This is a genomic window from Pantoea sp. AN62, from assembly GCF_050432985.1.
Classification (GTDB): domain Bacteria; phylum Pseudomonadota; class Gammaproteobacteria; order Enterobacterales; family Enterobacteriaceae; genus Pantoea; species Pantoea brenneri.
The window spans coordinates 115344-230686 of sequence record NZ_JBNPYB010000004.1; the positions used below are offsets into that span (position 1 = coordinate 115344).

The window sequence follows — 115343 nt, forward strand, 5'->3', positions numbered from 1 at the left end:
CCTGCAGCGAATGGATCCCTCGCTGCTGGAAGCGGCCGACCTGGATGGATCGTCGCGTCGCCAGAAGTTTATGCGCATTACCCTGCCGGCCCTGCGGCCTGAGGTGCGGATTGCGCTGCTGCTGACGGTGATTGCCAGCCTGAAAGCCTTTGACCTGGTCTATGTGATGACCCAGGGCGGGCCGGGCACGTCCACCATGGTGACCAATATCTTTATGTATAAGCAGGGTTTTGACCTGCACTACTTTGGCTATGCGTCGTCAGTGGCGGTGTTCAGCATGCTGATTGTGTTAGGGATTAACTACCTGATTCACCTGGCCTTAAAGGAGCGATACTGATGCGTAGTACGCCGGTGATTTCACGCACGCTGATCTGGATCGTGGCGCTGATGACTATTCTGCCGTTTCTGATGGCGCTGATGACCTCGTTCAAAACCCAGATGGAGCTGTTCCAGGGGGTATTCACGCTGCCCGCCTCGCTGAATTTTAAAAACTACCTCACCGCCTGGCAGCAGGGACATTTTAACGTCTACTTCCTCAACTCGGTGCTGGTGGTCATCCCGGTGGTGCTGTGCAGCGTGCTGCTGGGGATTCTGGCCGGATTTGGCTTCGCCTGGCTGAAGATCCCCGGTAAAAAAGCGATCGCGGCGATGCTGGCGCTCGGCATGGTGTTGCCGAGCGAGGCGTTTATCATCCCGCTCTACCACGAGCTGCGCTGGATGGGGCTGACCAATACCTATCTGGCGCTGATTTTGCCGCAGATTGCCCTGTCGCTGCCGTTTACAACCCTGATGATCGCCAGTGCCTTTCAGCAGGTGCCCAAAGAGCTGGTGGAAGCGGCGGTGATGGATGGTGCCTCGCGGGTCAAAATTTTGTGGGGCATCCTGGTGCCGGCCATCTGGCCGACGCTCTCGACGCTCGGGCTGCTGCTGTTTATCTGGACCTGGAATGAGTTTTTAATCCCGCTGATTCTGGTCAATAAAGATGAACTGCGTACCTTACCGATCGGCATGATGTTCTTTCAGAATAAAAACACTATCGACATTCCGGTGCTGATGGCGGGTGCGATGATTGTCATCCTGCCGCTGGTGGCGGTGTTCCTGATTTTCCAGCGCAAGTTTATCAGCGGCGTGACCGAAGGCGCCGTGAAGTAATCTGTGATCGCCGGCACGGAACGGGGCAGTGGCGACCAGACAAAGGTTTGCGGCACCGGAACGTGCTGCAATTCTTCCTCCTCACTCTTGCGGGAGACGCATGATGCACCTTTCCCTTGCCGATTTTCATCCTGCCGCCGACGGCGAAACCCTGGATACCGCGGTGCTGCAACGCGCGATGGATCAGATTGCCGCCGCCGGCGGTGGCCGCCTGACGCTGCCTGCCGGGCGCTACCGCAGCGGCTGCCTGAATCTGCCCTCTGATTTTGAACTGCACCTGGAGGCGGGTGCGGTGTTGATCGCCAGCCAGCAGCTGGCCGATTACCAGCCGGTACAGGCGCTGAGCAGCGCCGAGAAGTCACACAACGTGCTGCTTTACGCCCTTGGCCAGCGCAATATCACCCTGAGCGGCACCGGCCGGATTGATGGCGAGGGCGAAGCCTGGTTTGCCACCGAACGTGATGAGCAGGGCTATCGTCTGCCGCGCGCCGACCGCCCGCGCATCATCGTTTTTGAAGATTGCGAGCAGGTCAGGCTGGAAGATTTCACCATCGTGCAGGCACCGATGTGGACCGTGCATCTGGTGAGCTGCCGCCATGTGCATATCGACCATCTCACCATCGATAACGCCATGACCATGCCGAACACCGATGCGCTGGATATCGACAGCTGCGAGGCGGTGTTTGTCAGTAACTGCTACCTCAGCGCCGCCGATGATGCCATCTGCATTAAAACCACCCACAAGCCTGCGGCGCTGCGACGTCCGGCCCGCCAGATTATGATCACCAACTGTCTGCTGCGCAGTTACAGCTGTGCCTTTAAAATCGGCACCGAAACCTGGGATGATGTGGAAGATGTGACGGTGACCGGCTGCACCATTTTCGATTCCAACCGCGCAATTGGCATTCTGTCACGCGATGGCGGGGCGATGCGGCGGCTGCTGTTCAGCAATCTGACCTTTGCCTGCCACCATGCACCACCGTGCCATTGGGGCAAAGCCGATCCGCTGTTTATCTCGGTGCGCAGTCGCGATCCGGCGATTGTGCCGGGCCGCGTGGAGCAGGTGCAGTTCACTAACGTGACGGGCGTAGCGGAAGGGGCGATTAACCTGCATGCGGCGCAGCCGGGCGCGATCCGCGATGTGTTAATCAGTCAGGTGCAGCTGCGGCAAAGTGTGGCGTCGGTGGCGTCGGTGGCGCAGGGGCAGTATGACGTCCGGCCGCCGTGTAACCCTGACTCACCGACCGGCATGGGACTGGATAACGCCTATAAGCTCGATCCGAAAACCGGAGAGGCGTTCGGGGTTGAGCGCTATCCCGGCGGATTGCCGGGACTGTTTGCGCGCGGCGTGGAGAATCTGCAACTGCATAACCTGGCGATCGTGCGGCCGGAGCCGTTACCGTCAGGCTGGCACCCCGACAGCGTGGTAGAGCTGCCGGAATAACTCAGAGCGCGGCGGCGATGGCACTACCGAGCTGTTCGGTGCTGGCGCTGCCGCCGAGGTCGCGCGTCAGGTGCTCACCTGCGGCCAGCGTACGCTCAATCGCCGCTAATACCGCATCACCCGCCGCTTTATAGCCCAGATGCTCCAGCATCATCGCGCCGCACCAGATCTGTCCAATCGGATTGGCGATGCCTTTACCGGCAATATCTGGCGCTGAGCCGTGCACCGGTTCAAACAAGCTTGGGAAGTGGCCTTCCGGGTTGATATTGGCGGAGGGCGCGATGCCGATGGTGCCGGTACAGGCCGGACCGAGATCCGACAGGATATCGCCAAACAGGTTACTGGCGACCACCACATCAAACCAGTCCGGGTGCAGCACAAAATTGGCCGTGAGAATATCGATGTGATACTTGTCGACTTTCACCTCGGGGAACTGGCCAGCCATCGCCTCAACCCGGCTATCCCAGTAAGGCATGGTGATCGCAATACCGTTCGATTTAGTGGCGGAGGTCAGGTGTTTTTTCGGGCGGCTCTGCGCCAGCTGGTAAGCAAATTTCAGGATGCGATCGACACCGGTGCGGGTCATCACCGTTTCCTGGATCACCACCTCGCGATCGGTGCCGGGGAACATGGTTCCGCCAACGCTGGAGTATTCGCCTTCGGTATTTTCGCGTACCACATAGAAGTCGATATCACCCGGCTGACGGTTGGCCAGCGGCGCTTTAACACCGGGCATCAGGCGCACCGGACGCAGATTGACGTATTGATCGAACTCGCGGCGGAACTGCAACAGCGATCCCCACAGGGAAACGTGGTCGGGTACCACGTCCGGCCAGCCAACCGCACCAAAGTAGATGGCATCAAACGCTTTCAGCTGCGGAAACCAGTCGTCAGGCAGCATCTTGCCATGCTGCTGCCAGTAGTCGGCGCTGGCGTAATCAAACCACTCCCAGCGCAGCGGAATATTGAATTTTTCAGCCGCCGCATTCATCACGCGCACGCCTTCCGGCATCACTTCTTTGCCGATACCGTCGCCAGGAATTACCGCAATACGATGGATTTTGTCAGTCACAGGGCACCTTTCCGGTTGATGTTCGAATTGTGTACGCAGTATAACTGTCGATTCCGGGGAAATAATGAGCCTGAAACGCAATCCAGTGTTGAATCAAAGTAGAGAATCCCGCACCTCAACCGACGACCTCGCTTTCTTCGTACGGCTTGCCGCGCTGGACAGCCTGACCGCCGCCGCCCGTGAACTCGGGCTGTCGCTGGCGGCCGTCAGCAAACGACTGAGCCAGCTGGAGCAGCGGCTCGGCGTGCAGCTGCTGCGCCGCACCACCCGTCGGCTGGAGCTGACGCCGGAAGGGCGGCGCTATCTGGCGGGGGCGCGTCCGCTGCTGGACCAGCTGGCGGCACTGGAAGAGGCGGTGAGCGGCGAAACTGCGCAGCTGCGCGGCACGCTTAACATTAACGCCTCGTTTGGTTTTGGCCGTCGTCATATTGCGCCCTGTGTGTCGGCATTTGCCGCGCTGCATCCGCAGCTTTCCCTGTCACTGCAGCTCACCAGTCAGCCGCTCAACTTCCTGGACGCGCGCATGGATATCGATATCCGCGTCGGCGAACCGCCTGACTCCCGGTTGGTGGCGCGCAAGTTACGCACCAATCCGCGCATTCTCTGTTGCTCTCCGGCCTACGCGGCGCGGCATGGCCTGCCGGAGACGGTGCGCGATCTGGCGCAGCACAACTGCATTCTGCTGCGCCAGCACGACAGCGATTTCACCCTGTGGCGGCTGATGTGCGGTGAGCAGAGTGTCAGCCAGAAGGTGCGCGGCAGTCTGATTACCAATGATGGTGAAGTGGCGATGCGGCTGGCGATGGATGGACACGGCATTCTGCTGCGTTCGTGGTGGGATGCGCAGCACAGCATTGCCACGGGCGATCTGCTGCCGGTACTGCCGGACTGGCAGGCACCGGATGGCGATATTTTTGCCGTCTGGCAGGCGCAACGGCAATTGCCTGCGCGCATCAGCGCCTTCGTCACGTTTCTGCAACAGCATTTGCAGGTCGGGCCGTGAACCCTGACGGGGTTGTCGTCGACGGCCGGAGATAGCCTGCGACACGCGGCGCTGAGCAGCCCTCAATCCACCGCTGCGTTTACATCTTTTTTACTAATGAGTATGATTCTCATTCTTTTTATTCTGTGTCTTCCCGCCGTGCTGCGGCCTGATGGAAGCCGTTCGCCCCTTACTGGAGTTAAGAATGAAAACCTTATTCAGCCCGCGCAAAGCGGCACTCGCCCTGGCGATTGTCACCACTTTCAGCCTGACGGCATGTCAGCTGCCAGCCCGAAAAGCAGATGCCAGCACGCCGGTTACGGTAGAAACCACCGGCCAGGGCCATCTGACCCAGCGTGAACTGGGCGAAGGTCTGTATGAAATGGCTTACCTGCCGGCAAAAAATGCGCTGTATGTGGCCAGCGCCCAGGGTTTTAAAGATGTCAGCGGCGGCATGATCTATCGGCTGGATGCCACCACGCTGAAGACCACCGGCGAAGGGCATTACGACCTGAAGAACTTCGGGCTGGCCAGCGCGCCTGATGGCAGCGCACTTTACGCCACTAATTCGCTGGATGGCGGCATCTCTGCTATCGATCCGGAAAGCGGTAAGGTGCTGAAGCGCCTGATGTTCAGCGAGAAGAATGAAAAAGGTCTGCCGTTCGGGCCACGTGAAATTTTCCTGCACGACGGGCTGCTGTATGTCGGCGGCGTCGGCGATCCCGGTCTGATCTGGGTGGTGGATGCGAAAACCCTGACGCTGAAAACCCGGATTAAAAACGCCGGCAAATGGGTCACCGGCATCATCTATTCTCCGGTCAGCGATCGGATTTATGCGGCCAACGGCAGCGGCGAAATTCTGGTGATCAATCCGCGCAATAACAAAATTGAACAGCGCCTGACCGCGGGCGATGGCAAAGAGTATCTGTTCCTCAATATGGCCGAAGATCCGGCGACTGGCCGGCTGTTCGTCACCGATAATTCAAAAGCTAAAAATACGCTGGTGTTTGATGAACGCAGCGGCAAGGTGATTAAGCGTCTGGATCTCGGGGATTCACTGGGGATTAAATTTAACGGCAAGCGCAATGAGATCTACATCAGTCAGCGTGAGTCGAAGAAAGTGCTGCAGCTGGATGGCACCACCTATGCGGTGAAAAATAGCTGGTCGTTTGACAGTCATCCAAACAGCCTGCTGGTATCACCCGATGGTCAGACCCTGTATGTGACGGTGAAGCAGGGCTTTAATCCGGATCACAGCAGCCAGGGGCCGGACAGCGTGGTGCGGATCGGGCTGGAATGACGGACGCAGGCGGCAGGTTGCCGCCTGAAAATTCAGGGACGCCGCAGCGTCCCTTTTTTATTTTTCAATACCCTGAACCAGGATCGCGCGATAGTTCGCCCCTTTCAGACGATGCACTTTGGCCGCCTGATATTCCGGGCTGTCATACCACGCATGTGCCGCTTCACGGCTCGGGAATTCCAGAATAACTACACCTTCCGCTTCCTGGCCTTCCAGCGTTTCCAGTTCGCCATAAAAGGCCAGCGGGTTGATCGGGTGATCGCCGCGTGCCTGGCCCGCTTTCTCGGCGTAGATCGCCATTTCATCTTCGTTCAGGGTGTTATCACGAATAAATACAACGTAAGCACTCACAGGGTGTCTCCTTAAGCTTTTTTATCCTGGGTCTGGGTATCAAAGTCAGATGCATCATGACGCTCATGCAGCTGATCGGCCGGGTCGCCCATTACACGGTTAACCTTGCGGCCACGGATCACGGCAGGACGCTGAGCAATCTCTTTCGCCCAGCGCACCACATTTTTATAGGACTGCACATCGAGGAATTCGGCGCCGCCATACTGGTCATTCAGCACCAGATTGCCGTACCACGGCCAGGTCGCGATGTCGGCGATGGTGTAATCCTCACCGGCGAGATAGCGATTATCGGCCAGCTGACGATCCAGCACGTCGAGCTGACGTTTGGCTTCAAGGGTAAAGCGGTTGATGGCGTATTCAATTTTCTCTGGCGCGTAGTGATAGAAATGGCCAAAACCGCCGCCGAGATAAGGCGCAGAGCCTTGCAGCCAGAACAGCCAGTTCAGCGTTTCGGTACGTTGCGCCAGATCTTTTGGCAGGAAGTAGCCAAATTTTTCTGCCAGATAGAGCAGGATATTGCCCGATTCAAAGACCCGAATCGGCGGCGTGGCGGAGTGGTCACTCAGCGCCGGAATTTTGGAGTTAGGGTTAACCTCAACAAAACCACTGGAGAATTGATCGCCTTCGCCGATGCGGATCAGCCAGGCATCATATTCGGCATCAATCACGTTAAGCGCCAGCAGCTCTTCCAGCAGGATGGTCACTTTCTGGCCGTTCGGCGTGCCGAGCGAATAGAGCTGCAAAGGATGCTTGCCGACCGGCAGCGCTTTTTCATGGGTAGGGCCAGCGAACGGGCGATTGGTTTTAGCGCCGTTGCCTTTTGCTTCGGGATCCCAGCTCCAGACTTTTGCGGGCTGATATGCATTTTCCGACATAGTGAAGGTTCGCCTTGTGGTGTGATGTTTGTCTGGAGTGTAGCAGGTGAATAAAAGCCGGTTTAACTCTGCTGGCGGTGATCGCGGCCTGGCCCGTTGCCTGCCGTGTGGGTTATCGGCTGAGGGCGACGCGAGAGATGAAGGGCAAACCGTGCCCGCCGCGCGGATGGCGAGGCGGGCAGAAAGGCGGCAAAGCGCGACTGGCTGCGGCCGGGTGAGGTTATTTGCTGAGTAACTCGCGCTCGATCAGTTCGCGGGTCTGCACTGCCTGAACCTTCATCTTTTCCGGGTAACCAAACAGCGAGGCGGCGATGATCGGCTCACCACCCACTTTGTAACTGCGTGTGGCAAAGTTAGTGTCGCGCAGCGTCTGGAACAGGGTATCGAAATCGACTTCGCCTTCGCCAACGCCGACGTGCTGGTGAATCGTGGCATCAACGCCGGGCGGGTTAACGATGTAGCGGCAATGTTTGGTGTGGTTCATGGTGTCAGCGATCAGCATGTGCGACAGATCGTCTCCGGCATACTCCAGCATCGGTTTTACATCGCCTTTGCCTTTGTCGTAGAAGAAGGTATGCGGCGCACTGTAGATGTACTTGACGTTATCGCTGCGGAACGACTTCACGATATCCACCGTTTCGTTGTTCTCTTCGCAGAAATCCCACGGGTGCGCCTGAATCTCGACCCGGATCCCTTCACGTTCGATAATCGGCAGCAGCTCCTCCATCGAACGATAAAACATCTCTTCACAGATCTCCGGCTCATTAGGCGTGCCGGAGAGTTCGGTGTTGATCACCTGCACGCCCATCTCAACCGCAATCTCAATCATCCGTTTCCAGTTTTTCACTGCCGCCTGGCGGCGCAGCTCGTCCGGACCGGACCAGCGATAGACCACAATAAAAGAGGAGATCTCCAGCCCGGTGGCGCGCAGCGCGTTTTTATATTCAGTCATGATTTCGCGGCTGGCTTTGGGATGCTTATAAAACGGGTTGATCTGCGGATGCGGCGACTGTTCGATATATTTATACCCCCAGTCAGCCACCTGATGGACCATGCGGGTGATGCCCAGGTCTTTAATCACATCCACATCAAAAGCGATTTTCATCTGTCTGCTCCGGAAACATTAACGTTACTGTTCTTCATTAAAGGTGACGCCGATCTGCTGCCTGACGCTGTCGATGGTGGCCAGGGTAGTAATCGCCTGGTCGAGCGAGTGGATCGGCGAATCAGTCAGGTTCTGCCCGATACACCAGGCGAAGTGGTTGATTTCATGACACAGCTGCAGATAGCGGTTGGCGGGCTCTTCCCAGTACAGGCTGTGGCGACCCTCGCTGGAGGTGAGGCGAAAATTGCCTGGCGCATAGAACTGCCCCTCCAGCACCAGGCTGGCATCACTGCCGGCAATCACCGCGCCGCCAGGCGTGTTGCTGAACAGTGTGGTATTCAGCAGCGAATGCATGCCGTGGCGATGCGTCAGCAGCATTGACGTCTGACCGTTTACGCTGCCACCGGGCACCGGCTGGCCTCTGGCGATGATGCTGTCGGGCGCGCCACCGCCGATAAACACGCTGAGTGCCACCAGGTAACTGCCGAGATCGAGCATCGGCCCGCCTGCCAGATCGTGGTTAAAGATGCGGTGATCCGCGGTAAAAAATTCGCCGTGATCGGCAATCAGGGTGTGAACCTCGCCGAGCACACCATCCGCCAGTAACTGTCGGATTACGTCATATTTCGCTGCGAAGTTGCACCACATCGCTTCCATACACAGCAGGTTGCGGGCTGCGGCCGCCTGCTTCAGCTGCGTTGCCTGCTGCGCATTCAGCGCCAGCGGCTTCTCAATCAGCAGGTGCTTTCCGGCCGCGATAGCGCGCAGGCCATCCGGAAAATGGTGATTATGCGGCGTGGCGATATAGACCGCGTCGACATCCTCACGCGCCAGCAGCGCATCCATGCTGCTGGCGGCATACGCAATTGACCACTTTTCGGCAAACGCCTGGGCTTTGGCCGGATTACGCGCCGCCACGGCTGTCAGTTGCTGGTCGGTATGGTGGCGTAGCGCATGCGCAAAATGGTCGGCAATCCAGCCGGGACCGATAATTCCCCAGCGCAGCGACGGCAGGGTTCGGGCATCGGGTAAGCGTGGGGTGGGAAGCGTTGAGGGAAACATACCCATTCCTTCTTTTGCGTGCAGGGTCCAGTCAGAACCCCACTATAGAAAGCCTGTTGCCACCGCTCTAATCATTTGATGATGCGATTCCATCAGGGAAGTTAACGCCAGATTTTTACCCGTTTTAGCAAATGCCCGTTTTAAAAAGAATCAAAAAAGAAATGAAAATTTCATTTTGCGAAGGTGATCAAAGTAATGACGTATTTTCTATCAAAAAAATGAGAGAAAATGTGCCTGGTCATGACAGGATTAACTGCTGCCGCGCAACGGCAGAGAAAACGCTGAAGGGGAACTGCCCATTTCGGCAAATGAGGACCGACAGCGGGAGAAGGATGATGTCAAAAGTAACCATGACGGCAATTGCAGACGCGGCAGGCGTAGGGGTGGCGACGGTCGATCGGGTACTGAACCGCCGGGCACCGGTGCGCAGCGTAACCGAGCAGAAGGTGCTGGCGGCGGCCCGACAGCTCGGCTATCGGCTGCCTGCGGCGTACAGCCTGCCTGAGACGCAACCCGCTGCGGCTCAGCTGCGTTTTGGTTTTATCCTGCTGCCGGCCCGTTATTCGTTTTATCAGCAGCTGAGTGAGGCGCTGCAACAGCGGGCGCGCGGGCATCAGCCGGCAGGCAGCGAAACTGAATTTCGCTGGCACGACATACATGAAGTGGAGGCGGTCGCCAGCTCTCTGCGCCAGCTCGCGCAGCGTAACGATGTGATTGGCCTGGTGGCGCTGGATCATCCCTTAATCCGTCACGCTATCCAGGATGTGTCGCGGCTGGGCGTGCGGGTCTACGCTCTGTTGTCAGATTTTTCGCCCTGCGAGCACGCCGGTTTTATTGGCATTGATAATCAGAAGGCGGGGCGAACCGCCGCCTGGATGGCGCAACATCTGCTGCGTCAGCCGGGCTGCGTCGGCGTGTTGCTTGGCGACCATCGCTTTACCTGTCAGGAGAGCAGCGAGATCAGCTTCCGTTCCTATCTGCGTGAATCGGGCGTCAGCCAGCGGGTGCTTGAGCCGTTAAAAACCCATGAATCAAATGAAGGCGGCTATCAGGCCACCCGCCAGTTGCTGGAGCAGCATGATGATCTGGTGATGATTTATGCGCCCTGCGGTGGCATTGAAGGTGTGGTGCAGGCCCTGCGAGACAGCGGCCGCCGTCAGATTGATTTGCTGTGCCACGGTCCGCTGCCCGGCGATGAGCTGGCGCTGATTGACGGCACGATATCACTGATGCTGCGGCACCGGATTGATGTGATGGCCGATGCGGTGATCGCCACCTGCCTGAACGGCGGGAGCGAGCAACGTGGTAACTTTGCCCAGGTGACCGTACCGTTCGAACTGGTGACGCGCGAAAACCTGTAAAACAGCGGTTTTAACGCATTTATGATAGAAAGCTATCATAAAATGAAGTTATTAAACGCGATCGCTATCAAAAAATGAAACTTTCATTGTTGTCTGTGATGAAATTTTTATTTGATACTGCCAGCTGTTCTCATCGCACAGGCAGATATCATGACCCTACACATTGCAAATGCGCCCTGCAGCTGGGGCGTAGACGATCCGAATAATCCATGGCTGCCGCCCTGCCAGAAAGTACTGACGGAGGCCGCGCAGGCGGGCTACCAAAGTATCGAGCTGGGTCCCTGGGGCTACCTGCCAACCGATCCCGATGAGCTGACCCGGCAGCTTAATCATCATGGCCTGTCGCTGGTGGCGGGCACCATTTTTGATGATTTAGTCAGTGAAGCGAATTTTCCGGCGCTGGTGACGCTGACCCACAACCTGTGCCGCAACCTGGCGCAGGTCCCGACTGCAACAAGAACCGCAGGCGTTAACGCGCCGCCGCCTTATCTGGTGATCATCGATTTTGGCAATCCGCAGCGGGCGAAATATGCCGGTCAGTCGGAAAAATCGCCGCGGCTCGACGATGAGGCGTGGCATCGCATGATGCAGCACATCACCATTCTGAGTCAGATCGCCTGGCAGGAGTATGGCGTGCGAGCGGTGATCCATCCGCATGCGGGTGGCTGTATTGAGTTCGCCGATGAACTGGCGCGGCTGGTGAACGATATTCCGCATCAGGTGGCCGGTTTATGTCTCGACACCGGCCATCTCTACTATGCCGGGATGGACCCGATTGACGCGCTGCAACGTTACTGGGCGCGCATCGACTATCTGCATTTCAAAGACGTTCATCATCAGCGGTGGCGCGACGCCATTACGCGTGGACTCGACTTCTTTAGCGCCTGCGCTGAAGGCGTACTGTGTCCGCTGGGGCAGGGCGCGATCGACTATCCGGCGGTGCGTGCTCTGCTGGCAGAACGTGACTATCAGGGCTGGATCACCATCGAACAGGAGCGTGACCCGCGCCAGGCCGACACCAGCCTGGCTGATGTTACCGCCAGCCTGCACTACCTGCGCTCAATCGGATTCTGAGGACAACATCATGATTAACGGTAAAAAAGCACTGAATCGCTCGTTGCGCTGGGGCATGGTTGGCGGCGGCGGGACCAGCTAGATTGGGTATATCCACCGTTCAGCGGCGCTGCGTGACGGCAACTTTTCGTTGCTGGCAGGCGCGTTTGATATTGATGTCGCACGCGGGCGTGAATTTGGCAATGCGCTTGGCGTGGCGTCAGACCGCTGTTATCCCGATTACGCCAGCCTGTTTGCCGCAGAAGCCGAACGGGAAGACGGGATAGAAGCGGTCTCGATCGCCACGCCCAACAATACCCATTTCGCCATCTGTCGGGCAGCGCTGAACGCCGGACTGCATGTGGTGTGCGAGAAGCCGCTCTGCTTCACCGTCGAAGAGGCGGATGAGCTGGAACAGCTGAGCCGGGAGAAGCAGAAGGTGGTCGGCGTGACCTACGGCTATGCCGGACATCAGCTGGTCCATCAGGCGCGTGAGATGATCGCTGCCGGTGCGCTGGGTGAGATCCGCATCGTCAATATGCAGTTTGCTCACGGCTTCCACAACGAGGCGGTGGAGTTACAGAGTGAAAGCACGCGCTGGCGGGTCGATCCGCGCTTTGTCGGCCCGAGTTATGTGCTGGGCGATCTCGCTACGCATCCGCTGTTTATTGCAGAAACGATGCTGCCACAGCTGAAAGTGACGCGGCTGCTCTGTTCTCGTCAGAGTTTTGTCGCCACCCGCGCGCCGCTGGAAGATAACGCCTTTGTGATGATGGAATATGACAACGGCGCAGTTGGCACGCTGTGGGCCTCGGCGGTGAATGCTGGCTCAATGCACGGCCAGAAGATTCGGGTGGTGGGCGCTAAAGCCAGCCTGGAGTGGTGGGATGAACAGCCAAATCAGCTGCGTTATGAAGTGCAGGGCGAACCGGTGCGGATTCTGGAGCGTGGCATGGGGTATCTCAGCCCGCGCGCACTGGAGGAGGACCGTATCGGCGGCGGTCATTCCGAAGGGCTGTTCGAAGCCTGGTCGAACCTTTACCGTCGCTTCGCGCTGGCAATGGACGCCAGCGATCGTGGCGACAGCGCCTTCCTGCAGGATTTCTGGTATCCCGATGTGCATGCCGGATTGATGGGCGTGCGCTGGGTGGCGCAGTGCGTGAAATCAGCGGATGCCGGTGCGGTATGGGTCGAATGCTGAGGCAAGGCGTGGCGTGAGCCTTCGAGGCCGGGTTTGCCGCGCTGAAATGCAAAAACCCGCCAGAGGCGGGTTCTTTAAAGATGGTGCCCGAACCCGGAAAAAAATGCCGGGAGCATTTTTTCATCGCACGCTGGCGTGCAGACCCGCAGGGCGAGCCACAGGGAAGTGGCGAGTACATCGAACCTTCGGGGCCGGGTTCGCCGCGCTGAAATGCAAAAACCCGCCAGAGGCGGGTTCTTTAAATATGGTGCCCGAACCCGGACAAAAATGCCGGGAGCATTTTTGCATCGCACGCTGGCGTGCGGACCCGCAGGGCGAGCCACAGGGAAGTGGCGAGTACATCGAACCTTCGAAGCCGGGTTTGCCGCGCTGAAATGCAAAAACCCGCCAGAGGCGGGTTCTTTAAATATGGTGCCCGAACCCGGAAAAAAATGCCGGGAGCATTTTTTCATCGCACGCTGGCGTGCAGACCCGCAGGGCGAGCCACAGGGAAGTGGCGAGTACATCGAACCTTCGGGGCCGGGTTCGCCGTCCTGAAATGCAAAAACCCGCCAGAGGCGGGTTCTTTAAATATGGTGCCCGAACCCGGAATCGAACCAGGGACACGGGGATTTTCAATCCCCTGCTCTACCGACTGAGCTATTCGGGCAACGGGGCGCATTAAACCGTAAAGGCCGCTGGGCGTCAACGGCTTTCACCAAAAAACCACGGGAAACGTGACTGATTGCCTGATTTTCAGTCAAAGCGGGTAAAACCTCAGGCCAGCGCGCCGTTTTTACGGCACAACGCAATGCTGTAAACATCTTCCGCCAGCCGCTGAGCCGTGGCGACATCCTGCACGTTGCGCTTCACCAGCAGTTTACTCAGGCAACCTTCCAGAATCAGCTCCATCTGATCGGCCACCATGCTCGGGTTGTCCAGCGCCTGGTCTAGCAGAATCTCATGCGTAAACTGCCATGACGCGCGCTTCTGCTGTTCCGCCAGTTGATGAATTGGCTGATCCGGCTGCGGATAGAAACTACAGGCGGCAATAAACAGACAGCCAGGGAAGCGGCCTTTGCTGACGTGTTCGCTTAGCACTTCATAACGCGCCATCAGCTTCTGGTCCGGCGACAGCGTCTCATCCAGCATGATCTGACGCCGCCAGGTATCAATCTGCTGGGCGTGATAACGCAGCGCATCATAGAGCAGGGCGTCACGATCGGGCCAGAACAGCCGGAGCTGATCGAGAGAAAGGTCGGTCTGGCCCGCCAGGGTTTCCAATGAGAGGGTGGCGGCGAGGCCGTTTTGTTCAAGCACATTCAGTGCATGCTCGAGTATTTGTTCACGCTGCAAGTGACTCTCCTCTGGTATGCAGGCCCGGCTGTTCACCGGACATAAGCCTGACTCCAGTGTTGTTTACGGGGTGAATTTCTGCAAATGTGCCCGGAAATCGGCGGCATTGAGAAACCCGGTGATGCGCGAGTCCGCGATCTCGTGGCCTTGCGCATCAAAGAATAAAATGGTCGGTAATCCCAGCACCTGAAGATGCTGCAACAGCGCATTATCGCTGGCGCTATTGGCGGTCACGTTGGCCTGTAGCAGCTGCACCCGGCTCAGGCTATCGCGTACCGCGCTGTCGCTAAAGGTGTATTTTTCAAACTCTTTACAGGCAACACACCAGTCGGCATACAGATCGACCATGGTGATGCGGCCGTTGGCCTGTTGCAGCGCCGTCTGCAACTGTTGCGGCGTCTGGACGGTCTGGAATGGCAGGTGGGCGACAGCCTGCTGCTGCGCCGGGCCGCCAAAGGCCCAGTCCTGTAGCGGACGGGCGCTGATCAGTGCGGCGGCCAGCACGATAATCTGTACGACGCGCCACTTGCCACTGCTGGCGCGCAGGCTGACGCTGAACGCCCAGCCAAAAAAGGCCACGCCCAGCAGGCTCCACAGCCGCAGTCCCCACAGGTCGCCCAGCACTCGCTCCATCAGGAAAACCGGCAGCGCCAGGATAACGAAACCAAAGCCCTCTTTTACCGTCTGCATCCACGGTCCGCTCTTCGGCAGCAGCTTATTGCCAAACAGGGTCACGGCGATCAGCGGTAAGCCCATCCCGACCGCATAGAGCCAGAGAGTACCGGCGCCGGCCCATAAATTACCGCTCTGGGCGATATAGAGCAGAATAGCGCTGAGCGGCGCGGTGGTGCAGGGCGAGCAGATTAAACCGGCCAGCGCGCCCATCAAAAATACGCCTGGCAGCGAGCCGCCCTGCTGGCGATTGCTCCACAGGGTTAAGCGGGTTTGCAGGCTGGCCGGCAGTTGCAGCGTAAACAGACCAAACATCGACAGCGCCAGCACGATAAACAGCGCCGACAGTGCCGACAGCACCCACGGATGTTGCAGGGCTGCCTGGAAACGCAGCCCGGCAGCCGCCACGATCAGACCCAGCAGGGTGTAGGTCAGCGCCATGCCCTGGACATAGACCATCGCAAGCGCAAACAGTCGGCCAAAAGAATAGTGGCGCTGGCCGCCAAGAATAATGCCGGAAATCAGCGGATACATCGGCAGCACGCAGGGCGTGAAGGCGACGCCAATGCCGATCAGCAACGCCCACAGCGGTGAAAACGGCAGCGGCGTGGCTGGTGCAGGCGCGGTATTAACCGGCGCAGCAGCAGTGCTGGCCGCTACCGGACTCAGCGGCACGGTGCGGGTTTCGGGGGGATAACAGAATCCGGCGGCGGCACAGCCCTGATAGGTGACGCTAAGCGTGGCCCCACGGGCGGCCTGTTGTAGCGTTACCGGCACCGTCAGATCCTGCCGATAGATCTGGCTCTTGCCGTAGAATTCATCTTCGTGCGGCTGACCGGCGGGCAGCGTCAGCGGTGCCAGCGTGGCGTTGGCCGGCGTGACGTGGATCTGCTGACGATAGAGGTAGTAGCCCGTTTTTACTTTCCAGTGCAGGTTGAGCTGCGCTCCCTGCTGGTCGAAATCAAAACCAAACGCCTGATCGACCGGGACAAAGCGGCTGCTGGCGGGGTTGGAAAAAAGCGATGCGTGCGCCTGCAGGCTGATAAACAGCACCAGCAGCAGCGTAATTAAGCGAGAGATGCGTGCAGCCATGACAAGTATTCACTGTCTCCATGTTGAACCGGAAGCGCCAGCAGTTCAGGCACATCGTAGGGATGCGCCTGCCTGAGCAGATCGAACAGTGCCTGCTGGTGATCGCTATCGCATTTCAGCAGCATCTGCACTTCGCTGCTCTGTTCGAGCTGACCCTGCCAGACGTAATACGAGGTAGCACCCGGCAGCAGCGTGACGCAGGCCGCCAGTCTGGCCTCAAGCGCCAGGGCGGCCAGACGTTGCGCCGTCGCCTGATCGGGTGCAGTGCAAAGGACAACGATGGCGTTCATCGTAATGCTCCTGTTTAAAAGAGCCCCGATGATAGCACGCTCAGTCAGCGACGCGATTATCGGGCTATAACAGCAACCCGCCAAAGACAAAGCCCGCCATCACCGACAGCGTAATGGCGATCACGCCGGGAATGATAAAGGCATGGTTGAAAACAAACTTGCCAATCCGGGTCGATCCGGTGTCATCCATCTCCACGGCCGCCAGTAAAGTCGGGTAGGTCGGCAGGACGAACAGCGCCGAAACCGCGGCAAACGAGGCGATGGCGGTAAGCGGCGACACGCCCAGCAGCAAGGCGGCAGGCATCAGCGCCTTAGTGGTTGCCGCCTGCGAGTAGAGCAGCATTGAGGCGAAGAACAGCACCAGCGCCAGCATCCACGGGTAGGTTTTCAGCATATCGCCGGCCACCATCTGGATCTCTGCCAGGTGGGCTTTAACAAAGGTATCGCCCAGCCAGGCGACACCCATCACGCAGATACAGGCACTCATGCCGGACTTAAAGGTGCTGGCGCTGAGGATCTCGCTGGTATCCAGTTTACAGGTCAGGCTGATCAGGGTGGCGATAGTCAGCATAAACACCACAATCGCTTCATTACGCGGCAGCAGCGGGTTGGCGATCAGGCCAAGACTGGCACTGGTGAGCGTGGCGTAGACCACCACGGCGATGATACCGAGCAGAAACAGCAGCACCGATTTTTTCGCGCCCGGTTTGGGCTGGTAGACGCTGGCACCGCGCAGCGTAACGTCGCCTTTCGCCAGTCGCGCCTGGTAGACCTCATCATCCTTCAGCTCTTTACCGAGGAAGTTGGTCACCAGCGCGGCCAGAAACAGGCCGACCATGGTCGAGGGGATCGCGATAGCCAGCAGCGTAATGTAGCTGATGCCACGCGGCTCAAGCAGGGTAGCGAAGAATACCACCGCCGCTGAAATGGGCGAGGCGGTAATGGCGATCTGCGAAGCGACCACGGCGATCGACAGCGGGCGCGAAGGGCGGACGCCTTGCTCTTTCGCCACTTCAGCGATTACCGGCAGCGTCGAGAAGGCCGTATGACCGGTACCCGCCAGCAGCGTCATCAGATAGGTTACCAGCGGTGCCAGTAGCGTGACGTGACGCGGATGACGGCGCAGCAGCCGTTCGGCGAGGCTGACCAGATAATCCATTCCGCCGGCGACCTGCATGGCCGCGATAGCCGCAATGACCGCCATAATAATTTCGATCACGTCGAACGGGATCATGCCCGGCGGCAAGCCAAAGCCCAGCGTCAGGATCAGCACGCCCATGCCGCCAGCGAACCCAATGCCAATGCCGCCAAGGCGCGCACCCAACCAGATCGCCAGTAAGACGACAAGCAGCTCAACCACAAACATGCATCACTCCTGAGAATTTAACCTGAGATTATCAGTTGTGCTGTTTACCAAAGAAAAAGGCACACCGTGTTGATCGCGGTGTGCCTTTAGTAAACCAGCGTCGGTTAAACCTTACTGCTCGTTTTCGTCGGTATAACGTTTCGCTTTATAAACCGGATACATCAGGTTCTGGACCGAGAAAATATCGTCCAGCTCGCTTTCGGTCAGCAAGCCGCGCTCCAGCACCACTTCACGTACGCTTTTACCGGTTTCGGCGCAGATTTTGCCGACGATATCGCCGTTATGGTGGCCGATATACGGGTTAAGGTAGGTGACGATACCGATTGAGTTAAAGACGTAGGCTTCGCACACCGCGCGGTTGGCGGTAATGCCGTTGACGCACTTCTCCAGCAGGTTGTAGCAGGCGTTGGTCAGGATGCTGATCGATTCAAACAGCGCCTGGCCAATCACCGGCTCCATTACGTTCAGCTGCAGCTGACCGGCTTCGGAAGCCATGGTGACGGTGATGTCGTTGCCGATCACTTTGAAGCAGACCTGATTAACCACTTCCGGCACTACCGGATTGACTTTGGCTGGCATGATCGACGAACCGGCCTGTAACTCCGGCAGGTTGATTTCATTCAGGCCAGCGCGCGGACCGGAAGAGAGCAGGCGCAGGTCGTTACAGATCTTAGAGAGCTTCACCGCCAGGCGTTTCAGTGACGAGTGCACCATCACGTAGGCACCGCAGTCTGAGGTCGCTTCGATCAGATCTTCCGCCGGCACCACCGGCAGGTTGCTGACTTCCGCCAGACGCTGCACGGCAAGGTGCTGATAACCGTCCGGCGTATTCAGGCGGGTACCGATGGCGGTCGCGCCGAGGTTCACTTCCAGCAGCAGCTCGCCGGTGCGCAGAATGCTTTTGGTCTCTTCATTCAGCAGCACGCTGAAGGCGTGAAATTCCTGACCCAGCGTCATCGGCACCGCATCCTGTAACTGGGTTCGGCCCATTTTGAGGATGGTCTGGAACTCGTCGGCCTTACGCTCAAAACCGTCGGCCAGCTGGCTGATGCCATCCAGCAGCTTCAGCAGCGAACTGTAAACCGCGATGCGGAAACCGGTCGGGTAGGCGTCATTGGTCGACTGACATTTGTTCACGTGATCGTTAGGGTTGAGGTACTGATATTCACCTTTCTGGTGGCCCATCAGTTCCAGACCGATGTTTGCCAGCACCTCATTGGTGTTCATGTTGACCGAGGTGCCAGCACCGCCCTGATAGACATCCACCGGAAACTGATCCATGCAGCGGCCTTTATTGAGCACTTCATCGCAGGCCTGAATGATGGTATCGGCAATGTTGCGGGGGATCGTTTGCAGCTCTTTGTTGGCCATCGCCGCCGCTTTTTTTACCATCACCATCCCGCGGACAAATTCGGGTATGTCGCTGATTTTACTGTTGCTGATGTAAAAATTTTCAATCGCACGCAGAGTATGAACGCCATAATAGGCATCCGCCGGTACTTCGCGCATACCTAACAGGTCTTCTTCGATACGAATGTTGTTCGCCATGATAACCTTCTTGTTGTTGCCGCTAACCATCACAGATGATGTGTTTATTTTGTCGTGGTGTACCCGTAACGACATTTTATCCGTCTTCATACTGGTGAGCACGATCATATTCTGATGCATCAGAAAAGTACGCATGCAGATCACTTAATGCTGCCGTCAGGTTAACGATATGTGAAACAGGTTACAAAATTAACCCTGCGGGATAAATTTGACAGGATCGGTTGAAAATGGCGGCACGGGTGCCCATCTCTTTTCTTATCATCACTAAGATGAACGCTTTCTGCTGAACGGCACGCTGCCGGTCAGCCCACACTTACAGGAGAGTACGGTGCGCTGGATACCGTTATTAGTCTTTTTTGTCCTGGCCTGGATTGAAATTTCACTGTTTATTCAGGTCGCCCACGTCATGGGCGTGCTGCTCACCATGCTGCTGGTGGTCTTCACCTCCTGCATCGGGGTGTCGCTGGTCAAAAATCAGGGCATGAAGAATTTCATGCTGATGCAGGAGAAGCTGGCGCGTAATGAAAGCCCGGCGAAAGAGATGATCAAGAGCGTGTCGCTGATCATCGCCGGTTTTCTGCTGCTGCTGCCCGGCTTCTTTACCGACCTGCTGGGCCTGTTGCTGTTGCTGCCGCCGGTGCAGAAGCATCTGACGCTGAAGCTGATGCCGCATCTGCGCGTCTGGCGCGGTCCGGGTGCCGGCCCTGACAGCGGCTATACCATGGATGGCGAGTTCGAACGCAAAAACAGCGATCGCCTTGAGCACCATGACGATCCGAAAGATCGCTGACGGTGTCATTGCCACAGTAAAACGCAACCTTCGGGTTGCGTTTTTTATTTCCGCTGGCGATCTTTCTGCCGGTTGCTCAAAAAGCCATCAGTTATCACATCTGCGTAAAAAATTTGTTGTCTGCCCCCTTGAAAGGGCGTGGTCGCGGCCCTATCTCTCAGGTCACGAGGCCGGAAGCCATGCAGCCCGGTGTTCAACCCCAAAACTGAATGATTGGACTTCTCAAAGGAGAGCTATCAAATGAAAATTCGTCCATTGCACGATCGCGTTATCGTCAAGCGTAAAGAAGTTGAAGCTAAATCAGCTGGCGGCATCGTGCTGACCGGTTCTGCAGCCGGCAAATCCACCCGTGGTGAAGTGCTGGCTGTCGGCAACGGCCGCATCCTTGAGAGTGGTGACGTTAAGCCGCTGGACGTGAAGGTTGGCGACATCGTGATCTTCAGCGAAGGTTACGGCGCGAAAACCGAGAAAATCGATAACGAAGAGGTGCTGATCATCTCTGAGAGCGACATCCTGGCGGTTGTTGAAGCGTAATTTTTTCGCGTAATTCACTGAACGAAACGAATTTAAGGGATATTTAAAATGGCAGCTAAAGACGTAAAATTCGGTAATGACGCACGCGTAAAAATGCTGCGTGGCGTGAACGTACTGGCAGATGCAGTAAAAGTTACCTTGGGCCCAAAAGGCCGTAACGTGGTTCTGGATAAATCTTTTGGTGCACCGACCATCACTAAAGATGGTGTTTCTGTGGCACGTGAAATCGAACTGGAAGACAAGTTCGAGAACATGGGCGCGCAGATGGTGAAAGAAGTTGCCTCTAAAGCGAATGACGCTGCGGGCGACGGTACCACCACTGCTACCGTACTGGCGCAGTCTATCATCACTGAAGGCCTGAAAGCCGTTGCCGCGGGTATGAACCCGATGGACCTGAAGCGCGGTATCGACCAGGCAGTTATCGCTGCGGTTGAGAAACTGAAAGCGCTGTCTGTACCGTGCTCAGACTCTAAAGCGATTGCGCAGGTAGGTACCATCTCTGCTAACTCCGATGAAACCGTGGGCCAGCTGATTGCTCAGGCGATGGAGAAAGTCGGTAAAGAAGGCGTGATCACCGTTGAAGAAGGCACCGGCCTGCAGGACGAGCTGGATGTGGTAGAAGGTATGCAGTTCGATCGCGGTTACCTGTCACCTTACTTCATCAACAAACCAGAAACCGGTGCGATTGAACTGGAATCTCCGTTCATCCTGCTGGCTGACAAGAAAATTTCTAACATCCGTGAAATGCTGCCAGTGCTGGAAGCCGTGGCGAAAGCCGGCAAACCACTGCTGATCATCGCGGAAGACGTAGAAGGCGAAGCGCTGGCTACCCTGGTGGTTAACACCATGCGCGGCATCGTGAAAGTAGCTGCGGTTAAAGCACCAGGCTTCGGCGACCGTCGTAAAGCCATGCTGCAGGATATCGCTATCCTGACCGGTGGTACTGTGATTTCTGAAGAGATCGGCATGGAGCTGGAAAAAGCAGCTCTGGAAGATCTGGGTCAGGCAAAACGCGTTGTGATCAACAAAGACACCACCACCATCATCGACGGTGTGGGTGAAGAAGCGACGATTCAGGGTCGTGTTACCCAGATTCGTCAGCAGATCGAAGAAGCCACTTCTGACTACGACAAAGAAAAATTGCAGGAGCGTGTCGCTAAACTGGCAGGCGGCGTTGCCGTTCTGAAAGTGGGCGCAGCAACTGAAGTTGAAATGAAAGAGAAGAAAGCCCGCGTTGAAGATGCCCTGCATGCAACCCGTGCTGCGGTAGAAGAAGGTGTGGTTGCTGGTGGTGGTGTGGCGCTGGTTCGCGTTGCAGCTCAGCTGGCCGATCTGCGTGGTCAGAACGAAGATCAGAACGTCGGTATCAAAGTTGCGCTGCGCGCAATGGAATCTCCACTGCGTCAGATCGTTTCTAACGCCGGTGAAGAACCATCAGTGGTCGCTAACAACGTGAAAGCGGGCGACGGTAACTACGGTTACAACGCGCAGACTGAAGAGTACGGCAACATGATCGACTTCGGTATCCTGGACCCAACCAAAGTGACCCGTTCTGCTCTGCAGTACGCGGCTTCTGTTGCGGGTCTGATGATCACCACCGAATGTATGGTCACTGACCTGCCAAAAGGCGACGCACCTGATTTAGGCGGCGGCGCTGGCGGTATGGGTGGCATGGGCGGTATGGGCGGCATGATGTAATCTGCCGTTGACTGCTTAAGTCATCTGGAACCCCCGATCGGAAACGGTCGGGGGTTTTTCTTTTGGGACGGAAAATAGTATAAGTAGTGGCGCAATCGTTCGTCTTTCCTCTTGATATGTCACGCTGTCTGCTGCTGCGCCGCCGGATCCACTGGCTTAAACCAGACCATCAGGATCGGCATGCTTGCCAGCCTGCAAGCGGCATGAAATATTGAGACGATATAACGGGATAAGGGCAATGAATGTGCAGAAAGAAAAAACATTTTTCTGCTACGCTGCCACCCGACTCTGATGATAATAAATGGGGATTACAATGCGGATTAACCTCTTGCTCGGACTGACGGCTGGCGCGTTATTGCTGGCGGGCTGTAGCAGCTCTACTCAACTGTCCTCGGCAGGCCAGCGCGTGACTTTTACCGATCAGCAGCCCGGCAGTGAGTGTCAGCTTCTGGGGAATCTTACCGGCTCACAGAGTAACTGGCTGAGCGGGGCAGGCGGGGAAACCAGCGCCCTGCGCGGTGCAGCAAATGACCTGCGCAACCGTGCAGCGGAAATGGGCGGCAACGTGATTTACGGCGCAACCAGTCCGACGCAGAACCTGCTGTCCGCGTTCGCGCCACTCGACAGTAAAATGTCCGGTCAGGTTTACAAGTGCCCGTAAGGTGAATCCGGCATCATGCCTTCTTCAGACGGCCGGCCTTGCGTCGGCCGTTTTTATTCCTGCCGCAGTTGCAGATCGAGCGGCGTTTTACTCGGCTCTCCGCCAATCTCGCGCGCCAGCTTAGGCACCAGATAACCCGAAACCTGCGACAGCAGCGCCCGCACCAGTTGCCGTGCGTCGTCGTCTGATACGTAGAAATGGGCGGCACCCTGCACCTTGTCCAGCACGTGCAGGTAGTAGGGCAGAATGCCCGCATCGAACAGCGCATTGCTCAGCGTTGCCAGCGTCCGGGCATTGTCGTTGACGCCGCGCAGCAGCACGCTCTGATTGAGCAGCGTCACGCCTGCACGCTTCAGCTCTCTCATCGCCTCACGCAGTGCGTCGTCAATCTCCTGCGCATGGTTGATGTGCGTCACCATCAGCACCTGCAGCCGCGTTTCACTGAGCATCTGACAAAGTGCGTCGGTAATCCGCGCCGGGATCACCACCGGTAAACGGCTATGGATACGCAGCCGTTTCAGGTGCGGGATTTTCTCCAGCGCCGCAATCAGCCAGGCGAGTTCATGATCTTTCGCCATCAGCGGATCGCCGCCGGAGAAGATGATCTCATCCAGCTCCGGATGATCGGCGATATAGTCCAGTGCCGCCTGCCAGTTACGCTTATTTCCCTGATTATCCTGGTAAGGAAAATGACGGCGGAAGCAGTAGCGACAGTTGACCGCACAGCCGCCTTTCACCAGCAATAAGGCGCGGTTTTGGTATTTATGCAGCAAACCAGGGACAACGTTGCTTTGTTCATCCAGCGGATCGGTGCTATAACCTGGCGCATCGATGAATTCCTGGCGTTGAGTCAGTACCTGAAGCAGCAGCGGGTCGTGCGCATCACCTTTCTTCATCCGGTTGATGAATGCACGGGGAACGCGCAAGGCGAAAAGACGCCGCGCATCCGCCCCGTCGGCCAGCTCAGTGTGCTGATCCAGGGCTAAAATCCGCAGTAATTCATCAGGTTCAGTGACAACATCAGCAAGTTGCTGCAACCAATCTTCTCTGGAAGGTGTTTTTAGGGTTACAATGTGTGCCATTTTTTTGGCTTAGTACCAGTATCAATTTTCGTAGAGGGCCTTCATGGCGACTTATTCTAGCAACGATTTCCGTCCCGGTCTTAAAATCATGTTCGAAGGCGAGCCGTATGCCATCGAATCCAGTGAGTTCGTTAAACCGGGTAAAGGTCAGGCATTCGCGCGCGTTAAAATGCGTCGCCTGCTGACGGGTTCTCGCGTTGAGAAAACTTTCAAATCCACCGACTCCGCCGAAGGCGCAGACGTTATGGATACCAACCTGAACTACCTGTACAACGACGGTGAGTTCTATCACTTCATGCACCCGGAAAGCTTCGAGCAGTTCCAGGTTGAAGAGAAAACCGTCAGCGATGCCGCAAAATGGCTGCAGGATAACGCTGAATGTATCGTTACGCTGTGGAATGGCCGTCCAATCGCCGTTCAGCCGCCGAACTTTATCGAAGCCGAAATCGTTGAAACCGATCCTGGTCTGAAAGGTGACACCGCGGGTACAGGCGGTAAGCCAGCCAAGCTGTCTACCGGCGCAGTGGTGAAAGTGCCATTGTTCGTGCAAGAGGGCGAAGTGGTCAAAGTTGACACCCGCTCTGGCGAATACGTGTCACGCGTAAAATAAGTGCCGCAGGCGCATCTCAGATGCGCCTTTTTCTTGTGTGAGTGAAAAAATGAAAAAACTGGCAAAATTAATCGCATTCGCGTTGCTGGTCTCCTCTGCGCTGAGCGCCTGCAACACTTTCCACGGTTTTGGCGAAGATGTCTCCCACTTAGGTGGTGCCATTTCACGTGCGGCAAACTGACTGTTAACCTTCGTCTATTTTGTGGAATCGTCAGCGGCAGTCGTCGGAAATCCGGCTATGCTTAAAACGCTGTACTTTTACATCCATCAAAAAGGACATTGTTATGTTAAAGAAAAGTATTGTCACTTTCTTCTCTGTACTGGTGCTCTCTTCACTGCTGACGGCTTGTAATACCACACGTGGCGTGGGCGAAGACGTAGAAGCGGGTGGTCAGGCGATTCAAAACAGCACGAAGTAACCCGTTATTCCAACCGGTACGAAACCTTTTTCGTACCGGCTGTTCGCTTCCGCACTATTTCTGTTTTACCCAGATTAACTCGTCAACCGGGAAGCCATCCCGACGCGCCTGATCGACCAGCTTCTCTTTCACGCCCGGCTCCAGCTGCGGAGTGCGCGACAGAATCCACAGATAGTGGCGATTCGGTCCACATACCAGCGCATAGCGGTAGTCCGGATCGAGAGCAATCACGTTATAGCCGCCGTAGAAGGGGCCGAAGAAGGAGACTTTCAACGCCGCACGCTGCGGGTCGCCGGTAAAGTAGGCCTTGCCGATGCTCTCCTGCCAGCGCTGTTTCTTCACGTTGTAGCCACGATTGATCACTTTCAGGCCGCCATCTTCACGCGGGCTATAGTTCGCCGTCACCTGTTCAAGGCCGCGTTCGAAAGGGTGATTCAGGCGGGCAATCTCATACCACTGACCGAGATAGCGCTGGCTGTCAAAGTTTTCGATTACGGTGACGTTCTTTGGCGGCGTGGTGCTACAGGCGACGGAGAGAAAAGCGCTCAGGCTGGCAACAACAGTTTTCCATGGAGACATAGTGGGATTCCTTTGTGATTTAACTGCTTAAGTATAGAAGCCGAAACGCTGTTTTTGGCAGCGCGGGCGCGAGATTGTTTGCCGCAGGCATTGCAGGTAGACTTCCACCCCTTATTTGTATCAGGAGTCATCACCATGAGCGAAACGGCAAGCTGGCAACCAAGCGCATCCATCGCCAATTTGTTAAAACGCGCGGCGATTTTAGCCGAAGTGCGTCGTTTCTTTGCCGATCGTGGCGTACTGGAAGTCGATACGCCAGCGATGAGTCAGGCGACCATCACCGATATTCATCTGGTGCCGTTCCAGACGCGGTTTGTCGGGCCGGGTGCCGCACAAGGGCGCGATCTCTGGCTGATGACCAGCCCGGAATACCACATGAAACGCCTGCTGGCCGCCGGCAGCGGGCCGATTTACCAGATGGCGCGCAGCTTCCGCAATGAAGAAGCGGGGCGTCACCATAACCCGGAATTTACCATGCTGGAGTGGTACCGGCCGCACTACGACATGTATCGTCTGATGAACGAAGTCGACGATCTGATGCAGCAGGTGCTGGAGTGCGACAGCGCAGAATCACTCTCTTATCAGCAGGCGTTTATTCGTCATCTGGAGATTGATCCGCTGTCGGCAGACAAGGCCCAGCTGCGTGAAGCGGCGGAAAAGCTGGGTGAAGGCGAACTGGCGCGGGCGGAAGAGGATCGCGATACCCTGCTGATGCTGCTGTTTATGCTGGGCGTGGAACCGAAGATTGGTCAGGATAAGCCTTGCTTCGTTTATCACTTCCCGGCCAGCCAGGCGGCGCTGGCGGAGATCAGCACCGAGGATCACCGTGTGGCAGAACGTTTCGAGGTCTACTACAAGGGCATCGAACTGGCGAACGGTTTCCGTGAGCTGACTGACAGCCGCGAACAGCGTCAGCGCTTCGAGCAGGATAACCGTCGGCGCGCGGCGCGCGGCCTGCCACAGCATCCGATTGATACCAACCTGCTGGATGCACTGGCGCACGGTATGCCAGCCTGTTCCGGGGTGGCGCTGGGTGTAGATCGGTTGATTATGCTGGCGCTGAAAGCGGAATCACTGAGTGAAGTGATCGCCTTCCCGGTCGATCGCTGTTAACCATCTGGCGGGAAAACGGTGGAAAGGGCAGGGATGGCCCAGCCGATCGCAAAGGAGACCTATTTCCCTGTAGGTCGGCCTCGCCTTCCTGGCTCGGACGCTTTGCTCTTCAGCTGGGCCAGCCCTGCCTGTCAGGCTAAATCATGGCGGCTGGTATGCCGCGTGCTGTGCTACTGGCTACTGTCCGGAAATTCCTGAATCGTTACCGGCAGCGTCAGCTTCTGATCATTTCGCAGTACCCGCACATCAATCACTGAACCCGGGCGAATCTCAGCCACCTGGTCCATCGTTTCCTGGGCGGACACTGCGGGCTTGCCGTTGACGCTCAGCAACACATCATTGGCCTGAATACCGGCTTTATCGGCCGGACCGTCCGGGGTCACCACGCTAACGATAATGCCCTGAACCCGATCCAGATTGCTGCCCTGACCGTGCAGCGGCGGCAGTTCGCGGCCGGTAATGCCGATGTAGCCGCGAATCACCCGGCCATCACGAATCAGCTTATCCATAATTTTTGAGGCCAGCGCGGTCGGAATAGCGAATCCAATGCCTTCCGGCGTTTCGCCGTCATTGCTTTTGTCGAAGGTCAGGGTGTTGATGCCCATCAATTCGCCCAGCGAGTTGATCAGCGCGCCGCCAGAGTTACCCTGGTTGATAGAGGCATCGGTTTGCAGGAAGTTCTGCCGGCCTGATGAACTTAAGCCGACCCGTCCGGTGGCGCTGATAATGCCCTGGGTAACCGTCTGGCCGAGGTTGTAGGGATTGCCGATCGCCATTACCACATCGCCGATATGGGCCAGACGTTTAGGATTGATCGGGATTACCGGCAGGCTGGAGGCGGTAATTTTCAGCACCGCCAAATCGGTCATTGCGTCTGAACCAACCAGCGTCGCTTCGAAGAAACGGCCATCCTGTAACGCCACAATAATCTGGTCAGCATTGTTGATGACGTGCTTATTGGTCAGGATGTAACCTTTTGCGTTCATGATCACCCCGGAACCCAGGGTAGTGATGCCACGATTGTTATTACCGTGTGCGCTACGGTTGTAGACGTTGACGACCGCAGGCACGGCGCGGCGCACCCCCTGATTAAAGCTAAAGGGTGTTTCGTCGTTACTGTCATCGTGGTTATAGAGGGCGTCGCTGCCCATACGCAGTGCAGGCAGTGCTGCGAGCAAAATACCCGCCACAATCAGGCCCAGCACCACGGCACGCAAAAGTTTAAGAAACATGGTGTTAAATCACGCCAGGGGAGATCGCTGGGCAGAATAGCATGAGAGCGGCGGACACACACGTGCTTGTGTCCGCCATAATGCGAGGTTTATCTCAACAACAGATAGATACTTTCATCACCGCGGACCACATTCAGCGCCAGTACCGGCGGTTTCCCTTCCAGCACTTTACGCATTTCAGCGATCGACTGAACGCGATTGCGGTTAACGCCAACAATCACATCATCTTTTTGCAGACCAACCTGTTCAGCTGGCGTGCCTTTCTCGATGGTGTCGACCTTAACCCCTTTGTCACCGGTTTTGGTCTGGCCATCACTCAGGGTGGCACCCTGCAGCGCAGGCGACATCAACTGGGCACTGGCGGTGGTTTGTGCGCTTTGCTCCAGCGTAACGGTGACGGTGATCGGTTTACCTTCACGCAGCAAACCAAGTTTGACCTGCTCGCCTGGCGCGGTGGTGCCGATTTTCACCCGCAGTTCGGCAAAGCTGGTGATCGGTTTGTCATTCACTGAGGTGATGATATCGCCAGATTTCACACCCGCTTTCTGGGCTGCTGACTGCGGCAATACTTCAGAGACAAACGCGCCGCGCTGCGCATCAACGTTAAACGCTTTGGCCATGTCAGCAGTCATTTCGGTGCCTTTAATACCGAGCTGGCCACGCTTCACTTCACCATATTTGATCAGCTGCTGGGCAAGATTGATCGCCATGTCGCTGGGAATGGCGAAGCCGATGCCGATATTGCCGCCGCTTGAGGCCAGAATCGCGGTATTAATCCCGATCAGCTCGCCGTTGAGATTAACCAGCGCGCCGCCTGAGTTGCCGCGGTTTATCGCCGCATCGGTCTGGATAAAGTTTTCCAGCCCTTCCAGATTCAGGCCGCTACGGCCCAATGCAGAGATGATACCGGAGGTCGCAGTCTGACCCAGACCAAACGGGTTGCCGATCGCTACCGCAAAATCGCCCACTTTTAGCTGGTCGGAATCGGCTACTTTTACCTGCGTCAGGTTTTTTGCGCCCTGGATCTGAATCAGTGCGATGTCGGTCTGCTCATCATGACCGATCAGTTTGGCTTCATATTCACTGCCGTCGCCCAACTGCACATTGATCTTATCCGCGCCGTTGACCACGTGGTTATTGGTCAGCACGTATCCTTTGGCCGCATCAATGATTACGCCCGACCCCAGACCTTCAAACGGCTGTGGCTGATTATTGCCGCCGGGCATCTGGCCAAAGAAGCGTTTCAGCGGCTCAGGAATATCCTGCGCCTGATCGGCCGATTCGGTACCTTCAACGTGAACGCTGACCACGGCGGGCAGCACTTTCTCCAGCATTGGCGCCAGGCTTGGCAGCGGCTGGCCGGCAATTTGTGCTGGCAGCGTCGCCATCGCGTCTGGCGCGGCGGCAAGGCTCATCCCAATACTCAAGGCTAATGCGCTAAACAGTCGTGCTTGTTTTTTCATTGCTACAACGCTCTCGCTGCAAAAAGTGGGGGGAATTACTCAGTGTGACAGTCGTTTGAGGTCAGGGTTCGCAAAAACCGTGGGCGCAGACGGGCTGCGCCCCAAAAAGATTAGTCGCGGGCAGGGCGCTCGCCGCGCAGTAAACCGGATGCCCCTTCAGAGTAGTCGCGCGGCATCTGTACCGGGACCTGATCGTTATCGGCTTCAGCTTCGGTTAACTGATAAGCAAACGGGTTCTTTTCACCCGGCAGATCGGGCAGCAGGTCATTCGACCCTTTCGCCATATGCTGATAGAGCTGACGATAGTCACGCGCCATGTTGTCCAGCAATTCCGCGCTTTGCGCAAAGTGGTTAGTCAGTTCCTGACGGTAATCCGCCAGTTCCGCTTTCGATTTTTCCAGTTCGTACTGCATGCTGCGCTGCTCACGCAATTTCCTGTTGCCAAAACGCATGGCTACTGCGCCGACAATAATGCCTACCACTAAACCAATTAGCCCGTATTCCCAGGTCATAATGACTCCCGTGTTATTTCCGTTGTTCCGTAGGGCATTGCACCATTCCAATAGTAGTCACTATACCCGTTAATCTTATGGATGTGGAACTCTGGAGCGGCATGGCTTAGTGTAGAACGGCCTTTTTTTCGACAACAGCTGTATGAATCAGACAAAATTCAGGGACTCTGAGAGAACAATGCAAACCTCATCTCCGCTTGCCCGCTATGAGCAGGCGCTGTCGCAGGGCGAATTCAAGCCCGATGACGTACAACGTGAAGCCATTACCCGTTTAGACGCGCTCCAGCAAGCACTGGCCGCACGTCAGCAAACTGCTGCGCCTGCGACATCTGGCCTGCTGGGTCGCCTGTCGAAACTGATCGGCAAAGAGAAAAACGAACCCCTGCCACCGCTGCGCGGTTTATATATGTGGGGCGGTGTGGGTCGCGGGAAAACCTGGGTAATGGATCTGTTTTTTCAGTCTATTCCTGGCAATCGCAAACTGCGGCTGCACTTTCATCGCTTTATGTTGCGGGTACACGAAGAGCTGACGCAACTGCAGGGACAGAGCGATCCGCTGCTGATCATCGCCGACCGGTTTAAAGCCGAAACCGATATCCTCTGTTTCGACGAGTTTTTCGTTTCTGACATCACCGATGCGATGCTGCTTGGCACCCTGATGGAAGCGCTGTTTGAACGCGGTATCGCGCTGGTTGCCACCTCAAATATTCCGCCAGACGATCTCTATCGCAACGGGTTACAGCGTGCGCGTTTCCTGCCGGCGATTGAGCAGATCAAAACCCACTGTGATGTGATGAACGTCGATGCCGGCATCGATTACCGGTTGCGGACGCTGACCTCGGCCCATCTGTGGAACTACCCGCTGAATGACAAGACCCACGCTGAAATGGGGCGGATGTTTCAGGCGCTGGCGGGCGGCAAACCGGAACAGGCACCGGTCCTGGAGATCAACCATCGCCAGATGCCGACGCTCGGCGTCAGTGACGGGGTACTGGCGATCAACTTCACCACGCTGTGCGGGGAAGGACGCAGCCAGCATGACTATATTGCGCTCTCGCGTCGCTTCCACAGCGTCCTGCTGCATGATGTGCCGGTGATGATTTATAAGACCGAGGATCAGGCGCGTCGTTTTCTGGCGCTGGTCGATGAATTCTACGAACGCCATGTGAAACTGGTGGTGGCAGCGGAAACCTCGCTGACCGAGATTTATCAGGGCACGCGGCTGAAATTTGAGTATCAGCGCTGCTTATCACGTCTGCAGGAGATGCAGAGCGAGGAGTATCTGCGCCTGCCGCACCTGCCGTGAGAATAAAGCAGATAAATAGTGAAATAGGGTTCGATTTTTGTAACTGACTTCTCTATAATCTTGCGACCCCACGTTACAGCAAAGGATTTTTTTCCCAAATCCTCTGTGTTCCAGTAACTCTATCCGAAGGGGTGGCTTGCTGGTCAAAATGGTCGTGTGAGCCTCAATCGTTTACTTAAGCGTTTGGGATTTCACCAACGTGTAACTTAATTTGGGTAAGCTTTTCGATGAAAACTTTTACAGCTAAACCAGAAACCGTCCAACGTGACTGGTTTGTAGTTGACGCAACGGGCAAAACTTTGGGTCGCCTGGCGACTGAACTGGCGCGCCGTCTGCGTGGTAAGCATAAAGCGGAATACACTCCGCACGTTGATACTGGTGATTACATCATCGTTCTGAACGCAGAAAAAGTTGCTGTAACCGGCAACAAGCGTACTGACAAGATTTACTATCACCACACTGGTCACATCGGTGGTATCAAACAGGCGACCTTTGAAGAGATGATTGCTCGCCGTCCTGAGCGTGTGATTGAGATCGCGGTTAAAGGCATGCTGCCGAAGGGCCCGCTGGGTCGTGCTATGTACCGTAAACTGAAAGTTTACGCAGGCAACGAGCACACCCATGCGGCACAGCAACCGCAAGTTCTTGACATTTAATCGGGATTAAAGGCAATGGCTGAAACTCAAAACTACGGCACTGGTCGCCGCAAAAGCTCTACCGCTCGCGTATTTATTAAGCCGGGTAGCGGTAACATCGTTATTAACCAACGTTCTCTGGAACAGTACTTCGGTCGCGAAACTGCCCGCATGGTAGTTCGTCAGCCGCTTGAGCTGCTGGACCTGGTTGGTAAATTCGATCTGTACGTCACCGTTAAAGGTGGTGGTATTTCTGGTCAGGCTGGTGCGATCCGTCACGGTATCACCCGCGCTCTGATGGAATATGACGAATCTCTGCGTGCGGAGCTGCGTAAAGCTGGCTTCGTTACCCGTGATGCGCGTCAGGTTGAACGTAAGAAAGTCGGCCTGCGTAAAGCACGTCGTCGTCCTCAGTTCTCCAAGCGTTAATTGTTGCTGCTTCGGCAGAGACAATTGGCACAAAAAACCCGCTTCGGCGGGTTTTTTGCTTTCTGCTGCACCGCCGATGCAGGCGGAAAAACGTTAACGGCGCTCCCAATTTCCCCGCAAAGATTCATTCCACGCCCACAAGCTGCCTAAAATCTGGTAAACTCTGTGTCACTTTGCGCCCGCAGGCCGGTGCGTTATGCGTCTCCCCGCCGTCGGGATATCAGTATACGACGCAGCTAACGTGGGTTGCGTGCGAGTTCTATGAGCAAGTGAGTCGCCGGATGGTTGGCTATTCGCAGTAACTTTTTGTGAACAAACTTGGAGGTTTTCATGGCTGTCGCTGCCAACAAACGTTCGGTAATGACGCTGTTTTCTGGTCCTACTGACATTTTCAGCCATCAGGTACGTATTGTCCTGGCGGAGAAGGGTGTCAGCGTAGAGATCGAGCAGGTCGAAATGGATAACCTGCCGCAGGATCTGATTGACCTCAACCCGTATCGCACGGTGCCGACGCTGGTAGATCGTGAGCTGACGCTGTATGAATCACGCATCATCATGGAATATTTAGATGAGCGTTTCCCGCATCCACCGCTGATGCCGGTTTATCCGGTTGCCCGTGGTGAAAGCCGTCTGATGATGCACCGCATCGAGCAGGACTGGTACAGCCTGATGAGAACCGTTGAGAACAGCAGCGGTCAGGAAGCCGAAGCCGCACGCAAACAACTGCGTGAAGAGCTGCTGGCGATTGCGCCGCTGTTTGGTCGCACACCGTTCTTCATGAGCGAAGAATTCAGCCTGGTCGATTGCTATCTGGCACCGCTGTTATGGCGTCTGCCGTCAATGGGCATCGATTTGATCGGCTCCGGTTCAAAAGAGCTGAAAGGCTACATGAATCGTGTCTTCGAGCGTGACTCTTTCCTCGCTTCATTAACTGAAGCTGAACGTGAAATGCGCCTGCAAGCCCGGGGCTGATTTATGGAAATGTCGCAACTTACCGCACGTCGCCCCTATCTGCTGCGCGCCTTCTATGACTGGTTGCTCGACAATCAGTTAACGCCGCACCTGGTGGTCGACATTAATCTGCCTGGTGTGCAGGTGCCGCTCGAGTATGCGCGCGATGGTCAGATTGTGTTGAACATTGCGCCGCGCGCCGTGGGCAATCTCGATCTGGCTAACGATCAGGTGTCGTTCAACGCTCGTTTCGGCGGCGTTCCGCGTCAGGTTAACGTGCCGATGGCGGCGATTCTGGCGATCTATGCGCGTGAAAATGGCGCTGGAACGATGTTCGAACCTGAGCCGGCCTACGAACTGGCCTCTCAGGAGACGTCAGACGGTCAGGAAGAGACCATGATGTCCGTGATTGATGGCGATCGTCCTGACGATGCCAGCGATGACGAGACACCGCCTGATGACGATCCACCACCGCGTGGCGGACGCCCTTCATTGCGCGTCGTGAAATAACATCCGATACCCGTCCTCACGACGGGTATTTTTTTGCCGGTTGTTAAGGGCAATAAAAAATCCGGCTGCCTGCGCAAGCCGGATGTGTTGTTACGTTGACGCGCGCGAATTAATAGACGTCGCGCAGGTAACGCTTCTCTTTCTTCAGCTGATCGATGTAATCCGCCGCACGTTCACTGGAAAGCCCGCCGAACTGACGCACCACTTCATACAGCGCGCTGTCGACATCTTTCGCCATGCGTGACGCATCACCACAGACGTAGAAATAGGCACCTTCCTGCAGCCAGGCATAAAGCTCTGCGCCCTGTTCCAGCATGCGGGTTTGCACGTAAATCTTCTTCTCCTGATCGCGTGAGAACGCCAGATCCAGCCGGGTCAGCAAGCCGCTGTCGTGCCAGCCGGTCAGCTCTTCGCGATAGATGAAATCATGTTCCTGATGCTGATCGCCAAAGAACAGCCAGTTTTTTCCCTGTGCGCCGGTTGCCTGACGCTCCTGCAAAAAGGCGCGGAACGGGGCGATACCGGTGCCTGGACCCACCATGATCAGCGGGGCGCTGTTATTAGCCGGCACGCGAAATGCTTTGTTTGGCGAAATGAAGATAGCGGGCTTCTCACCACGACGCACGCGTTCGGCCAGATAGGTTGAACAGACACCGCCACGGTTACGGCCACCACTGTGATAACGGACGGAGGCGACGGTCAGGTGTACCTGGTTAGGATGCGCCTTCGAGCTTGACGAGATGGAGTAGGCACGATGCTGCAACGGGCGCAGCAGCGCGACAAATTCCGGTACCGGCAGCGAGCGGGTCAGCTCAAGCTGCAGCAGGTCAAGCGTATCTTTGCCCCAAAGCCACACGCCGAGCGCATCTTTATCGTCGTGCTGCAACACGTGACGCAGTTCCTGGTTGGTGGTGTTCTGTCCGACCCACTCAATCAGCTTGCGCGACGGTTCTGAGATTTCAAACTGATAGGTCAGCAGATCGCCGAGGCTGCGGTCAAAGCCGGGCACCGGCGTCTGGTAATCGGCATTCAGCTGCGTCAGCAGCAGGCTGACCAGCGACGGTTCGTTGACCGGGATAACGCCCAGCGCATCGCCCGCTTCATATTTCAGACCACTGTCGGTCAGATCAAACTCGAAGTGACGAATATCCTTCGCCGACTGCTCGCCTGACAGACGCTTGTTGGTGATCAGCGCCGCAGCGTAAGGATTGGACTTGTTGCTGCCCGGGATCACCGGCGCTTCTGGTGCGCTTTCCAGCACCGTGCCGCTGCTGCCCGCGCTGGCGGCAAACTGCGGCATCGAACTGTTCAGCCATTCGCTGGACGGCTCTTCGTAGTCGATGTCGCAATCAATACGATCGACTACGCGTTTCGCGCCCAGCTGCTCCAGCCGCATATCAATGAATTTACCCGCCTGGCAGAAGCCATCGTAACCAGTATCGCCAATCGCCAGCACGGCAAAGTGCATCTGCTCCAGACGCGGGGCGGTGCTGGCGGAGATGGCATCCCAGAATAACTGGGCGTTGTCTGGCATTTCGCCTTCGCCATAGGTAGACGTGACGATCAGTACGTGACGCATGGTCGCGAACACGTCGAGATCCACATCGCCCAGCGCCTGAACTACCGGCACCAGTCCTTTAGCACGTGCTGATTTGGCGGCGGTTTGCGCCAGCGCTTCCGCGTTGCCGGTTTGCGAGCCGTAGAGAATATGCAGTTGGGTGGTGGCGGCGGCGCCGGTACCTGCCGCAGGCTGCTGCTTGTCTTCTAACACCAGTAAACGGGAGTGAAGACCGGCGAGGAAGCCCGCCAGCCAGTATTTCTGATCGCCATTAAAGGGTGCATCTTCTGGAATATAAGGAATTTTCATGGGTACTTTTACTCAATCCCGTTCTCACCCGTCATAAGCGACGCCGCCATCGCAGAGAGCCGCTTCACCTTCCGCACCGCCTGACGTGGCGGCGGGAAACGTGAAGCTTACGCTGCGTGTTACCACGCTTAATCCGGGTAATATCAATTAATAATATTCACGTTCAATCAGGTTAGTCGCCCTGTCAGGACAGTTTTCCCACCGCCGCGGCAATTTCAGGTAACGCTGCACGCGCAAACAGCTCTTCAAAATCAGGCAGATGTCCCAGCACTTCGCGGTTACAGGCGTCCTGATACATGATCCAGCCATACGTCGCCAGGCTGTCCATCGAGCGGATGTTGCGTTGCGTCAGCGCAGCTTTGTAATCGGACATCCGTTTGGTGCCGATCAGGCTGGCCAGTTCATCATCGCTGTAGCTTTCAATCGCTGAGCGGGCATGACGTTGCAGCTTGCTGACCAGCGAAAAATCTTCGGTCATCAGCAGGTTGCGAACCGCTTTTTCTACGGCCGGATCTTCAACCGGCGTGCCTTTTGGCAGTTTGCCCAATGCCAGCTGCTGCGCGAAGCTCAGCACGGTGTAGTTGTTGAGCAGGACAAACATCTCCAGCGTGTCGGTCGCACCGTAAGCCGGTACCGCGCCGTTGGCGATGGTTTTACCCTGACGCCAGGCAGCTTTAAACTTCGCCACCTGATGGCCCGCCAGCGCAGTAGACAGCTCTTCCAGCAAATCTTTGCGGGTTTTGGCCTTCAGGATTTCTCCCCCATCCTGGTAAAGCAGCAGCGAGCGCGGCATGACGTAGACAAAGTGGTGACACTCGGTTTCCCAGTTCTCCAGCAGCCACGCCGCACGCGGGGACTGCGTTGCCTCCAGATGCCAGTTCAGCATGGTCAGCACTGCCTGCTTATGGACCTGCGCCATCTCATCCTGATCGGCGATTGAACCGAACAGCACGGAATCGCCGGCAGCATGACTGGCCAGTGAACCATAGGGATCGTACTGATAGGCAAAGCCGCCGCTCATGCCATTACCAAACCCTTTACCAAAGGTGCCGAGGTTAAGAATGGCGCCGTTGGTCATGTACTCGCAGCAGAAATCGCCGACCCCTTCAACCACCGCCGTGGCACCGGAGTTACGCACCGCGAAACGGTCACCGGCCTGCCCCTGCACAAACAGGCGTCCACCGGTGGCACCGAACAGTGCGAAGTTACCGATCAGCACGTTGCCATCGCCGTCCTGTGCGCCGCCGCCTGGCGACATCACCACCAGTTCACCGCCACACTGTCCTTTGCCAACGCCGTCGTTACAGGTGCCGTAGTGACGCATCTGCATACCATCGTTGCAAAATGCGCCAAACGACTGACCGGCGGAACCGGAGGTGGAAATTTTCACGCTCTCCGGTGCCAGATAGTGACGGCCACGGTCGTCGGCCAGCACCGCCGGCATCGCCTGCAGTTGTTCTGCGCTCAGTTGATGGTTCAGCATCCGCTCAATATCGATCGCCAGCTGGCCGCCGACGCTCTTGTTGCGGTTGTTGAGTACCACGTTATCGCCCAGCGTGATGTCAGGCTTACGCTGTTCAACCAGCGCCAGTTTCAGTTGTTCTACCCAGCCATCATCCAGCTCGAAATCTTTTTCGAGGTAAACCGGATGTTCGATTTTCAGCTCCGGTACCACGGTCAGCATGGCGCGCAAATCGAGTTTGCCGACTTCCAGTGGGTGATCCATCAGGTGCAGCAGATCAGCGCGGCCGCGTGCTTCACGCAGCGAACGTAATCCCATCCGCGCCAGAATCTCACGGACTTCATGCGCGACATTGAGGAAGTACTGCGCCAGCTGGCGTGGATCGCCATCAAAGGCTTCGGCATTGGTGGTTAAGCCCGCCGGGCATTTGACGTTACAGTTTTTCGCCATCACGCATTTCAGCATCATCAGGGCGGTCGTACCGAATTCAAAACTGTCGCCGCCCAGCAGCGCTGATTTCACCACGTCGCTGCCGGTTTGCTGAGCGCCTGAACAGCGCAGCAGCACTTTGTCACGCAGGCCGTTGGCGCACAGCGCCTGATGCACTTCTGCGATGCCGATTTCCGCTACGCGGCCGGTGTATTTCAGGCTGGTAACGGAGGCCGCGCCGGTGCCGCCGGTGTTGCCGGCTACGTTGATGACGTCAGCACCCGCTTTGGCAACGCCAACCGCGATGGTGCCAATGCCTTCCGACGAAACCAGCTTGACGATCACCCGTACCCGCGCGGCTTTACAGTCATGGATCAGCTGCGCCAGATCTTCAATCGAGTAAGTATCGTGATGCGGTGGCGGTGAGACCAGCTCAACGCCAGGCGTACCGCCACGGGCCGCGGCAATTTCCACCGTGACTTTAGCGGCCGGTAACTGGCCACCTTCGCCAGGCTTGGCACCCTGACCAATTTTAATTTCCAGCTCTTCCAGCATCGGATCGGCAAGGTAGGCCGCCCAGACGCCGAAGCGACCCGAAGCCAGCTGTTTGATGCGCGATGCACGGATGGTGCCGTGACGCGAGTAGTGTTCGCCACCTTCACCGCAGTTGCTCATGCCGCCGACCATATTGGTACCGTGTGCCACCGCCTCATGAGCAGGTGCCACCAGCGCACCGTGACTCATCGCACCGGAAGCAAAGGTGCGGGTGATTTCACAGGCGGGCTGAACCTCGCTGAGCGGCAGTGAGGGCAGGGTGGTGAAAATACGCGACAGATAATCGGCCGCTTTGCCGTAAGCGGTCACTTTCAGGCCGCCATCGACCACTTCACTGCTCTCGATATCGTCGTTAAACCGCAACTTCAGTGCGCGTGACAGGTTCTGCAGACGCTCATGCTCTGGCTTCAGGCCAGCAATCGCATCGGTCAGGCGCAGCATAAAGTGATTCAGGCTGCCATCCACCGCTTCACAGACCAGGCCGCGGATCGCAAAGCCGTTGTTGGTCAGCGAGTAGCGTCCCAGCTTACGGCGAAACTCCGCTTCACTGTCGATGTGGGTCAGGTCAGCCGGGAAGGTCAGAATATCGCGCAGCGCCGCCGGGCGACGTTTACGCTCTTCATACATCAGGCTTGAGAACTGACGGTAATCGGCGGTGATAGTGAAATTGTTGATCACCTCATCCGGAATGCGCTCGAAGCTGCTGTCTTTAAAGGTTTCTGGCTTGATGCCAAAGGCGTTATCGAGCTTCGCCAGCGTCATCAGGCGGATAAAGTTATCCTCTTCACGCGCTTTATCGGCGAAGCGGATCGGCTCCTCAGTCATATCAATAAAGGTGCGTACCGCAATGGTGCCGTACGAGTGACCGGCGCCTTCGGCACGTTCTTTAAACAGACCGAGCAACGGCACTTCAGATTCACCCTGAATTTTCAGGGCGCTCTGATGCCAGTCGACCGCCATCTGCGCGATGGTGGCAAAACCGGCGCCGCCCACCGGCGTTTTGATATTCGGGAAGTACTTTTTCAGCACCGGATCGTCGGTGTTGAGGAAGTTTGGCTCAAAGAATTCGCCGCTGCTGTAGCTTTCAACGGTGCAGAGACCCACTTTGCCCATGGTTTTCATTAACGCTTTTTCAGCCGCTTTGGCATAGCGTTTAAAGGCTTTGTTGCCTTCTTCGCCTTCACCGAACTTCTCTTCTGCACGCATCTGTACGCCGAGCGGATAGATAGCGGAGGCACCAAAGCCCAGCGTGGCGGCAATGTGGTGCGATGAAATGCTCTGACCGCTTTCCACCACCAGCGACACATCCAGACGCAGACCTTCCTGCACCAGACGCTGGTTGATGGCAGAGACCACCAGCAACATCGGAATTGCTGCCTGTTTAGAGGAGATGTGGCGATCGGTCAGCACCGCGATGCCGCCCTGGCTGCGGGCAAAATCAACCACCTGCTGTGCCAGATCGTCAATCGCCTTCTCCAGCGCGTTGGCGTTAGCGGTGGTGCTCAACAGATCTTTGCCAATAACCGGCTCATACAGCATCTCAAAGCGGGCGTACGGCGCGACATCCTGCTCACGTAAACGCAGCATATCGAGATGGCTCAGGATCGGCGAAGGCACCACAATCTGGCGGCCTTTGCTGCGACCGAGATGCGGTTTGGCACCCAGCGCGACCCGCAGCGTCATGCCATCCACTTCACGGATAGAGTCCAGCGGCGGGTTAGTCACCTGGGCGAAGCGCTGAGAGAAATAGTGCGCCATGCCGCCTTCATGATCGGACAGACCGTTAATTGCGTTGCCGTAACCCATGGCGGAGATTTTCTCTGCGCCGGTGTTCAGCATCGGGTCCATCATGAACTTGAAGCTTTCCTGGTTGTAGTAGTAGGCCACAAAGCGCTGATAGGTTTTCAGGTCACCGCGATAGCGCAGCGGTGAACCTTGCTGCTCAGCCGGAATGGCGGGCAGGTCTTCCAGTCCGACGCGCGCCTCGCGCAGCAGAGCTGGATAATCTTTTTCGGCAGCCAGTTTTTCCAGCGCCTGTACCGTGGTGTAGCTGCGTTTTTCGCGATGATCGAAGTAGAGCATGCCACCGGCCTCAATACGGCCGCGACGCAGCACACTTTCCGGCGGGAAGGCAATCTGGCCCGCTTCGGACATCGCACCGATATACTCTGCAGTTTCTACTGAACGCAGCGGACGCAGGCCGAGACGGTCAAGACGCGCCCCAATCACTTCGCCATTACCAAAGATTAACGCAGCCGGACCGTCGTTCTTCTCTTCATACAGCGAGAAGTACTCCAGCATAGCGCGCACTTCCGGCGATAACGCACTGTCGTTTTCCCAGGCAGGCGGCATCATCGAGACCACTGCGGTGATCAGATCGAGGTTATCTTCCATCAGACGGCTATGGATGCTCTGATCGAGACGTGAGCTGTCCGACTGGCCTTTCGGCCGCACAATTTTCTTGCCGCGCGCCAGCGCCAGCGCCGATTCGGCGATGCGGTTCTTACGGTCGGTATTCAGTTCACCGTTGTGCGCCATCAGGCGGAACGGCTGCGCCATGGTGGTGTGCGGATCGGTGTTGGTTGAGAAGCGGGTATGGAAAAACAGCCCGCGCACCTGATGATCGGGGTCGGTCAGATCCCTGAAGTAAGGGATCACTTCATTGGAATTCAGACGGGCTTTAAAAACCTGGGTGCGTGAAGAGAGCGACAGCGGATAGAGACCGCCAAATTCACTCTCGGTAAAAGCCCGGGCTTCGATGGTTAACAGGGCGCGATAAATGCGTTGTTCGAAGTCGTTTTGGTCGGCCACGTCCTGCGGCGCAGTGAAAATCCACTGCAGAATCGGTAACTGAAACTGCACTGCCGCCGGACGCGTCACGCTGCTGTCGAGCGGCATGTCACGTTTCATGATCACCGGCAGATTAAAGCTGCTCAGCGTTTCATCGACCAGACGTTCTGCGTTAGCGCGCAGGTCGGCATCTTTCGGCACGAAGAAGTTGCCGACGCCGAAGCGGCCCGCTTCCAGCGGCTGGCCGGTAATTTTACGGAAGAAGTGCAGGGAGAGATCAACGTTGACCCCGGCGCCGTCGCCCACGCCTTCAGCCGACATGCCGCCACGATGCGGTACGGTGCACAGGGCGCTGTGCGCCATCTGCAAAATCTCATGGGTCTGCTCGCCGTCCTTACGCGTTATGAAACCTACACCACAGCTATCACTGCCTGCTGTTGGATCATACAAGCCATAGGAATGAGGTTTGTTAGTGGACATTGAGGGTCTCCTTAAACTGCTTTTGACATTACCTGCACTGTTTCAGGGTCTGAGCGCAACTGAGGCGCACTTCATTTTCATCGCCATGCTCTGTCGAGCGCGCGTCATAGCCCTGAGCATTTCTCTCCAGACATCGGTGAAACGTCCTTAATTGAGCTGCTCTTCGATTTCCGGTCTCTTAAAGGAGATGACTTAAACCACGCGGGAGTCTTCTTGTTGCATAGATATGCCGAGACACTGGCCCGTCAGGAAAGCTTTCAGCGGATTTCCAACTTATCGGGAAAGCGTAATCAGGTCAAATGAGGGCCTCAGCCGAGGTTATTGTGCTGTTTTTGCTGCTAAGGTTATGAATTAAAAAGATAAAGAGGTTTAAATTATGGTGCTTTAGCCGGTGGCGATCGCCTGATAAATGTGAACTGACTCACTGTAGTGCAGCCGTCAGATCTCTGCACCATGCTGGTGAGTAGGGCTTTAACAGCATTTAATGCTGTTCCGCACCGCTGTTGCACAGCATGTATCTGTTTTTCTTATGTCCGATTATTTGAATGAAACAGCCGGGGGTTATAAGAAAAATTAATCGGGCTGGATGTGCTTAAAACAGCATTAAAGATGAATGAGTATTCATAAAAAGGAATGAGCCTGCGCAACAGAACGTCGACAGGATATTGAAAAAACACCGGGCAGAGGATGCGCCGTTTTTAGCGGCGGCCTTACAGATTATTCATTTGGCACACGCAGTCAAGGGTTTTAAGCCGGTTGTCATAAACGTCGCCGAACAACCGGGCCGATGCACCATAAAAGCGCACTACATCGCTTATCTTCCGCTGCGGCGTTGCGACGTCGGCCGGTTAATTACGCTATCATGAGGCTGTTTCTCTTCCAGGGAGTTTTTATGAAACAAATTCGGCTGTTGGCACAATATTACGTGGATTTGATGGTGAAGCTTGGACTGGTGCGGTTCTCGCTGCTGCTGGCCTCGGCGCTGGTGGTGCTGGCGATGATTGTCCAGATGGCGGTCACCATGGTACTGCGTGGGCATGTCGAGAGCATCGACATGGTGCGATCGGTGTTCTTCGGGCTGTTGATCACCCCGTGGGCGGTCTATTTCCTGTCGGTGGTGGTCGATCAGCTGGAGGAATCGCGACAGCGGCTGGCGAGGCTGGTGGATAAACTGGAAGAGATGCGCACCCGCGACCTGGAACTGAATCAGCAGATGAAAGAGACCATCACCCAGCTGAATCAGGAGATCACCGACCGTAAAAAGGCGGAGCAGGCGCGTGAGCAGGTGATGGATAAGCTGCGTGAAGAAGTGACGCGGCGCGAACAGGCGCAGATTGAACTGGAGCAGCAATCCTCCTTCCTGCGTTCGTTTCTTGATGCGTCGCCGGATCTGGTGTTCTATCGCAACATCGACAAACAGTTCTCCGGCTGTAACCGCGCGATGGAACTGCTGACCGGTAAAAGTGAAAAACAGCTTATCGGCCTGACGCCACGCGATATCTACGATGATGAAGCGGCCACTAAAGTGCTGGAAACCGATGAGAAAGTGTTCCGCCACAACGTCTCCCTGACTTATGAACAGTGGCTGCAATATCCGGACGGGCGCAAAGCCTGTTTTGAAATCCGCAAAGTGCCTTATTACGACCGCGTCGGCAAACGCAGCGGGCTGATGGGATTTGGCCGCGATATAACCGAGCGTAAGCGCTACCAGGACGCGTTAGAGAACGCCAGCCGGGAGAAGACCACCTTTATCTCTACTATCAGCCACGAGCTGCGTACGCCGCTTAACGGCATTGTCGGACTGAGCCGTATTCTGCTCGATACCGATCTGAATCAGGAACAGCTGAAATACCTGAAAACCATCCACGTCTCTGCCATCACGCTGGGCAACATCTTCAATGATGTGATTGAAGTGGACAAGATTGAGCGGCGTAAGGTGCAGCTGGATAATCAGCCGCTCGACTTCACCAGCTTCCTCGCCGATTTAGAAAACCTGTCCGGCCTGCTGGCGCAGCCAAAAGGGCTGAAGTTTGTCCTCGCACCACAGTTACCGTTGCCGCACATGATCTCCACCGACGGCACCCGTCTGCGGCAGATTTTGTGGAACCTGATTGGCAATGCCGTCAAGTTCACCCAGCAGGGCGAGATCGTAGTGCGGGTGGCGTATCAGCAGGATGAAACGCTGCGCTTTGAGGTACAGGATTCCGGTATGGGCATCCGCCAGGAGGAGCAGGACAAAATCTTCGCCATGTACTATCAGGTGAAGGATCAGCACGGCGGCAAACCGGCTACCGGCACCGGCATTGGCCTGGCGGTATCCCGCCGGCTGGCACAGGCGATGGGCGGCGATATCCGGGTGCAAAGCGCGCCGGGGCAGGGCTCCTGCTTCACCGTTGAGATCAAAGCGCCACGCATTGCTGAAGAGGTGGAAGATGAAGGCGTGGATGACAGCCTGCCTCTGCCGGCGCTGCACGTGCTGCTGGTGGAAGATATCGAACTGAACGTGATTGTGGCGCGCTCGGTGCTGGAGAAGCTGGGCTGCAGCGTCGAGGTGGCGATGACCGGCAGCGACGCGCTGGCGATGTTTGACCCGCTGGAGTTCGATCTGGTGCTGCTGGATATTCAGTTACCAGACATGACCGGTCTGGATGTGTCGCGGGCGATCCGCCAGCAGCACCAGGGCATCCATCTGCCGCCGCTGGTAGCATTGACCGCCAATGTGCTGAAGGACAAAAAAGAGTATTTCGATGCCGGAATGGATGATGTGCTCAGCAAGCCACTGGCGGTACCGGCGCTGACCGCCATCATCAAAAAGTTCTGGGATTATCAGGCGGAGCCGGAGGAGGCGTTGCCGCACGAAGCCGCAGATAAAAGCCAGACGCTGCTGGATATCCCGATGCTGGAGCAGTATCTCGATCTGGTCGGGCCGAGCCTGATTACCCAAAGCCTGACGATGTTTGAAAAGATGATGCCAGGCTATCTTGAAGTGCTCGAATCTAATCTGATGGCGCGCGATCAAAAAGGCATCGCCGAAGAGGGGCACAAAATCAAGGGCGCGGCGGGATCGGTAGGGTTACAACATCTGCAGCAGCTGGCGAAACAGATCCAGAGCCCGGAACTGCCAGCCTGGTGGGATAACGTGGTTGAATGGATTGATGAGCTGAAGCACGAGTGGCGACACGATGTGCAGGTATTGCGCGACTGGGTTGCGGAGCAGGAAGCGTCGTCCGCCAGAAAAAAATGACCCCAGCCGAGGCCGGGGTGCGCGAATACTGCGCCAACACCAGGGAAAAAGTAGCGGTTGCTATGCTTTGAGTAATAAACGCAGCCGCATGGTATTGGTTAACACTGCCTTCACCTTAGCAAATTCATCTTAACGTGTTAGAAGATTCATTAAAATGTGTGATGTTGAGCAGCGTTTAAATACAGAAAACATTAATTTGGCAACACAGTCAAGCAAGGAATCATTTTCTGCGTTGTATTGCGGTTATTTTAATCAGTTATCCCACTTTTTGCGCGCTTTTAACCCGGCGATAGCCGGGTTGCTGGCCCTGTTACCCCTTAAAGCGAAGCGGCGGACGAATCTGGGCCATTAATGCTGCTAACGCGCTGATATTGCTCGCCACCGGCGCAAAATGGCGTGATTTATCCAAAACGTTTTGGAAAGAGAAAAAAGATTTCGCTTATTTACGCTTCCACCCATCAGGTCGGACCTTAACCGGTGGCGAAAGCTTAAGCGACAGACGGTCAATGACCGCGTTATTCTGGCAAGAAATTTACCGGTTATCGGCATGATTTCGGCCAATTAGTGAAAAATACCGAAGACATAAAAACAGGATAGTTAAGCAATGCAAACCATTCAAATTAGTGCTTATTACTAATTATTAAGTGTTTATCTGGAAAGGTAATTAACGGTCGCGGCGAATGGAACCGATTCCTTTCTGACGGAAGTGCTTGAACTATTTCGATCTGTTGCAGCTTTTTAATGCAAAATGTCGACCTGATGTCTGGAAACTGCACGGTCATTTTCACCGATAAAGGCAATAAAAGGTTTCTTTGCGCACTGATTACGCGAGTAATTGATTAACGCCTGAAACAAGTATGGGAAGATTGCATGAGTAAGCATAAAGGAAGCGCCGGACAACGTATTAAACGGATTGCTGTGCGTATTATTCTGGCGTGGCTGGGCATCTGGCTGGCAGGGATTTTGCTGTTTTCATTTTTACCGGTGCCGTTCTCCGCGGTTATGGTTGAGCGCCAGCTCGGTGCCTGGCTTCGCGGCGACTTCAGCTATGTTGCCCATTCGGATTGGGTCGGACACGATGAAATTTCGCCGTGGATGGGCCTGGCGGTGATTGCGTCTGAAGATCAAAAGTTTCCGACCCACTGGGGATTTGACGTCGCGGCGATCGAGTCGGTGCTGGATAACAGCGATAGCCGGATGCGTGGTGCATCTACCCTGTCGCAGCAGACGGCCAAGAACCTGTTTCTGTGGGATGGGCGGAGCTGGGTGCGTAAAGGGCTGGAGGCGGGCCTGACGGTGGGCATTGAGACCGTCTGGACTAAGCGACGTATTCTGACCGTCTATCTGAATATCGCCGAATTCGGGCCTGGGGTGTTTGGTGTGGAGGCGGCGTCACAGCGCTATTTCCACAAGCCAGCCAGCCGATTGACGGCTGGCGAAGCGGCGTTGCTGGCCGCGGTGCTGCCTAATCCTATCCGCTTCCGTGCTGCAACGCCGTCTGGCTATGTACGGCAGCGGCAGCAGTGGATCCTGCGTCAGATGCGCCAGCTTGGCGGGGAAGGATTTTTACAGCGTAACCGGCTGGACTGAGGGTTAATCCTCGTCGAAACCCGCTTCAAACAGCTCAATGACCGCTGCCAGCGCCGGGATCTCTTCCGGCCCGCTGGCTTCGATTTCAATGTGGCCGCCCTGAGCTGAATCGAGCATCAGCAGCGCAATCACGCTGCTGGCTTCGGCTTCGGTGCCGGCTTCATTGCGCAGCAGCACTTCAGCGTCAAAGCTCTGTACCAGTTCAAACAGCTTCATTGCCGGTCGGGCATGCATACCCAGTTTATTTTTGATTTCGACAGTTTGCTTAACGGTCATGATTTACGCTTTTCCAACGTACGGTGACGTGACTGTACATTCTTGCCGCGTGAACGGAAGTAGTCCGCCAGCTGTTCTGCAATATAGACCGAACGATGTTTCCCGCCGGTACAGCCGATAGCGACAGTCAGATAACTGCGGTTGTTGGTTTCCAGCATCGGCAACCACAGTTCCAGATAACTGCGGGTCTGATAGATGAAGTTGTGCACTTCGGTATGGCGATCGAGAAAGGCAGCCACCGGACGATCGAGGCCGGTCATCGGGCGCAGCTTAGGGTCCCAGTGCGGATTCGGCAGGAAGCGCACGTCAAACACATAATCGGCATCAATCGGGATGCCGTGCTTGAAGCCAAACGACTCAAACACCATCGTCAGCTCACGTTCACGCTTGCCCAGCAGCCGGGTACGCAGCATCTCTGCCAGTTCGTGGACCGACATTTCTGAGGTATCGATGATCAGATCGGCCCGTGAACGCAGTGGCTCCAGCAAATCACTCTCTTCATCAATGGCACTTTCCAGCGACAGATTTTTACTGGAGAGCGGATGCAGACGGCGGGTGTCGCTGTAGCGGCGAATCAGGGTATTACGATCGGCATCAAGAAACAGCAACTGGGGTGAAAATGAGTCGGGCAGGTTATTCAGCGCGGTTTCAAAAATCTCAGGGGATTCAGGCATGTTGCGTACGTCGATGCTCACCGCTGCCGAGATGTTGCGCTCCGCCAGCGAGTTGGCCAACTCGGGCAATAGCACCACCGGCAGGTTATCGACGCAGTAAAAACCCATATCTTCCAGCGCGCGTAGCGCCACTGACTTCCCCGAGCCTGACCGACCGCTCACGATCATCAGCACCATGACCTTCTCTCCCGTTTTAAAACCGGCACGCGGCCGGTAAAGACGCTTTACTGCTCTGACTGGCCTTCTGTGATAATGGCATAGAGCTCTTCATCACTTTGCGCGGCGCGCAGACGGCGACAGACGGTTTTATCCGCCAGACGCTTCGCCACCAGTGAAAGGGTGTGCAGGTGAGTTTTGCACTGGTCAGCCGGTACCAGCAGGGCAAACAACAGATCGACCGGCTGATTATCAACGGCATCAAACGCGATCGGCTGTTCAAGGCTGATAAACACCCCGACAGCACGTAGCGTATCCTCTTCCAGTTTACCGTGTGGAATGGCAATGCCGTTGCCAATACCGGTACTGCCCATGCGTTCACGGGTGAGGATCGCTTCAAAAAGCGTCTGGTGCGGCAGGTTGAGCTGCTTAGCGGCCAGTTCGCTGATGATTTCCAGCGCGCGTTTTTTGCTCTGGCAGTGTACGCCGCTGCGGGTGCAGTCAGGCGAAAGCACTGTGCTCAATTCCAGTGTTAGATCGTTGTTCATTATCGTTTCACTTGCGAGTTAACCTGGCCATCAGCCACCAGCGTATCATGATGCTGGCAGTAAATGGCGCTTGCTTAGATGACAAAACGGGGCGGATTATCCGCCCCATCCTGTCGGCTCTGCGCGGCAGGCGCGCGTAGCTAGCGTGAAGGTTAGTGTTTTTTCAGTTTATCTTTGTGTTTGGTCAGCTGACGGGCGAGCTTGTCGATCAACCCGTCAATCGCCGCATACATATCTTCCGCTTCGGACGTGGCGTGCAGCTCGCCACCGTTTATGTGCAGCGTTGCGTCAGCCACCTGGGTGACTTTCTCAACTTTCAGCACAATATAAACCTGATTGATATGTTCGAAATAGTGTTCCAGTTTGGCAAATTTACCGCTGACGAAATCGCGCAGTGGTGCGGTGATTTCAACATTTTGCCCGGTAAGGTTCAGCTGCATAGGTCTTCCTTCTCATTTCTGTCAAACCAGCTGTTTGCGCTGGTTCGATGGCGGGATGGATAAAGACTCGCGGTATTTGGCGACGGTACGACGTGCCACCATGATCCCTTGATCAGATAACATGGAGGTGAGTTTACTGTCGCTCAAGGGTTTGGCTGGATTTTCCGCCGAGATTAATTTTTTCACCAGTGCGCGAATGGCTGTCGATGAGGCTTCGCCGCCACCTTCAGTATTCACGTGACTGGAGAAAAAGTACTTCAGTTCAAAAATGCCTCGCGGACTGTGCAGATACTTTTGCGTAGTGACGCGGGAAATGGTCGATTCGTGCATCTCAACCGCCTGGGCGATATCGGCCAGCACCATCGGGCGCATAAACTCTTCGCCCTGTTCAAAGAAGGCCTGCTGCTGCTCGACAATACAGCGTGTCACTTTCAGCAGCGTATCGTTGCGGCTTTCCAGGCTTTTAATCAGCCAGCGCGCTTCCTGCAGGTTGCTGCGAATGAACTGACTGTCGCTGTCGTTACGCGTCGCCCCGCTCATGGCGGCATACTGCTGGTTGATCTTGAGGCGCGGGACGCTGTCGGCGTTCAGTTCAACCGTCCAGCGGCTGCCGACTTTCCGCACCAGCACGTCGGGGATCACATATTCCGGTTCGCCGGTATTAATTGACTGACCGGGACGCGGGTCCAGCGACTGAATTAACATCATCGCCTCTTTCAGCACCTCTTCTTTGAGGCGCGTCACCCGCATCAGGCTGCGAAAATCGTGGTTGGCCAGCAGATCCAGATGTTCACTGACGATCAGGCGGGCTTCCGCCAGCATCGGCGTCTCGGGCGCATATTGCGACAGCTGCACCAGCAGACAGTCGCGCAGATCGCGCGCACCGACGCCAACCGGATCAAAGCGCTGAATGCGTTTCAGCACCGCTTCGACTTCATCGGCCTCAAGCTCATCGTTGCCGATGCTGTCGAGGATCTCGTCAAGCGAAACGGTGAGGTATCCGGTATCGTCGATCGCATCCACGATCGAAGTGGCAATGGCGCGGTCAGTATCGCTAAATGGCGTTAGCTCAACCTGCCACATCAGGTAATCCTGCAGTGACTGGGTGGTTTCGCCCTGATAAACCGGTAACTCATCATCCTGATAATCGGTACCGGTCCCGGATGGCGTGCCGGCGGTGTAGATTTCATCCCAGGTCGCGTCCAGCGGCAGCTCGTCAGGCATCTCTTTCTGCTCAAGCGCTTCACGGGTATCCAGCGCTTCGCCTTCGGGAGCCTCACGAGAGTCGATTTCATCATGCAGGTCGGTTTGTTCAAGCAGCGGATTACTTTCCAGTGCCAGCTGTAACTCCTGCTGGAGTTCAAGCGTAGAGAGTTGCAGCAGACGAATCGCCTGCTGCAACTGCGGTGTCATCGCCAGCTGTTGGCTGAGCCTGAGTTGCAAACCTTGCTTCATAGACAGGATGGTAGTTCCCAGGTAAACATCAGTATTTACGACACCTTATCAGAGTCTGAACTCTTCACCCAAATAAACCCGCTTAACCTGCTCATCTGCCAGAATTTCATTCGGCGTACCGTGCGCGATCAGGTGGCCCTGACTGACGATATATGCCCGTTCGCACACCGCTAAGGTTTCGCGCACGTTATGGTCGGTAATCAACACGCCAAGGCCGCTGTCACGCAAATGCTCAATGATTTTCTTGATGTCGATGACCGAGATCGGGTCGACACCCGCAAACGGTTCATCCAGCAGGATAAATTTAGGGTTGGCGGCCAGCGCGCGGGCGATCTCGACCCGGCGACGTTCACCGCCGGAGAGCGCCTGACCCATGCTGTCGCGCAGGTGCTCAATGTGAAACTCTTCCATCAGCTCGTTGGCGCGATCCTGACGCTGCTCTTCGGTGAGGTCGTCACGGATTTGCAGAACCGCCATCAGGTTATCGTAGACGCTGAGGCGACGGAAAATAGAGGCCTCCTGCGGCAGATAGCCGATACCGCGACGCGCACGGGCATGCAGCGGCAGGATACTGATATCTTCGTCATCGATAATAATGCGGCCCGCATCGCGCGGCACAATGCCGACCACCATGTAAAAGGTGGTGGTTTTACCGGCACCGTTGGGACCCAGCAGGCCGACAATCTCGCCGGACTTTACCTGCAGACTGACATCTTCTACCACGCGACGGCCTTTATATGCCTTCGCCAGGTTTTCTGCGATTAATGTGGCCATAGCTATCAGTTACTCTTCTTTCCGCTGTTGGACGAACCTTTATCCTGCAGTTGCGACGGCACCAGCACGGTGGTGACGCGCTTATTCTGGCCCTGGCTGTAAGCCTGCATTTTCTGCTCTTTCACCAGATAGGTAATGCGATCGCCCTTGATGTTGCTGTCCTGCTGCTCAATGAAGGCGTTGCCGGTCAGTTCAACAAAGTCGTTAGCCAGTTCATAGTGCAGTTTTGCCGCATGGCCCTGCACCGGTTTGCCGCTGTCCTGCATCTGGTAGAAGGTGGCAGGATTGCCGTACGCATCGACGATGGTTTTCTTGCTGTCGCCGCCCGGACGGGTCACCACCACTTTATCAGCGGTGATTTTGATCGAACCCTGAGTGACGATAACGTTGCCGGTAAAGGTCGCGACATTGCCCTGCAGATCCAGCGCCTGGTTCTGCGAGTCAATATTGACGGGCTTATCCGAGTCACCGGTCAGGGCCAGCGCAGGCACGCTGCTCGCCAGCAGCATGCTGGCGAGTAAAAGCTTAAGGCTATTTTTGTTCATTTTGAATTTCATAAGAAGTTTTGACCTTTTCGATTAACTCGGCGTTTTTTGTCCGTAAATTGCCGCGCATTTTCATGCCGGTGGAGTTAAAACTGCGGCCATACAGCGTCACCTGGTCGTCAGAGGTAACGTCCTGAGTGACAAGGTTAACCTGCGCATTGTCGGTTTTGACCCGGTCAAGCTGGGAATCCTGTGTCAGCGTATTCAGTTCCACATGACCATACAGATAAAGCATACGATCTTTGGTGAGCTTTGCTTTGTCGGCACGGAGTGTCCAGGTCGGCACTTTATTTTCGTCGTAGGTGGTCATCACCGGATTATCGAACCAGCTCAGTTCCTGATCCGAAAAGTAGGTCACTTTATCGGAAACCAGCTTATACGACAGTGCACCCTGTGGGTTATAAACCACGGTGTGGGAATCCGCACTGGTATAGGTCGGTGCCTGGTTATCGGTGGCAACCGGCGTATTCTCATCCTGGTTGGTAAGATTCCAGCCGATTAAAACCAGTGCAATCAAGGTCAGAATCAGCGTCATCCAACGCCTGCTTTTACTCATACTGATTGCCCTTTGGCATCCTCAAATTTGTCCTGCGACATTAAGATCAGGTCGCAAACTTCACGTACCGCGCCACGTCCGCCCGCAATGCGCGTCACGTAGTGCGCGCGCGGCAACAGCACCGGATGTGCATCCGCAACCGCCACGCTTAATCCCACTTTTGCCATCACCGGCCAGTCGATCAGGTCGTCACCAATATAGGCGACCTGTTGATCGGAAAGAGACAGTTTATCCAGAAGTTCGCCATAGGCCAAAAGCTTATCCGATTGTCCCTGATAAAGATGACGAATGCCGAGCGTTTTACAGCGATCTTCCATCAGGCGGGCATTCCGGCCGGTAATAATAGCCACTTCCACATCTGAGGTCAGCAGGCAACGAATACCGTAGCCGTCGCGCACATTAAACGCCTTCAGCTCTTCACCATTATTGCCCATGTAGATCACCCCGTCGGACATCACGCCATCGACGTCGCAAATCAGCAGGCGAATCTGGCTGGCGCGAGCCATCACCTCGGCGCTGACCGGGCCATAGCAGGTATCAATCGGGGGAGTTGCCAGTTGCATTGTCTTTTCCTGTTCAGACTACGCCAGCGCGCAGCATGTCATGCATATGTACCACACCGAGCAGATGGTCGTCATCGGCGACCAGGATCGAGGTAATGTTTTTGGTTTGCATCAGGTTGAGCGCTTCAACCGCCAGCATGTTCGGCCGCACGCGAATGCCGCCTGGCGTCATCACTTCACCTATGGTGGCGCGCTGGAAATCGATACCCATATCGAAGATGCGGCGCAGGTCACCATCGGTAAAGATGCCTTCAATCTTCATCAGGTCGTCAACAATCACCGTCAACCCGAGGTTTTTGCGGGTAATTTCCAGCAGCGCATCACGCAGCGAGGCATCGCGCGTGACGTGCGGCAGTTCATCGCCGCTGTGCATGATATCGGCCACGTGCAGCAGCAGTTTACGTCCGAGTGCGCCGCCGGGGTGGGAGAGCGCAAAGTCTTCGGCGGTGAAGCCGCGCGCTTCCAGCAGTGAAACGGCCAGCGCATCGCCCATTACCAGCGTGGCGGTAGTGCTGCTGGTGGGAGCCAGACCGAGCGGGCACGCCTCCTGCGGGACACTGACGCACAGATGCACATCGGCAGCCCGGGCCATCGCACTTTCTGGCCGGCCGGTCATGCAGATCAGGGTGATATTCTGCCGCTTTAGCACCGGAATCAGCGCGAGAATTTCATTCGACTCGCCGCTGTTGGAGATGGCAATCACCACGTCATTCTTGCTGACCATGCCGAGATCGCCATGGCTGGCTTCCGCCGGATGAACGAAAAAGGCGGGCGTGCCGGTGCTGGCAAAGGTGGCGGCCATTTTTTTGCCAATGTGGCCTGACTTGCCCATCCCCATCACCACCACTTTACCCTGGCAGGCGTAAATCCGGGCGCAGGCGCGGGCAAAATCGTCGTTAATGTACTGATCGAGCTGCTCCAGACCTTCGCGCTCGATGCGCAATACCGCTTTGCCTGCGCGCTGGAAATCAAAAACTGCCGGTTGCTGATATGACATGGTCAGTCTGTCCTTGTTAGCCGTCCATGAACGCTGGCTGTACCCACAGCAGCGTCACCCAGACGAAGAAACCACAGAGTAAAAGTGCGCCTGCCGTACGGCCAACGCGTCGGCGACGTAACAGGCAGAGCAGGGCGAACAGTACGCTGACGCCGAGCATCACCCAGTAATCACGGGCGAACGCGTGGTAATCGATGCTGCCAGGATGCATCAGCGCCGGCAGGCCGAGTACGATAGCAATATTATAAATGTTGGCGCCGATCAGGTTACCGATCGCGATATCATCTTCGCCTTTCAGCGCACCAGCAATCACCGTCGCCAGCTCGGGCAGGCTGGTGCCGACGGCAATCAGCGTCAGACCCATCACCAGTTCACTGACGCCAAAATAGTCGGCAAACACCGTGGCGTTGTCGATCACCATCCGGGTCGACATCGGCAGGATAATCAGGGCGACGGCCAGCCAGAGAAACGCCACCGTGTTGCCGCTCTCTTCGCGCGGTAATTCCGCCAGCTGTTCACGGGTCAGGGTGTCGTTGTTATCACGCTCCGCTTTACGCGCAATGCGGATCACCACCATCAGATAAACCGCGGCGATGGCGATCAATCCAATGCCATCCAGTCGGCTAAGCTGGTTATCAAACAGCATAAAACCGCTGAGCAACGTCACCAGCAGCATTAAAGGGAGTTCACGACGAATCAGATTAGAGTGTACGCTGAGTGGATGCATTAACGCAGCGGCACCCAGGATCAGTAAAATGTTGGTAATATTCGAGCCCAGCGCGGTACCGACAGCAAGATCCATCTGGCCATGCTGCGCGGCCGAGAAGGAGAGAATCATCTCGGGCAACGAGGTGCCGATGCTGACGACGGTCATGCCAATGATCAAGGGTGGAATACCAAACGATCGACAGAGTATCGAGGCGCTAAACACCAGACGATCGGCACCATAAGCCAGTAAAAGCAAACCGATAATCAGCAGTGCAGAAGCTACGAACATGAAAAATCCTTGCGTAAAAACCCCAGCCCGGCACGCCTTGTCCGGCGGGTTTCAGGTTCTGTGCGATATAACAGGCGCTGATTTTGACCGTCTGAAAGGCAAAAGTAAATTTAATGGCCGTTTTCGCCAAATGTTAGCGGTAAGTTTCTGTAAAGCTATCGTGAATCAGGACCGAACAGGCTACCATCGTAACCCATGTTTACGCCCGATCCTTACAAGAGGTAATAATGATCCAGCAGCAGACGAATCTGGTCGAGGTTCGTGGCGTGAGTTTTTCGCGCGGAGATCGCCAAATCTTCGATGACATTTCGTTGACCGTACCGAAAGGCAAAGTGACAGCGATAATGGGACCTTCGGGGATCGGTAAAACCACTCTGCTACGCTTGATTGGGGGTCAGCTTCAGCCGACCCGTGGCGAAATCTATTTCCGTGGCGAAAACATCCCGTCATTATCTCGCGCTAAGTTGTATGAGGCGCGTAAAAAAATGAGCATGCTGTTCCAGTCAGGCGCGCTGTTTACCGACTTAACGGTGTATGAAAATGTCGCCTGGCCGCTGCGTGAACACACCCGCCTGCCGGCTCCGTTACTGCACAGTACGGTGTTAATGAAGCTGGAAGCGGTCGGTCTGCGTGGCGCCGCCCAGCTGAAACCAGCTGAGCTGTCGGGCGGAATGGCGCGGCGCGTTGCGCTGGCGCGTGCCATTGCCTTAGAACCTGAACTGATTATGTTCGACGAACCCTTTGTCGGACAGGACCCGATTACCATGGGCGTGCTGGTTAAGCTGATTGATGAACTTAACCACGCGCTGGGACTGACCTGTATTGTGGTGTCGCACGACGTACCGGAAGTATTAAGTATTGCGGACTACGCCTATATCGTGGCCGGGCAGAAAATTATCGCACACGGCACCACGCCGGAACTGCGAGAAAACAACGATCCGCGTGTCCGCCAGTTTATTGATGGAGAAGCGGATGGTCCGGTTCCATTCCGTTTTCCTGCCGGCGACTATCTCGCTGATTTAACCGGCTCAGGGAGTAACTAAACTGATGGTGTTGAAGGCGCTGGCGACATTTGGACGTCAGGGAATTGAAACGTGCGCCAGTTTTGGCCGCGCAGGATTAATGCTGTTTCATGCGCTGGTGGGCAAACCAGCGTTCCGCAGACACACGCCGCTACTGATTAAGCAACTGTATAGCGTCGGCGTGCTGTCGCTGCTGATCATCGTGGTTTCCGGTCTGTTTATCGGCATGGTGCTTGGCCTTCAGGGTTACCTGGTCTTAACCACTTACGGCGCAGAAACCAGTCTCGGTATGCTGGTGGCGCTGTCATTGCTGCGTGAACTGGGACCGGTGGTGACCGCGCTGCTGTTCGCCGGACGGGCCGGGTCCGCGCTGACCGCCGAAATCGGCCTGATGAAAGCCACCGAACAGCTCTCCAGTATGGAGATGATGGCGGTTGACCCGTTACGACGGGTGGTGTCGCCGCGTTTCTGGGCCGGTTTTATCAGCATGCCGCTGCTGACGCTGATTTTCACCGCGGTGGGTATCGCCGGTGGGGCGCTGGTCGGCGTGAGCTGGAAAGGGATTGATCCTGGTTTCTTCTGGTCGGCGATGCAGAATGCCGTTGATTTTCGTACCGATGTCGTTAACTGCCTGATTAAAAGCGCGGTGTTTGCTATCACCGTAACGTGGATAGCGCTGTTTAACGGCTATGATGCGATTCCAACCTCTGAAGGGATCAGTCGCGCGACGACGCGCACCGTGGTGCACGCGTCACTGGCGGTGCTCGGATTGGATTTTGTGCTGACAGCACTGATGTTTGGGAATTGATGCAATGCAAAGCAAAAAAAGCGAAATCTGGGTTGGCATTTTCATGATCATGGCGTTACTGGCTGCGCTGTTTCTTGCGCTGCGCGTCGCCGATTTAAAGTCGATGGGCACCGAGCCGACGTGGAAGCTCTACGCGACCTTTGACAATATTGGCGGCCTGAAAGCCAGTTCGCCGGTAAAAATTGGCGGCGTGGTGATTGGCCGGGTAACCGATATTGAACTGGAACCGAAAACGCTGCTGCCGCGTGTCACCATGGACATCAGCGATCAGTACGCTAATAAAATTTCAGACACCAGTTCGCTGGCGATCCGGACACAAGGATTGCTGGGGGAACAATTTCTGGCGCTTAACTTAGGCTTTGACGATCCTGAACTGGGTTCGTCGATGCTGAAAGATGGCGACACGTTACGTGATACCAAGTCGGCGATGGTACTGGAAGACCTGATTGGTCAGTTCCTCTACAAGAGCGGCGACAACAAACAAAATAATGACAGTAAGGATGCGCAGGGCAGCGAGAATGCCGCACCTGCGGTACCGGCTCAACCTTAAAACAAGAGGGTATACTATGTTTAAACGTTTACTGATGATTGCCATGCTGGTGGTGGCGGTGCCGCTGACGGCCAATGCGGCAGCCGACCAGAGCAATCCCTACAAACTGATGAACGAAGCGGCGCAGAAGACCTTTACCCGTCTTAAGAATGAGCAGCCGAAAATCAAGCAGGACCCGAACTACCTGCGCGACATCGTACGTCAGGAACTGCTGCCGTATGTGCAGATTAAATATGCCGGCGCACTGGTGCTGGGCCGCTACTACCGCGACTCTACTCCTGCACAGCGTGAAGCCTACTTCAGCGCCTTTGGTGATTATCTGGCACAGGCTTACGGCCAGGCCTTAGCGTTGTATCACGGTCAGACCTACCAGATTCAGCCTGAACAGCCGTTAGGCGACGCTAAAATTGTCGCAATCCGCGTTTCGATTATCGACCCGAATGGCCGTCCTCCGGTTCGCCTCGACTTCCAGTGGCGCAAGAACAGTCAGACCGGCAACTGGCAGGCGTATGACATGATCGCCGAAGGTGTCAGCATGATCACCACCAAGCAAAATGAGTGGAGCGATCTGTTACGTACCAAAGGCATTGATGGCCTGACCGCGCAGCTGAAATCATCCGCGGCGCAGCCGATTACGCTGGATAAACAGCAATAATGCGCGAATCGTTAAGCTGGCAGCGTGAAGCTAGCACGCTATTACTGAAAGGCGAGCTGGACCGCGATACGCTGCTCAGCCTGTGGCAGCAGCGCGACACGCTGATCAAAAATGTTGATATTATTGATGTCGCCGCGCTGGAGCGGGTCGATTCCTCCGGGCTGGCGCTGCTGGTGCATCTGCGTGAAATCGCCCGGGCCCAGGGCATTACTCCCCGGTTCGCCGGCATCAGCGACAAACTGCAGTCGCTGATTACCCTTTACAATCTGCAACAGATTATTGTTTCTGCGGATAAAAGCGCCTGATTTCCGGTCGTTACGCTAAGCCCCTGTTTTACACAGGGGCTTTTGCGTATTTAAGAGTCAGCCGCTTTCCTCTAAGATGTCTCCCTTATTATTATCAGGTGAAGTTAAGCGCAATGGAAAACAGTGAAATTCAGGCCGTGCTGATGGCAGCATTGCCTTTAGATGAAGTGCATGTGATGAGCAATGATGGCAGCCACTTTCAGGTTATCGCCGTCGGCGAACTGTTTGGTGAGCTGAGCCGCGTTAAGAAGCAGCAGGCTGTTTACGCGCCGCTGATGGAGTTCATCGCGGATAACCGCATTCATGCTGTCTCCATCAAAACCTATACTCCCGCTGAATGGGCGCGTGACCGTAAACTCAACGGTTTCTGATCCGTCAGCCTGGTGAACTCGCCGTGCGCGAGTCCGACCTTTAGCTAGTTAATTGAGAGCCGTGTTAATGGACAAATTTCGTGTGCAAGGCCCCACCCGCTTAAGTGGTGAAGTAACCATTTCCGGGGCGAAGAACGCCGCGCTGCCTATTCTGTTTGCTGCCCTGCTGGCTGAAGAGCCGGTCGAGATCCAGAATGTGCCGAAGCTGCGCGATATCGATACCACCATGAAGCTGCTGAGCCAGCTGGGTGCGAAGGTGGAGCGCAACGGTTCTGTGCATGTCGATGCCAGCGCGGTGGACGTATTCTGTGCCCCTTACGATCTGGTGAAAACCATGCGCGCCTCGATCTGGGCGCTGGGCCCGCTGGTGGCGCGTTTTGGTCAGGGACAGGTTTCCCTGCCGGGTGGCTGCGCGATTGGCGCGCGTCCGGTCGACCTGCATATTACCGGCCTTGAGCAGCTGGGTGCCGAGATCAAACTGGAAGAGGGCTACGTTAAAGCGTCAGTCAACGGCCGTCTGAAAGGCGCGCTGATCGTGATGGACAAAATCAGCGTCGGTGCGACCGTCACCATCATGAGCGCCGCGACGCTGGCGACCGGCACGACGGTGATTGAGAATGCCGCCCGTGAGCCAGAAATTGTCGATACCGCCAACTTCCTGAATACCCTTGGCGCAAAAATCAGCGGCGCAGGCACCGATAAAATCACCATCGAAGGCGTTGAACGTCTGGGTGGCGGAGTTTACCGCGTACTGCCGGACCGTATTGAAACCGGCACCTTCCTGGTAGCGGCCGCCATTTCAGGTGGCAAAGTGGTGTGTCATAAAACGCAGCCCGATACGCTGGATGCCGTCCTGGCGAAACTGCGTGACGCGGGTGCGGATATCGAAACCGGTGAAGACTGGATCAGCCTGGATATGCACGGCAAGCGGCCAAAAGCGGTTAACGTCCGCACCGCACCGCATCCGGGTTTCCCAACCGATATGCAGGCGCAGTTCACGCTGCTTAACCTGGTCGCGGAAGGCACCGGCCTGATCACCGAAACCATCTTTGAAAACCGCTTCATGCACATCCCGGAATTAATTCGTATGGGTGCGCACGCGGAAATTGAGAGCAATACCGCGATTTGCCACGGCGTTGAAACGCTGTCTGGCGCGCAGGTAATGGCCACCGATTTACGTGCGTCTGCCAGCCTGGTATTGGCGGGTTGCATCGCGGAAGGCACCACGCTGGTCGATCGTATCTATCATATCGATCGTGGCTATGAACACATCGAAGATAAACTGAAAGCGATGGGTGCAAACATTGAGCGCGTGAGCGGCGACGAGTAATCCCGCTTTGCGGCAAGACCATGAGCCAGCTCCGGCATCCGGAGCTGGTTTTTTTTCGCCGGGTAAGAACTAAAGATCGCTGTGATCGGTAGGTTGATCGGGCAGCGATCGGATCCGTTTCTTACGATCCAGCAGGCAATGCGTATCGGCATCGTAGTAGCGGCTGGGCCAGATCTCCGCGGGATGGATAGCAATCGCCTCGGCAATCAGCCACTCACCCTTGGGCCACGGTCGCGACAGCGCATTGGCCAGGGTAGATGAACTCAGGCCTGCCGAGCGTGACAGAGCGGCCAGAGTCGTGCCGCGCTTGTGTAAGGCGGCGATAATGTCGGCGGGATGCCAGTCTTCAATCCTTTTCTGCATAAACCTGTTCTCCTTTTCCGTGTTATTGCGTCACCCACACGGGCGACGGCTTTCCTTTTTGCAATGTTATCTGGAAAGTTAGTGGGATTTATAGCAAATAGATTCCATATGTTTCCAGTAAAATTTGGATCTTAAGCCAGATCTGCGTGAACCCGCGCAAAAGAGGTGCAACCAGAGAAAGAAGCGTGAAAGAAGTGGGAGCAGATAAACAAAAACGGAGCCAGGGCTGGCTCCGTCAGGGATTAGAAGTCGCGTTGAACGGACATGTGCGCCAGCGACTCCAGCGCGCTGCGCCACGGCGTTTCCGGCAGGATTTTCAATGCTTCAATGGCCTTATCCGCTTCCTGTTCCGCACGCTTGCGCGTCCATTCCAGCGAGCCGCACTGATTCATCGCTTCCAGCACCGGCTCCAGCAGATGCCGGCCATTGCCTTGCTCAATCGCTTCTCTGATCATTTTCGCCTGATCCGGCGATCCGTGCTGCATCGCATGCAGTAACGGCAGCGTCGGTTTCCCTTCACTCAGATCGTCGCCGGTATTTTTACCCAGCGTTTCACCGTCGGCACTGTAATCCAGTAAATCGTCAATTAACTGGAAAGCGGTACCCAGATAGCGTCCATAATCCTGCAGCGCTTTTTCCTCTTCCGGTGTGGCTTCAGCCAGAATCGCGGACGCCTGCGATGCGGCTTCGAACAGGCGCGCAGTCTTGCTGTAAATCACGCGCATGTAGCTCTCTTCCGTGATGTCAGGATCGTTCACGTTCATCAGCTGCAGCACTTCGCCTTCAGCAATCACGTTCACCGCTTCCGACATCAGCGCCAGAATGCGCAATGAGCCCATGCTGGTCATCATCTGGAAGGCGCGGGTGTAAATAAAATCACCGACCAGCACGCTCGCCGCATTGCCGAACGCCGCATTGGCGGTGGCTTTGCCACGACGCATATCGGATTCATCCACCACATCGTCATGCAACAGCGTGGCGGTATGGATAAATTCGATCAGCGCCGCATTGGTAACGTGCAGATCGCCCTTGTAACCCATGGCGCGTGCGGATAGCACGGCGATCATGGGGCGGATACGCTTGCCCCCACCACTGATGATGTAATAGCCCAACTGGTTGATGAGCGAGACATCTGAATTCAGCTGGTCGAGGATGGTCTGGTTAACGGCAGCCATATCCTGTGCGGTTAATTCATTAATCTGTTCTAAGTTCATTCGTCTTTTCAGCTATGACTCGTTTCTCTGCCATGGTAAGTGCTTTTACCCAGCCAGCGTTCAGGTAATCTGTTACTGATTGTACTTGAATTTTCTGGTTGAGGAACGTTTGCGTTCGGCCTGTGTTTTTTTTCTGCAAGAGAGTGCAAAGTGCTCTTGTCTTCTCCTGGAGTTTTGCGTAGAATTCGCGCCCTATTGTGAATATTTAGCGCGCCGCCTGATGAACTAAAAGGCAAGCGCAGAAGCGGAGTTTTATATGTACGCGGTTTTCCAAAGTGGTGGTAAACAACACCGAGTAAGCGAAGGTCAGACCGTTCGCCTGGAAAAGCTGGACATCGCAACCGGTGAAACCATTGAGTTTGACCAGGTTCTGATGATTGCCAATGGCGAAGACGTGAAAATCGGCGCGCCACTGGTTTCAGGCGGTATGATCAAGGCGGAAGTTGTTGCTCATGGTCGTGGCGAGAAAATTAAGATCGTTAAGTTTCGTCGTCGTAAACACTACCGTAAGCAGCAAGGCCACCGTCAGTGGTTCACTGATGTGAAAATCACTGGCATCACTGCCTAAGAGGAGATCTGACAAATGGCACATAAAAAGGCTGGTGGTTCGACTCGAAATGGTCGTGACTCCAACGCAAAACGTCTGGGTGTAAAACGTTTTGGTGGTGAATCCGTTCTGGCGGGTAGCATCATCGTTCGTCAGCGTGGCACCAAATTCCACGCCGGTAACAACGTAGGTTGTGGTCGTGACCACACCCTGTTTGCTACCGCAGACGGCAAAGTAAAATTCGAAATCAAAGGTCCGAACAACCGTAAATACATCAGCATCGTTGCTGAGTAAGGTTGTCGTGACGCAGACGTTTAACGTCTGAACGCACGAATTAAAGGCCCCGCAACTGCTGCGGGGCTTTTTACATTCTGCGCTCGGTTGCCGTAAAGGCAACGCATCACAAAAGATTGCTGTACACTTTATGTACGCACTGGCGAAAGCCAATCCTGATTTATCCGCCGCTGGTCAGCGCAGAAGACCCTGGCGGACCCGTTTGCAGAGTGCTGCAGACGATTGTGTGACGGAGATAGAAAATGAAGTTTGTTGATGAAGCGACAATTTTGGTCGTCGCCGGCGATGGCGGTAATGGTTGCGTCAGCTTCCGCCGCGAAAAATATATCCCGAAAGGCGGCCCGGACGGGGGTGATGGTGGTGACGGCGGTGACGTTTACCTGATCGCTGACGAAAACCTTAATACCCTGATCGATTATCGTTTCGAAAAGTCTTTCCGCGCCGAGCGTGGGCAGAACGGCCAGAGCCGTGACTGTACCGGCAAACGTGGCAAAGATATCGTGGTGAAAGTGCCGGTCGGCACCCGGGTCATCGACCAGGGTACCGGTGAGACCTTAGGCGACATGACGCGCCATGGCCAGAAACTGATGGTCGGCAAAGGCGGCTGGCATGGCCTGGGCAATACCCGCTTCAAATCGTCGGTTAACCGCAGTCCGCGTCAGAAAACCATGGGTACGCCCGGTGAAAAACGCGATCTGCAGCTGGAGCTGATGCTGCTGGCCGACGTCGGGATGCTGGGCTTGCCAAATGCCGGTAAATCGACCTTTATCCGTGCCGTCTCGGCAGCCAAACCGAAAGTGGCGGACTATCCGTTTACCACTCTGGTCCCGAGCCTTGGCGTGGTCCGTATGGACAGCGAACAGAGCTTTGTGGTGGCCGATATTCCTGGCCTGATCGAAGGCGCAGCCGAAGGCGCGGGTCTGGGTATTCGCTTCCTGAAACACCTTGAGCGTTGCCGCGTGCTGTTGCACCTGATCGACATCGATCCTATCGATGAAAGCGATCCGATTGAAAACGCGCGCATCATTCTCGGCGAGCTGGAAAAATACAGCGATAAGCTGTTCAACAAGCCGCGCTGGCTGGTGTTCAATAAAATTGACCTGCTGAGCGAAGAAGAAGCGCAGTCACGCGCCAAAGCGATCGCTGACGCGCTGGGCTGGGAAGGGAAGTATTACCTGATCTCGGCAGCCAGCCGTACCGGTGTCAACGAACTCTGCTGGGACGTGATGAGCTTCATCAACGCCAACCCGAAAGAAGCCGAGCTCGAAGAGAAACAGCCGGAGAAAGTGGAGTTCATGTGGGATGATTACCACAAAGAAGCCATTGAAAACGCGGTTGAAGTGGAAGATGAAGAGTGGGATGAAGAGTGGGATGATGAAGACGACGAAGGCGTCGAAATTATCTATCAGCGCTAACGCTCTGCGCGCATCACCGAATCGCGGCTGATGCGCGATGCTCCCTTTTCGCCCTGAAAGGGGAGCATCACACCGGCGTTAGCTCATTACCGCCACGCCCAGCCGGGCACTGCAACACAGCTGATCGCGACCGTTACGAATCTCAATCTGCCAGCTCTGGCTGCGCTTGCCCAGATGCAGCGGACGACAAATGCCGCGTACCAACCCGCTTGATACCGCACGATGATGGCTGGCATTCACTTCCACGCCCACCACGCTGCTGCCTTCCTCAACGGCCAGATAGCCCGCAATCGATCCCATCGACTCCGCCAGTACCACAGATGCGCCACCGTGCAGCAGGCCAAAAGGCTGATGCGTTCGGGCATCGACCGGCATGGTCGCTTCCAGATAATCCTCGCCGATTACGGTAAAAATGATCCCCAGATGTGCCACCAGCGAGTTCTCCCCCAGCGCATTCAGGGCATCAAGATCGATAGATCGTTTCCAGATCGTTGACATGATCAGGCTCCCAGGGTTGCGCCGCCATCCACCACGATATCCTGTAAGGTGACGTGGCTGGCAAGATCGGAGGCGAGGAACAGCACGTTAGCGGCAATTTCCTGCGGCTGTGCGATCTTTCCTAGCGGGATACCGAGTTTGAACTGATCCGGGAAGCCCGCGATCATCTCCTGCTCACCGGTCGGCGTATGCCACAGGCTGCGCTGCATATCGGTATCGGTTGAACCGGGCGAGACGATATTGCAGCGAACGCCATACGGTGCCATCTCCAGACCCACCGTCAAACAGAGGCTGCGCAGGGCGGCTTTTGAGGCGCCATAGGCGGACATGCCAATACGCGGCGCGTGCGCTGAGTTGGAGGCGATAGTGACAATTGCGCCCGCCCGCTGCTGCCGGAACACCGGCAGGGTTTGCTGAAACAGGTTGAACGCGCCACCGGCATTGACGTTAAGGCAGGCCTGCCAGTCGGTAAACGACAGCTCATCGGTCGCGCCAATCCGCAGAATACCGGCCGCGTTCACCAGCACATCAATACGCGGCTGCGTCGCCAGCAGTCGCTGGCAGAGCGTCTTCACCTGGTCAGGATCGGACACGTCCAGCGTATGGCAGGGAAACGGATAGTCGTGGCCGTGAAAACGCTGATCGAAAGCTTCAACCTGCGCACCTGCCTGATGAAACGCCAGCGCGGTATGATAGCCAATTCCCTGGCCGGCACCGGTTATCCAGACAATTTTTCCGCTGAAGTCGAACGAATGGCTCATTGCGCAGGCTCCCGTGACAGCAATGCCCACCAGCCATCAATGCTCGGATTTTTGGCCAGGCTGACAAAGTCGATGTCGCCGTGCACCTGTCGCCAGCGCGCCGCCAGCGCCATCACCCGCACCGAATCCAGACCGTAATCGATCAGGTTTTCATCATCTTCCGGCACGTCGTCATCTTCCAGCAGCGGCAGAATCAGCGCACGCAGATCGTCTTTGCTCAGCGGCAGCGGCATCAGGTCGGCGGTCATCACTACTTTGCCACTGCGGCCAGCGGTGTAGGTCAGCGCCATCATATGCTCGTCGCGGCTGAAATCCGCCAGTGCATCCGCCACCATAAACGGCTGGATGTTGCGCATAAACGCGTCGGTGGCGGTGGTCAGGCAACCGATATGGGCATAGACGCCGGTGATGATCAGCTGATCGCGGCCCATCTCCTGCAGGATCGACTCAAGCGGCGAGCGATGGAAGGCGCTGTAGCGCCATTTGGTCAGCACATGATCGTCGGCATCCGGTGCCAGCGCGTCCACGATCTTCTGCTGATCGGGATGCTTATTCAGGCCCGGGCCCCACATGTCGTTGAGCAACGCACGATCTTCATCGCTCTGCGCATTCGGCTGCGCGGTATAGAACACCGGAATCCCCTGCGCTTTGCAGTAGCAGCGCAGGCGGGCAATGTTGTCGACTACCTGCTCCACCAGCGGGCTATTCTCGCCCCAGAAGTTGAGGAAATAACGCTGCATATCGTGGATCAGCAGTGCCGCACGGCCCGACTCCAGCGCCCATTTTACCTTGTTGGTCGGCAACTCAGTGGCGGCTGGCAGCGGATAAGAGGTCAGTTTTGGAATAGCCATAGAAAAATCTCCGGACAGATCAGGCTTGCGCTTGTTGATCGGCAAGTTGTTGGCGCAAACGTTTTTTATCCACCTTGCCGACAGGGGTCAGCGGCAGGGCATCTACGCAGGTAATACGGTCGGGGAGTTTGAATTCCGCTACCCCGAGTTCACGCAGGTGACGACGTAGCGCCACCGGTTTCACCGGCTGACGGGCCACGATAAAGGCACAGCTCTTCTCACCCATCAGCTCATCGTTCATCGACACCAGTGCTGCGTGGATCACATCAGGATGGCGTTGCAGCAGGTTCTCGATCTCTTCCGCCGCGATCTTTTCGCCCCCGCGGTTGATCTGATCTTTCTCACGCCCCTGAACAATGATGTTGCCCTGCGGGGTGATCTCAATCAGATCGCCAGAGCAGTAAAAGCCCTGTGAATCGAAGCTGGCGGCATTATGTTCCGGGCTGTTGTAGTAGCCGCGGAAGGTATAAGGTCCGCGCGTCATCAGACGGCCAATGGCGCCGGTCGGCAGCGGATTGCCTTGTTCATCGGCCACCCACACTTCATCATCCGGCGAGATCGGGCGGCCCTGCGTGGTCAGAATGGTGGTTTCATCATCATCGAGCCGGGTGTAGTTCACCAGACCTTCAGCCATGCCGAACACCTGCTGCAGTTTGCAGCCTATCTCTGACTGAATGCGCGCCGCCAGGGTTTCGCCCAGCTTCGCGCCACCGACCTGAATGCGTTGCAGCGAAGCCAGTGCGGCATTGCTGCCCCATTCCTGAATCGCCTGCAGCCACAGACTGACGGCTGGCGGGACCAGACCGGTATCGGTTACCTGATGCTTTTCAATCAGCGGGAAGCAGAGCGTAGCGCTGGGATCGGCCGCCAGAATAACCTGTCCGCCCGCGTAGAAGACCCCCAGCGCGCCCGGTGAGCTCATCGGAAAATTATGCGCAGCGGGCAGGGCGATCAGATAACGGGTGTCGGCGGTCACTCCACAGATAACATCACTTTCGCGGATGCTGTAATAGTAGTCGTTATGGGTGCGCGGGATCAGTTTCGGCGTGCCGGTGCTGCCGCCTGAAAGCTGGAAAAAGGCCACTTCATCACCGGCGGTCGGCGTAGCGACGAAATCGCCCGCCGTTTCCGCCAGCAGCGCCTCAAGGCTGTTTTCAGCCTGACCGTCACCGCGCAGGATCACCTGCTGCAGCGAGTCATGATCGCGGCACAGCTGGCTGATAAAACCGTCATCGGCAAACAGCGTATGGCTGCGATCGGCAATCAGCAGGCGGGGCGCAATCTGGCTGGCGTAAGCCGTCAGCTCAGTACGCTGATGGCTGAACAGCGCATTAACCGGCGCGACGCCAATTTTAAACAGCGCAAACAGCGTCAGGTAAAATTCGGCCACGTTGCCGAGCTGCACCAGCGCGGTATCACCCGGTTTGAGGCCACGACGCTGCAACGCCGCCGCCAGGTTGTCACTTAAGCGGGCCAGCTGACGATAGCTGAACTGCCGATCGCCATCAATCACCGCCACGCTGTCGCTCTGTTGGTGGCGTTCGAGGATATCGGTCATCGGCAAATCCAGCCAGTAGCCTTTTTCGCGGTAACGCGCGGCCAGATCGTCAGGCCAGCGGCTGTAGGAAATGGTCATACAGGTTCCTTTATTGCAGTCCAAAAGCGCGAAGCATGGTGTCAAGTTTGACGCCAGTTTCACGCCATTCTGATTCTGGTTGTGAGTCAGCAACGATACCCGCGCCAGCAAACAGCCGCACGCGTGGCCCATTGACCGTGCCGCAGCGAATCGTCACAACCCATTCGCCATTGCCCTGGTCATCGCACCAGCCGACGATGCCGCCAAACAGCTGACGCTCAAACGGTTCGAGTTGCTGTATCAGCTGCTGGGCGCGCTGATGCGGGAAGCCGCTCAGTGCCGGCGTCGGATGCAGCAGGCAGGCCAGCGACAGTGCATTTTCGCGTGGGTCGAGCACTTCACCCTCAATCAGAGTGGCGAGATGCCATAAGGTTGCGGTGGTGATCAGCGACGGCACCTCCGGCACCGACAGCGTCCGGCTGCGCGGTTGCAGCGTGTGGCGCATCGCATCGGTCACCAGCTTATGTTCATGGCGATCTTTATCCGAGCGCATCAGGCTCTGGCCTGCGGCCTGGTCACGGATCGGATCGGCATCACGGCGGGCCGATCCGGCCAGCGGACAGGAGCTGAAATCCCGACCCTGTTTGCGGATCATTAATTCCGGGCTGGCCCCGACCAGCGAACCCCCTTCCGGCAGCGGCAGATGAAAGTGATAGCTGTTAGGGTTCTGCGCCACGATGCGCTGCATCAGCGCCGCGGTATCCACTGGCTGTTCAGCGGTGATATCCATCAGTCGCGACAGCACCACTTTATCCAGATCGCCACGCTGCGTTGCGGCTACCGCCTGCGCCACCATATCGGTGAAAATGTCATGATCCGGCACCGCCGTACGGCGACGCACCTGCGGCAAGGCAGAGTCGGGCGGTGAGGTGACCGCATGCAGATCGGCGCGGTTAAAGGTCTGATACGATTCGGGGATAAACAGCGCCGATGGCTGATTGACGTCAAACGGGATCGCGCCGACCAGAATAGGGTGGGTAATACCCTGTTTTCTGGCTGAGGCGAAATGGTGCTGCAATTGTTGCTGAAAATCCCCTGTCAGCACATCACCCGCAGTTACCGGGGTGGTCAGCGTGGTGAAGCAGCCCTGCGTGGTCAGGCTTTTCCAGGGAGAAGTAAACAGGAAGCCGCGGCACAACGCGGAGAAATCCTGCAACAAGGGATGTTCAAACGTCAACGATTCCACCATAATTTTCACCTATAAATGATAAGATAATTAATAATGATTATCATTTGTATTGTGGCCCAGTAACCTACGTTGATTAGCCGGAAGTGTCAATAAATACGCGGTGTTTCGGCTGCGTTTTCCTGCTAAATCAGCACAAACAGCAGGGCAAATAGCCAGTATAAAAGTGGACTGAAATTTATGACTAAACGTGGTGTAAAGGCGGCGATAGCGCTGTTTTTCTTCTGTATCAGTTTCGCGGCGACGGCACAGAACGGCTGGCCGCGCACGGTGGCGGGCGCAAAAGGCAGTGTGACGTTATCCCAGGCGCCGACCCGCATTGTCTCGACCAGCGTCACCCTGACCGGTTCGCTTCTGGCGATAGATGCGCCGGTGATCGCCAGCGGCGCAACGGCACCCAACAGCCGGCTGGCCGATGGGCAGGGTTTCTTCCGTCAGTGGGGTGAGGTGGCAAAACAGCGCGGCGTAAAACGCCTTTATATTGGCGAGCCGAGTGCCGAAGCGATTGCGGCGGAAGCGCCGGACCTGATTGTGGTCAGTGCCACCGGCAATGACTCAGCGATCAAACTGGTCGATCAGCTGTCCGCCATCGCGCCGGTGCTGGTGATCAACTACGACGATAAAAGCTGGCAGCAGCTGGTAACGCTGCTGGGTGAAGCAACCGGCCATGAAGCACAAGCCGCTGCCCGGGTAAGCGCATTCGATGCACGTGAAAAAGCGCTCCGCTCAGCGCTGACGCTGCCGCCGCAGCCGGTCTCCGCCATGGTCTGGAACGGCGACGGTCGCGCAGTTAATCTGTGGACTGAGGCATCCGCGCAGGGCAAATTGCTGCAGCAGCTGGGGTTCACCCTGGCTACACCACCTGCCGACATGCAGCACGGTCACAGCATGGGGCAGCGTAAAGACATTATTCAGTTGTCAGGGGAAAATCTGGCTGCCGGGCTGAATGGCCACTCGTATCTGCTGTTTGCCGCCGAGCCGCAAACAGCAGAGCAGGTGATGAAGAATCCTTTCCTGGCCCAGACGCCCGCGGTGCGTAGCAAAGCGGTCTATGCGCTGGGGCTGGATACCTTCCGTCTGGATTACTACAGCGCCACCAATCTGCTGAACCGGCTGGAGGCGCTGTTCGCTAAATCATGATGCTGTTTCTGCCTGCCCATGTGCAGGCGGTTGATAACGGCGCAAACGCGCCATCAGCAGCCACATCACAACGCCCAGCACGGTGGCGGCCAGACCCAGCAGGCCTGCCGCCTGCTGCGGCAGCAATAGTGACCCCATCGCCCCGATCATCGCCGCGCCAAGCGCATCACCGGTAACATTCTGCGCCGTCCACAGGCTGTTGATCCGCCCAAGCAGCGCATCCGGCGTTAGCGTCTGGATCAGGGCATATTGCACCAGGCTGTTGATAGCACTGAAATAACCAAACGCGGCGAGGCAGACCAGACTCAGGCTGAACCACGGCATCAGGCTGAACAGGCCCAGCGCCACAAAGGCGGCAATGGCACTGGCCAGGATCAATCGACCCGGCTGCGACGACTGTGCCAGCCGGCCGCTGGTTAAGGCACCGACCGCCGCCCCGAGTGGCACGGCGGCATACATCAGCCCCAGTTGCTCCAGCCCGACCTGCCAGTGCGGAGCCAGCGCCGGGTAGAGTACCCGCACCGCACTGGCTAAGGTCACCAGCGCGCCAACCAGCGCGGCCATGCCGACGATCGGGCTGGCGAACAGAAACCCGATCCCGGCGGATAACGCGGTCAGCGGATGTTCACGCGGTTGTGGTGGCGGGGCAAGCGTTGGCAGTCGCAGCAGGGTGAGCACCGTCAGTAAGGTGCCGATCGCCGCCAGACCGTAGTTCCAGACCACGCCAGCATGGGCGATCACCAGTCCGGCAATCGCCGGCGACAGGATCGCACCAAAGCGGACCGTCAGCATGGTGATAGCGCCCGCTTTCATGATATTTTCGCGCCCCACTAGCGCCGGGGTGGCGGCCAGTAGCGCGGTGACGCCAATCGCGCCAAAAAAGCCATCCCACAGGCCCAGCACAAACACCGCGATCACCGAGGGTGCGGGCAGCAGGGCATTGATGCACAACGCGACAAAACCGAGGCCGCAGGTGGAACGGGCAAACAAAATCAGGCGTCGGCGTTCGTAGCGATCGGCCAGTACGCCGCCGGTCAGCAGGCCGATAAACATGCCGGCACCGGCCAGCGTGACCGCCAGTCCGACCAGCAGCGGGGATTGTGTCAGCTGTTGAATCTGTACCGGTACCGCGACCGCCAGCATGCCAAGCGCGACGATTGAGATAAATCGGGCGATAAACACGGCGCGGAAGGCGGGATGGGTTTTCAGCAGGCTGAGATCGATAAAGTGGGAGGGTTTGTTCATAACGTCGCTTTTTTGCACCCATTTTCCTCATCATTGAGTTTACGAGTCATGGTAACATACAAAAAACGCGTAAGAACGATAACAAGTATCATTATCATAAAGGTATCCACCGCGATGCCATTGAATTCGTGAAGGTTTAAATGTTATGCGTCAATTCCATGTAATAGCAGGTTCAGGGATGCTGCTGTTGCTGCTCCTCGCGCTCAGTCTGATGCTGGGTGCCAAATCCATTGCCTTTCATGATGTCACTCAGGCGCTGCTGACCGACTGCTCCAGCGCTGACTGCATCATTGTGCGTGACGCCCGATTGCCACGCACCCTGGCCGGGCTGCTGGCGGGCGTTGGCCTCGGCGTGGCGGGCGCGCTGATGCAAAGCCTGACGCGCAATCCGCTGGCCGATCCCGGTATTCTGGGCATCAATGCCGGGGCCGGCTTCGCGGTGGTGCTGGGCATTGCGCTGTTCGGTGCCGATTCACCGGCCGACTGGCTGGGCTTTGCCTTTAGCGGGGCGCTGCTGGCGTCGTTGCTGGTGGCGCTGACCGGCGCTATCGGTGGTGGAAGGGTTAATCCGGTGCGTCTGACGCTGGCCGGGGTGGCGCTGGGCGCGGTGTTAGAGGGCTTAACCTCTGGCTTATCGCTGCTCAACCCTGACATCTATGATCATCTGCGTTTCTGGCACAGCGGTTCGCTGGATATCCGTAATTTCACCATGCTGCGCACGACCTTTCCTGCCGTGGCGATCGGTTGCCTGCTGGCGCTGCTGCTGGCACGCTCGCTCAACAGTCTCAGCATGGGCGGTGATATGGCAACCGCGCTCGGTACCCGCGTTGCCCGCACCCAGCTTATTGGGCTGCTGGCGATTGCCCTGCTGAGCGGGGCCGCCACCGCCGCGGTGGGGCCGATTGCCTTTGTCGGATTAATGACGCCGCACCTGGCACGCTGGCTGTTCGGTAACGATCATCGCTGGATGCTGCCTGGCACCATTCTCATTACGCCCTGTCTGCTGCTGGCGGCTGATATTCTCGGCCGCGTGCTGGTACCGGGCGAGCTGCGCGTATCGATTGTGACCGCAATCCTCGGCGCGCCAATGCTGATTGTGCTGGTGCGCCGTAAGGCTGGCAGAGGTGCAGTATGAAGCGTGTAACCTTCAACGGCGTCTGGCTGCTGCTGGCGTGTCTGGCGCTGGCTTTTCTCGGCGTGACGCGCGGCACCTTGCCGATCACGGCTGCGCAGCTGTGGCAGGTGATTAACGGCGAGGCGGCGCGCAATATTCAGCTGATTGTGGTGGAGTGGCGTCTGCCGCGGGTGATGATGGCGCTGCTGATCGGGGCGGCGCTCGGCGTGAGCGGCGCTATCTTTCAATCGCTGCTGCGAAATCCGCTCGGTAGCCCGGACATTCTGGGCTTCAACACCGGCGCCTACAGCGGTGTGCTGGTGGCGCTGGTGCTGTTCCAGCAGAACATGGAAGGCATGACGCTGGCGGCGCTGATCGGCGGATTGCTGACGGCGGGTGTGGTCTGGCTGTTTAGCTGGCGCAACGGCGTCGAGACTTTTCGGCTGATCATTGTCGGCATCAGCGTGCGGGCGCTGCTGATGGCGCTTAACAGCTGGCTTATCATCAGCGCCTCACTCGAGGCAGCACTGAGCGCTGGCCTGTGGAGCGCCGGCTCGCTGAACGGCATCAGCTGGGCGAAAACCACGCCGGTAATCAGCGTGCTACTGCTGGCGCTGCTGGCAACCGCACTGCTGGCGCGGCGGATGCGGCTGCTGGAGATGGGCGATGATACCGCCTGCGCGCTTGGCGTAGCGGTTGAGCGCAGCCGCATCCTGCTGATGCTGACCGGGGTGATCCTGACGGCGGCCTCGACTGCGCTGGTCGGGCCGATCTCATTTATTGCGCTGCTGGCACCGCAGATCGCCCGTCGACTGTGCGGCGGAATCAAAGGCGCATTACCGCTGGCGGCATTATGTGGCGCGCTGCTGTTAACCGCCGCTGACTACGCCGCGCAGCACTTTTTCCTGCCCTATCAACTGCCGGTTGGCGTGATTACCGTAAGCCTGGGCGGACTTTATCTGATTGCTCTACTGGTGCGGGAGGCGCGACGCCAATGACAGTAACAACACGTTTGCAGGGCAACGCGCTGACGCTCGGTTATGACAAAAAAATCGTGGCGGAGAATCTCTCAGTGGCGATCCCTGACGGTGAGCTGACGGTGATCATTGGCCCCAACGCCTGTGGTAAATCGACGCTGCTGCGTACCCTGAGCCGGCTGGCCCGGCCGTTACAGGGCGAGGTGCTGCTGGATGGCAATGCGATTGCCCACTACTCCACCAAAGAGGTGGCGCGTCGGCTCGGGCTGTTGCCGCAAAGCTCCAATGCACCCGCCGGCATCAGCGTCAGTGAGCTGGTGGCGCGCGGACGTTATCCTCACCAGCCGCTGTTTGGTCGCTGGCGGCTGGAAGATGAAGTGGCGGTGCAGCAGGCGATGCTGGCGACCGGCGTGGCCGATCTGGCACAGCAGCAGGTCGATACCTTGTCCGGCGGTCAGCGGCAGCGGGTCTGGATTGCGATGGTGCTGGCGCAGCAAACGCCACTGCTGTTGCTCGATGAACCGACGACCTGGCTGGATATCGCGCATCAGATTGAACTGCTGGAGTTAATGCAGGATCTGAATCGGCAGCATGGCCGTACGCTGGTGGTGGTGCTGCACGACCTCAATCAGGCATGCCGCTACGCCAGCCATTTGATTGCCATGCGGGACGGTAAGATTATTGCGCAAGGTAAACCGGCCGACATCGTGACGCCGGCGCTGATTGAAACCATTTACGGCCTGCGCTGCATGATTGTTGACGATCCGGTGGCCCACACCCCGATGATTGTGCCGCTGGGGCGTGCAGCCAGCTGATTCGGCCTTCCCCTGCGGGAAGGCGCGAGTCGGTCGGGGATTAAAACGCCGCCAGCAGTTGCTGCAGGCGTGGCCCAATCTGTTCAAACATCCGCGGCGAAATGATCTCGACGTGGGCGCAATCCAGCGGCCATATGTCCAGTTCGGCAACGTAAGATGACCAGGCGCGACTGGCATCCTGACCGGGTTGCTGCGTCTGTTCCGCCAGGAACAGGGTCGCCCGGCCGTTGAAGCGCGCGCTGCGGGCCGTGGCCAGCAGTCGCACTGAGCTGGCGTAGTTGGCTTCGATGGTGGTAAACAGCGCCTCCATCCCTTCTCCCGCCTGCTGGCGCTGCGCCGCAATAAACTGCTCGCGCTCCCGGTTAACCTCTTCCAGTACCGCCGGATCCAGTACGTTTTCCCCGCGCTTCTCATCCCAGTTCTGCGTCTCTGGTGGCCAGGTATCCAGCAGGCCGAGGAAGGCAACGGTTTCACCTGCGGCTTCCAGCCGCGCCGCAATACCCTGCGCCAGCGTCCCGCCCAGCGAATAGCCGAGGAAATAGTAAGGACCGTGCGGCTGCTGCTGGCGTATCGTCGCCAGGTGCGCCTCACACACCGCATCGAGATGCGATGCCTGATTGAGTGGGCTGGTGAGATCCGGTGACTGAATGCCAAGCAGCGACCAGCGTGCATCGAGATAGCGTTGCAGTACGCTGAACTGCCAGGCAAAACCTGAAGCCGGATGGAAGCAGAACAGCGTCGGCCCGCTGCCGCGCCGCAGCGGCAACACCGCTTCAAAGCCGGCACGGCTGGCCTCAGCCGATTCACTGCTCAGCAAGGCTGCCAGTTTTTCCACCGTGGAAGCGACCATAATCTGGCCGACCGACACCGGCTGATTGAGGCGGCGGCGCAGCTGTGCCGCCAGCCGCATCGCCAGTAACGAGTGGCCGCCGAGGGCGAAGAAATCATCCTGAGCGCTGATCGACTCCCGCTCCAGCAGCGTGGCGAACGCCTGTGCCAGGGTGGTTTCCAGTCCCGGATGCGGGTCCCGGCCCGCTTCCGCTGTCTGCGTCTGCGGCAGCGGCAACGCTTTACGATCCAGCTTGCCGTTGCTGCTGACCGGTAACGCCGCCAGCTGCACGATAGCGACCGGTACCATGTGCGCAGGCAGTTGAGTCGCCAGCGCCTGACGCATCGCCACGGCATCAATCGGCTGATCCGCCACCACATAGCCCACCAGCTGGCGCGCATCTCCCTGCTGAGGGTCTGCGCCACCCAGCACCAGTGCATGCGTCACCGCCTGCTCCACGCCGGGCAGGGCAGCCAGGGCGTGGTCGATCTCATTCAGTTCAATCCGCTGTCCGCGAATTTTAAGCTGATCGTCGCTGCGGCCGAGATATTCGACTGCGCCATTGGCCAGCCAGCGCGCAACATCGCCGGTACGGTACATCCGGCTGCCGTCGCCATAGGGATCAGCGACAAAACGACTGGCGGTCAGGTCAGGGCGATCAAGATAGCCATGCGCCAGCTGTACGCCGGTCAGATAGAGATCGCCAGCCACGCCAGGCGGCACCGGTTGCAGACGGGCATCCAGAATCCGTAAGCCGGTGTTCCAGACCGGGAAGCCAATTGGCACGCTGGCACCTTCGACCGCCGCCAGTTCCTCACCCGAGGCCGGGTAATAGCTGACGTCGACCGCTGCTTCGGTCGGACCATAGAGATTGTGCAGCGCGACATGGGTCAGATTTTGCCACTGGCGTGACAGCTCAGCCGGTAACGCTTCGCCGCTGCAGAACACCTGGCGCAGGGTAGCGCAACGCGCCACGGCGTCCGCATCCTGCAGCGTGGCGACAAAGGCCGCCAGCATCGACGGCACAAAATGGGTCGTGGTAACGCGATGGCGGGCAAACAGCTGTTGCAACGCCTCCGGATCGCGATGGGCATCCGGCGGGGCCATCACCAGCTGTGCGCCGACCATCAGCGGCCAGAATAACTCCCAGACGGACACGTCGAAGCTGCTCGGGGTTTTCTGCAATACCACATCACTGCTGCCGAGCGGATAGTGATCCTGCATCCACAGCAGGCGGTTAACGATCGCCTGATGGCTGACCAGCACCCCTTTCGGCCGACCGGTTGAGCCGGAGGTATAGATTATGTAAGCGCCATCCTGCGGGCGTGGCTGCTGGCTGATCTCTGACGTGTTCGGGGTTAACAGTGCGTCATAAAACAGCGGGGTGACCGGCGTAAGGGCGGCCAGTCGTCCGGCCAGCTGATGACAGGTGACCAGCGTTTTCGGCGCGGCATCTTCCAGCATCATCTGCAGACGATCGTCAGGATAGCCGGTATCGAGCGGCAGGTAAGTGGCACCCGCGCTAACGATAGCCTGCAGCGCCAGCGACAGGAACACCGATCGCGGCAGGGCGACGGCGACGATATCGCCCGGCTTCACACCCTGTGCAATCAGCTGCTGCGCCAGCGCCGCCACCTGCTGCTGCATCTGTTGATAAGTAAGCTGATGGGCCTCATCCGCCAGCGCCGGGGCCTGCGGAGTACGCTGCGCCTGGCTTAACAGCAGGCTGCTCAGCGTCTCTGCCGGTAGCGGCATTGCCGTCTGGTTAAGGGTGGCTAACTGCTGATGTTCAGCCGGCGTCAGCATATCCAGCTCGCCACACGGGCGATCGGGATCGGCGGCCAGCTGCGACAGCAGCAGATCAACGCGGCTGGCGTGTTGTCTGAGGGTTACTTCGCTGTAACGCTGCGCGTTCGCCAGCAGTTCCAGCGTCAGGTCACCCTGTTCGCTGAGGTAGATGGCAATCTCCAGATCGCGTACCGGGCCGGAGGCGAGCTGATGCGTCACGCCTTTAATGCCGGCAAAATCGAGCTGGTAATCAAACATCTTGAGGTTGATCACCGGTCCGTAGAGCGGATCGCTGTCGCCGGAACGGCCCAGATCACGCTGTACCTGCTCGGCATCGTAGCGCTGATGTCGACGCATTTTTTTTATTTCGCCCGCCAGTCGCGCCGCCAGCGCGCCGAGCGGCTGGGCCGGATCGTTGTGCACCGCCATCGGCAGCACATTGATCACCGGACCGGTGGCACACAGCGCGGCTGAACCGATGCGGCGCATAAAGATAAAACCGGCGGCAAAGTCGTTTTGTCCGCTGAGACGTGCCAGCCACAGCGAGACCAGCGCAATCGCGGTGTCAGCCGCGCTGAGCTGCAGCTGTTGGGTATGCGCCAGCAGGGCCTGAAAGTTATTGCTGTCCAGCGCAAAGCGATGGCGCAGCAGATCGGTACTGGCACTCTGGCCCGCCAGCGGCTGGTCGGAGAGCGACGCAGGCGCGGGAAGCTGCGCGCCTTTTTCGCGCCAGAACTGCGCATCACGCTGCCAGCCAGCAGATTGCTGGTAGCGCTGGTACTCTTCGACCACCTCGCTGAACGGCGTAAAGGGCGTCGGCTCGGGCGTTTCATCACGCTGCCAGGCGCTATAAAGATTGGCAATACGGCGGGTCAGGGCGGTAAAGCTGAAGCCATCGACCACCAGATGATGATAACGCTGATACCAGTACCAGTGCTCATCACCCAGCCGCAACAGGCTGTGGTGGTACAGCGGCGCGCCGCTTATCACCCGCAGGTCACCAGACATATCCTGCTGCATCAGCGCACGAGCCGCGGCGACCGGATCGGTTGAATTGCGCAGGTCAATCACCTGCGGCGTAGCAAAGCGCTGCGGTGCAGACCACTGCTGTGGTTCACCGTCCTGCTCGCCAAACGCCATATTCAGCGTATCCGCTTCCTGCATGCCGGCAACGATTGCTTTGGCCAGCAGCGTGCTGTTGAGCGCGCCGCGCAGTTCGACAAAATGCGCCACCGCGTAAGCATTAGCGTGCGGGGATAACTGGTCTGCGATCCAGATGCCGGGCTGAGCGGCAACCAGCGGCAACGTTTTCTGTTCAGTCAGGTTCGGGTTCATGATGATCTCAGACATCGTCGCTCCGGCTGGTGCTAGCGCTGGCGGTGACCGGACGAATATCGTGCCAGTTTTCATTCAGCCAGCTGAGGCAGATCGCCTGTGGCTGGGGACCAAATACCGGCTGCCAGCCAGACGGAATCGCCCGGAAGGCGGGCCATAAACTGTACTGTTGCTGGTTATTGATCAGTACATGACAATCCTGCTGCGGATCGTCGAACGGATTAAGATGTTGCATATTGGTCTCCTGCCCGTGATATCCAGGCGAGATATCGCCCTCATCCTGCGCGCCGCCGCTGACCGCGAGCGACCTCGGGCGTGAAAGAGGGCCGATAAGCGAATTACGGGTATTGCCACATTGCTTTTAATCCGGCCAGCAGGCCGCCGCGCCAGCAGAGCGCGTCGTGACCGCCTTCAAACGGTTGATAGCTAACCTGATGCCCGGCCGCGATTAAATCACGCTCAAATTGTTGATTCGCTGCCAGAATCAGCCGCTCACGCCGTCCAGCTTCGAGATAAAAGCGGCGCGGCGGCGCCTGCAGCAAACCTTGTTGTAGTTGTTGCGGTAGCCAGCCGTTGGGGTTACCGCGCGCCGGCCACCAGAAGGAGCCGGAAAGGCTGATGGCGGCACCAAAGGTCTCTGGCCAGCTTAAGGTGGCGTAAGCTGCGGAAAGTCCGCCAAAACTCTGTCCTGCCACCAGCGTGCTGTCGCCCTGCACCCGGCAGGCAACGGTTTGCTGAATCAGCGGCAGGAGTTCGTGCTGCACCGCCAGCCAGAATTCAGGATTACAGGTCAGCTCCCGGCTGCGGTGTTCCCGGTCGATAATGTCGATCATCGCATAGACCGCCGGTGGCAGTTCGCCTGCGGCGGTGAGCTGCTGCAGCGGACCGGCAATCGGCATGGTCTGCGCCCAGAACTGTCCATCCAGCAATAACGCCAGCGGACGTGCGGCGGAAGAGGCCTCGCCACTGCAGTAAAGCCACACCGTGCGCTGATTACCCAGTCGTTCGCTGCGCCACAGCAGCGGTTGCAGCGGGATAGCCGCCGGCTGGCCGCGATCAACCTCGTGCCACACCGATTGATCGGGCGCCTGCGGCAGGTGCAGCGGTGATACCCGCATGCCGCGTCCGCCGGCCCAGCCGCGCAATGGGTTGAGCGGGTCCGCCTGCGCTGACGGGAATTTGCCGCTCCACCATTGGCGCAGCGTCTGCATATCAGTCTGGCCGTCAAATTTCTCTGCCTGGCGATCGGGTATCAGGCAGTAGCTGCCGCGCCAGTCAGCGGGCAGGGTGGTTTGCCACCACCAGACATCGGTATGGGGAACGCGTGTTAAGGAGGAGGGGGCGGCGGACTGATGGTGATCGGTCACGCCGGTGATGTTGATCCAGACGCGGCGGATCGCCGAGTGGGACTCATCGCCGTGGGGATCACGCCAGAAGAAGGTGACCTGACAGGTTCCCTCTTCGCCGGGTTCAATCAAGGGAATGCCCTGTTGCTGCTGCTGTTGCCACCAGGCGTCACTGCCGGTCACTTCATTTAACCACGTCATACGCGCCATCAGTCGATCACTACACTTGATTAGGGGTGATGCATGTTATGAATAATACTATTGATAATTATTTTCATTTGCAATAGGGTGTTTCCGCTCTACAGGGAGCGCACGCATCCTCTCTGCCGTATCGGGCTTCAGACCGGGACGAGGGTCTGTTGAAGATGGTCCGGAGAGAACTGGAATGCGTTGCAGGCAAGGTACTTACCTTTTCACCGGCGCGCCGGCAGTGGCCTTTCGCTGGCAATCCAGGAATAAAAAAATGAAAAAGTTATCCCGGCTTTCGTTAGCCATTATGATTGAACTTGGCGTCACCACCTCTCTCATTTCTACCGGCGCAGTAGCTGCCGCTACTGACCCGGGCATCACCAGCAACTCATCCGATACCGCCAGCGACAGCACCATGATGGTCACCGCCGCCGAGCAAACGCTTCAGGCACCCGGTGTGTCGACCATCACCGCCGACGAAATCAAAAAACATCCGCCTGCTCGCGACGTCTCTGAAATCATTCGTACCATGCCCGGCGTTAACCTGACCGGTAACTCCACCAGCGGCCAGCGCGGTAATAACCGACAGATCGATATCCGCGGCATGGGGCCGGAAAACACCCTGATCCTCGTTGATGGCTTGCCAGTGACCAGCCGCAACTCGGTGCGTCTGGGCTGGCGTGGCGAGCGTGATACGCGCGGCGACAGCAACTGGGTTCCGCCTGAGATGATTGATCATATTGAAGTGATCCGTGGTCCGGCGGCGGCACGTTACGGTAATGGTGCTGCTGGCGGGGTGGTAAATATCATCACCAAAAAAGAGCTGGATAATCAGTGGCACGGCTCGTGGAGCGCCTACTACAACGTGCCGCAGCATAAAGATGAAGGGGCAACCCGACGCACTAACTTTAGCCTCGAAGGGCCGTTAGGCGACGACTTCAGCTTCCGGCTGTATGGCGGGTTGGCAAAAACTCAGGCCGATGCGTACGACATTAATGAAGGACATGCTGCCCAGCGAACCGGTACCTATGCCGGATCCTATCCGGCCGGCCGTGAAGGCTCGGTCAATAAAGATGTTCATGCCTTACTGCGCTGGGCTTTTGCGCCAATGCAGGCACTGGAGTTTGGCGCCGGTTACAGTCGGCAGGGCAACCTGTATGCCGGTGATACACAGAACACCAACACCAACGCGCTGGTGAAAAGCAAATATGGTGATGAAACCAATCGCCTTTATCGGCAGAGCTTCTCGCTGAAGTGGACCGGCGCCTGGGATAATGGCATCAGTACCAATACCTATGCGCAATATGAGAACACCCGCAACTCGCGCCTGAATGAAGGGCTGGCGGGCGGCACCGAAGGGATCTTCTCCAACAGCGACTTCAACACCATTCAGCTGGACGATGTGCTGCTGCACAGTGAGGTCAGTATTCCGTTTGAATGGCTGGTCAATCAGACGGCTACCCTCGGCACCGAGTGGAACCAGCAGCGGATGAAGGATCCGTCATCGACCACTCAGGCGGCCAGCTACGGTTCCATTCCGGGCATCGCCACCACCGGTCGCAGCCCCTATTCTCAGGCTGAAATCTTCTCACTGTTTGCTGAAGACAACATTGAACTGACTGACAGCACCATGCTGACGCCAGGCCTGCGTTTCGATCATCACTCCATCGCAGGTAACAACTGGAGCCCGTCGCTCAACCTGTCACAGGGATTAGGCGATGACTTCACGCTGAAAATGGGCATCGCCCGCGCCTACAAAGCGCCGAGCCTGTATCAGACCAACCCGAACTATCTGCTTTACAGTAACGGCCAGGGCTGCGCCTCTAGCGCCGGTGCCTGTTATCTGATGGGCAACGACGATTTGAAAGCGGAAAACAGCATCAACAAAGAGGTGGGGCTGGAGTGGAAACATGAGGGTTATCAGGCCGGTCTGACCTGGTTCCGCAATGATTACCGCAATAAGATTGAGGCAGGCACGCTGCCAACCGGTACCGCCTCGAACGGTAAAACCGACATCTATAAGTGGGAAAACGTGCCGAAAGCGGTGGTGGAAGGGCTGGAAGGGACGGTTAACGTGCCGTTCTCAGACAGCGTGAGCTGGAACAATAACTTCACCTACATGCTGCAGAGTAAAAACAAAGAGACCGGCGATCGCCTGTCGGTTATCCCGGAATACACCCTGAACTCGACGCTGAGCTGGCAGGCGACACAGGATCTGTCACTGCAAACCACGCTGACCTGGTACGGCAAACAGGTGCCGAAAAAGTATGACTATAAAGGCAATCCGGTCACGGGCAGCGCCACCGATGAGGTCAGTCCATACTCAGTGGTCGGCATGAGCGGTACCTATGACGTCAACAAATATGCCAGCGTCACTGTGGGGATCGACAACCTGTTCGATAAGCGCCACTTCCGCGAAGGCAATGCGCAGACCACCGGTAACGCCACTACCGGCGCGTATTTGTACGGTGCCGGTGCTAACACCTTTAACGAGTCGGGCCGCACTTACTATATGAGTGTGAATACCCACTTCTGATGGGTTTAGCCATAACCCGATCCGGACGAATCTGGCCGCAATTGATAAGCTCAACGCGCAGGGAGCAGGGGAGGAAAGCGTTCCACACCATGGACAAAAACGCCAGGCGGTGTCCCGACTTCGGGCGTACCTCAGAGATGAGGTGCGTAATCGCGCGGGCCGGACGACCAGGGATTGGCTTAAGCGTTTTTCCGATCTGCCTCTGTTTCCAGTGCAGGCTCGGTCTCATCGCTGACGGGGCCAGACTTTATTAACAAACGCAGCAGGTTGATCGCCTGCTGCGTTTTTTTTCGCTACTTAATCAGTTGTTCTGGTTAATATCGCGGTAGAGCCGGCTCTCAAAACGCACCAGCGGAATACGGCGGGTACGCTGATCTTCCGGTGGAACCGCATAGCCGGAGAGGAACTGCACAAAGGCGACCCGGGCACCACTCGAGGTGGTGATAAAGCCCGCCAGGTTGTAGACCCCCTGCAGTGAGCCGGTTTTTGCCGACACTTTGCCATCCAGTCCCGCCTCATGCAGCCCGCCACGGTACTGCAGCGTGCCGTCATAACCAGCCAGCGGCAGCATCGAGATGTAGTCCAGCGTGCTGTCATTCTTCGCAATGTACTGCAGTACCTGCATCATGGTTTGCGGCGAAATCAGGTCATGACGCGACAGGCCGGAACCGTCGACCTGAATGCTGTTGCCCATGTCGATATTGGCTTTGGCTTTCAGGATCCGGCGAACCGCATCCTGACCGGCGCGGAAGGTTCCCGGCACGTTGAAGTAATGATGGCCAATGGTACGAAACACCGTGTCGGCAATCATGTTGTCAGACTTCTTCAGCATGGTATGCAGCAGCGTATGCAGCGGTGCCGACTGGGTTGAGGCCAGTACCGTGCCAGGCTCGGTGACCAGAGACTGACGCACCAGATGCCCGCTGTAATCGATATCCGCGGCACGCAGCTCCGCTTTCAGAATCTCGCCAGCCCAGGCGGCGTCATCCTGAACCGCAAACGCCAGCGGCAGCGGTTCGGCACGTTGACGCATGCAGCCGGTCAGGGTGTAACGGTTCAGTTCGCCCGGCACCACGTCCAGTTCGCAATATTGCCCTTCGCCGCTGTTGCGGCCGATGGTGCGCACCTGGCTGTACATATGCGCCGGGTAATAGGAGGCGATACGCACAAATGCATTCTCGCCCGGCGTGTTAGCACTGTAGAGCGAAACGGAGAAACAGTTTTTGTCGACGATCGCCGCACCCGGCGGGGCGCTGAAGCACTGGGTCAGGTCGTTCCACGGCCAGCCCGGTGCCATGTCATGACTGGCAAACACCGAGGTATCAATCACCAGATTGCCTTTGATATGGGTGATGCCCTGCTTCTTTAACGCTGCCACCATGTTGCGCAGATCCTGCCGGCTTAAGGTGGGATCGCCGGCAAAACGTGCCACTAAATCGCCGTTCAGCGTGCCATCAACCAGCGCGCCTTTGGTCTCAAAGGTGGTCTGAAAACGGTAGTCTCCGCCCAGTTCCAGTAATGCCGCCAGCGCCGTCACTACCTTCATGGTACTGGCGGGCAACGCCATCTGTTTTCCGTGGTAATCAATGATCGGCGTTGATGCACCCACTTTCTGCACCATCAGCGCCAGATTGGCGCCGTCTGGCAGATACTGCATGTATTCATCAACTGGCGCTGCTTGTGCCTGCAGCATAAATGCACAGGTTAATCCGGTAACAAGTCGTGAAAATCGCATAATCTCGCGGTAACTGGCAGGTGAAGCCGTCAATACTACGTCGCTGGGTGGTGGAAAGTAAACGATGACCCGCAGGGAACTCTGGGGTAAAATACGTATCAAATTGCAAAACCCTTTTCTGGCCTGGAATACTGTCCGGGTCAGGATTCTTTTGTTTGCAAAACCGGCTAATGCGTCGCAGAACGCTTTTTTCTGCAGTCACCGGTCAGGATGACACCGTTAAACAGGATAGATGACGAGGAGCTTAAATGAATCAGATTCCGATGACGTTAAGAGGCGCAGAAAGATTGCGCGAAGAGCTGAACGAGCTGAAAACCGTGAAGCGTCCGCGCATTATTGCCTCTATCGCTGACGCGCGCGAGCATGGCGACCTGAAAGAGAATGCGGAATATCATGCCGCACGTGAAGAGCAGGGTTTTTGTGAAGGCCGCATACAGGAGATTGAAGCCAAACTCTCCAATGCCCAGGTGATTGACGTCACTCAGATGCCGAAAACCGGCCGGGTCATTTTTGGCGCGACGGTAACCGTACTGAATATCGATACCGACGAAGAGTCGACCTATCGTATCGTGGGTGATGACGAAGCTGACTTTAAGCAAAATCTGATTTCTGTAAATTCACCGATGGCGCGTGGCCTGGTGGGTAAAGAGGCAGATGATGTGGCGATTATCAAAACCCCTAGCGGCGATGTTGAATATGAAATCCTTAAGGTGGAATACCTTTAAGATGTTGCTACGCTTTGAAATGCGTTAAAGCACAATGTAAAGAAAGGAAAAAGGCCGCATTGCGGCCTTTTATCTGAGGTAAGAGCATGGCACTTTCTTTGCCCACTTAACGTGGCAGAGAAATCTTGCTCTCTTTAGACGGGCGATACAGCACCAGCGTTTTGCCGATCACCTGTACGTTGCTGGCACCGGTTTCACGCACGATCGCCTCAACGATCAGCTGCTTTGTTTCACGATCTTCTGAGGCAATTTTCACCTTAATCAGTTCGTGATGCGACAGAGCCTGCTCGATTTCGGCCAGCACGCCTTCAGTCAGGCCATTGCCACCCAGCATAACCACCGGCTTGAGCGGATGGGCGAGGCCCTTGAGGTGCTGTTTTTGTTTGGTACTTAGATTCATCGTAGTTTTTTACTTACTCAGGGATTGAAAACGGTTCATTCTACCGCCATCTCGGGTATATCACCAAATCGACGCAACCCATTGCGTGCAGGTTTATCGCTACGATGACGATTTAGTTGGAAATATTATGACGGGTAAAAAGCGTTCGGCCAGCTCCAGCCGCTGGCTCCAGGAACACTTTAGCGATAAATATGTGCTTCAGGCGCAGAAAAAAGGGTTGCGTTCGCGCGCCTGGTTTAAACTTGATGAAATACAACAGGGTGACAAGCTTTTCAAACCCGGCATGACCGTGGTAGATCTGGGTGCTGCACCCGGTGGCTGGTCACAATATGTCGTACAGCAAATTGGGAACAAAGGGCGCGTTATTGCCTGTGATATCCTGCCTATGGATCCGATTGTCGGTGTCGATTTCCTTCAGGGTGATTTTCGTGAAGAATCGGTGATCAATGCGCTGCTTGAGCGCGTTGGCGATCAGAAAGTTCAGGTTGTCATGTCCGATATGGCACCGAATATGAGTGGTACACCTGCCGTAGATATTCCCCGGTCGATGTATTTAGTCGAACTGGCGCTGGAAATGTGTCGGGATATCCTGGCACCCGGCGGCAGTTTTGTAGTGAAAGTGTTTCAGGGAGATGGCTTCGATGAATACCTGCGGGAAATTCGCTCCCTGTTTACGAAAGTGAAAATTCGTAAGCCGGACGCTTCACGGTCACGTTCACGTGAAGTGTACATTGTGGCGACTGGGCGCAAACTATAACCAAATTGCTGGAGTAGTCCGCAGTTTTGCTGCGATTCCATGTATGAAGGATCTATAGTACCCTACGCTATCTGTTAACACCGTTGTAATATGAGGTTAATCCCTTGAGTGACATGGCGAAAAACCTGATTCTCTGGTTAGTCATCGCGGTCGTGCTGATGTCAGTATTCCAGAGCTTTGGGCCCAGCGAGTCGAATGGCCGTAGGGTTGATTATTCAACCTTCCTGTCGGAAGTGAACCAGGATCAGGTCCGCGAGGCACGTATTAACGGGCGTGAAATTAACGTTATTAAAAAAGACAGCAATAAATACACCACCTACATTCCTGTCAATGATCCCAAGTTGCTCGATAACCTCTTGACCAAAAACGTCAAAGTGGTTGGCGAACCACCGGAAGAGCCAAGCCTGCTGGCGTCGATCTTCATCTCGTGGTTCCCGATGCTGCTGCTGATCGGGGTGTGGATCTTCTTTATGCGCCAGATGCAGGGCGGCGGCGGCAAGGGCGCGATGTCCTTCGGCAAGAGTAAAGCCCGCATGCTGACGGAAGACCAGATTAAAACCACTTTCGCCGACGTTGCCGGGTGTGACGAAGCGAAAGAGGAAGTCGCCGAGCTGGTGGAATATCTGCGTGAACCGAGCCGCTTCCAGAAGCTGGGCGGTAAGATTCCGAAAGGCGTGCTGATGGTCGGTCCTCCGGGTACCGGTAAAACCTTGCTGGCGAAAGCGATTGCCGGTGAAGCAAAAGTGCCTTTCTTTACCATCTCCGGTTCTGACTTCGTTGAAATGTTTGTTGGTGTCGGTGCATCTCGTGTGCGTGACATGTTCGAACAGGCCAAAAAAGCGGCACCGTGCATCATCTTCATCGATGAAATCGATGCGGTGGGCCGTCAGCGTGGCGCGGGTTTAGGCGGTGGTCATGATGAACGTGAGCAGACACTGAACCAGATGCTGGTTGAGATGGATGGTTTCGAAGGTAACGAAGGTATTATCGTTATCGCCGCGACTAACCGTCCTGACGTGCTTGACCCGGCGCTGCTGCGTCCAGGCCGCTTCGACCGTCAGGTGGTGGTGGGCTTGCCAGACGTGCGTGGCCGTGAGCAGATTCTGAAAGTGCATATGCGCCGTGTTCCGCTGGCGACCGATATTGACGCGGCAATCATTGCGCGCGGTACGCCTGGCTTCTCCGGTGCCGACCTGGCTAACCTTGTCAACGAAGCGGCGCTGTTTGCTGCCCGTTCGAACAAGCGTGTAGTGTCGATGGTTGAGTTTGAGAAAGCGAAAGACAAAATCATGATGGGTGCGGAACGTCGCTCCATGGTGATGACGGAAGCGCAGAAAGAGTCAACCGCCTATCACGAAGCGGGTCACGCGATCATTGGTCGTCTGGTGCCTGAGCACGATCCAGTGCACAAAGTGACCATCATTCCGCGCGGCCGTGCGCTGGGTGTGACCTTCTTCCTGCCTGAAGGCGACGCGATCAGCGCCAGCCGTCAGAAACTGGAAAGTCAGATTTCAACGCTGTACGGCGGCCGCCTGGCAGAAGAGATCATCTACGGTGCTGAACATGTTTCTACCGGTGCGTCGAATGACATTAAAGTCGCGACCAACCTGGCACGTAACATGGTGACGCAGTGGGGCTTCTCAGAAAAACTGGGTCCACTGCTGTATGCCGAAGAAGAGGGTGAAGTGTTCCTCGGACGTTCAGTCGCGAAAGCGAAACATATGTCCGATGAAACAGCCCGCATTATCGACCAGGAAGTTAAACACCTGATCGACAGCAACTACCAGCGTGCTCGCCGCATTCTGGGTGAGAACATGGACATCCTTCACGCGATGAAAGACGCGCTGATGAAGTATGAAACCATTGATGCACCGCAGATCGACGACCTGATGGCGCGCCGCGAAGTGCGTCCGCCAGCCGGCTGGGAAGATCCAGGCAGCAGCAACTCTGACAGCAACGGCACGCCAAAGGCGCCGCGTCCGGTCGATGAACCGCGTACGCCAAACCCAGGCAACACCATGTCAGAACAGTTCGATAAATAAGACGTCACCTCGTCAGACAAAACCCCGGCTGGTCCGGGGTTTTTTACATCCAGATATTGATCAGCAAGGAGTGATTCGCCATGAAGTTGTTCGCCGGTGATTCCCATCTCGATTTATCATTTCCCCATGTGATGGGTATTTTGAATGTCACGCCCGACTCCTTTTCCGATGGCGGTAAGCATAACGCGCTGGTCGATGCGCTCACCCACACCAATGAGATGGTCAATGCTGGCGCGACCATTATCGATGTCGGCGGTGAATCGACCCGTCCGGGGGCCGATGAGGTCAGCGTCGAGCAGGAGCTGGAGCGGGTCATCCCGGTGGTCGAAGCGATTGCCCAGCGTTTTGAGGTCTGGATTTCGGTCGATACCTCTAAAGCCGAAGTGATCCGGGAATCAGCGCGAGTGGGCGCTCACATCATCAACGATGTGCGCTCGCTCTCAGAGCCAGGTGCGCTGGAAGCGGCGGCAGCGACCGGCCTGCCGGTCTGTTTAATGCATATGCAGGGCGAACCACGTACCATGCAGCAGGCGCCACACTATGAAAACATCCTGCACGAAGTGGACACTTACTTCGCGCAGCAGATCGCGCGTTGCGAAGCGGCGGGAATCAAAAAAGAGCGGCTGATACTCGACCCGGGCTTCGGTTTCGGTAAAAATCTTAGCCACAACTATGAACTGCTGGCTCATCTCAGCGATTTTCACCATTTCGGCCTGCCACTGCTGGTGGGCATGTCGCGCAAATCGATGATAGGTCAGTTGTTGAATGTCGGTCCGTCACAGCGTTTAACCGGCAGCCTGAGCTGTGCGGTCATCGCCGCGATGCAGGGTGCACAGATTATTCGCGCCCATGATGTCAAAGAGACGGCCGAAGCGATGCGCGTGGTCGAAGCGACCCGAAGAGCAAAAGGATAATCATGAGTAATCGTAAATATTTCGGTACAGATGGCATTCGTGGCAAAGTCGGTGAAGCGCCAATCACCCCTGATTTCGTCCTGAAGCTGGGCTGGGCCGCAGGGAAAGTGCTGGCGCGTCACGGTTCGAAAAAGATCATTATCGGTAAGGACACCCGCATCTCCGGCTATATGCTGGAGTCAGCCTTAGAAGCCGGTCTGGCGGCCGCGGGCCTGACCGCCGCCTTTACCGGACCGATGCCGACCCCGGCCATCGCTTACCTGACCCGTACATTCCGCGCCGAAGCGGGGATTGTGATTTCGGCGTCGCATAACCCGTTCGACGATAACGGTATCAAATTCTTCTCATCCGAAGGCACCAAATTGCCGGACGACGTTGAAGAAGCGATCGAACTGGAGATGGAAAAACCGATTACCTGTGTTGAATCCGCCTTACTGGGCCGTGCCAGCCGTATTGTTGATGCCGCCGGACGTTACATCGAATTCTGCAAGGGCACCTTCCCAAGCGAGCTAAACCTTAACGGCCTGAAAATCGTGGTCGACTGCGCTAACGGGGCCACCTACCACATTGCACCGAATGTATTGCGTGAACTGGGCGCTACGGTGATTGCCATTGCCACCCAGCCGGATGGGATGAACATCAACAAAGAGTGTGGCGCTACCGATCTGAAGATGCTGCAACAGCGGGTGCTGGCGGAGAAAGCGGATATCGGTCTGGCCTACGATGGCGACGGCGATCGCATCATGATGATTGACCATCTGGGCGAAAAGGTGGATGGCGACCAGATTCTCTACATCATTGCGCGCGAAGGGCTGCGTCAGGGCCAGTTGCGCGGCGGCGTAGTCGGCACGCTGATGAGCAATATGGGCCTGGAGTTGGCGCTTAAGCAGCTCGGTATTCCGTTTGCCCGGGCAAAAGTGGGTGACCGCTACGTGCTGGAGAAGATGCAGGAGAAGGGCTGGCGTCTGGGGGCAGAGAACTCAGGCCATGTGATCCTGCTGGATAAAACCACCACCGGTGACGGCATCGTGGCAAGTTTGCAAGTACTTACTGCAATGGTGCGCAACCACATGAGCCTGCACGATCTGTGCAGCGGCATGAAAATGCTGCCTCAGGTACTGGTCAACGTCCGCTTTACCGGTGAGCACGATCCGTTACAGAGCGACGCGGTGAAAACCGTGACGGCAGAGGTGGAAAAAGCGCTGGCCGGCCGGGGGCGGGTGTTGCTGCGCAAGTCGGGCACCGAGCCGTTGATTCGGGTGATGGTGGAAGGCGAGAATGAGGCGCAGGTAACCGAGCTGGCAAACCGCATCGCCGATCAGGTAAAGTCGTTTTAATCGGCTGACAGGCGGTTCGCAGGTTACCGAACCGCCTGTAAAATCACCGGGATGGCGTTTTTTTCTGCAATTAGTTTGGGTGATGAAAATTGCGCTTGCAGAGGTATCCGCCTTTGGTTAGTATTCACACCCGCTTCTGATGGGTGATGACGAGACTCCCCATCAATACTGGTTGAAGCTTTAACTGTACGATTATCGTGCAAGGAACAGGTTGAATATGTACGAAGCTCTTTTAGTTGTTTTCCTTATTGTAGCTATCGCCCTCGTGGGTATGATCATGCTGCAGCAAGGCAAAGGCGCTGATATGGGAGCCTCATTCGGTGCAGGCGCATCCGGTACGCTGTTTGGTTCTACGGGTTCAGGTAATTTCATGACACGTACAACCGGCATCTTAGCGGCACTGTTCTTCATCATCAGCCTGGTTCTCGGTAACCTGAACAGTAATAAAGCCTCGAAAGGAAGCGAGTGGGAAAATCTTTCTGCGCCGGCGCAGTCTTCTCAACAGACTGAAAAGCCAGCTCAACCGGCCACGCCGGGCAGCGATATTCCTAAGTAAGTTCGTCAACACAACGAATCGTTGTGGTCAGTGTAGTGCCGTGGTGGTGGAATTGGTAGACACGCTACCTTGAGGTGGTAGTGCCCGATTGGGCTTACGGGTTCAAGTCCCGTCCTCGGTACCAAATCTTAGTATTACTTGCATTTTATGCAGGTTTGGCGTATTATTCGCCACGTTTTCGGACGCGGGGTGGAGCAGCCTGGTAGCTCGTCGGGCTCATAACCCGAAGGTCGTCGGTTCAAATCCGGCCCCCGCAACCACTTTCCCTTTGAGTTATTTTTCAAATATACTGTGTGCATCGACGGACGCATTCACGGCTCATTTTTGAAAGAAAATTCTTTGGATGGAGTCCGAGCCGCATTGCGGCGTACAGGGTCCAGTGATTAAAAGCCCCGAATATTCGGGGTTTTTTGTTATTAGCGAATCGTAATACTGGGCTATAGGCCCTTTTTTTATGTCTTGGGGGTGGGCTTGTCCACATTAGAGCAAAAATTGACAGAGTTGGTATCGGCTCCGGTAGAAGCGCTGGGCTACGAACTGGTTGGAATTGAATTCGTTCGTGGTCGCACATCAACCCTGCGCATCTATATTGATAGTGAAGATGGCATCAATGTCGATGATTGCGCCGATGTCAGCCACCAGGTAAGTGCCGTAATGGATGTCGAAGATCCCATTACCGTGCCTTACAACCTAGAAGTCTCCTCACCGGGACTCGATCGTCCTCTGTTCACTGCAGAACACTATGTCCGTTTTATGGGCGATGAAGTGAGTCTGGTGCTGCGTATGGCCGTTCAGAACCGCCGTAAATGGCAGGGTATCATCAAGTCCGTTGATGGCGAGATGATCACGGTGAACGTTGAGGGTAACGATGAAGTGTTCGCGCTGAGTAATATTCAGAAAGCGAACCTGGTCCCCCACTTTTAAAAGTCCGGATTGAGGCTAACCAGGATGAACAAAGAGATCTTAGCTGTTGTAGAAGCCGTTTCTAACGAAAAAGCCCTGCCGCGTGAGAAAATCTTCGAAGCGCTGGAGAGCGCGCTGGCGACTGCGACCAAGAAAAAGTACGAGCAAGAAATTGACGTACGCGTCAGCATTGATCGCCGAAGTGGCGATTTCGATACTTTCCGCCGTTGGGAAATCGTAGAAGAGGTGACGCAGCCGACGCGCGAGATCACGCTGGATGCGGCCCGCTTCGAAGATGAAGCATTCAATCTGGGCGAATATGTCGAAGATCAGATTGAATCGGTCACCTTTGACCGTATCACCACCCAGACCGCTAAGCAGGTTATCGTGCAAAAAGTGCGCGAAGCTGAGCGCGCGATGGTGGTTGATCAGTTCCGTGAGCAGGAAGGCGAAATTATTACTGGCGTGGTGAAGAAAGTTAACCGCGACAATATTTCCCTCGATTTAGGCAGCAATGCCGAAGCGGTTATCCTGCGTGAAGATATGCTGCCGCGTGAAAACTTCCGCCCAGGCGACCGTATTCGTGGCGTGCTCTACTCCGTTCGCCCGGAAGCACGTGGCGCGCAGCTGTTCGTGACGCGTTCCAAACCGGAAATGCTGATTGAACTGTTCCGCATTGAAGTGCCTGAAATTGGCGAAGAAGTGATTGAAATTAAAGCCGCTGCTCGTGATCCGGGCTCGCGCGCTAAAATTGCAGTCAAGACCAACGACAAACGTATCGATCCGGTGGGTGCCTGTGTGGGCATGCGTGGCGCGCGTGTTCAGGCGGTTTCCAGTGAACTGGGCGGCGAGCGTATCGATATCGTGCTGTGGGACGACAACCCGGCGCAGTTTGTTATCAACGCCATGGCTCCGGCTGATGTGGCGTCAATCGTGGTTGATGAAGATAACCACACCATGGATATCGCTGTAGAAGCTGGCAATCTGGCTCAGGCGATCGGCCGTAACGGCCAAAATGTGCGTCTCGCTTCACAGCTGAGTGGCTGGGAGCTGAACGTAATGACCGTCGATGATCTGCAGGCCAAACATCAGGCTGAAGCACACGCAGCAATCGATATGTTCACCAAACATCTCGACATCGACGAAGAGTTCGCCACCGTACTGGTGGAAGAGGGCTTCTCTTCGCTGGAAGAACTGGCATACGTGCCAATCAACGAGCTGTTGGAAATTGACGGCCTCGACGAAGAGACCATTGAAGCCCTGCGTGAACGAGCAAAAAATGCGTTAACCACCCTGGCACTGGCGAAAGAAGAGAGCCTTGGTAACCAGCAGCCCGCTGAGGATCTTCTGAATCTTGAAGGTCTGGATCGTGCTCTGGCTTTCCGCCTGGCGTCGAAAGGCGTTTGCACGCTGGAAGATCTCGCTGAGCAAGGTGTTGACGATCTGACGGATATTGAAGGCATGTCTGATGAGCAAGCCGGCGCGCTGATTATGGCCGCCCGTAATATCTGCTGGTTCGGCGATGACGCGTAATAACAGGAAGGAACAGCATGACAGATGTAACCGTAAAATCGCTGGCCGCAGAAATTCAGACTCCGGTCGATCGCCTGGTACAGCAATTTGCTGATGCGGGGATCCCTAAGTCTGAAAATGACGCAGTGACCCAGCACGAGAAAGAAACCTTATTGTCTCACCTGAATCGTGAGCACGGTCAGGTCGGTTCAGCTAAGCTGACGCTGCAGCGTAAAACGCGCAGCACCTTGAATATTCCAGGCACCGGGGGTAAAAGTAAGTCGGTGCAAATCGAAGTCCGCAAAAAGCGCACATACGTGAAAGGTGATGCAGAGTCTGAGCAAGCTCAGGCCGAAGCAGAAGCCGAGGCGCAGCGTGAAGCGGAAGAGCAGGCGCAACGCGAGGCTGAAGAAAAAGCCCGTCGCGAAGCTGAACAGAAAGCGCAACGTGAAGCCGAAGAGAAAGCCAAGCGCGAAGCCGCTGACAAGGCCAAACGTGCAGCAGCGGAAAATGAGAAAGTGACAAATCAACCTACCGACGAAGTGACCAAGGCTGCGCAGTCCGATAAAGCCCGTCGCGAAGCTGAAGCTGCCGAACTGAAGCGTAAAGCTGAAGAAGAAGCCCGCCGTAAGCTTGAAGAGGCTGCCCGCCTCGTAGCAGAAGAAGCCCGCCGTCTGGCCGAAGAGAAGTCAGCTGAATGGGAAAAACCGGAAGAAGAGGATAAAGGCGACTATCACGTCACCACTTCGACCCATGCCCGTCAGGCTGAAGACGAAAATGACCGTCAGGTTGAAGCGGGTCGTGCGCGTGCGCGTACTACTGCTAAAGCTGCGCGTCCGGCGAAAAAAGGCAACAAACATTCTGAAGCCAAAACTGACCGTGAAGAAGCGCGTGCGCAGATTCGTGGTGGTAAAGGCGGTAAGCATCGCAAACCAAGCGCCTTGCAGCAGGGCTTTAACAAGCCAGCCCAGGCGGTTAACCGCGATGTTGTGATTGGCGAAACCATCACCGTAGCCGAACTGGCTAACAAAATGGCGGTGAAAGGTTCTCTGGTCATCAAAGCGATGATGAAGATGGGCGCCATGGCGACCATCAACCAGGTTATCGATCAGGAAACTGCACAACTCGTTGCCGAAGAGATGGGCCACAAAGTGACCCTGCGTCGTGAAAACGAGCTGGAAGAAGCGGTAATGGACGATCGTGATACCGATGCAGCGCAGGAATCTCGCGCACCGGTTGTGACCATCATGGGCCACGTCGACCACGGTAAAACCTCACTGCTGGACTACATCCGCTCGACCAAAATCGCCTCTGGCGAAGCGGGCGGCATTACTCAGCACATCGGTGCATACCACGTTGAAACCGATAACGGCATGGTCACCTTTCTCGACACCCCAGGCCACGCCGCGTTTACCGCAATGCGTGCACGTGGTGCGCAGGCGACTGACATCGTTATCCTGGTGGTAGCAGCAGACGATGGCGTGATGCCACAGACTGTCGAAGCTATTCAGCACGCCAAAGCGGCCAAAGTGCCGGTTGTGGTTGCGGTGAACAAGTGCGATAAGCCAGAAGCCGATCCGGATCGCGTTAAAAACGAACTGACTCAGTACGGTATCATTCCGGAAGAGTGGGGCGGCGAAAACATGTTCGTCAACGTGTCTGCGAAAGCGGGTACCGGCATTGACGATCTGCTTAACGCTATCCTGCTGCAGGCGGAAGTGCTGGAACTGACCGCTATCCGTGAAGGTATGGCGAGCGGCGTGGTAATCGAATCGTTCCTCGATAAAGGTCGTGGTCCGGTTGCAACCGTGCTGGTACGTGAAGGTACGCTGAACAAAGGCGACATCGTGCTGTGTGGCTTCGAATATGGCCGCGTTCGTGCAATGCGTGACGAACTGGGTCGCGAAGTAACAGAAGCAGGTCCGTCTATCCCGGTTGAGATTCTGGGTCTGTCCGGTGTGCCGGCTGCCGGTGATGAAGCGACCGTGGTCCGTGACGAGAAGAAAGCGCGTGAAGTGGCACTTTATCGTCAGGGCAAATTCCGCGAAGTTAAACTGGCTCGCCAGCAGAAATCTAAGCTGGAGAACATGTTTGCTAACATGACCGAAGGCGAAGTGTCTGAACTGAACATCGTGCTGAAAGCGGACGTTCAGGGTTCTGTGGAAGCGATCTCCGACTCCCTGCTGAAACTCTCCACCGACGAAGTGAAGGTGAAGATTGTCGGTTCAGGCGTGGGCGGGATCACCGAAACCGATGCGACGCTGGCTGCGGCCTCTAACGCCATCATCCTTGGCTTCAACGTCCGTGCCGATGCCTCTGCGCGTCGCGTCATCGATGCAGAAAGCCTGGATCTGCGCTACTACTCCGTCATCTATAACCTGATTGACGAAGTGAAAGCGGCGATGAGCGGTATGCTGGCTCCGGAATACAAACAGCAGATCATTGGTCTGGCTGAAGTCCGCGACGTGTTCAAATCACCGAAATTCGGTGCAGTGGCAGGTTGTATGGTGACCGAAGGCAACATCAAACGTCACAATCCAATCCGCGTCCTGCGTGACAACGTGGTGATTTACGAAGGCGAGCTGGAATCTCTGCGTCGCTTTAAAGATGACGTCAACGAAGTGCGTAACGGCATGGAGTGCGGTATCGGCGTGAAGAACTACAATGACGTCCGTGTCGGCGATATGATTGAAGTCTTTGAAGTGATTGAAGTTAAACGCACCATCGCGTAAGTCACTGCTGATGTGATGCAATTTGGGAGGCCACTGGCCTCCCGAATTATTTGGGAGAAATAATGATGGCGAAAGAATTTGGTCGCCCGCAGCGCGTTTCACAAGAGCTGCAAAAAGAGATTGCGATGATCCTGCAGCGCGAGATTAAAGATCCGCGTCTTGGCATGATGGTCACCGTCTCCGGTGTTGAAGTCTCACGTGATCTGGCTTACGCCAAAGTGTTCGTGACCTTCCTGAATGATAAAGATGAAGAAGCGGTAAAAAATGGCCTGAAAGCGCTGAAAGAAGCCTCAGGTTATATCCGCATTCTGCTCGGCAAAGCGATGCGCCTGCGTATCGTGCCGGAGCTGACCTTCTTCTACGACAACTCGTTGATCGAAGGGATGCGCATGTCTAACCTCGTCAGCAGCGTCGTGAAAAACGATGCTGAGCGCCGTGGCCCTGACGCCACCGGTGAAGACGAGGAGGCGTAATGAGTCGTCCGCGTCGTCGCGGTCGCGACGTCCATGGCGTGTTGTTGCTGGATAAGCCACAAGGCGTCTCGTCGAATGATGTGCTGCAGAAAGTGAAGCGTATTTTTAACGCCAACCGCGCAGGACACACCGGCGCGCTTGATCCGCTGGCGACCGGCATGCTGCCGATTTGCCTGGGTGAAGCGACGAAGTTTTCACAGTATCTGCTGGACTCCGATAAGCGTTATCGGGTGATTGCTCGCCTCGGGGAGCGCACTGATACCTCCGATGCCGATGGCAACGTGGTGCAGACGCGCCCGGTGAGCTTCAGTCAGGCAGAACTGGATGCGGCACTGGACAGCTTCCGCGGCGAAACGCTGCAGGTGCCGTCGATGTTTTCTGCGTTAAAGCATCAGGGCCGACCGCTGTATGAATATGCGCGTCAGGGCATTGAGATTGCGCGCGAGCCGCGTCCGATCACCGTCTACGAATTGCAATTTATTCGCTGGGAAGGTGATGAACTGGAGCTGGAAATCCACTGCTCCAAAGGGACCTATATCCGCACTATCATCGATGATCTGGGCGAAAAGCTCGGCTGTGGTGCGCACGTTATCATGCTGCGTCGGGTGCAGGTTGCACGCTACCCGTATGAGCGCATGGTCACGCTGGAACAGCTCAATGGTTTGCTGACTGCCGCGACCGAAGCCGGTCTTCCGCTGGAAACCCAGCTCGATCCGCTGCTGCTGCCGATGGACAGTCCCGCTGCGGATTTCCCTGAAGTGAATTTGTTGTCTACCGCGGCGGCGTACTTCAAACAGGGACAGCCCGTGCAGGCCAGCAACGTGCCGGCGCAGGGACTGGTCCGGGTCACCGAAGGCGAGGCGCGTAAATTTATCGGCATGGCGGAAATCGCCGACGATGGCCGCGTGGCGCCCCGGCGTTTAGTGGTTGAGTATCAGGATTAAGTGGCGTGATGTTTTTTCGCTGATAGCGCAATTGCGTTGCTATCGGGCGAAGAGTAGAATAGCGCGGCTTTAAAGCGGGATGCTGAATTAGAGATCGGCACCCATACATTCATTTTTTACTGGAGTTTATTATGTCTCTAAGCGTAGAAGCTAAAGCAGAGATCGTTGCTAAATATGGCCGTGGTGCTAACGACAGCGGTTCAACCGAAGTTCAGGTTGCCCTGTTGACTGCGCAGATTACTCATCTGCAGGGTCACTTCTCTGAGCACAAAAAAGACCACCACAGCCGCCGCGGTCTGCTGCGCATGGTATCTCAGCGTCGTAAGCTGCTGGACTACCTGAAGCGTAAAGACGTTGCACGCTACAGCAGCCTGATCGAAAGCCTCGGTCTGCGTCGCTAAGTCTGAAAAATCGGGTCGTCGGCGCGTCATGCAGCGTTTTTGCACCGTACGTGACCTGCGATCGGATTTGTGCGAGTTTCGCGAAAAGGGGGCCTTTATGGCCCCTTTTTTCGAGCAATCGGCAGCAATCCGGACCAAACTCATGTATTGTTGCTTAGTGTGATCTTTGTTTGCAGAGTTTCGCGCGGCTAATGAGAGGCTTTACCGCAGGGGCGGTTAAGGGTTGTCATTAGTCGCGAGGGATGCAACTAAAGATCGGTAATCAATGGCAGGCTACAGATAGCCGTGCCCCGAAGTTAAGGACTTTGATTTTGCTGAATCCGATCGTACGCAAATTCCAATATGGTCAACATACCGTCACGCTGGAAACCGGCATGATGGCTCGCCAGGCGACTGCCGCTGTGATGGTGAGCATGGACGATACCGCGGTATTCGTTACCGTTGTCGGCCAGAAAAAAGCGAAACCAGGTCAGGACTTTTTCCCTCTGACCGTTAACTATCAGGAGCGTACCTACGCTGCTGGTCGTATCCCAGGCAGCTTCTTCCGTCGTGAAGGACGCCCAAGCGAAGGCGAAACCCTGATTGCGCGTCTGATTGACCGCCCGATTCGTCCGCTGTTCCCGGAAGGCTTTGTTAACGAAGTCCAGGTCATTGCGACCGTGGTTTCCGTGAACCCACAGGTTCACCCGGACATCGTGGCAATGATTGGTGCTTCTGCTGCGCTGGCTCTTTCTGGCCTGCCATTCAACGGCCCAATTGGCTCCGCGCGCGTCGGCTACATCAACGATCAATACGTGCTGAACCCAACGGCCGATGAGCTGAAACAGTCTCGTCTGGATCTGGTGGTTGCCGGTACGCAGAATGCCGTTCTGATGGTGGAATCTGAAGCTGAGATCCTGTCAGAAGAGCAGATGCTGGGTGCGGTGGTATTTGGCCACGATCAGCAGCAGGTTGTGATCGAAAACATCAACGCGCTGGTCGCCGAAGCGGGCAAACCTCGCTGGGACTGGCAGCCAGAAGCCGCAAACACCGCGCTGATTTCTCGCGTGGCTGCGCTGGCTGAAGCGCGCATCAGCGATGCTTACCGCATCACTGATAAGCAGGAACGTTACACCCAGGTTGGCGTGATCAAAGATGAAACCATCGCTGCGCTGCTGGCTGAAGATGAAACGCTGGATAGCGCTGAAATTGGCGATATCGTTCACAGCCTTGAAAAGAATGTGGTTCGTACCCGTATTCTGAACGGCGAACCGCGCATCGATGGTCGTGAGAAAGACATGATCCGTGGTCTGGATGTGCGTACTGGCGTGCTGCCACGTACTCACGGTTCTTCGCTGTTCACCCGTGGTGAAACGCAGGCGCTGGTAACCGCGACGCTGGGTACCACCCGCGATGCGCAGAATCTGGATGAGCTGATGGGCGAACGTACCGACAGCTTCCTGTTCCACTACAACTTCCCTCCGTACTCTGTCGGTGAAACCGGCATGGTCGGTTCGCCTAAGCGTCGTGAAATTGGTCACGGTCGTCTGGCGAAGCGCGGCGTGTTGGCCGTGATGCCAAAAGCGGAAGAATTCCCGTACACCGTCCGCGTAGTGTCGGAAATCACCGAATCTAACGGTTCTTCATCAATGGCTTCTGTCTGTGGTGCCTCACTGGCACTGATGGATGCAGGCGTACCGATCAAGGCTGCTGTTGCCGGTATCGCGATGGGTCTGGTGAAAGAAAACGAGAAGTTTGTTGTTCTGTCTGACATCCTGGGCGACGAAGATCACCTGGGCGACATGGACTTCAAAGTAGCTGGTAGCCGTGAAGGTATCACCGCGCTGCAGATGGACATCAAAATCGAAGGCATCACGCGTGAAATCATGCAGGAAGCGCTGAACCAGGCCAAGGGTGCGCGTCTGCACATTCTGGGCGTCATGGAACAGGCTATCAGCACCCCGCGTACTGAGATTTCTGAATTCGCACCGCGCATTTACACCATCAAAATCAGCTCTGATAAGATCAAAGATGTGATCGGTAAAGGCGGCTCAGTGATTCGTGCACTGACCGAAGAGACTGGCACCACGATTGAAATCGAAGATGATGGCACGGTGAAAATTGCCGCGACCGATGGTCTGAAAGCGAAAGAAGCGATTCGTCGTATCGAAGAGATCACCGCAGAGATCGAAGTGGGCCGCATTTACAGTGGTAAAGTGACCCGCATCGTTGACTTCGGCGCCTTCGTCGCTATCGGCGGTGGTAAAGAAGGTCTGGTGCACATTTCTCAAATCGCCGATAAGCGCGTTGAGAAAGTGACCGACTATCTGCAGATGGGTCAGGAAGTTCCGGTTAAGGTGATGGAAGTTGATCGCCAGGGCCGCGTTCGTCTGAGCATTAAAGAAGCGACAGAATCTAAGCCGCAGACTGAAGAAGCTGCAGCGGTGAGCACACCTGACGCTGAATAAGTCGTTGCTGATTTGCCCCTCCTTGCCTGGCAGGGAGGGGCGTTTGTGTCATCGCGAGGGCGGGAATCCTTGTGCACAGCAGGCGGATGACAGGATGGTTATCCCAATGTTTGTATTCGGGAGTGGGAAATGAAGCCTTTTCTGCGCTGGTGTTTTGTTGCGACAGCTTTGACGCTGGCAGGATGCAGCAACTCCAATTGGCGTAAGAACGAAGTTCTTGCAGTACCTTTACAGCCCACACTGCAGCAGGAAGTGATTCTGGCGCGCATGGAACAAATTCTTGCCAGTCGTGCCCTCACCGATGATGAACGCGCACAGCTGTTATATGAGCGCGGAGTGTTGTATGATAGTTTAGGTCTGCGGGCATTAGCGCGGAACGATTTTTCGCAAGCGCTGTCTATAAGACCAGATATGCCAGAAGTGTTTAACTACTTAGGCATATATTTAACGCAGGCGGGCAACTTTGATGCCGCCTATGAAGCGTTTGATTCTGTACTTGAGCTTGATCCAACTTACAACTATGCGCATTTAAACCGTGGTATCGCCCTCTATTACGGCGGTCGATACAAGTTAGCGCAAGATGATCTGCTGGCGTTTTATCAAGACGATCCTAACGATCCTTTCCGCAGTCTGTGGCTCTATCTCGTTGAACGTGAGATGGATGTCGACAAGGCAAAAGTCACGCTTCAACAGCGTCACGACAAAGCGGTCAGAGACCAATGGGGATGGAATATTGTCGAGTTCTACCTGGGTGACATCAGCGAAAAGTCGTTGATGGAAAGTCTCCAGGCGGACGCAACGGATAACACCTCGCTCGCTGAACATCTCAGTGAAACCAACTTCTATTTAGGTAAGTACTACCTAAGTCTGGGGGAGAAGGACGACGCGAAAGCGTTGTTCAAACTGGCGGTGGCCAACAACGTCAATAACTTTGTTGAACACCGATACGCATTGTTGGAACTGGCGCAACTCGGCCAGGCACAAGACGATTTATCAGAATCTGACCAGCAATAGCTGACGAACTTTAATTGCCTGTAAAACCTGTCAAGTCATCATCTTCAGGGATGAGGGCTTTTCTGTTCGTCAAAACTTCTAATTTGAGCCGGTTCACACTTTTTGATGAAAATGACTGAAAGTTTTCACGACGAGTTATGTAGACTGGCCGCCGCAATCTAAGAGGCACGTGTACTACATGACTGATATTCAAACCACTTTTGCTGACCTTGGCCTGAACGCCGACATCCTTGAATCACTGAATGGCATGGGCTACGTTAAGCCATCCCCAATCCAGGCTGAGTGTATTCCTCACCTGCTGGCGGGCCGTGACGTGTTAGGCATGGCGCAGACCGGGAGTGGTAAAACCGCGGCGTTCTCTCTGCCGCTGTTACACAACATTGATCCTACTGTTAAAGCGCCACAAATCCTGGTGCTGGCACCGACCCGCGAACTGGCGGTACAGGTTGCTGAAGCAGTTACCGAATTCTCTAAACATATGCGTGGCCTGAACGTGGTTGCCCTGTACGGCGGCCAGCGTTATGACGTGCAGCTGCGCGCACTGCGTCAGGGACCACAGGTTGTTGTGGGTACGCCTGGCCGTCTGCTTGACCACCTGAAACGCGGCACGTTAGACCTTTCTAACCTGCGTGGCCTGGTGCTGGATGAAGCAGATGAAATGCTGCGCATGGGCTTCATCGAAGACGTTGAAACCATCATGGCGCAAATTCCAGCCGATCATCAGACCGCGCTGTTCTCTGCAACCATGCCGGAAGCGATTCGTCGCATCACCAAACGCTTCATGAAAGATCCACAGGAAGTGCGTATTCAGTCAAGCCTGACCACACGTCCTGATATCAGCCAGAGCTACTGGACCGCTTACGGTCGTAAAACAGACGCACTGGTTCGCTTCCTTGAAGCTGAAGACTTTGATGCTGCCATCATCTTCGTGCGTACCAAAAACGCAACCATGGAAGTGGCAGAAGCGCTGGAACGTAGTGGCTATAACAGCGCCGCGCTGAACGGTGATATGAACCAGGCTCTGCGTGAGCAGACGCTGGAGCGCCTGAAAGATGGTCGTCTTGACATCCTGATCGCGACTGACGTTGCGGCCCGTGGCCTTGACGTTGAGCGTATCAGCCTGGTGGTGAACTACGACATTCCGATGGACGCAGAATCTTACGTTCACCGTATCGGCCGTACCGGTCGTGCGGGCCGTGCCGGTCGCGCCCTGCTGTTCGTTGAGAACCGCGAGCGTCGTCTGCTGCGCAACATCGAACGTACGATGAAGCTGACTATTCCTGAAGTAGAGCTGCCAAACGCAGAACTGCTGGGTCAGCGTCGTCTGGCTAAATTTGCGGCTAAAGTCCAGCAGCAGCTGGAAAGCAGCGATCTGGATCAGTACCGTGCGCTGCTGGCTAAGATGCAGCCAGAAGAAGAGATGGATCTGGAAACACTGGCAGCTGCACTGCTGAAGATGGCACAGGGCGAACGTCCTCTGATTCTGCCACCAGAAGCACCGCGTCCGGCACGTCGCGAATTCCGCGATCGTGATGAGCGTGATGGCCGTCGTGACAGCCGCGAAGCGCGTGACTCACGTGGTCCACGTGAAAGCCGTGATGGCGACCGTCCACGTCGCGAGCGTCGTGACGTTGGCGAAATGCAGCTGTATCGCATCGAAGTGGGTCGCGATGATGGTGTTGAAGTTCGTCACATTGTTGGTGCGATTGCTAACGAAGGCGACATCAGCAGCCGTTACATCGGTAACATCAAGCTGTTCGGCACTCACTCAACCATCGAGCTGCCGAAAGGCATGCCAGGCGATGTGCTGCAGCACTTCACCCGTACGCGTATTCTGAACAAACCGATGAATATGCAGCTGCTGGGTGATGCACAGCCGAACGAAGGCCGTGGCGATCGTCGTCCAGCCGGTGGTGAGCGTCGTGGTCCTGCTGGTGCAGGCGCGGGCGCAAACCGTGAAGGTGGTCGTCGCTTCTCTTCTGAACGCCGTGAAGGTGGTCGTGAAGGCGGACGTAGCTTCAACCGTGAAGGCGGTCGTGGTCCACGTCGTGAAGATGGCGCTGCCGCAGCACCACGTCGTCGTGACGCATAACAGCCGTTAAATCGTGATAAAAAGGGAAGCCTTCGGGCTTCCCTTTTTTTATGCCTGTCAGGCGCCGCCGCTGATCATCACGCGCTCGCCGCTGACGTAGGCTGACTCCTCAGAGGCGAGAAACAGCGCCACCTGGGCGACATCTTCCGGCAGGCCAAACCGTCCCAGCGGTGTAGCCGCCAGCAGTTGCGCCTTGAGCTGCGGGCTGATCTTCTTGGCTGCCAGCAAACCCTCGGTCAGGATCATCCCCGGCGCTAATGCATTGACCCGAATATTTTTTGCCCCCAGCTCCCGTGCCAGACCCTGGGTCAGGGTATCAATCGCCCCTTTGGTGGCGGCCCACAGCACCGAGCCAGGAGTACTGTTTTTGCTGTTGAGGGCGCTAAGGTTAATGATGCTGCCACCGTGCGGCGGAAAGTGGTGAATCGCCTGCTGACACACCAGCATGGTGCCGAGCAGATTAACGTCGATCTGCTGGCGCATTACCTCCAGCGTCAGGGCTGCAAAGTCACCGTGATGGAAACTGCCGGCATTATTGACCACGATATCCGGTGCCCCGAACTCCGCCACGGTGGTGGCAAACAGCCGCTCAACCTCGTGAGGTTGTGAGATATCCGCCTGTACCGCCACCGCTTCGCTGCCCAGCGACAGAATATCGCTCACCACATCGGCCGCACCCGGCTCGTCCTGGCGATAGTTGACCACCACGCGCGCGCCAGCGGTGGCAAAAGCGATGGCAATCGCCGCGCCAATACCTTTTGACGCGCCCGTCACCAGCGCTATTTTGTTTTCCAGAGCTTTCATAATATTGTTCTCTGTCGTAATGATTGCGTCGGTAGACTATGCGCGCTGGTGCCGGATGTGGGTAGCGCAATCCTGCAAGCTTTTTGCACGATCCTGCAAAGATGACCGGGCAAGGCGGGTGTCGGGATTAACTTACGTTAAGATCTGCCGCATCTGAATACAGAGCGGACGGAGACGGGAGGAGTGATGACAGAAGCCCCTGAGTGGCAAGCGCTGGCGCAGCTGATCGATCGTCACGCGCCGAGTGATGGCCGGCACACCAGCGCCATAGATTGTCTGTTTTTTGGCCGTAGTTCAGCCCCCAGCGAGCCGGTGCACATTGCCCAATGGGCCAGCTTTGCGCTGGTGGCGCAGGGCGGTAAAGCGCTGCATATCGGGGATGAGATCCTGCATTACGGGCCGGGCGATCTGTTGCTGGTGACGCTGGATATGCCGGTCCGCGGCTGCGTCACCGTTGCCACGCCGGAAAAGCCCAATCTGGGTATCGGCATCACCATCAATGAAACCCGGTTAATGCGTTACCTCGAGCAGTTTCCGCCCGTGCTGCCGCTGTCGCAGGCACGCAGCGAGCGGGGCATTACGGTGCATAAGATGTCACCGCTGCTGGTCGATGCGGTGATACGGCTGGTGCGCTTGCTCGATCATCCGCAGGATATCGCCGCGCTGGCGCCGTTGATTGAACAGGAGATTTTCTATCGACTGCTGACCGGGCCGGAAGGACCGCGCATTCTGAATATGGCGCTGGCAGAGCGCCCCGGCAACCGGGTGGCGCAGGCGGCGCGCTGGCTAAGGGAAAACTTCCACCGACCGCTGAAAATTGATCAGCTCGCCAGCAACGTCGGGATGAGCGTCTCGTCGCTGCATCATCACTTCAAAGCGGTGACGGCGATGACGCCGATGCAATACCAGAAGCAGCTACGGCTGAATGAGGCGAGACGCCTGATGCGGGTGGAAAAGCTGGATGCAGGGACGGCGGGCTATCGGGTAGGGTATCAGAGCGCTTCGCAGTTCAGCCGGGAGTACAGCCGCTTTTATGGCCGATCGCCGGCGCGTGACAGTCGGCAGCTGGCGGTGGGTGCCGATGGCTTGCCCCCACCGCCGGCAGAATTACAGACTGCGGGCCGCTTCCATCGCAATGGCGAATGAACGCAGACGCGCCTCGGTATCGAAAATCTGGCCGTTGACCATGATCTCGTCAGCCTGAGTTTCGCGCATCAGCGAAGCCAGACCGTGACGCACTTTGTCGCTATCGCCGACCAGCGACATGCTCAAGGCCTGCTGCACGCCATACTGTTCTGACGGCGACCAGAGATTATCCATGTTCTCAACCGGTGCGGGTAACGGGCCAGGCTTACCGCGGCGCAGGTTAATAAACTGCTGTTGCTGCGAGGTAAACAGGAAGCGCGCATCACGTTCGCTGTCGGCAGCCACCACGTTGATACAGACCATGGCGTAAGGTTTTTCAAGACGCGTCGACGGCTGGAAGTTTTCACGGTAGACGTGCAGCGCCTGGAACAGCTGGTCGGGCGCGAAATGCGAAGCAAAGGCGAACGGCAGACCCAATTTGGCTGACAGCTGGGCGCTGTAGAGGCTGGAACCAAGCAGCCAGACCGGAATTTTCAGCCCCAGACCGGGCACCGGTTGTACCGCCGGCTGTTCGCCCGGTTCGGCATCGAACCAGCCGATCAGTTCAGCGACATCATCCGGAAACGTATCGGCGTGCATGCTGGAGAGATGTCGACGCAGCGCCATCATCGTACGCTGATCGGAACCGGGCGCGCGGCCCAGGCCTAAATCAATACGGCCGGGATACAGCGAGGCCAGGGTGCCAAACTGCTCGGCAATCACCAGCGGCGCATGGTTAGGCAGCATAATGCCGCCGGAGCCGAGCTGTAGCGTGTCGGTATTCGCCGCCAGATAACCAATCAGCACCGAGGTAGCGGCACTGGCAATGCCGGTCATGTTGTGATGTTCAGCCAGCCAGTAGCGCTGGTAGCCCAGCTTTTCAGCCTGACGCGCCAGCGCCAGCGACGTGTGGAACGCCTCACGTGCGGTCGCGCCCTGGGGGATCGGCGCCAGATCCAGTACGGACAGACGAAGAGGTTTTTTCTCAGACATGGCTACTCCCGTTATATGGCGCAGACGTCAGATTCTGCACCTTTTAGTATTACGCATCATTCCTTATATTAAAACTGCTAACCTCAGCAGGAATATAGCCGGTATGTGCTTTTACTCAGGATGCCAGCGTCATGCCCGCCAGTTTGCGCCAGTAGCCATTACAATCGTTGCCTTTCGCCACCATCAGCGGTGCCTGACCGTTTTCATTGGCGCGGAAGCGATCGATCTCCGCCAGGGTTCCACTATCCTGCGGCGAGAGCCGCACGCAGTCGACCCAGCGATGCATGCCTGGCAAATCGTTGCCGAGGTTATAGCAGTAGCCGCTCATGGTCTGAATACCGTTAAGCACGAATACCTGCTGACCTTCCTGCGACAGCACGCGACGACCTTCAGGATACTTGATGCAGCAGGTTTCACAGGCGTCTTTGGCACGGTTTTCTGAACGCGCGGTAAAGCAGCGCGCAGATAACGCCAGCGGCAGATGGCCATAGCCCAGCACTTCGACCTGAAACTGCTGCCGGATACCCCGTTCTTCGCACTGTTGCAGCAACTGCAGTAGCCAGTCGCGCGACATCTCAACCGGCATGCACCAGCGCGTCATGCCTTCTTTTACCAGCAGCTGCAGCGTCTCGGCGTTATAGACATTCAGCGTCGGCCCGGCAACAAACGGCAGATGGCGCTCGGCGGCCATATTCACCGTGCCGATATCATTGGCTTCGATCAGAAACTCGCCATTTTCAACGTAGCGCTTCAGTTCTTTCAGTTCCGACGGCGATTGCAGCAGCGCCAGGGTGCTAAGCACGACCTGTTTGCCACTGGCAGCCAGGTCGCGGGCCAGCGTCATCCAGTCGGCATAACTGGTGGCGCGTCGTTTGCTGCACACCGCTTCGCCGAGGTAGATGATATCCGCACTGCTGCGGGCTGCCTGCTGATAAAAGTTTTCCAGTGTTTCGGTTGGCCAGTACCAGAGCACCGGTCCCAGGGCATATTGCATCATGACTCCTTATTGCCATTCACGGTGATAGGCACCCAGCGTGGTCTGTGTTCCTTCTGAGAGATCGCCCAGCGTCTTCATCCACTCTGGCGTCACGCCGAAATGTTCCGGCTGTGCCTTACAGCGATCGATTGCCTGACGCCAGACGCGCGCCACGTCAGCCACGTAAGCCGGGCTGCGCTGGCGGCCTTCAATCTTCACCGAGGCGATGCCGGCACGCAGCAGCTCCGGCAGCAGCTCCAGCGTATTGAGGCTGGTGGGCTCTTCCAGCACGTGATAGCGCTGATCGTTAACCTGATAGCGACCTTTGCACAAGGTGGGATAGCCCGCGCTTTCGTCAGGCGCATAGCGATCGATCAGCACCTCATTCAGACGTGACTCCATGCCCTGTGGCGTCTGCTGCCAGCGCACGAACTTCGCTGGCGAACAGGCACCGGCGCTGTTGGGCGATTCACCGGTCAGCCATGAAGAGAGGTAGCAACGTCCTTCAGCCATAATGCACAGGCTGCCGAAAGCAAACACTTCCAGCGGCACCGGAGTTGAGCGGGCGAGCTGTTTTACCTGATGAATTGACAGCACGCGCGGCAGCACCACGCGGTGTAAGTTGAAGTGTCGATGGTAAAAACGAACCGCCTCAAGATTGGTGGCGGAGGCCTGCACCGACAGATGGCGTTCAACCTGCGGATAGCGGGATGCGGCATATTCCAGTGTGGCAATATCCGCCAGAATCAGCGCATCTGCACCGTTTTGTGCCGCCACGTCAATCGCCCGCTGCCAGCGTCCCATGCCGTCCGGATGGGCAAAGGTATTGATCGCCACATGCAGTTTACGCTGATGCTGATGCAGATAGCGCGCGGCCTCAGCCAGCTTTTTATCGGTGAAGTTCAGGCCCGCAAAGTGGCGCGCATTGGTGTCATCTTTCAGTCCCACATACACGGCATCGGCGCCATTCTCTACGGCGATGCGCACTGCGGGTAAATTTCCTGCCGGGCAGAGCAGTTCCATCGGTAATCCTCTCGACATGCAGATGGGCAACGAGTCTAGGCATCTGCCGACGGGCAAACGTTGATTTGGGGCAGTGAAATTCCAATTGATCATCGCCGATGATGTTTTTTTAATCGACCGTCAGCGGTTTTTATTGATCTCAGAGGAGGCGCGCAGAAAAGGATGTGGCAATATACGTAAAATTTTCTGAAGGGAGTGAAGAAAGTGTTAGAGCGGTTACATGCCCATATTGTGAAAAAGGCGCCTGAAATCTTAGGCTTACCCGCAGCGCTAACCCCATTCCCGGTTAAAAAGTTGCTTTTGCAACAACTCCTAAACTGGCAATTTCGCCATGCTTTGGCCGAAGGTGAGTTAGACTTTCTCGAAGGACGCCTGCTGGGGATAGACATTGCGGATGTCAGTCTGCAATGGATCACGACGATGCAGGATGGCCGACTGGCGGTATTGCAGCACGCCGAAGCGGATGTCTGGTTTCGGGGCAATGCCAATGACTTGTTGCTGGTGGCAGCACGCAAAGCAGATCCCGACATGCTGTTCTTTCAGCGCCGTCTGGCGATTGAAGGCGACACCGAGCTGGGACTGGAGGTGAAGAACGTAATGGATGCTATTGAACTCGACGCCATGCCCACCGCATTACGCACGGCAATTCAGCAGATGGCGAATTTTGTTGAAGCCGGAATGAAACAGGACGCGAAGGCCACACAGGCGCGCGCGGGTGTTGCATGTTAATACGTACCGAGATTGGCGTTGATGCCGCGGGCATCGACAGTTTGCTGAGGCGCTGTTTCAGCACCTCAGCCGAAGCTGAACTGACCCAGGCGTTACGTGAAGATGGCCTGCTGACGCTGGGCGTGGTAGCGACCGACGAGGAAGGACAGGTGCTGGGCTATGCCGCATTCAGTCCGGTTAGCGTACAGGGCGACGATCGCAACTGGGTCGGACTGGCCCCGCTGGCGGTGGACGAAAGCCTGCGCGGTCAGGGCATTGCGAAACAGCTGATTTATGAAGGGCTGGATACGCTGAATGAGTTCGGCTATAGCGCAGTCGTGGTACTGGGCGATCCGGCGCTGTTTAACCGCTTTGGCTTTGAGCCTGCTGCCCGCTATGGCCTGCACAGCCGCTGGCCCGGTAGCGAAGCCGCTTTCCAGGTCTACCGTCTGGCGGATAATGCCTTCGACGGTGCCGAAGGGCGCATCGAATACGCTGAACCCTTTAACCGTCAGCCTTAACCGGCGTACCCAGCCAGCTTTCCAGACTAACCGGCTGGCTCGCCACCAACAGTAATTTCTGCTGGCGGGTCAGTTGCTTCACCTGATACTCCAGTCTGGAGGCGCTGGCGCGATCGCCCGCCTCACAGTGAAACACCAGATCCAGCGGGCCTTTGCCGCGCAGCGACCGGGCGCCGCGTCCACGCTGATGCTGATCCACCCGGCGCGGAACGTCGGTGGTGATGCCGGTGTAGAGGCTCCCTTTCGCCGTACGGACGATGTAGAGTTGCCAGCGCTGACTCATCGTAATGGATTCCATAAAAACAGTGCCGGGCAGTGTAGCGCGCTTCGCCGCCTGTCGCTATCCGGTGCGCCGTCAGGAGATCACCTTGTCCGACCATGCCCATCTGGTTCGCTACCTCAGAAAACAACACGTCCTTTCCCTCTGCTGCACCGCCGATGATGAGCTGTGGTGCGCCAACTGTTATTACGTCTTCGACGAAGCACGCATGGCGTTCTGGATCATGACGGAGCCGGATACCCGTCACGGCCTGCTGGTGATGAAAAATCCGCAGGTGGCGGGCACGGTGAACGGCCAGCCCAGAAGCGTGTTGCTGATCAAAGGCGTGCAGTATCGCGGCCATATCGTGCGGCTAAGCGACGAGGCAGAGCACGTGGCGCGCAGCGCCTACCACAAGCGATTTCCGATTGCGCGTAAGGTGTCCGCACCGCTGTGGGAGATTCAGCTGGATGAAGTGAAGATGACCGATAATGCGCTGGGCTTCGGCAAGAAAATTGCCTGGGTACGGCAAGAGGTAAGGCAGGATTAGCGGCCCCTCTCCGGCAGGAAAGGGGCGCAGCGGGTTAAATCGCTTCGAGGATCCGCAGAGATTCGCGATTAAACGCCGGCAGATCGTCAGGCGTCCGGCTGGTGACCAGCTTATCGTCGTCAACCACCACTTCTTTATCGTGGAAGTCAGCACCCGCGTTTACCAGGTCAATGGCAATCGCCTTCACGCTGGTCATCTTGCGGCCACGTACGCCATTGGCACTGATCAGCAGCTGTGGGCCATGGCAAATCGCAAAGATAGGTTTGCCGCTGGCGACGAATTCTTTGGTAAACGCGACAAAGCGATCGTCGCCGCGCAGGGCATCCGGTGAATGACCGCCGGGCAGCAGCAACGCATCAAATTCGGCCGGGCTGACATCATCGATGCTGCGATCGATGGTCACTTCCGCTTCGCCTTGTTTCCCTTTGACCACGTTACCCGCTTGCTTCTCGATGGTGATTACCTCAAAGCCAGCGCCTTTGTAACTTTCGGCCGGTGAGGTAAATTCTGAGTCTTCAAATTCATCGGTAATCAAAACCGCAACTTTCTTGCTCATCTTTTCCTCCTTAAACGGTGGAGCGCGGGATGCGCTTTCCTGATTAATGTATTAAGCCTGGACGCTCCATGTCAGAACGCAAGCCAGGCCGCGTAGATCAGCTATCTTTTAACCTGTGAGCAGTGAAATAAGGACGAATCTGAAATGAATCGCGTATTACTGACTGGGGCCACCGGATTAGTCGGATCGCATCTGCTGCGCTTACTGATTGAGGACCCGCGGGTTGATGAAATTATTGCGCCGACCCGGCGGGCGTTACCCGCGATGCGCAAGGTGGTTAATCCGGTTGAAGCGGATCTCACCGACGTGCTCGGGCCATTACAAACCTCGCTGGATACGGTGTTCTGCTGTCTGGGCACTACCCGCAAGCAGGCGGGCAGCAAGCAGGCCTTTATCCACGTCGATTATACGCTGGTGGTCGACAGTGGCCTGAGCGGACTACGTTTAGGGGCGAAGCAGATGCTGGCGATCAGTGCGCACGGTGCCAGTCGTCACTCGCCGTTTTTTTACAATCGGGTCAAGGGTGAGATGGAAAATGCACTGCGGCATCAGGGCTGGCCGCGGCTGACGCTGGTGCGGCCCTCGTTACTGCTGGGCGATCGGGCGCAGACGCGCCGAGGAGAGAGTCTGATGGCGCCGCTGTTTGGCCTGCTGCCGGGCAACTGGCGTTCAGTCACCGCGCGTGACGTGGCGCGCTGTCTGCATCAGCAGGCCTTTACGCCGGGCGGCGACAGCGTGACTATCATCGAGTCAGGAGATATTCCACGTCACTCAGCGTAGCTGCCAGATACGCTGATTGCGGCTGCCACGCCACAGCAGCCGGAGATCTTTCTCGGCCTCGACAAAGCGGCCATCAATCAGCACGTCGAGATAGTCCAGCACCTCGCGCTGGGCACCATTCAGCTCCTGCATCCGGTAACCGGTCCACAGCCAGATATCTTTATCGGGGCACGCCTGCCGCACCCGTTTCACCAGCCGGCGAATGTGCGGCACGTTATGCGGATGCAGCGGATCGCCGCCGCTCAGTGACAGTCCCTGACGCGGGATGCGGGTATCCTGCAAATCTGCCAGCAGTTGCTCTTCCATCGCCAGGGTAAAGGGAACGCCCGAATCGAGCCGCCAGGTACTCTGGTTGTAGCAGCCGCGACACTGATGTTCGCAGCCTGCGACAAACAGGGTACAGCGCGTGCCCGGCCCGTTCACAATATCCACATCGTAATAGCGATGGATACGCATCATCCCAGCGGGCCCTCGAGATGTTTCACCCGACGCTGCACTTCCTGCTGTTTACCGGCGTTGAAAGGCCGCGCGTCCGGGCTGCCAAGATAGCCGCAGACCCGGCGGGTGACCGAGACGCGGGCCGGATCGTGGTTGCCGCACTGCGGACAGGTAAAGCCGCGGCTGGTGCAGGTAAACTCGCCGTTGAACCCGCAGTCGTAGCACTCGTCAATCGGGGTGTTGGTGCCGTAATAGGGCACGCGGTCATAACTGTAATCCCAGACATCTTCCAGCGCCTTCAGGTTGTGCTGGATGTTGGGGTATTCGCCGTAACAGATGAAACCGCCATTCGCCAGCGGCGGATAGGGCGCTTCAAAGTCAATTTTGTCGTACGGATTCACCTTCTTCTCGACGTCGAGATGGAAGCTGTTGGTGTAGTAGCCTTTGTCGGTGACGCCGGGCACCACGCCAAATTCCGCTGCATCAAGCCGGCAGAAGCGATCGCACAGATTTTCACTTGGGGTGCTGTAGAGGCTGAAGCCGTAACCGGTCTCGTCTTTCCAGCGATCGGTCGCGGCGCGCAGATGGGCGATAATCTCCACCCCTTTGGCGCGCAGAGCCGCATCATCATACGGATGATGCTGGCCGCCGCTTAGCGCGTTCAGGGTTTCATGCAGGCCGATATAACCCAGCGACAGTGAGGCGCGGCCGTTGCGGAAAATCGGTCCGATTTCATCATCGGCGTTCAGGCGAACGCCACAGGCCCCTTCCATATAAAGGATCGGTGCCACCCGCGCTTTGGTTTTCTCCAGGCGCGCCACGCGGGTCATTAATGCCCGTTTCGCCAGCAGCAGACGTTGATCCAGCAGTGACCAGAAGCGCGTCTCGTCACCCGCCGCCTCCAGGGCGATACGCGGCAGATTGAGGCTGATTACCCCGATATTGTTGCGGCCTTCATGGATTTGCTCGCCATCCTCTTCATACACGCCGAGGAAGCTGCGGCAGCCCATTGGCGTCTTGAATGAACCGGTGACCTTTACTACCTGATCGTAATTGAGAATATCGGGATACATGCGCTTACTGGCGCATTCCAGTGCCAGCTGCTTGATGTCGTAGTTAATGTCGCCTGCGCGCCGGTTGACCCCTTCACGAATGCTGAACACCAGTTTAGGGAACACCGCGGTTTTGCGGTTCTTGCCCAGACCGGCCAGCCGGTTACGCAGAATCGACTGCTGGATCAGCCGGGCCGCCCAGTCCGTGCCCAGCCCAAAGCCAAAGGTGACAAACGGCGTCTGACCGTTGGCGGTATGCAGGGTATTGACCTCGTATTCCAGCGACTGGAAGGCGTCGTAACACTCTTTTTCGGTGCGCTGCTGCGCGTATTGCTCCGCCTCAGCGATCTGCCACTCCACGGCGATGGCGTGATGCCGGCGGTAGCTCAGTTCAACAAACGGGGCGAGCACCTCATCAATCCGGTTAATGGTGGTGCCACCGTAGATATGGCTGGCGACCTGAGCGATGATCTGCGCAGTAACGGCGGTCGCGGTGGCGATCGATTTTGGTGGCTCAATCTCGGCATTGCCCATTTTAAAGCCGTTGGTCAGCATCCCTTTCAGATCGATCAGCATGCAGTTAAACATCGGGAAGAAGGGCGAATAGTCGAGATCGTGATAGTGGATCTCGCCGCGCTCGTGGGCCAGCACCACATCACGCGGCAGGATCTGCTGCTGTGCATAGTGCTTCGCCACGATCCCGGCCAGCAGATCGCGCTGGGTCGGGATCACTTTGCTGTCTTTATTGGCATTTTCGTTCAGCAGAGCAGCATTGGTCTGATCGACCAGCCCGCGAATGGCGTGATGCAACTGGCTCTGGCGATCGCGTGCGACGTCACGATCGTGGCGATATTCGATATAGGTCCGGGCCAGCTGCGGATAGGGGCCGGCCATCAGCGTCTCTTCAACCGCACACTGGATCTCGCGAATGTCGACTTCCTGACGGTCGGCCAGCAGCGTACTGACACGCTGCGCCACCTGCGCGCACCAGGCCGCATCGTCCACCTCTGCCGCGCGCGCGGCAGCGGCCACAGCTTGCTGAATACGTTGTGCATCAAAGCCTGTCCGGCATCCATCACGCTTAATCACTACCGTCGCCATTATCCCTCCAGAGACTACATATGGGTATTCGCAGGATTATAATCCCTACATGTAGTGATTGTTGCGAATTATTCCACCGAATTTTGACCTGAAACAAGGAAGGGCGAAGCGGGCAGAAAAAAGCGTCGGATGTTAACTATTTCGCCTTCAGTTCAAATTTCTTAATGGATTAACTTGCTTAACTGCGCGAAACAACTTTAATCAGGGTTTACCCGTGATAAGTCATTGACTCTACAAGGATGCCCGCCAATGTGGTTACGCCGTTCTCTGATTGCTGGTTATGGTGCGATAAGTTGCGTTATGAGTGTGGCGCTGGCCTCACCCGCGCTGGCTGAAAAGCTTCCCTTAATGCCCTGGCCGCAGCGGGTTGAACAGCCAGCCAGCGGCGGGACGCTGAGCCTGACGCCGCAGCTGACACTGCAGATTACCGGCGATCATCTGGCGGGGGCCGAGGCGCGCTGGCTGGAACGCATCGCTAATCAGACCGGCTGGCCGCTGTTGCCCGCCCGCCAGCCGGTGGCACAGCCAACCATCCGTATCGTGATTGATAAAGCGGTCGATCCGCTGCCGCAGCCCGACAGTGATGAACGTTATCACCTGCAAATTGATGGCAGCGGCGTACTGCTCAGCGCCCCCAGCCGGTTCGGCGCGATGCGCGGCATGGAAACCCTGTTGCAGCTGATTCAGAACGGCGATCGGGGCACCACCCTTCCTTACGTGACCATTGATGATCAGCCGCGATTCCCCTGGCGTGGAATATTAATCGACAGTGCTCGTCACTTTATGCCGATTGAAACCCTCAGGCGGCAAATCGATGGCATCGCTGCCGCCCGGATGAACGTCTTTCACTGGCATCTGACCGACGATCAGGGCTGGCGCTTTGCTTCCAGCCACTATCCCCAGCTCCAGCAGAAAGCCAGCGATGGCCGCTATTACAGCCAGCAACAGATGCGTGAACTGGTGCAGTATGCCGCCGATCGCGGCGTGCGGGTGGTGCCGGAGCTGGATCTGCCGGGCCACGCCTCGGCGCTGGCGGTGGCGATGCCGGAACTGATCAGCGCGCCGGGTCCCTATCAGATGGAGCGTGGCTGGGGGGTGTTTAAACCGCTGCTCGATCCCAGCAATGAGCAGGTCTATCAGGTGATCGACACCCTGGTGGGCGAAATGGCGGCGATCTTTCCCGATCCGTGGCTGCATATTGGCGGCGATGAGGTCGATCCGACCCAGTGGAACCAGTCTCCGCACATCCAGCAATTTATGCGCGATCGCGGGCTGAAAGATGCCCATGCTCTGCAGGCCTGGTTCAACCAGCGGGTTGAGAAGATCCTTGAGAAGCACCAGCGTCAGATGGTCGGCTGGGATGAGATCGCCCATCCCGATCTGCCGCGCAGCATTCTGATCCAGTCGTGGCAGGGCCAGGATGCGTTGAGCGAGGTCGCCAAAGAGAACATGCGCGGCATCCTTTCCACCGGCTTCTATCTCGATCAGCCGCAGCCCGCCAGCTATCACTACCGCAACGAAATCTATCCGCAGGGACTCAACGGCCAGGATAAGCTGCAGCCGGGCGAGCAGGCGCAAAGCTGGGCATTCACTCTGCCGCGACTGAAAGGCAGTCCGGTGCAGGGCAGTTTTACCCTGATTGAGGGGCAGCAGGGCTGGCGTGGCTTTATCGACTTTGCCGGCAAAGCGCGGCGGATGGTCAGCCAGATCGACTGGCTATCGACGCAACAGGTGCGTTTTCAGGTCGACAGCTGGATGGGGCCGTTGCAGCCGGTGGTGACGCTGCAACCGCATACGCAGGCGCTCAGCGGCTATGTGCTGGTGGGGAACGTGCGGTATCCGGTCAGCGGCAAAAAGCTGGCGCAGGCACCGGCCGGGATTGCGCCCACGCTGCCGACACCGCAGCAGATGCAGCAAAACCTGCTGGGCGGTGAGGCGGCGCTGTGGGCCGAGAATATCAACAGCCAGATTATCGATACCAAACTGTGGCCGCGCGCCTTTGTGGTCCGCTCAGGATGTTACCGATAGCGATGAGATGTATCAGCGGCTGGCGGCGATGGATCGCTGGAGCAGCGTCTCTGTCGGCACTCAGCAACACGCCCAGGCGGAACGTCAGATGATGCGGCTGGCCAACCGCAGTGATATCGCGCCGCTGCAGGTGCTGGCCGAG

At 56.6% G+C, this 115343-nt stretch carries 107 protein-coding genes, 3 tRNA genes and 2 pseudogenes (2 of these 112 cut by a window edge); 62 read left to right on the top strand and 50 right to left on the bottom strand.

Translation table 11 applies throughout. The annotated features are described in order from the left end of the window. From FHW04_RS06380 to FHW04_RS06390, 3 genes are all read left to right on the top strand, one after another. A protein-coding gene (locus tag FHW04_RS06380) for a carbohydrate ABC transporter permease (protein WP_031377781.1) crosses the window boundary here: on the top strand, positions 1 to 337 show its end. 536 nt of this gene lie to the left of the window's left edge; only the last 337 of its 873 coding nucleotides appear in the window; its start codon lies off the left edge, out of view; its stop codon occupies positions 335 to 337. Next, positions 337 to 1152, top strand: coding sequence for a carbohydrate ABC transporter permease (locus FHW04_RS06385; RefSeq protein WP_031377780.1), 816 nt, complete (start codon positions 337 to 339; stop codon positions 1150 to 1152). The genes FHW04_RS06380 and FHW04_RS06385 overlap by 1 nt, the downstream gene beginning before the upstream one ends. A 103-nt stretch (positions 1153 to 1255) precedes the next feature. Then, on the top strand, positions 1256 to 2596 hold the full coding sequence (locus tag FHW04_RS06390; RefSeq protein ID WP_089561328.1) for a glycoside hydrolase family 28 protein: 1341 nt from the start codon (positions 1256 to 1258) through the stop codon (positions 2594 to 2596). Position 2597: 1 nt separating this feature from the next. Here the strand turns inward: FHW04_RS06390 and FHW04_RS06395 are convergent, their stop codons facing one another. Continuing rightward, complete coding sequence (locus FHW04_RS06395; RefSeq protein WP_031377778.1) at positions 2598 to 3668, bottom strand: tartrate dehydrogenase; 1071 nt, start codon at positions 3666 to 3668, stop codon at positions 2598 to 2600. Between the two features lie 64 nt (positions 3669 to 3732). Between FHW04_RS06395 and FHW04_RS06400 the strand changes: the two genes are divergently transcribed. Beyond that, complete coding sequence (locus tag FHW04_RS06400; RefSeq protein WP_069728779.1) at positions 3733 to 4671, top strand: LysR family transcriptional regulator; 939 nt, start codon at positions 3733 to 3735, stop codon at positions 4669 to 4671. A gap of 184 nt (positions 4672 to 4855) precedes the next feature. After that, positions 4856 to 5950, top strand: coding sequence for a YncE family protein (locus tag FHW04_RS06405; protein WP_031375482.1), 1095 nt, complete (start codon positions 4856 to 4858; stop codon positions 5948 to 5950). A 57-nt stretch (positions 5951 to 6007) separates the two neighbouring features. Here FHW04_RS06405 and FHW04_RS06410 read toward each other — a convergent pair whose 3' ends face one another. The 4 genes from FHW04_RS06410 to FHW04_RS06425 all read right to left on the bottom strand — a co-directional run bounded on the left by FHW04_RS06410 (position 6008) and on the right by FHW04_RS06425 (position 9343). Further along, complete coding sequence (locus FHW04_RS06410; RefSeq protein WP_069728781.1) at positions 6008 to 6301, bottom strand: DUF1330 domain-containing protein; 294 nt, start codon at positions 6299 to 6301, stop codon at positions 6008 to 6010. 11 nt (positions 6302 to 6312) lie between these two features. Further along, a complete protein-coding gene (gene yghU / locus FHW04_RS06415) occupies positions 6313 to 7176 on the bottom strand; it encodes a glutathione-dependent disulfide-bond oxidoreductase (RefSeq protein ID WP_031375480.1) in 864 nt (287 codons plus the stop codon). A gap of 220 nt (positions 7177 to 7396) precedes the next feature. Beyond that, positions 7397 to 8281 (bottom strand): sugar phosphate isomerase/epimerase family protein, encoded by an 885-nt coding sequence (locus FHW04_RS06420; protein WP_031375479.1) that lies wholly within the window; start codon positions 8279 to 8281, stop codon positions 7397 to 7399. Positions 8282 to 8305: 24 nt separating this feature from the next. Next, positions 8306 to 9343, bottom strand: a complete 1038-nt coding sequence (locus tag FHW04_RS06425) for a Gfo/Idh/MocA family protein (RefSeq protein WP_089561293.1) — start codon at positions 9341 to 9343, stop codon at positions 8306 to 8308. Between the two features lie 335 nt (positions 9344 to 9678). On the opposite strand from FHW04_RS06425, the gene FHW04_RS06430 reads away from it, so the two are divergent. From FHW04_RS06430 to FHW04_RS06440, 3 genes and pseudogenes are all read left to right on the top strand, one after another. Continuing rightward, positions 9679 to 10704: a LacI family DNA-binding transcriptional regulator gene (locus FHW04_RS06430; RefSeq protein ID WP_089561294.1), complete on the top strand. Its 1026-nt coding sequence runs from the start codon at positions 9679 to 9681 to the stop codon at positions 10702 to 10704. Between the two features lie 150 nt (positions 10705 to 10854). Continuing rightward, the gene (locus FHW04_RS06435; protein WP_089561295.1) at positions 10855 to 11778 is read left to right on the top strand and encodes a TIM barrel protein; all 924 of its coding nucleotides are present in this window, start codon (positions 10855 to 10857) and stop codon (positions 11776 to 11778) included. A gap of 10 nt (positions 11779 to 11788) precedes the next feature. Continuing rightward, a pseudogene (locus tag FHW04_RS06440) lies at positions 11789 to 12958 on the top strand (Gfo/Idh/MocA family protein). A 573-nt stretch (positions 12959 to 13531) separates the two neighbouring features. On the opposite strand, the gene FHW04_RS06445 reads toward FHW04_RS06440, so the two are convergent. The 6 genes from FHW04_RS06445 to aspA form a co-directional block, all read right to left on the bottom strand. Then, positions 13532 to 13607 (bottom strand) — tRNA-Phe (locus tag FHW04_RS06445). A gap of 107 nt (positions 13608 to 13714) precedes the next feature. Beyond that, positions 13715 to 14293 carry a division control transcriptional repressor DicD gene (gene dicD, locus FHW04_RS06450; protein WP_069728785.1) on the bottom strand — a complete coding sequence of 193 codons (579 nt, stop codon included), beginning with the start codon at positions 14291 to 14293 and terminating at the stop codon, positions 13715 to 13717. Positions 14294 to 14356: 63 nt separating this feature from the next. Continuing rightward, positions 14357 to 16057: a protein-disulfide reductase DsbD gene (locus FHW04_RS06455; RefSeq protein WP_089561296.1), complete on the bottom strand. Its 1701-nt coding sequence runs from the start codon at positions 16055 to 16057 to the stop codon at positions 14357 to 14359. Beyond that, positions 16033 to 16347 (bottom strand): divalent cation tolerance protein CutA, encoded by a 315-nt coding sequence (gene cutA / locus FHW04_RS06460; RefSeq protein WP_031375474.1) that lies wholly within the window; start codon positions 16345 to 16347, stop codon positions 16033 to 16035. The genes FHW04_RS06455 and cutA overlap by 25 nt, the downstream gene beginning before the upstream one ends. A 64-nt stretch (positions 16348 to 16411) precedes the next feature. Beyond that, positions 16412 to 17713: an anaerobic C4-dicarboxylate transporter gene (locus tag FHW04_RS06465; protein WP_031375473.1), complete on the bottom strand. Its 1302-nt coding sequence runs from the start codon at positions 17711 to 17713 to the stop codon at positions 16412 to 16414. Between the two features lie 111 nt (positions 17714 to 17824). Further along, positions 17825 to 19261, bottom strand: coding sequence for an aspartate ammonia-lyase (gene aspA, locus FHW04_RS06470; protein WP_031375472.1), 1437 nt, complete (start codon positions 19259 to 19261; stop codon positions 17825 to 17827). Positions 19262 to 19589: 328 nt separating this feature from the next. Here aspA and FHW04_RS06475 point away from each other — a divergent pair, with 328 nt between their 5' ends. From FHW04_RS06475 to FHW04_RS06490, 4 genes are all read left to right on the top strand, one after another. Next, the gene (locus FHW04_RS06475; protein ID WP_031375471.1) at positions 19590 to 20051 is read left to right on the top strand and encodes an FxsA family protein; all 462 of its coding nucleotides are present in this window, start codon (positions 19590 to 19592) and stop codon (positions 20049 to 20051) included. Between the two features lie 240 nt (positions 20052 to 20291). Beyond that, a complete protein-coding gene (locus FHW04_RS06480; protein WP_022625257.1) occupies positions 20292 to 20585 on the top strand; it encodes a co-chaperone GroES in 294 nt (97 codons plus the stop codon). A gap of 48 nt (positions 20586 to 20633) precedes the next feature. Continuing rightward, the gene (gene groL / locus FHW04_RS06485) at positions 20634 to 22283 is read left to right on the top strand and encodes a chaperonin GroEL (RefSeq protein WP_003848314.1); all 1650 of its coding nucleotides are present in this window, start codon (positions 20634 to 20636) and stop codon (positions 22281 to 22283) included. Between the two features lie 313 nt (positions 22284 to 22596). Beyond that, positions 22597 to 22944: a DUF4156 domain-containing protein gene (locus FHW04_RS06490; RefSeq protein ID WP_031375470.1), complete on the top strand. Its 348-nt coding sequence runs from the start codon at positions 22597 to 22599 to the stop codon at positions 22942 to 22944. Positions 22945 to 22997: 53 nt separating this feature from the next. Here the strand turns inward: FHW04_RS06490 and epmB are convergent, their stop codons facing one another. Beyond that, on the bottom strand, positions 22998 to 24026 hold the full coding sequence (epmB, locus tag FHW04_RS06495) for an EF-P beta-lysylation protein EpmB (RefSeq protein ID WP_031375469.1): 1029 nt from the start codon (positions 24024 to 24026) through the stop codon (positions 22998 to 23000). 43 nt (positions 24027 to 24069) lie between these two features. On the opposite strand from epmB, the gene efp reads away from it, so the two are divergent. The 3 genes from efp to FHW04_RS06510 all read left to right on the top strand — a co-directional run bounded on the left by efp (position 24070) and on the right by FHW04_RS06510 (position 25055). After that, positions 24070 to 24636, top strand: coding sequence for an elongation factor P (gene efp / locus FHW04_RS06500; RefSeq protein WP_031375468.1), 567 nt, complete (start codon positions 24070 to 24072; stop codon positions 24634 to 24636). Between the two features lie 49 nt (positions 24637 to 24685). Then, positions 24686 to 24817, top strand: coding sequence for an entericidin A/B family lipoprotein (locus tag FHW04_RS06505; RefSeq protein WP_031375467.1), 132 nt, complete (start codon positions 24686 to 24688; stop codon positions 24815 to 24817). 103 nt (positions 24818 to 24920) lie between these two features. Continuing rightward, positions 24921 to 25055 carry an entericidin A/B family lipoprotein gene (locus FHW04_RS06510; RefSeq protein WP_031375466.1) on the top strand — a complete coding sequence of 45 codons (135 nt, stop codon included), beginning with the start codon at positions 24921 to 24923 and terminating at the stop codon, positions 25053 to 25055. A gap of 54 nt (positions 25056 to 25109) precedes the next feature. Here FHW04_RS06510 and FHW04_RS06515 read toward each other — a convergent pair whose 3' ends face one another. Further along, positions 25110 to 25634: a lipocalin family protein gene (locus tag FHW04_RS06515; RefSeq protein WP_031375465.1), complete on the bottom strand. Its 525-nt coding sequence runs from the start codon at positions 25632 to 25634 to the stop codon at positions 25110 to 25112. 135 nt (positions 25635 to 25769) lie between these two features. On the opposite strand from FHW04_RS06515, the gene epmA reads away from it, so the two are divergent. Next, entirely contained in the window at positions 25770 to 26747 is a 978-nt protein-coding gene (epmA, locus tag FHW04_RS06520) for an elongation factor P--(R)-beta-lysine ligase (protein ID WP_031375464.1), read from the top strand. 170 nt (positions 26748 to 26917) lie between these two features. Here the strand turns inward: epmA and degS are convergent, their stop codons facing one another. The 3 genes from degS to zapG form a co-directional block, all read right to left on the bottom strand. Then, positions 26918 to 27979 carry an outer membrane-stress sensor serine endopeptidase DegS gene (gene degS / locus FHW04_RS06525; protein WP_031375463.1) on the bottom strand — a complete coding sequence of 354 codons (1062 nt, stop codon included), beginning with the start codon at positions 27977 to 27979 and terminating at the stop codon, positions 26918 to 26920. An 89-nt stretch (positions 27980 to 28068) separates the two neighbouring features. Next, the gene (gene degQ, locus FHW04_RS06530) at positions 28069 to 29442 is read right to left on the bottom strand and encodes a serine endoprotease DegQ (protein ID WP_031375462.1); all 1374 of its coding nucleotides are present in this window, start codon (positions 29440 to 29442) and stop codon (positions 28069 to 28071) included. A gap of 110 nt (positions 29443 to 29552) precedes the next feature. Further along, positions 29553 to 29954, bottom strand: a complete 402-nt coding sequence (zapG, locus tag FHW04_RS06535; RefSeq protein WP_031375461.1) for a Z-ring associated protein ZapG — start codon at positions 29952 to 29954, stop codon at positions 29553 to 29555. Positions 29955 to 30132: 178 nt separating this feature from the next. On the opposite strand from zapG, the gene zapE reads away from it, so the two are divergent. The 5 genes from zapE (at position 30133) to sspB (ending at position 33785) form a co-directional block, all read left to right on the top strand. Next, positions 30133 to 31260 (top strand): cell division protein ZapE, encoded by a 1128-nt coding sequence (gene zapE, locus FHW04_RS06540; RefSeq protein WP_031375460.1) that lies wholly within the window; start codon positions 30133 to 30135, stop codon positions 31258 to 31260. Positions 31261 to 31487: 227 nt separating this feature from the next. Further along, positions 31488 to 31916: a 50S ribosomal protein L13 gene (gene rplM / locus FHW04_RS06545; RefSeq protein WP_008925400.1), complete on the top strand. Its 429-nt coding sequence runs from the start codon at positions 31488 to 31490 to the stop codon at positions 31914 to 31916. Positions 31917 to 31931: 15 nt separating this feature from the next. Beyond that, positions 31932 to 32324: a 30S ribosomal protein S9 gene (gene rpsI / locus FHW04_RS06550; protein WP_031375459.1), complete on the top strand. Its 393-nt coding sequence runs from the start codon at positions 31932 to 31934 to the stop codon at positions 32322 to 32324. Positions 32325 to 32654: 330 nt separating this feature from the next. Next, positions 32655 to 33296, top strand: a complete 642-nt coding sequence (sspA, locus tag FHW04_RS06555) for a stringent starvation protein SspA (RefSeq protein ID WP_031375458.1) — start codon at positions 32655 to 32657, stop codon at positions 33294 to 33296. A 3-nt stretch (positions 33297 to 33299) separates the two neighbouring features. Further along, on the top strand, positions 33300 to 33785 hold the full coding sequence (gene sspB, locus FHW04_RS06560; protein WP_031375457.1) for a ClpXP protease specificity-enhancing factor: 486 nt from the start codon (positions 33300 to 33302) through the stop codon (positions 33783 to 33785). Between the two features lie 109 nt (positions 33786 to 33894). Here the strand turns inward: sspB and FHW04_RS06565 are convergent, their stop codons facing one another. Both FHW04_RS06565 and FHW04_RS06570 read right to left on the bottom strand, forming a co-directional pair. Continuing rightward, on the bottom strand, positions 33895 to 35652 hold the full coding sequence (locus FHW04_RS06565) for a sulfite reductase subunit alpha (protein ID WP_069728787.1): 1758 nt from the start codon (positions 35650 to 35652) through the stop codon (positions 33895 to 33897). A gap of 184 nt (positions 35653 to 35836) precedes the next feature. After that, positions 35837 to 41368, bottom strand: coding sequence for a glutamate synthase-related protein (locus tag FHW04_RS06570; protein ID WP_031375455.1), 5532 nt, complete (start codon positions 41366 to 41368; stop codon positions 35837 to 35839). A gap of 892 nt (positions 41369 to 42260) precedes the next feature. On the opposite strand from FHW04_RS06570, the gene arcB reads away from it, so the two are divergent. Then, positions 42261 to 44612 (top strand): aerobic respiration two-component sensor histidine kinase ArcB, encoded by a 2352-nt coding sequence (gene arcB / locus FHW04_RS06575; RefSeq protein ID WP_089561297.1) that lies wholly within the window; start codon positions 42261 to 42263, stop codon positions 44610 to 44612. 870 nt (positions 44613 to 45482) lie between these two features. Beyond that, the gene (gene mtgA, locus FHW04_RS06580) at positions 45483 to 46202 is read left to right on the top strand and encodes a monofunctional biosynthetic peptidoglycan transglycosylase (protein ID WP_089561298.1); all 720 of its coding nucleotides are present in this window, start codon (positions 45483 to 45485) and stop codon (positions 46200 to 46202) included. Between the two features lie 3 nt (positions 46203 to 46205). On the opposite strand, the gene npr is transcribed toward mtgA, so the two are convergent. The 11 genes from npr to FHW04_RS06635 all read right to left on the bottom strand — a co-directional run bounded on the left by npr (position 46206) and on the right by FHW04_RS06635 (position 54183). Next, positions 46206 to 46478: a PTS phosphocarrier protein NPr gene (gene npr, locus FHW04_RS06585; protein WP_031375452.1), complete on the bottom strand. Its 273-nt coding sequence runs from the start codon at positions 46476 to 46478 to the stop codon at positions 46206 to 46208. Next, complete coding sequence (gene rapZ / locus FHW04_RS06590) at positions 46475 to 47329, bottom strand: RNase adapter RapZ (RefSeq protein WP_003851114.1); 855 nt, start codon at positions 47327 to 47329, stop codon at positions 46475 to 46477. Before rapZ ends, npr begins: the two co-directional genes overlap by 4 nt. 47 nt (positions 47330 to 47376) lie before the next feature. Next, positions 47377 to 47856: a PTS IIA-like nitrogen regulatory protein PtsN gene (ptsN, locus tag FHW04_RS06595; protein ID WP_031375451.1), complete on the bottom strand. Its 480-nt coding sequence runs from the start codon at positions 47854 to 47856 to the stop codon at positions 47377 to 47379. A gap of 152 nt (positions 47857 to 48008) precedes the next feature. Beyond that, entirely contained in the window at positions 48009 to 48296 is a 288-nt protein-coding gene (gene hpf / locus FHW04_RS06600) for a ribosome hibernation promoting factor (protein WP_031375450.1), read from the bottom strand. A 21-nt stretch (positions 48297 to 48317) separates the two neighbouring features. Continuing rightward, positions 48318 to 49751, bottom strand: a complete 1434-nt coding sequence (rpoN, locus tag FHW04_RS06605) for an RNA polymerase factor sigma-54 (protein ID WP_046289153.1) — start codon at positions 49749 to 49751, stop codon at positions 48318 to 48320. A 48-nt stretch (positions 49752 to 49799) separates the two neighbouring features. Next, on the bottom strand, positions 49800 to 50525 hold the full coding sequence (lptB, locus tag FHW04_RS06610) for an LPS export ABC transporter ATP-binding protein (RefSeq protein ID WP_031375449.1): 726 nt from the start codon (positions 50523 to 50525) through the stop codon (positions 49800 to 49802). Positions 50526 to 50530: 5 nt separating this feature from the next. Further along, positions 50531 to 51082, bottom strand: a complete 552-nt coding sequence (lptA, locus tag FHW04_RS06615; RefSeq protein WP_031375448.1) for a lipopolysaccharide ABC transporter substrate-binding protein LptA — start codon at positions 51080 to 51082, stop codon at positions 50531 to 50533. After that, positions 51057 to 51626, bottom strand: coding sequence for an LPS export ABC transporter periplasmic protein LptC (gene lptC, locus FHW04_RS06620; protein ID WP_031375447.1), 570 nt, complete (start codon positions 51624 to 51626; stop codon positions 51057 to 51059). The genes lptA and lptC overlap by 26 nt, the downstream gene beginning before the upstream one ends. Then, a complete protein-coding gene (gene kdsC, locus FHW04_RS06625; RefSeq protein WP_031375446.1) occupies positions 51623 to 52189 on the bottom strand; it encodes a 3-deoxy-manno-octulosonate-8-phosphatase KdsC in 567 nt (188 codons plus the stop codon). Before kdsC ends, lptC begins: the two co-directional genes overlap by 4 nt. Positions 52190 to 52202: 13 nt before the next feature. Beyond that, the gene (gene kdsD, locus FHW04_RS06630) at positions 52203 to 53186 is read right to left on the bottom strand and encodes an arabinose-5-phosphate isomerase KdsD (protein ID WP_031375445.1); all 984 of its coding nucleotides are present in this window, start codon (positions 53184 to 53186) and stop codon (positions 52203 to 52205) included. Positions 53187 to 53202: 16 nt separating this feature from the next. Next, positions 53203 to 54183, bottom strand: a complete 981-nt coding sequence (locus FHW04_RS06635) for a calcium/sodium antiporter (RefSeq protein WP_069728788.1) — start codon at positions 54181 to 54183, stop codon at positions 53203 to 53205. Between the two features lie 227 nt (positions 54184 to 54410). On the opposite strand from FHW04_RS06635, the gene mlaF reads away from it, so the two are divergent. The 7 genes from mlaF to murA all read left to right on the top strand — a co-directional run bounded on the left by mlaF (position 54411) and on the right by murA (position 59224). Next, positions 54411 to 55226, top strand: a complete 816-nt coding sequence (gene mlaF / locus FHW04_RS06640) for a phospholipid ABC transporter ATP-binding protein MlaF (RefSeq protein ID WP_031375443.1) — start codon at positions 54411 to 54413, stop codon at positions 55224 to 55226. Positions 55227 to 55230: 4 nt separating this feature from the next. Beyond that, the gene (mlaE, locus tag FHW04_RS06645) at positions 55231 to 56013 is read left to right on the top strand and encodes a lipid asymmetry maintenance ABC transporter permease subunit MlaE (RefSeq protein ID WP_031375442.1); all 783 of its coding nucleotides are present in this window, start codon (positions 55231 to 55233) and stop codon (positions 56011 to 56013) included. 4 nt (positions 56014 to 56017) lie between these two features. Then, positions 56018 to 56563 carry an outer membrane lipid asymmetry maintenance protein MlaD gene (gene mlaD, locus FHW04_RS06650; RefSeq protein ID WP_031375441.1) on the top strand — a complete coding sequence of 182 codons (546 nt, stop codon included), beginning with the start codon at positions 56018 to 56020 and terminating at the stop codon, positions 56561 to 56563. Between the two features lie 16 nt (positions 56564 to 56579). Then, complete coding sequence (gene mlaC, locus FHW04_RS06655) at positions 56580 to 57218, top strand: phospholipid-binding protein MlaC (RefSeq protein WP_031375440.1); 639 nt, start codon at positions 56580 to 56582, stop codon at positions 57216 to 57218. Beyond that, positions 57218 to 57523 carry a lipid asymmetry maintenance protein MlaB gene (gene mlaB, locus FHW04_RS06660; protein WP_089561299.1) on the top strand — a complete coding sequence of 102 codons (306 nt, stop codon included), beginning with the start codon at positions 57218 to 57220 and terminating at the stop codon, positions 57521 to 57523. Before mlaC ends, mlaB begins: the two co-directional genes overlap by 1 nt. Before the next feature lie 113 nt (positions 57524 to 57636). After that, on the top strand, positions 57637 to 57894 hold the full coding sequence (ibaG, locus tag FHW04_RS06665; protein WP_010251880.1) for a BolA family iron metabolism protein IbaG: 258 nt from the start codon (positions 57637 to 57639) through the stop codon (positions 57892 to 57894). A 67-nt stretch (positions 57895 to 57961) separates the two neighbouring features. Then, entirely contained in the window at positions 57962 to 59224 is a 1263-nt protein-coding gene (gene murA, locus FHW04_RS06670) for a UDP-N-acetylglucosamine 1-carboxyvinyltransferase (RefSeq protein ID WP_031375438.1), read from the top strand. A 69-nt stretch (positions 59225 to 59293) separates the two neighbouring features. Here the strand turns inward: murA and FHW04_RS06675 are convergent, their stop codons facing one another. Both FHW04_RS06675 and ispB read right to left on the bottom strand, forming a co-directional pair. Further along, entirely contained in the window at positions 59294 to 59587 is a 294-nt protein-coding gene (locus FHW04_RS06675; protein ID WP_031375437.1) for a helix-turn-helix domain-containing protein, read from the bottom strand. A 242-nt stretch (positions 59588 to 59829) separates the two neighbouring features. After that, entirely contained in the window at positions 59830 to 60801 is a 972-nt protein-coding gene (ispB, locus tag FHW04_RS06680) for an octaprenyl diphosphate synthase (protein WP_031375436.1), read from the bottom strand. A gap of 256 nt (positions 60802 to 61057) precedes the next feature. On the opposite strand from ispB, the gene rplU reads away from it, so the two are divergent. The 3 genes from rplU (at position 61058) to cgtA (ending at position 63057) form a co-directional block, all read left to right on the top strand. Next, positions 61058 to 61369: a 50S ribosomal protein L21 gene (rplU, locus tag FHW04_RS06685; RefSeq protein WP_031375435.1), complete on the top strand. Its 312-nt coding sequence runs from the start codon at positions 61058 to 61060 to the stop codon at positions 61367 to 61369. 15 nt (positions 61370 to 61384) lie between these two features. After that, entirely contained in the window at positions 61385 to 61642 is a 258-nt protein-coding gene (rpmA, locus tag FHW04_RS06690; protein WP_031375434.1) for a 50S ribosomal protein L27, read from the top strand. Positions 61643 to 61884: 242 nt separating this feature from the next. Next, the gene (gene cgtA, locus FHW04_RS06695; RefSeq protein WP_089561300.1) at positions 61885 to 63057 is read left to right on the top strand and encodes an Obg family GTPase CgtA; all 1173 of its coding nucleotides are present in this window, start codon (positions 61885 to 61887) and stop codon (positions 63055 to 63057) included. A 78-nt stretch (positions 63058 to 63135) separates the two neighbouring features. On the opposite strand, the gene FHW04_RS06700 is transcribed toward cgtA, so the two are convergent. The 5 genes from FHW04_RS06700 to FHW04_RS06720 are packed head-to-tail and all read right to left on the bottom strand — an operon-like array spanning position 63136 to position 67992. After that, positions 63136 to 63555 (bottom strand): hotdog fold thioesterase, encoded by a 420-nt coding sequence (locus tag FHW04_RS06700; RefSeq protein WP_046289155.1) that lies wholly within the window; start codon positions 63553 to 63555, stop codon positions 63136 to 63138. Positions 63556 to 63557: 2 nt separating this feature from the next. After that, positions 63558 to 64316: a 2,3-dihydro-2,3-dihydroxybenzoate dehydrogenase gene (dhbA, locus tag FHW04_RS06705; protein WP_031375432.1), complete on the bottom strand. Its 759-nt coding sequence runs from the start codon at positions 64314 to 64316 to the stop codon at positions 63558 to 63560. Continuing rightward, positions 64313 to 65167, bottom strand: a complete 855-nt coding sequence (locus tag FHW04_RS06710; RefSeq protein ID WP_089561301.1) for an isochorismatase family protein — start codon at positions 65165 to 65167, stop codon at positions 64313 to 64315. The genes dhbA and FHW04_RS06710 overlap by 4 nt, the downstream gene beginning before the upstream one ends. A 19-nt stretch (positions 65168 to 65186) precedes the next feature. Next, positions 65187 to 66803 carry a (2,3-dihydroxybenzoyl)adenylate synthase gene (locus tag FHW04_RS06715; protein WP_089561302.1) on the bottom strand — a complete coding sequence of 539 codons (1617 nt, stop codon included), beginning with the start codon at positions 66801 to 66803 and terminating at the stop codon, positions 65187 to 65189. Positions 66804 to 66813: 10 nt separating this feature from the next. After that, complete coding sequence (locus FHW04_RS06720) at positions 66814 to 67992, bottom strand: isochorismate synthase (RefSeq protein ID WP_031375429.1); 1179 nt, start codon at positions 67990 to 67992, stop codon at positions 66814 to 66816. Positions 67993 to 68169: 177 nt separating this feature from the next. Here FHW04_RS06720 and fepB point away from each other — a divergent pair, with 177 nt between their 5' ends. Then, entirely contained in the window at positions 68170 to 69129 is a 960-nt protein-coding gene (gene fepB, locus FHW04_RS06725) for a Fe2+-enterobactin ABC transporter substrate-binding protein (RefSeq protein WP_069728790.1), read from the top strand. Here the strand turns inward: fepB and entS are convergent. Then, a complete protein-coding gene (gene entS, locus FHW04_RS06730; protein WP_031375427.1) occupies positions 69124 to 70374 on the bottom strand; it encodes an enterobactin transporter EntS in 1251 nt (416 codons plus the stop codon). The genes fepB and entS overlap by 6 nt on opposite strands. A gap of 145 nt (positions 70375 to 70519) precedes the next feature. Here entS and fepD point away from each other — a divergent pair, with 145 nt between their 5' ends. Genes fepD through FHW04_RS06745 form a run of 3 tightly spaced genes read left to right on the top strand, consistent with a single transcriptional unit; the run spans position 70520 to position 73280 of the window. Continuing rightward, positions 70520 to 71509, top strand: coding sequence for a Fe(3+)-siderophore ABC transporter permease (gene fepD, locus FHW04_RS06735; protein WP_082097600.1), 990 nt, complete (start codon positions 70520 to 70522; stop codon positions 71507 to 71509). Further along, a complete protein-coding gene (gene fepG / locus FHW04_RS06740) occupies positions 71506 to 72486 on the top strand; it encodes an iron-enterobactin ABC transporter permease (RefSeq protein ID WP_031375425.1) in 981 nt (326 codons plus the stop codon). Before fepD ends, fepG begins: the two co-directional genes overlap by 4 nt. Then, positions 72483 to 73280: an ATP-binding cassette domain-containing protein gene (locus FHW04_RS06745; RefSeq protein WP_089561303.1), complete on the top strand. Its 798-nt coding sequence runs from the start codon at positions 72483 to 72485 to the stop codon at positions 73278 to 73280. The genes fepG and FHW04_RS06745 overlap by 4 nt, the downstream gene beginning before the upstream one ends. A 40-nt stretch (positions 73281 to 73320) precedes the next feature. Here FHW04_RS06745 and FHW04_RS06750 read toward each other — a convergent pair whose 3' ends face one another. From FHW04_RS06750 to fes, 3 genes are all read right to left on the bottom strand, one after another. Continuing rightward, positions 73321 to 77247 carry an enterobactin synthase subunit F gene (locus FHW04_RS06750; protein ID WP_094106248.1) on the bottom strand — a complete coding sequence of 1309 codons (3927 nt, stop codon included), beginning with the start codon at positions 77245 to 77247 and terminating at the stop codon, positions 73321 to 73323. Continuing rightward, positions 77240 to 77467 carry an MbtH family protein gene (locus FHW04_RS06755; protein ID WP_031375422.1) on the bottom strand — a complete coding sequence of 76 codons (228 nt, stop codon included), beginning with the start codon at positions 77465 to 77467 and terminating at the stop codon, positions 77240 to 77242. Before FHW04_RS06755 ends, FHW04_RS06750 begins: the two co-directional genes overlap by 8 nt. A 103-nt stretch (positions 77468 to 77570) precedes the next feature. Beyond that, on the bottom strand, positions 77571 to 78788 hold the full coding sequence (fes, locus tag FHW04_RS06760; RefSeq protein WP_089561304.1) for an enterochelin esterase: 1218 nt from the start codon (positions 78786 to 78788) through the stop codon (positions 77571 to 77573). A 253-nt stretch (positions 78789 to 79041) separates the two neighbouring features. On the opposite strand from fes, the gene FHW04_RS06765 reads away from it, so the two are divergent. Continuing rightward, positions 79042 to 81303, top strand: coding sequence for a TonB-dependent siderophore receptor (locus tag FHW04_RS06765; RefSeq protein WP_089561305.1), 2262 nt, complete (start codon positions 79042 to 79044; stop codon positions 81301 to 81303). Positions 81304 to 81604: 301 nt separating this feature from the next. Here the strand turns inward: FHW04_RS06765 and dacB are convergent, their stop codons facing one another. Next, on the bottom strand, positions 81605 to 83038 hold the full coding sequence (dacB, locus tag FHW04_RS06770) for a serine-type D-Ala-D-Ala carboxypeptidase (protein ID WP_031375420.1): 1434 nt from the start codon (positions 83036 to 83038) through the stop codon (positions 81605 to 81607). A 248-nt stretch (positions 83039 to 83286) separates the two neighbouring features. On the opposite strand from dacB, the gene greA reads away from it, so the two are divergent. Continuing rightward, positions 83287 to 83763 carry a transcription elongation factor GreA gene (gene greA, locus FHW04_RS06775; protein ID WP_089561306.1) on the top strand — a complete coding sequence of 159 codons (477 nt, stop codon included), beginning with the start codon at positions 83287 to 83289 and terminating at the stop codon, positions 83761 to 83763. 106 nt (positions 83764 to 83869) lie between these two features. On the opposite strand, the gene yhbY is transcribed toward greA, so the two are convergent. Further along, positions 83870 to 84163, bottom strand: coding sequence for a ribosome assembly RNA-binding protein YhbY (gene yhbY, locus FHW04_RS06780; RefSeq protein WP_010251809.1), 294 nt, complete (start codon positions 84161 to 84163; stop codon positions 83870 to 83872). A gap of 127 nt (positions 84164 to 84290) precedes the next feature. Here yhbY and rlmE point away from each other — a divergent pair, with 127 nt between their 5' ends. From rlmE to FHW04_RS06865, 17 genes are all read left to right on the top strand, one after another. Next, positions 84291 to 84920 carry a 23S rRNA (uridine(2552)-2'-O)-methyltransferase RlmE gene (rlmE, locus tag FHW04_RS06785; protein WP_031375418.1) on the top strand — a complete coding sequence of 210 codons (630 nt, stop codon included), beginning with the start codon at positions 84291 to 84293 and terminating at the stop codon, positions 84918 to 84920. Positions 84921 to 85033: 113 nt separating this feature from the next. Continuing rightward, the gene (ftsH, locus tag FHW04_RS06790; RefSeq protein WP_031375417.1) at positions 85034 to 86962 is read left to right on the top strand and encodes an ATP-dependent zinc metalloprotease FtsH; all 1929 of its coding nucleotides are present in this window, start codon (positions 85034 to 85036) and stop codon (positions 86960 to 86962) included. Positions 86963 to 87042: 80 nt separating this feature from the next. Then, on the top strand, positions 87043 to 87876 hold the full coding sequence (gene folP, locus FHW04_RS06795) for a dihydropteroate synthase (RefSeq protein WP_031375416.1): 834 nt from the start codon (positions 87043 to 87045) through the stop codon (positions 87874 to 87876). 2 nt (positions 87877 to 87878) lie between these two features. Continuing rightward, positions 87879 to 89213, top strand: coding sequence for a phosphoglucosamine mutase (glmM, locus tag FHW04_RS06800; protein ID WP_179420074.1), 1335 nt, complete (start codon positions 87879 to 87881; stop codon positions 89211 to 89213). Positions 89214 to 89430: 217 nt separating this feature from the next. Then, entirely contained in the window at positions 89431 to 89769 is a 339-nt protein-coding gene (secG, locus tag FHW04_RS06805) for a preprotein translocase subunit SecG (protein WP_031375414.1), read from the top strand. 37 nt (positions 89770 to 89806) lie between these two features. Next, positions 89807 to 89893: transfer RNA gene (locus FHW04_RS06810), tRNA-Leu, on the top strand. A 59-nt stretch (positions 89894 to 89952) separates the two neighbouring features. Continuing rightward, positions 89953 to 90029, top strand: a tRNA-Met gene (locus FHW04_RS06815). Positions 90030 to 90240: 211 nt separating this feature from the next. Then, positions 90241 to 90693 (top strand): ribosome maturation factor RimP, encoded by a 453-nt coding sequence (gene rimP, locus FHW04_RS06820; RefSeq protein WP_031375413.1) that lies wholly within the window; start codon positions 90241 to 90243, stop codon positions 90691 to 90693. Between the two features lie 24 nt (positions 90694 to 90717). Beyond that, positions 90718 to 92205, top strand: coding sequence for a transcription termination factor NusA (nusA, locus tag FHW04_RS06825; protein WP_031375412.1), 1488 nt, complete (start codon positions 90718 to 90720; stop codon positions 92203 to 92205). Positions 92206 to 92222: 17 nt separating this feature from the next. After that, a complete protein-coding gene (infB, locus tag FHW04_RS06830) occupies positions 92223 to 94916 on the top strand; it encodes a translation initiation factor IF-2 (RefSeq protein WP_031375411.1) in 2694 nt (897 codons plus the stop codon). A 65-nt stretch (positions 94917 to 94981) separates the two neighbouring features. Further along, complete coding sequence (gene rbfA / locus FHW04_RS06835; RefSeq protein WP_031375410.1) at positions 94982 to 95389, top strand: 30S ribosome-binding factor RbfA; 408 nt, start codon at positions 94982 to 94984, stop codon at positions 95387 to 95389. Beyond that, positions 95389 to 96333: a tRNA pseudouridine(55) synthase TruB gene (truB, locus tag FHW04_RS06840; protein ID WP_031375409.1), complete on the top strand. Its 945-nt coding sequence runs from the start codon at positions 95389 to 95391 to the stop codon at positions 96331 to 96333. Before rbfA ends, truB begins: the two co-directional genes overlap by 1 nt. A 131-nt stretch (positions 96334 to 96464) precedes the next feature. Beyond that, entirely contained in the window at positions 96465 to 96734 is a 270-nt protein-coding gene (rpsO, locus tag FHW04_RS06845) for a 30S ribosomal protein S15 (RefSeq protein ID WP_003851063.1), read from the top strand. 311 nt (positions 96735 to 97045) lie between these two features. After that, the gene (gene pnp, locus FHW04_RS06850) at positions 97046 to 99181 is read left to right on the top strand and encodes a polyribonucleotide nucleotidyltransferase (protein ID WP_069728795.1); all 2136 of its coding nucleotides are present in this window, start codon (positions 97046 to 97048) and stop codon (positions 99179 to 99181) included. A 129-nt stretch (positions 99182 to 99310) separates the two neighbouring features. Then, positions 99311 to 100195, top strand: a complete 885-nt coding sequence (gene nlpI, locus FHW04_RS06855; RefSeq protein WP_089561308.1) for a lipoprotein NlpI — start codon at positions 99311 to 99313, stop codon at positions 100193 to 100195. A 105-nt stretch (positions 100196 to 100300) separates the two neighbouring features. Continuing rightward, positions 100301 to 100357 carry a protein YrbN gene (yrbN, locus tag FHW04_RS06860; RefSeq protein ID WP_098053093.1) on the top strand — a complete coding sequence of 19 codons (57 nt, stop codon included), beginning with the start codon at positions 100301 to 100303 and terminating at the stop codon, positions 100355 to 100357. Positions 100358 to 100373: 16 nt separating this feature from the next. After that, positions 100374 to 102287, top strand: a complete 1914-nt coding sequence (locus tag FHW04_RS06865; RefSeq protein WP_031375406.1) for a DEAD/DEAH family ATP-dependent RNA helicase — start codon at positions 100374 to 100376, stop codon at positions 102285 to 102287. A 57-nt stretch (positions 102288 to 102344) separates the two neighbouring features. Here the strand turns inward: FHW04_RS06865 and FHW04_RS06870 are convergent, their stop codons facing one another. Next, on the bottom strand, positions 102345 to 103091 hold the full coding sequence (locus FHW04_RS06870) for an SDR family NAD(P)-dependent oxidoreductase (protein ID WP_031375405.1): 747 nt from the start codon (positions 103089 to 103091) through the stop codon (positions 102345 to 102347). Positions 103092 to 103277: 186 nt separating this feature from the next. Here FHW04_RS06870 and FHW04_RS06875 point away from each other — a divergent pair, with 186 nt between their 5' ends. Next, the gene (locus tag FHW04_RS06875; protein ID WP_046289158.1) at positions 103278 to 104237 is read left to right on the top strand and encodes an AraC family transcriptional regulator; all 960 of its coding nucleotides are present in this window, start codon (positions 103278 to 103280) and stop codon (positions 104235 to 104237) included. Here FHW04_RS06875 and FHW04_RS06880 read toward each other — a convergent pair. From FHW04_RS06880 to ubiU, 3 genes are all read right to left on the bottom strand, one after another. Further along, positions 104199 to 105209: a luciferase-like monooxygenase gene (locus FHW04_RS06880; RefSeq protein ID WP_089561309.1), complete on the bottom strand. Its 1011-nt coding sequence runs from the start codon at positions 105207 to 105209 to the stop codon at positions 104199 to 104201. The genes FHW04_RS06875 and FHW04_RS06880 overlap by 39 nt on opposite strands. Positions 105210 to 105324: 115 nt before the next feature. Next, positions 105325 to 106203, bottom strand: coding sequence for a U32 family peptidase (locus tag FHW04_RS06885; protein ID WP_089561310.1), 879 nt, complete (start codon positions 106201 to 106203; stop codon positions 105325 to 105327). A gap of 9 nt (positions 106204 to 106212) precedes the next feature. Beyond that, entirely contained in the window at positions 106213 to 107208 is a 996-nt protein-coding gene (gene ubiU / locus FHW04_RS06890) for a ubiquinone anaerobic biosynthesis protein UbiU (RefSeq protein WP_046289159.1), read from the bottom strand. Between the two features lie 204 nt (positions 107209 to 107412). Here ubiU and ubiT point away from each other — a divergent pair, with 204 nt between their 5' ends. Next, a complete protein-coding gene (ubiT, locus tag FHW04_RS06895; RefSeq protein WP_031375401.1) occupies positions 107413 to 107937 on the top strand; it encodes a ubiquinone anaerobic biosynthesis accessory factor UbiT in 525 nt (174 codons plus the stop codon). After that, entirely contained in the window at positions 107931 to 108437 is a 507-nt protein-coding gene (locus tag FHW04_RS06900) for a GNAT family N-acetyltransferase (RefSeq protein WP_031375400.1), read from the top strand. The genes ubiT and FHW04_RS06900 overlap by 7 nt, the downstream gene beginning before the upstream one ends. Here the strand turns inward: FHW04_RS06900 and FHW04_RS06905 are convergent. After that, the gene (locus tag FHW04_RS06905; RefSeq protein ID WP_031375399.1) at positions 108421 to 108720 is read right to left on the bottom strand and encodes a GIY-YIG nuclease family protein; all 300 of its coding nucleotides are present in this window, start codon (positions 108718 to 108720) and stop codon (positions 108421 to 108423) included. The genes FHW04_RS06900 and FHW04_RS06905 overlap by 17 nt on opposite strands. Positions 108721 to 108805: 85 nt before the next feature. Between FHW04_RS06905 and FHW04_RS06910 the strand changes: the two genes are divergently transcribed. Continuing rightward, positions 108806 to 109246, top strand: a complete 441-nt coding sequence (locus tag FHW04_RS06910; RefSeq protein ID WP_031375398.1) for a YhbP family protein — start codon at positions 108806 to 108808, stop codon at positions 109244 to 109246. 34 nt (positions 109247 to 109280) lie between these two features. On the opposite strand, the gene FHW04_RS06915 is transcribed toward FHW04_RS06910, so the two are convergent. Beyond that, complete coding sequence (locus FHW04_RS06915; protein ID WP_031375397.1) at positions 109281 to 109802, bottom strand: type 1 glutamine amidotransferase domain-containing protein; 522 nt, start codon at positions 109800 to 109802, stop codon at positions 109281 to 109283. A 144-nt stretch (positions 109803 to 109946) separates the two neighbouring features. Between FHW04_RS06915 and FHW04_RS06920 the strand changes: the two genes are divergently transcribed. Further along, positions 109947 to 110582 (top strand): NAD-dependent epimerase/dehydratase family protein, encoded by a 636-nt coding sequence (locus tag FHW04_RS06920; RefSeq protein ID WP_089561311.1) that lies wholly within the window; start codon positions 109947 to 109949, stop codon positions 110580 to 110582. On the opposite strand, the gene nrdG is transcribed toward FHW04_RS06920, so the two are convergent. Continuing rightward, entirely contained in the window at positions 110574 to 111041 is a 468-nt protein-coding gene (gene nrdG, locus FHW04_RS06925) for an anaerobic ribonucleoside-triphosphate reductase-activating protein (protein ID WP_046289161.1), read from the bottom strand. The genes FHW04_RS06920 and nrdG overlap by 9 nt on opposite strands. Next, positions 111038 to 113173, bottom strand: coding sequence for an anaerobic ribonucleoside-triphosphate reductase (nrdD, locus tag FHW04_RS06930; protein WP_031375394.1), 2136 nt, complete (start codon positions 113171 to 113173; stop codon positions 111038 to 111040). The genes nrdG and nrdD overlap by 4 nt, the downstream gene beginning before the upstream one ends. Before the next feature lie 249 nt (positions 113174 to 113422). On the opposite strand from nrdD, the pseudogene FHW04_RS06935 reads away from it, so the two are divergent. Continuing rightward, positions 113423 to 115343: pseudogene (locus FHW04_RS06935) on the top strand (beta-N-acetylhexosaminidase) (it continues 468 nt past the right edge of the window).

Coding starts and splice junctions, on each gene's coding strand:
- glmM (WP_179420074.1), top strand. CDS start 87,879: ATGAGTAATCGTAAATATTTCGGTACAGATGGCATTCGTGGCAAAGTC.
- sspB (WP_031375457.1), top strand. CDS start 33,300: ATGGAAATGTCGCAACTTACCGCACGTCGCCCCTATCTGCTGCGCGCC.
- FHW04_RS06915 (WP_031375397.1), bottom strand. CDS start 109,802: ATGAGCAAGAAAGTTGCGGTTTTGATTACCGATGAATTTGAAGACTCA.
- FHW04_RS06425 (WP_089561293.1), bottom strand. CDS start 9,343: ATGTTTCCCTCAACGCTTCCCACCCCACGCTTACCCGATGCCCGAACC.
- FHW04_RS06875 (WP_046289158.1), top strand. CDS start 103,278: ATGACAGAAGCCCCTGAGTGGCAAGCGCTGGCGCAGCTGATCGATCGT.
- FHW04_RS06430 (WP_089561294.1), top strand. CDS start 9,679: ATGTCAAAAGTAACCATGACGGCAATTGCAGACGCGGCAGGCGTAGGG.
- mtgA (WP_089561298.1), top strand. CDS start 45,483: ATGAGTAAGCATAAAGGAAGCGCCGGACAACGTATTAAACGGATTGCT.
- lptB (WP_031375449.1), bottom strand. CDS start 50,525: ATGGCCACATTAATCGCAGAAAACCTGGCGAAGGCATATAAAGGCCGT.
- FHW04_RS06565 (WP_069728787.1), bottom strand. CDS start 35,652: ATGAAAATTCCTTATATTCCAGAAGATGCACCCTTTAATGGCGATCAG.
- epmB (WP_031375469.1), bottom strand. CDS start 24,026: ATGGCACACATTGTAACCCTAAAAACACCTTCCAGAGAAGATTGGTTG.
- zapG (WP_031375461.1), bottom strand. CDS start 29,954: ATGACCTGGGAATACGGGCTAATTGGTTTAGTGGTAGGCATTATTGTC.
- FHW04_RS06745 (WP_089561303.1), top strand. CDS start 72,483: ATGACAGTAACAACACGTTTGCAGGGCAACGCGCTGACGCTCGGTTAT.
- yhbY (WP_010251809.1), bottom strand. CDS start 84,163: ATGAATCTAAGTACCAAACAAAAACAGCACCTCAAGGGCCTCGCCCAT.
- FHW04_RS06755 (WP_031375422.1), bottom strand. CDS start 77,467: ATGCAACATCTTAATCCGTTCGACGATCCGCAGCAGGATTGTCATGTA.
- rpmA (WP_031375434.1), top strand. CDS start 61,385: ATGGCACATAAAAAGGCTGGTGGTTCGACTCGAAATGGTCGTGACTCC.
- truB (WP_031375409.1), top strand. CDS start 95,389: ATGAGTCGTCCGCGTCGTCGCGGTCGCGACGTCCATGGCGTGTTGTTG.
- ftsH (WP_031375417.1), top strand. CDS start 85,034: ATGGCGAAAAACCTGATTCTCTGGTTAGTCATCGCGGTCGTGCTGATG.
- rbfA (WP_031375410.1), top strand. CDS start 94,982: ATGGCGAAAGAATTTGGTCGCCCGCAGCGCGTTTCACAAGAGCTGCAA.
- degS (WP_031375463.1), bottom strand. CDS start 27,979: ATGTTTCTTAAACTTTTGCGTGCCGTGGTGCTGGGCCTGATTGTGGCG.
- FHW04_RS06490 (WP_031375470.1), top strand. CDS start 22,597: ATGCGGATTAACCTCTTGCTCGGACTGACGGCTGGCGCGTTATTGCTG.
- rpsO (WP_003851063.1), top strand. CDS start 96,465: ATGTCTCTAAGCGTAGAAGCTAAAGCAGAGATCGTTGCTAAATATGGC.
- FHW04_RS06465 (WP_031375473.1), bottom strand. CDS start 17,713: ATGTTTGTGGTTGAGCTGCTTGTCGTCTTACTGGCGATCTGGTTGGGT.
- cgtA (WP_089561300.1), top strand. CDS start 61,885: ATGAAGTTTGTTGATGAAGCGACAATTTTGGTCGTCGCCGGCGATGGC.
- FHW04_RS06570 (WP_031375455.1), bottom strand. CDS start 41,368: ATGTCCACTAACAAACCTCATTCCTATGGCTTGTATGATCCAACAGCA.
- dhbA (WP_031375432.1), bottom strand. CDS start 64,316: ATGAGCCATTCGTTCGACTTCAGCGGAAAAATTGTCTGGATAACCGGT.
- FHW04_RS06750 (WP_094106248.1), bottom strand. CDS start 77,247: ATGTCTGAGATCATCATGAACCCGAACCTGACTGAACAGAAAACGTTG.
- mlaF (WP_031375443.1), top strand. CDS start 54,411: ATGATCCAGCAGCAGACGAATCTGGTCGAGGTTCGTGGCGTGAGTTTT.
- efp (WP_031375468.1), top strand. CDS start 24,070: ATGGCGACTTATTCTAGCAACGATTTCCGTCCCGGTCTTAAAATCATG.
- fepG (WP_031375425.1), top strand. CDS start 71,506: ATGAAGCGTGTAACCTTCAACGGCGTCTGGCTGCTGCTGGCGTGTCTG.
- FHW04_RS06400 (WP_069728779.1), top strand. CDS start 3,733: ATGAGCCTGAAACGCAATCCAGTGTTGAATCAAAGTAGAGAATCCCGC.
- FHW04_RS06870 (WP_031375405.1), bottom strand. CDS start 103,091: ATGAAAGCTCTGGAAAACAAAATAGCGCTGGTGACGGGCGCGTCAAAA.
- nlpI (WP_089561308.1), top strand. CDS start 99,311: ATGAAGCCTTTTCTGCGCTGGTGTTTTGTTGCGACAGCTTTGACGCTG.
- FHW04_RS06635 (WP_069728788.1), bottom strand. CDS start 54,183: ATGTTCGTAGCTTCTGCACTGCTGATTATCGGTTTGCTTTTACTGGCT.
- FHW04_RS06765 (WP_089561305.1), top strand. CDS start 79,042: ATGAAAAAGTTATCCCGGCTTTCGTTAGCCATTATGATTGAACTTGGC.
- rplM (WP_008925400.1), top strand. CDS start 31,488: ATGAAAACTTTTACAGCTAAACCAGAAACCGTCCAACGTGACTGGTTT.
- FHW04_RS06865 (WP_031375406.1), top strand. CDS start 100,374: ATGACTGATATTCAAACCACTTTTGCTGACCTTGGCCTGAACGCCGAC.
- rpsI (WP_031375459.1), top strand. CDS start 31,932: ATGGCTGAAACTCAAAACTACGGCACTGGTCGCCGCAAAAGCTCTACC.
- FHW04_RS06720 (WP_031375429.1), bottom strand. CDS start 67,992: ATGGTGGAATCGTTGACGTTTGAACATCCCTTGTTGCAGGATTTCTCC.
- rapZ (WP_003851114.1), bottom strand. CDS start 47,329: ATGGTGCTGATGATCGTGAGCGGTCGGTCAGGCTCGGGGAAGTCAGTG.
- arcB (WP_089561297.1), top strand. CDS start 42,261: ATGAAACAAATTCGGCTGTTGGCACAATATTACGTGGATTTGATGGTG.
- FHW04_RS06515 (WP_031375465.1), bottom strand. CDS start 25,634: ATGTCTCCATGGAAAACTGTTGTTGCCAGCCTGAGCGCTTTTCTCTCC.
- nrdG (WP_046289161.1), bottom strand. CDS start 111,041: ATGATGCGTATCCATCGCTATTACGATGTGGATATTGTGAACGGGCCG.
- kdsC (WP_031375446.1), bottom strand. CDS start 52,189: ATGCAACTGGCAACTCCCCCGATTGATACCTGCTATGGCCCGGTCAGC.
- FHW04_RS06880 (WP_089561309.1), bottom strand. CDS start 105,209: ATGTCTGAGAAAAAACCTCTTCGTCTGTCCGTACTGGATCTGGCGCCG.
- secG (WP_031375414.1), top strand. CDS start 89,431: ATGTACGAAGCTCTTTTAGTTGTTTTCCTTATTGTAGCTATCGCCCTC.
- rplU (WP_031375435.1), top strand. CDS start 61,058: ATGTACGCGGTTTTCCAAAGTGGTGGTAAACAACACCGAGTAAGCGAA.
- FHW04_RS06700 (WP_046289155.1), bottom strand. CDS start 63,555: ATGTCAACGATCTGGAAACGATCTATCGATCTTGATGCCCTGAATGCG.
- ibaG (WP_010251880.1), top strand. CDS start 57,637: ATGGAAAACAGTGAAATTCAGGCCGTGCTGATGGCAGCATTGCCTTTA.
- FHW04_RS06715 (WP_089561302.1), bottom strand. CDS start 66,803: ATGACCATTTCCTACAGCCGCTGGCCTGACGATCTGGCCGCGCGTTAC.
- FHW04_RS06480 (WP_022625257.1), top strand. CDS start 20,292: ATGAAAATTCGTCCATTGCACGATCGCGTTATCGTCAAGCGTAAAGAA.
- FHW04_RS06510 (WP_031375466.1), top strand. CDS start 24,921: ATGTTAAAGAAAAGTATTGTCACTTTCTTCTCTGTACTGGTGCTCTCT.
- FHW04_RS06905 (WP_031375399.1), bottom strand. CDS start 108,720: ATGAGTCAGCGCTGGCAACTCTACATCGTCCGTACGGCGAAAGGGAGC.
- infB (WP_031375411.1), top strand. CDS start 92,223: ATGACAGATGTAACCGTAAAATCGCTGGCCGCAGAAATTCAGACTCCG.
- FHW04_RS06385 (WP_031377780.1), top strand. CDS start 337: ATGCGTAGTACGCCGGTGATTTCACGCACGCTGATCTGGATCGTGGCG.
- murA (WP_031375438.1), top strand. CDS start 57,962: ATGGACAAATTTCGTGTGCAAGGCCCCACCCGCTTAAGTGGTGAAGTA.
- mlaE (WP_031375442.1), top strand. CDS start 55,231: ATGGTGTTGAAGGCGCTGGCGACATTTGGACGTCAGGGAATTGAAACG.
- dacB (WP_031375420.1), bottom strand. CDS start 83,038: ATGCGATTTTCACGACTTGTTACCGGATTAACCTGTGCATTTATGCTG.
- zapE (WP_031375460.1), top strand. CDS start 30,133: ATGCAAACCTCATCTCCGCTTGCCCGCTATGAGCAGGCGCTGTCGCAG.
- fes (WP_089561304.1), bottom strand. CDS start 78,788: ATGGCGCGTATGACGTGGTTAAATGAAGTGACCGGCAGTGACGCCTGG.
- FHW04_RS06390 (WP_089561328.1), top strand. CDS start 1,256: ATGCACCTTTCCCTTGCCGATTTTCATCCTGCCGCCGACGGCGAAACC.
- rpoN (WP_046289153.1), bottom strand. CDS start 49,751: ATGAAGCAAGGTTTGCAACTCAGGCTCAGCCAACAGCTGGCGATGACA.
- ubiU (WP_046289159.1), bottom strand. CDS start 107,208: ATGGAACTGCTCTGCCCGGCAGGAAATTTACCCGCAGTGCGCATCGCC.
- FHW04_RS06675 (WP_031375437.1), bottom strand. CDS start 59,587: ATGCAGAAAAGGATTGAAGACTGGCATCCCGCCGACATTATCGCCGCC.
- groL (WP_003848314.1), top strand. CDS start 20,634: ATGGCAGCTAAAGACGTAAAATTCGGTAATGACGCACGCGTAAAAATG.
- nrdD (WP_031375394.1), bottom strand. CDS start 113,173: ATGGCGACGGTAGTGATTAAGCGTGATGGATGCCGGACAGGCTTTGAT.
- fepB (WP_069728790.1), top strand. CDS start 68,170: ATGACTAAACGTGGTGTAAAGGCGGCGATAGCGCTGTTTTTCTTCTGT.
- FHW04_RS06505 (WP_031375467.1), top strand. CDS start 24,686: ATGAAAAAACTGGCAAAATTAATCGCATTCGCGTTGCTGGTCTCCTCT.
- degQ (WP_031375462.1), bottom strand. CDS start 29,442: ATGAAAAAACAAGCACGACTGTTTAGCGCATTAGCCTTGAGTATTGGG.
- entS (WP_031375427.1), bottom strand. CDS start 70,374: ATGAACAAACCCTCCCACTTTATCGATCTCAGCCTGCTGAAAACCCAT.
- rlmE (WP_031375418.1), top strand. CDS start 84,291: ATGACGGGTAAAAAGCGTTCGGCCAGCTCCAGCCGCTGGCTCCAGGAA.
- yghU (WP_031375480.1), bottom strand. CDS start 7,176: ATGTCGGAAAATGCATATCAGCCCGCAAAAGTCTGGAGCTGGGATCCC.
- folP (WP_031375416.1), top strand. CDS start 87,043: ATGAAGTTGTTCGCCGGTGATTCCCATCTCGATTTATCATTTCCCCAT.
- FHW04_RS06885 (WP_089561310.1), bottom strand. CDS start 106,203: ATGCAATATGCCCTGGGACCGGTGCTCTGGTACTGGCCAACCGAAACA.
- greA (WP_089561306.1), top strand. CDS start 83,287: ATGAATCAGATTCCGATGACGTTAAGAGGCGCAGAAAGATTGCGCGAA.
- FHW04_RS06420 (WP_031375479.1), bottom strand. CDS start 8,281: ATGAAAATCGCTTTTGATGTGGATGTGATTAAAGACCTGGGCATCACC.
- mlaB (WP_089561299.1), top strand. CDS start 57,218: ATGCGCGAATCGTTAAGCTGGCAGCGTGAAGCTAGCACGCTATTACTG.
- kdsD (WP_031375445.1), bottom strand. CDS start 53,186: ATGTCATATCAGCAACCGGCAGTTTTTGATTTCCAGCGCGCAGGCAAA.
- FHW04_RS06405 (WP_031375482.1), top strand. CDS start 4,856: ATGAAAACCTTATTCAGCCCGCGCAAAGCGGCACTCGCCCTGGCGATT.
- hpf (WP_031375450.1), bottom strand. CDS start 48,296: ATGCAGCTGAACCTTACCGGGCAAAATGTTGAAATCACCGCACCACTG.
- FHW04_RS06920 (WP_089561311.1), top strand. CDS start 109,947: ATGAATCGCGTATTACTGACTGGGGCCACCGGATTAGTCGGATCGCAT.
- FHW04_RS06455 (WP_089561296.1), bottom strand. CDS start 16,057: ATGGCTGCACGCATCTCTCGCTTAATTACGCTGCTGCTGGTGCTGTTT.
- aspA (WP_031375472.1), bottom strand. CDS start 19,261: ATGGCGAACAACATTCGTATCGAAGAAGACCTGTTAGGTATGCGCGAA.
- FHW04_RS06435 (WP_089561295.1), top strand. CDS start 10,855: ATGACCCTACACATTGCAAATGCGCCCTGCAGCTGGGGCGTAGACGAT.
- sspA (WP_031375458.1), top strand. CDS start 32,655: ATGGCTGTCGCTGCCAACAAACGTTCGGTAATGACGCTGTTTTCTGGT.
- ptsN (WP_031375451.1), bottom strand. CDS start 47,856: ATGAACAACGATCTAACACTGGAATTGAGCACAGTGCTTTCGCCTGAC.
- npr (WP_031375452.1), bottom strand. CDS start 46,478: ATGACCGTTAAGCAAACTGTCGAAATCAAAAATAAACTGGGTATGCAT.
- mlaC (WP_031375440.1), top strand. CDS start 56,580: ATGTTTAAACGTTTACTGATGATTGCCATGCTGGTGGTGGCGGTGCCG.
- ispB (WP_031375436.1), bottom strand. CDS start 60,801: ATGAACTTAGAACAGATTAATGAATTAACCGCACAGGATATGGCTGCC.
- epmA (WP_031375464.1), top strand. CDS start 25,770: ATGAGCGAAACGGCAAGCTGGCAACCAAGCGCATCCATCGCCAATTTG.
- nusA (WP_031375412.1), top strand. CDS start 90,718: ATGAACAAAGAGATCTTAGCTGTTGTAGAAGCCGTTTCTAACGAAAAA.
- mlaD (WP_031375441.1), top strand. CDS start 56,018: ATGCAAAGCAAAAAAAGCGAAATCTGGGTTGGCATTTTCATGATCATG.
- lptA (WP_031375448.1), bottom strand. CDS start 51,082: ATGAAATTCAAAATGAACAAAAATAGCCTTAAGCTTTTACTCGCCAGC.
- fepD (WP_082097600.1), top strand. CDS start 70,520: ATGCGTCAATTCCATGTAATAGCAGGTTCAGGGATGCTGCTGTTGCTG.
- lptC (WP_031375447.1), bottom strand. CDS start 51,626: ATGAGTAAAAGCAGGCGTTGGATGACGCTGATTCTGACCTTGATTGCA.
- FHW04_RS06710 (WP_089561301.1), bottom strand. CDS start 65,167: ATGGCTATTCCAAAACTGACCTCTTATCCGCTGCCAGCCGCCACTGAG.
- FHW04_RS06900 (WP_031375400.1), top strand. CDS start 107,931: ATGTTAATACGTACCGAGATTGGCGTTGATGCCGCGGGCATCGACAGT.
- cutA (WP_031375474.1), bottom strand. CDS start 16,347: ATGAACGCCATCGTTGTCCTTTGCACTGCACCCGATCAGGCGACGGCG.